This is a genomic window from Cupriavidus sp. UGS-1, assembly GCF_021213615.1.
Lineage (GTDB): Bacteria > Pseudomonadota > Gammaproteobacteria > Burkholderiales > Burkholderiaceae > Cupriavidus.
In genome coordinates this window covers 169,562-282,186 of sequence record NZ_JAJQJF010000002.1, presented here as the reverse complement: position 1 = coordinate 282,186, position 112,625 = coordinate 169,562, and the positions used below count along the sequence as shown (strand labels likewise).

At 68.6% G+C, this 112,625-nt stretch carries 99 protein-coding genes, 2 tRNA genes and 1 pseudogene (2 of these 102 running past the window's edge); 43 read left to right on the top strand and 59 right to left on the bottom strand.

Going from position 1 to position 112,625, the window contains the following annotated elements; all coding sequences use genetic code 11:
- The 8 genes from ribD to glyA form a co-directional block, all read right to left on the bottom strand.
- On the bottom strand, positions 1–804 hold the 5' portion of the coding sequence (gene ribD, locus LRR16_RS03875; RefSeq protein ID WP_232204844.1) for a bifunctional diaminohydroxyphosphoribosylaminopyrimidine deaminase/5-amino-6-(5-phosphoribosylamino)uracil reductase RibD. It extends 315 nt beyond the left edge of the window; only the first 804 of its 1,119 coding nucleotides appear in the window; it begins with the start codon at positions 802–804; the stop codon falls past the left edge of the window.
- A gap of 167 nt (positions 805–971) precedes the next feature.
- Entirely contained in the window at positions 972–1,559 is a 588-nt protein-coding gene (locus LRR16_RS03870; protein ID WP_232204843.1) for a GspH/FimT family pseudopilin, read from the bottom strand.
- Entirely contained in the window at positions 1,541–1,999 is a 459-nt protein-coding gene (locus LRR16_RS03865) for a type IV pilin protein (RefSeq protein WP_006579650.1), read from the bottom strand. The genes LRR16_RS03870 and LRR16_RS03865 overlap by 19 nt, the downstream gene beginning before the upstream one ends.
- Positions 1,996–2,733, bottom strand: a complete 738-nt coding sequence (locus LRR16_RS03860) for a pilus assembly protein (protein ID WP_232204842.1) — start codon at positions 2,731–2,733, stop codon at positions 1,996–1,998. The genes LRR16_RS03865 and LRR16_RS03860 overlap by 4 nt, the downstream gene beginning before the upstream one ends.
- Positions 2,727–3,656, bottom strand: coding sequence for a PilW family protein (locus LRR16_RS03855; RefSeq protein WP_232204841.1), 930 nt, complete (start codon positions 3,654–3,656; stop codon positions 2,727–2,729). The genes LRR16_RS03860 and LRR16_RS03855 overlap by 7 nt, the downstream gene beginning before the upstream one ends.
- Positions 3,657–3,730: 74 nt before the next feature.
- Complete coding sequence (locus tag LRR16_RS03850) at positions 3,731–4,204, bottom strand: type II secretion system protein (protein WP_232204840.1); 474 nt, start codon at positions 4,202–4,204, stop codon at positions 3,731–3,733.
- A gap of 149 nt (positions 4,205–4,353) precedes the next feature.
- Positions 4,354–4,818 (bottom strand): transcriptional regulator NrdR, encoded by a 465-nt coding sequence (gene nrdR, locus LRR16_RS03845; protein WP_006577789.1) that lies wholly within the window; start codon positions 4,816–4,818, stop codon positions 4,354–4,356.
- 72 nt (positions 4,819–4,890) lie between these two features.
- Entirely contained in the window at positions 4,891–6,138 is a 1,248-nt protein-coding gene (glyA, locus tag LRR16_RS03840; RefSeq protein ID WP_006577788.1) for a serine hydroxymethyltransferase, read from the bottom strand.
- A 503-nt stretch (positions 6,139–6,641) separates the two neighbouring features.
- Here glyA and ybgC point away from each other — a divergent pair.
- The 10 genes from ybgC to LRR16_RS03790 all read left to right on the top strand — a co-directional run bounded on the left by ybgC (position 6,642) and on the right by LRR16_RS03790 (position 14,390).
- Positions 6,642–7,046: a tol-pal system-associated acyl-CoA thioesterase gene (gene ybgC, locus LRR16_RS03835; protein WP_006577787.1), complete on the top strand. Its 405-nt coding sequence runs from the start codon at positions 6,642–6,644 to the stop codon at positions 7,044–7,046.
- Complete coding sequence (tolQ, locus tag LRR16_RS03830) at positions 7,043–7,726, top strand: protein TolQ (protein WP_023264902.1); 684 nt, start codon at positions 7,043–7,045, stop codon at positions 7,724–7,726. The genes ybgC and tolQ overlap by 4 nt, the downstream gene beginning before the upstream one ends.
- A 25-nt stretch (positions 7,727–7,751) precedes the next feature.
- Entirely contained in the window at positions 7,752–8,189 is a 438-nt protein-coding gene (tolR, locus tag LRR16_RS03825; protein ID WP_006577785.1) for a protein TolR, read from the top strand.
- Positions 8,190–8,240: 51 nt separating this feature from the next.
- On the top strand, positions 8,241–9,233 hold the full coding sequence (tolA, locus tag LRR16_RS03820; RefSeq protein ID WP_232204952.1) for a cell envelope integrity protein TolA: 993 nt from the start codon (positions 8,241–8,243) through the stop codon (positions 9,231–9,233).
- A 332-nt stretch (positions 9,234–9,565) separates the two neighbouring features.
- Entirely contained in the window at positions 9,566–10,819 is a 1,254-nt protein-coding gene (gene tolB / locus LRR16_RS03815) for a Tol-Pal system beta propeller repeat protein TolB (RefSeq protein ID WP_232204951.1), read from the top strand.
- Between the two features lie 21 nt (positions 10,820–10,840).
- On the top strand, positions 10,841–11,356 hold the full coding sequence (gene pal, locus LRR16_RS03810; RefSeq protein WP_023264086.1) for a peptidoglycan-associated lipoprotein Pal: 516 nt from the start codon (positions 10,841–10,843) through the stop codon (positions 11,354–11,356).
- Positions 11,357–11,423: 67 nt separating this feature from the next.
- The gene (gene ybgF, locus LRR16_RS03805; protein ID WP_006578188.1) at positions 11,424–12,182 is read left to right on the top strand and encodes a tol-pal system protein YbgF; all 759 of its coding nucleotides are present in this window, start codon (positions 11,424–11,426) and stop codon (positions 12,180–12,182) included.
- A 166-nt stretch (positions 12,183–12,348) separates the two neighbouring features.
- The gene (gene queC / locus LRR16_RS03800; RefSeq protein ID WP_232204839.1) at positions 12,349–13,038 is read left to right on the top strand and encodes a 7-cyano-7-deazaguanine synthase QueC; all 690 of its coding nucleotides are present in this window, start codon (positions 12,349–12,351) and stop codon (positions 13,036–13,038) included.
- 57 nt (positions 13,039–13,095) lie between these two features.
- On the top strand, positions 13,096–14,208 hold the full coding sequence (locus LRR16_RS03795) for a YeeE/YedE family protein (RefSeq protein WP_064572823.1): 1,113 nt from the start codon (positions 13,096–13,098) through the stop codon (positions 14,206–14,208).
- Between the two features lie 106 nt (positions 14,209–14,314).
- Positions 14,315–14,390 (top strand) — tRNA-Lys (locus LRR16_RS03790).
- Positions 14,391–14,479: 89 nt separating this feature from the next.
- Here the strand turns inward: LRR16_RS03790 and LRR16_RS03785 are convergent.
- From LRR16_RS03785 to LRR16_RS03770, 4 genes are all read right to left on the bottom strand, one after another.
- On the bottom strand, positions 14,480–15,577 hold the full coding sequence (locus tag LRR16_RS03785) for an AI-2E family transporter (RefSeq protein WP_006578190.1): 1,098 nt from the start codon (positions 15,575–15,577) through the stop codon (positions 14,480–14,482).
- Positions 15,578–15,692: 115 nt separating this feature from the next.
- Entirely contained in the window at positions 15,693–16,193 is a 501-nt protein-coding gene (locus LRR16_RS03780; protein ID WP_232204838.1) for a DUF3318 domain-containing protein, read from the bottom strand.
- Positions 16,194–16,330: 137 nt separating this feature from the next.
- Positions 16,331–16,708, bottom strand: coding sequence for a phage holin family protein (locus LRR16_RS03775; RefSeq protein ID WP_064572827.1), 378 nt, complete (start codon positions 16,706–16,708; stop codon positions 16,331–16,333).
- Positions 16,709–16,888: 180 nt separating this feature from the next.
- On the bottom strand, positions 16,889–17,206 hold the full coding sequence (locus LRR16_RS03770) for a DUF883 family protein (RefSeq protein WP_315904136.1): 318 nt from the start codon (positions 17,204–17,206) through the stop codon (positions 16,889–16,891).
- Positions 17,207–17,613: 407 nt separating this feature from the next.
- Between LRR16_RS03770 and LRR16_RS03765 the strand changes: the two genes are divergently transcribed.
- The gene (locus tag LRR16_RS03765) at positions 17,614–18,258 is read left to right on the top strand and encodes a peroxiredoxin (RefSeq protein ID WP_232204837.1); all 645 of its coding nucleotides are present in this window, start codon (positions 17,614–17,616) and stop codon (positions 18,256–18,258) included.
- A 232-nt stretch (positions 18,259–18,490) separates the two neighbouring features.
- Here the strand turns inward: LRR16_RS03765 and LRR16_RS03760 are convergent, their stop codons facing one another.
- A complete protein-coding gene (locus LRR16_RS03760; RefSeq protein WP_232204836.1) occupies positions 18,491–19,684 on the bottom strand; it encodes an acyl-CoA dehydrogenase in 1,194 nt (397 codons plus the stop codon).
- Positions 19,685–20,054: 370 nt separating this feature from the next.
- On the opposite strand from LRR16_RS03760, the gene LRR16_RS03755 reads away from it, so the two are divergent.
- Complete coding sequence (locus tag LRR16_RS03755) at positions 20,055–20,798, top strand: IclR family transcriptional regulator (protein ID WP_232204950.1); 744 nt, start codon at positions 20,055–20,057, stop codon at positions 20,796–20,798.
- A gap of 152 nt (positions 20,799–20,950) precedes the next feature.
- On the opposite strand, the gene kynA is transcribed toward LRR16_RS03755, so the two are convergent.
- The 3 genes from kynA to kynB all read right to left on the bottom strand — a co-directional run bounded on the left by kynA (position 20,951) and on the right by kynB (position 23,865).
- On the bottom strand, positions 20,951–21,841 hold the full coding sequence (gene kynA / locus LRR16_RS03750; RefSeq protein WP_370646748.1) for a tryptophan 2,3-dioxygenase: 891 nt from the start codon (positions 21,839–21,841) through the stop codon (positions 20,951–20,953).
- A 22-nt stretch (positions 21,842–21,863) separates the two neighbouring features.
- The gene (gene kynU, locus LRR16_RS03745) at positions 21,864–23,120 is read right to left on the bottom strand and encodes a kynureninase (protein ID WP_232204835.1); all 1,257 of its coding nucleotides are present in this window, start codon (positions 23,118–23,120) and stop codon (positions 21,864–21,866) included.
- A gap of 76 nt (positions 23,121–23,196) precedes the next feature.
- Complete coding sequence (gene kynB, locus LRR16_RS03740; RefSeq protein WP_006578456.1) at positions 23,197–23,865, bottom strand: arylformamidase; 669 nt, start codon at positions 23,863–23,865, stop codon at positions 23,197–23,199.
- Positions 23,866–24,062: 197 nt separating this feature from the next.
- Here kynB and LRR16_RS03735 point away from each other — a divergent pair, with 197 nt between their 5' ends.
- Positions 24,063–24,545 (top strand): Lrp/AsnC family transcriptional regulator, encoded by a 483-nt coding sequence (locus tag LRR16_RS03735; RefSeq protein WP_232204834.1) that lies wholly within the window; start codon positions 24,063–24,065, stop codon positions 24,543–24,545.
- Between the two features lie 40 nt (positions 24,546–24,585).
- Here LRR16_RS03735 and LRR16_RS03730 read toward each other — a convergent pair whose 3' ends face one another.
- Together LRR16_RS03730 and LRR16_RS03725 are read right to left on the bottom strand one after the other, a co-directional pair.
- Positions 24,586–25,017 carry a MarR family winged helix-turn-helix transcriptional regulator gene (locus LRR16_RS03730; protein ID WP_006578454.1) on the bottom strand — a complete coding sequence of 144 codons (432 nt, stop codon included), beginning with the start codon at positions 25,015–25,017 and terminating at the stop codon, positions 24,586–24,588.
- A gap of 38 nt (positions 25,018–25,055) precedes the next feature.
- A complete protein-coding gene (locus LRR16_RS03725) occupies positions 25,056–25,625 on the bottom strand; it encodes a flavin reductase family protein (protein WP_006578453.1) in 570 nt (189 codons plus the stop codon).
- A 229-nt stretch (positions 25,626–25,854) separates the two neighbouring features.
- Between LRR16_RS03725 and LRR16_RS03720 the strand changes: the two genes are divergently transcribed.
- From LRR16_RS03720 to msrA, 5 genes are all read left to right on the top strand, one after another.
- Positions 25,855–26,925 (top strand): M29 family peptidase, encoded by a 1,071-nt coding sequence (locus tag LRR16_RS03720; RefSeq protein ID WP_023263676.1) that lies wholly within the window; start codon positions 25,855–25,857, stop codon positions 26,923–26,925.
- 47 nt (positions 26,926–26,972) lie between these two features.
- Entirely contained in the window at positions 26,973–27,818 is an 846-nt protein-coding gene (locus LRR16_RS03715) for an alpha/beta fold hydrolase (protein WP_232204833.1), read from the top strand.
- Positions 27,819–27,932: 114 nt separating this feature from the next.
- Positions 27,933–29,177, top strand: a complete 1,245-nt coding sequence (locus tag LRR16_RS03710) for an acyl-CoA dehydrogenase family protein (protein ID WP_232204832.1) — start codon at positions 27,933–27,935, stop codon at positions 29,175–29,177.
- Positions 29,174–30,820 carry a class I adenylate-forming enzyme family protein gene (locus LRR16_RS03705; protein ID WP_232204831.1) on the top strand — a complete coding sequence of 549 codons (1,647 nt, stop codon included), beginning with the start codon at positions 29,174–29,176 and terminating at the stop codon, positions 30,818–30,820. Before LRR16_RS03710 ends, LRR16_RS03705 begins: the two co-directional genes overlap by 4 nt.
- 59 nt (positions 30,821–30,879) lie before the next feature.
- Complete coding sequence (gene msrA / locus LRR16_RS03700; RefSeq protein WP_232204830.1) at positions 30,880–31,425, top strand: peptide-methionine (S)-S-oxide reductase MsrA; 546 nt, start codon at positions 30,880–30,882, stop codon at positions 31,423–31,425.
- Positions 31,426–31,473: 48 nt separating this feature from the next.
- Here the strand turns inward: msrA and LRR16_RS03695 are convergent, their stop codons facing one another.
- The 5 genes from LRR16_RS03695 to LRR16_RS03675 all read right to left on the bottom strand — a co-directional run bounded on the left by LRR16_RS03695 (position 31,474) and on the right by LRR16_RS03675 (position 38,737).
- Positions 31,474–32,583 (bottom strand): DUF72 domain-containing protein, encoded by a 1,110-nt coding sequence (locus tag LRR16_RS03695; RefSeq protein ID WP_232204829.1) that lies wholly within the window; start codon positions 32,581–32,583, stop codon positions 31,474–31,476.
- Positions 32,576–33,808 carry a cyclopropane-fatty-acyl-phospholipid synthase family protein gene (locus LRR16_RS03690; protein ID WP_006579981.1) on the bottom strand — a complete coding sequence of 411 codons (1,233 nt, stop codon included), beginning with the start codon at positions 33,806–33,808 and terminating at the stop codon, positions 32,576–32,578. Before LRR16_RS03690 ends, LRR16_RS03695 begins: the two co-directional genes overlap by 8 nt.
- Before the next feature lie 225 nt (positions 33,809–34,033).
- Complete coding sequence (gene pdxH / locus LRR16_RS03685) at positions 34,034–34,672, bottom strand: pyridoxamine 5'-phosphate oxidase (RefSeq protein WP_053821232.1); 639 nt, start codon at positions 34,670–34,672, stop codon at positions 34,034–34,036.
- A gap of 167 nt (positions 34,673–34,839) precedes the next feature.
- The gene (locus LRR16_RS03680; RefSeq protein WP_006579983.1) at positions 34,840–36,033 is read right to left on the bottom strand and encodes an MFS transporter; all 1,194 of its coding nucleotides are present in this window, start codon (positions 36,031–36,033) and stop codon (positions 34,840–34,842) included.
- Between the two features lie 352 nt (positions 36,034–36,385).
- A complete protein-coding gene (locus tag LRR16_RS03675; RefSeq protein ID WP_232204828.1) occupies positions 36,386–38,737 on the bottom strand; it encodes an AsmA family protein in 2,352 nt (783 codons plus the stop codon).
- 272 nt (positions 38,738–39,009) lie between these two features.
- On the opposite strand from LRR16_RS03675, the gene LRR16_RS03670 reads away from it, so the two are divergent.
- Entirely contained in the window at positions 39,010–39,852 is an 843-nt protein-coding gene (locus tag LRR16_RS03670; RefSeq protein ID WP_370646756.1) for a ThiF family adenylyltransferase, read from the top strand.
- A gap of 94 nt (positions 39,853–39,946) precedes the next feature.
- Here LRR16_RS03670 and LRR16_RS03665 read toward each other — a convergent pair whose 3' ends face one another.
- A complete protein-coding gene (locus LRR16_RS03665) occupies positions 39,947–40,525 on the bottom strand; it encodes an ATP-binding protein (RefSeq protein ID WP_232204826.1) in 579 nt (192 codons plus the stop codon).
- Positions 40,526–40,653: 128 nt separating this feature from the next.
- Between LRR16_RS03665 and LRR16_RS03660 the strand changes: the two genes are divergently transcribed.
- Positions 40,654–41,178 (top strand): hemerythrin domain-containing protein, encoded by a 525-nt coding sequence (locus LRR16_RS03660; RefSeq protein WP_232204825.1) that lies wholly within the window; start codon positions 40,654–40,656, stop codon positions 41,176–41,178.
- Between the two features lie 217 nt (positions 41,179–41,395).
- On the opposite strand, the gene trxA is transcribed toward LRR16_RS03660, so the two are convergent.
- Positions 41,396–42,241, bottom strand: a complete 846-nt coding sequence (gene trxA, locus LRR16_RS03655; RefSeq protein WP_232204824.1) for a thioredoxin — start codon at positions 42,239–42,241, stop codon at positions 41,396–41,398.
- Positions 42,242–42,550: 309 nt separating this feature from the next.
- Here trxA and LRR16_RS03650 point away from each other — a divergent pair, with 309 nt between their 5' ends.
- Positions 42,551–44,251, top strand: a complete 1,701-nt coding sequence (locus LRR16_RS03650; protein WP_232204823.1) for a long-chain fatty acid--CoA ligase — start codon at positions 42,551–42,553, stop codon at positions 44,249–44,251.
- Positions 44,252–44,281: 30 nt separating this feature from the next.
- Here LRR16_RS03650 and LRR16_RS03645 read toward each other — a convergent pair whose 3' ends face one another.
- Entirely contained in the window at positions 44,282–45,088 is an 807-nt protein-coding gene (locus LRR16_RS03645; protein WP_232204822.1) for an ankyrin repeat domain-containing protein, read from the bottom strand.
- A gap of 13 nt (positions 45,089–45,101) precedes the next feature.
- On the bottom strand, positions 45,102–45,851 hold the full coding sequence (locus LRR16_RS03640) for a gamma-glutamylcyclotransferase (protein ID WP_006578664.1): 750 nt from the start codon (positions 45,849–45,851) through the stop codon (positions 45,102–45,104).
- A gap of 162 nt (positions 45,852–46,013) precedes the next feature.
- Between LRR16_RS03640 and LRR16_RS03635 the strand changes: the two genes are divergently transcribed.
- Positions 46,014–46,334 (top strand): hypothetical protein, encoded by a 321-nt coding sequence (locus LRR16_RS03635; protein ID WP_064572851.1) that lies wholly within the window; start codon positions 46,014–46,016, stop codon positions 46,332–46,334.
- A gap of 139 nt (positions 46,335–46,473) precedes the next feature.
- Here LRR16_RS03635 and LRR16_RS03630 read toward each other — a convergent pair whose 3' ends face one another.
- The 6 genes from LRR16_RS03630 to LRR16_RS03605 all read right to left on the bottom strand — a co-directional run bounded on the left by LRR16_RS03630 (position 46,474) and on the right by LRR16_RS03605 (position 50,748).
- The gene (locus tag LRR16_RS03630; protein ID WP_006578666.1) at positions 46,474–46,821 is read right to left on the bottom strand and encodes an FKBP-type peptidyl-prolyl cis-trans isomerase; all 348 of its coding nucleotides are present in this window, start codon (positions 46,819–46,821) and stop codon (positions 46,474–46,476) included.
- A gap of 151 nt (positions 46,822–46,972) precedes the next feature.
- On the bottom strand, positions 46,973–47,521 hold the full coding sequence (locus tag LRR16_RS03625; protein ID WP_006578667.1) for a YaeQ family protein: 549 nt from the start codon (positions 47,519–47,521) through the stop codon (positions 46,973–46,975).
- 177 nt (positions 47,522–47,698) lie between these two features.
- Positions 47,699–48,019 (bottom strand): hypothetical protein, encoded by a 321-nt coding sequence (locus LRR16_RS03620; RefSeq protein ID WP_232204821.1) that lies wholly within the window; start codon positions 48,017–48,019, stop codon positions 47,699–47,701.
- Positions 48,020–48,145: 126 nt separating this feature from the next.
- Positions 48,146–48,529, bottom strand: coding sequence for an MAPEG family protein (locus tag LRR16_RS03615; RefSeq protein ID WP_006578669.1), 384 nt, complete (start codon positions 48,527–48,529; stop codon positions 48,146–48,148).
- A gap of 83 nt (positions 48,530–48,612) precedes the next feature.
- Positions 48,613–48,831 carry an RNA-binding S4 domain-containing protein gene (locus LRR16_RS03610; RefSeq protein WP_006578670.1) on the bottom strand — a complete coding sequence of 73 codons (219 nt, stop codon included), beginning with the start codon at positions 48,829–48,831 and terminating at the stop codon, positions 48,613–48,615.
- Between the two features lie 159 nt (positions 48,832–48,990).
- Positions 48,991–50,748: a glutamine--tRNA ligase/YqeY domain fusion protein gene (locus LRR16_RS03605; protein ID WP_006578671.1), complete on the bottom strand. Its 1,758-nt coding sequence runs from the start codon at positions 50,746–50,748 to the stop codon at positions 48,991–48,993.
- Positions 50,749–50,970: 222 nt separating this feature from the next.
- On the opposite strand from LRR16_RS03605, the gene LRR16_RS03600 reads away from it, so the two are divergent.
- The 4 genes from LRR16_RS03600 (at position 50,971) to LRR16_RS03585 (ending at position 55,653) form a co-directional block, all read left to right on the top strand.
- The gene (locus LRR16_RS03600; RefSeq protein WP_232204820.1) at positions 50,971–52,395 is read left to right on the top strand and encodes a CoA transferase; all 1,425 of its coding nucleotides are present in this window, start codon (positions 50,971–50,973) and stop codon (positions 52,393–52,395) included.
- Positions 52,396–52,607: 212 nt separating this feature from the next.
- The gene (locus tag LRR16_RS03595) at positions 52,608–53,579 is read left to right on the top strand and encodes an NAD-dependent epimerase/dehydratase family protein (protein WP_232204819.1); all 972 of its coding nucleotides are present in this window, start codon (positions 52,608–52,610) and stop codon (positions 53,577–53,579) included.
- Positions 53,576–54,982, top strand: coding sequence for an NAD(P)/FAD-dependent oxidoreductase (locus LRR16_RS03590; RefSeq protein WP_232204818.1), 1,407 nt, complete (start codon positions 53,576–53,578; stop codon positions 54,980–54,982). The genes LRR16_RS03595 and LRR16_RS03590 overlap by 4 nt, the downstream gene beginning before the upstream one ends.
- Positions 54,979–55,653, top strand: coding sequence for a TetR/AcrR family transcriptional regulator (locus tag LRR16_RS03585; RefSeq protein ID WP_232204817.1), 675 nt, complete (start codon positions 54,979–54,981; stop codon positions 55,651–55,653). The genes LRR16_RS03590 and LRR16_RS03585 overlap by 4 nt, the downstream gene beginning before the upstream one ends.
- Before the next feature lie 25 nt (positions 55,654–55,678).
- On the opposite strand, the gene LRR16_RS03580 is transcribed toward LRR16_RS03585, so the two are convergent.
- The 7 genes from LRR16_RS03580 to LRR16_RS03550 all read right to left on the bottom strand — a co-directional run bounded on the left by LRR16_RS03580 (position 55,679) and on the right by LRR16_RS03550 (position 63,391).
- A complete protein-coding gene (locus LRR16_RS03580; protein WP_232204816.1) occupies positions 55,679–56,281 on the bottom strand; it encodes a 2-hydroxychromene-2-carboxylate isomerase in 603 nt (200 codons plus the stop codon).
- A 7-nt stretch (positions 56,282–56,288) separates the two neighbouring features.
- Entirely contained in the window at positions 56,289–57,260 is a 972-nt protein-coding gene (locus LRR16_RS03575) for a tripartite tricarboxylate transporter substrate binding protein (RefSeq protein ID WP_232204815.1), read from the bottom strand.
- Complete coding sequence (locus LRR16_RS03570) at positions 57,257–58,846, bottom strand: class I adenylate-forming enzyme family protein (protein WP_232204814.1); 1,590 nt, start codon at positions 58,844–58,846, stop codon at positions 57,257–57,259. The genes LRR16_RS03575 and LRR16_RS03570 overlap by 4 nt, the downstream gene beginning before the upstream one ends.
- Positions 58,847–58,996: 150 nt before the next feature.
- Positions 58,997–59,614 (bottom strand): pyridoxamine 5'-phosphate oxidase family protein, encoded by a 618-nt coding sequence (locus tag LRR16_RS03565; RefSeq protein WP_232204813.1) that lies wholly within the window; start codon positions 59,612–59,614, stop codon positions 58,997–58,999.
- A 97-nt stretch (positions 59,615–59,711) separates the two neighbouring features.
- The gene (locus tag LRR16_RS03560; RefSeq protein WP_232204812.1) at positions 59,712–60,581 is read right to left on the bottom strand and encodes a PhzF family phenazine biosynthesis protein; all 870 of its coding nucleotides are present in this window, start codon (positions 60,579–60,581) and stop codon (positions 59,712–59,714) included.
- A 155-nt stretch (positions 60,582–60,736) separates the two neighbouring features.
- Positions 60,737–62,362 (bottom strand): gamma-glutamyltransferase, encoded by a 1,626-nt coding sequence (gene ggt / locus LRR16_RS03555; RefSeq protein WP_232204811.1) that lies wholly within the window; start codon positions 62,360–62,362, stop codon positions 60,737–60,739.
- Positions 62,363–62,413: 51 nt separating this feature from the next.
- A complete protein-coding gene (locus tag LRR16_RS03550; RefSeq protein ID WP_023263429.1) occupies positions 62,414–63,391 on the bottom strand; it encodes a tripartite tricarboxylate transporter substrate binding protein in 978 nt (325 codons plus the stop codon).
- 218 nt (positions 63,392–63,609) lie between these two features.
- On the opposite strand from LRR16_RS03550, the gene LRR16_RS03545 reads away from it, so the two are divergent.
- A complete protein-coding gene (locus LRR16_RS03545; RefSeq protein ID WP_023263428.1) occupies positions 63,610–64,500 on the top strand; it encodes a LysR substrate-binding domain-containing protein in 891 nt (296 codons plus the stop codon).
- A gap of 79 nt (positions 64,501–64,579) precedes the next feature.
- Here the strand turns inward: LRR16_RS03545 and LRR16_RS03540 are convergent, their stop codons facing one another.
- Positions 64,580–66,082: a tripartite tricarboxylate transporter permease gene (locus LRR16_RS03540; RefSeq protein ID WP_006578404.1), complete on the bottom strand. Its 1,503-nt coding sequence runs from the start codon at positions 66,080–66,082 to the stop codon at positions 64,580–64,582.
- Positions 66,083–66,092: 10 nt separating this feature from the next.
- The gene (locus LRR16_RS03535) at positions 66,093–66,554 is read right to left on the bottom strand and encodes a tripartite tricarboxylate transporter TctB family protein (RefSeq protein WP_006578403.1); all 462 of its coding nucleotides are present in this window, start codon (positions 66,552–66,554) and stop codon (positions 66,093–66,095) included.
- Between the two features lie 414 nt (positions 66,555–66,968).
- On the opposite strand from LRR16_RS03535, the gene LRR16_RS03530 reads away from it, so the two are divergent.
- Positions 66,969–68,687, top strand: a complete 1,719-nt coding sequence (locus LRR16_RS03530; protein ID WP_232204810.1) for a potassium/proton antiporter — start codon at positions 66,969–66,971, stop codon at positions 68,685–68,687.
- Here the strand turns inward: LRR16_RS03530 and LRR16_RS03525 are convergent.
- The 4 genes from LRR16_RS03525 to LRR16_RS03510 form a co-directional block, all read right to left on the bottom strand.
- Complete coding sequence (locus LRR16_RS03525) at positions 68,684–71,560, bottom strand: hypothetical protein (protein ID WP_232204809.1); 2,877 nt, start codon at positions 71,558–71,560, stop codon at positions 68,684–68,686. The genes LRR16_RS03530 and LRR16_RS03525 overlap by 4 nt on opposite strands.
- A gap of 203 nt (positions 71,561–71,763) precedes the next feature.
- A complete protein-coding gene (locus LRR16_RS03520; RefSeq protein WP_232204808.1) occupies positions 71,764–72,792 on the bottom strand; it encodes a tripartite tricarboxylate transporter substrate binding protein in 1,029 nt (342 codons plus the stop codon).
- A gap of 125 nt (positions 72,793–72,917) precedes the next feature.
- Positions 72,918–73,376 (bottom strand): DUF2214 family protein, encoded by a 459-nt coding sequence (locus tag LRR16_RS03515; protein ID WP_053821254.1) that lies wholly within the window; start codon positions 73,374–73,376, stop codon positions 72,918–72,920.
- Between the two features lie 121 nt (positions 73,377–73,497).
- Positions 73,498–74,718 carry a CaiB/BaiF CoA-transferase family protein gene (locus tag LRR16_RS03510; protein WP_006578398.1) on the bottom strand — a complete coding sequence of 407 codons (1,221 nt, stop codon included), beginning with the start codon at positions 74,716–74,718 and terminating at the stop codon, positions 73,498–73,500.
- A gap of 370 nt (positions 74,719–75,088) precedes the next feature.
- Between LRR16_RS03510 and alaS the strand changes: the two genes are divergently transcribed.
- Positions 75,089–77,713 carry an alanine--tRNA ligase gene (gene alaS / locus LRR16_RS03505; protein WP_232204807.1) on the top strand — a complete coding sequence of 875 codons (2,625 nt, stop codon included), beginning with the start codon at positions 75,089–75,091 and terminating at the stop codon, positions 77,711–77,713.
- A gap of 216 nt (positions 77,714–77,929) precedes the next feature.
- Here the strand turns inward: alaS and LRR16_RS03500 are convergent, their stop codons facing one another.
- Positions 77,930–79,150: a GNAT family N-acetyltransferase gene (locus LRR16_RS03500; protein ID WP_232204806.1), complete on the bottom strand. Its 1,221-nt coding sequence runs from the start codon at positions 79,148–79,150 to the stop codon at positions 77,930–77,932.
- A 167-nt stretch (positions 79,151–79,317) separates the two neighbouring features.
- On the opposite strand from LRR16_RS03500, the gene LRR16_RS03495 reads away from it, so the two are divergent.
- Together LRR16_RS03495 and glnK are read left to right on the top strand one after the other, a co-directional pair.
- Positions 79,318–81,435 carry an NAD(+) synthase gene (locus tag LRR16_RS03495; RefSeq protein WP_064572883.1) on the top strand — a complete coding sequence of 706 codons (2,118 nt, stop codon included), beginning with the start codon at positions 79,318–79,320 and terminating at the stop codon, positions 81,433–81,435.
- Between the two features lie 81 nt (positions 81,436–81,516).
- Positions 81,517–81,855, top strand: a complete 339-nt coding sequence (gene glnK / locus LRR16_RS03490) for a P-II family nitrogen regulator (protein ID WP_006578394.1) — start codon at positions 81,517–81,519, stop codon at positions 81,853–81,855.
- A gap of 63 nt (positions 81,856–81,918) precedes the next feature.
- Here glnK and LRR16_RS03485 read toward each other — a convergent pair whose 3' ends face one another.
- Complete coding sequence (locus tag LRR16_RS03485; RefSeq protein ID WP_053821257.1) at positions 81,919–82,617, bottom strand: Smr/MutS family protein; 699 nt, start codon at positions 82,615–82,617, stop codon at positions 81,919–81,921.
- Positions 82,618–82,912: 295 nt separating this feature from the next.
- Positions 82,913–83,860, bottom strand: a complete 948-nt coding sequence (gene trxB, locus LRR16_RS03480) for a thioredoxin-disulfide reductase (RefSeq protein ID WP_043437006.1) — start codon at positions 83,858–83,860, stop codon at positions 82,913–82,915.
- A 184-nt stretch (positions 83,861–84,044) separates the two neighbouring features.
- Here trxB and LRR16_RS03475 point away from each other — a divergent pair, with 184 nt between their 5' ends.
- From LRR16_RS03475 to LRR16_RS03460, 4 genes are all read left to right on the top strand, one after another.
- On the top strand, positions 84,045–86,366 hold the full coding sequence (locus LRR16_RS03475; protein WP_064572886.1) for a DNA translocase FtsK: 2,322 nt from the start codon (positions 84,045–84,047) through the stop codon (positions 86,364–86,366).
- Positions 86,367–86,498: 132 nt separating this feature from the next.
- Positions 86,499–87,155, top strand: coding sequence for an outer membrane lipoprotein chaperone LolA (gene lolA / locus LRR16_RS03470; protein ID WP_023263422.1), 657 nt, complete (start codon positions 86,499–86,501; stop codon positions 87,153–87,155).
- Positions 87,152–87,583, top strand: a complete 432-nt coding sequence (locus tag LRR16_RS03465) for a hypothetical protein (RefSeq protein ID WP_232204805.1) — start codon at positions 87,152–87,154, stop codon at positions 87,581–87,583. The genes lolA and LRR16_RS03465 overlap by 4 nt, the downstream gene beginning before the upstream one ends.
- 185 nt (positions 87,584–87,768) lie before the next feature.
- Positions 87,769–88,824, top strand: a complete 1,056-nt coding sequence (locus LRR16_RS03460; RefSeq protein ID WP_064572888.1) for a Fe(3+) ABC transporter substrate-binding protein — start codon at positions 87,769–87,771, stop codon at positions 88,822–88,824.
- 33 nt (positions 88,825–88,857) lie between these two features.
- Here the strand turns inward: LRR16_RS03460 and LRR16_RS03455 are convergent, their stop codons facing one another.
- Together LRR16_RS03455 and LRR16_RS03450 are read right to left on the bottom strand one after the other, a co-directional pair.
- On the bottom strand, positions 88,858–89,592 hold the full coding sequence (locus LRR16_RS03455) for a hypothetical protein (protein ID WP_232204804.1): 735 nt from the start codon (positions 89,590–89,592) through the stop codon (positions 88,858–88,860).
- 168 nt (positions 89,593–89,760) lie between these two features.
- Positions 89,761–91,449, bottom strand: coding sequence for an iron ABC transporter permease (locus tag LRR16_RS03450; RefSeq protein WP_232204803.1), 1,689 nt, complete (start codon positions 91,447–91,449; stop codon positions 89,761–89,763).
- A gap of 222 nt (positions 91,450–91,671) precedes the next feature.
- Here LRR16_RS03450 and LRR16_RS03445 point away from each other — a divergent pair, with 222 nt between their 5' ends.
- From LRR16_RS03445 to LRR16_RS03430, 4 genes are all read left to right on the top strand, one after another.
- Positions 91,672–92,712 carry an ABC transporter ATP-binding protein gene (locus tag LRR16_RS03445; RefSeq protein ID WP_370646755.1) on the top strand — a complete coding sequence of 347 codons (1,041 nt, stop codon included), beginning with the start codon at positions 91,672–91,674 and terminating at the stop codon, positions 92,710–92,712.
- Between the two features lie 123 nt (positions 92,713–92,835).
- Positions 92,836–94,200, top strand: a complete 1,365-nt coding sequence (locus tag LRR16_RS03440; protein ID WP_052511480.1) for a replication-associated recombination protein A — start codon at positions 92,836–92,838, stop codon at positions 94,198–94,200.
- Between the two features lie 119 nt (positions 94,201–94,319).
- Entirely contained in the window at positions 94,320–95,633 is a 1,314-nt protein-coding gene (serS, locus tag LRR16_RS03435) for a serine--tRNA ligase (RefSeq protein WP_006577610.1), read from the top strand.
- Between the two features lie 108 nt (positions 95,634–95,741).
- A tRNA-Ser gene (locus LRR16_RS03430) sits at positions 95,742–95,831 on the top strand.
- A 102-nt stretch (positions 95,832–95,933) separates the two neighbouring features.
- On the opposite strand, the gene LRR16_RS03425 is transcribed toward LRR16_RS03430, so the two are convergent.
- The 3 genes from LRR16_RS03425 to LRR16_RS03415 all read right to left on the bottom strand — a co-directional run bounded on the left by LRR16_RS03425 (position 95,934) and on the right by LRR16_RS03415 (position 99,408).
- Positions 95,934–96,890 (bottom strand): Rpn family recombination-promoting nuclease/putative transposase, encoded by a 957-nt coding sequence (locus tag LRR16_RS03425; RefSeq protein ID WP_232204801.1) that lies wholly within the window; start codon positions 96,888–96,890, stop codon positions 95,934–95,936.
- Between the two features lie 171 nt (positions 96,891–97,061).
- Entirely contained in the window at positions 97,062–98,015 is a 954-nt protein-coding gene (locus LRR16_RS03420) for a glutamate/aspartate ABC transporter substrate-binding protein (RefSeq protein WP_052511479.1), read from the bottom strand.
- A 130-nt stretch (positions 98,016–98,145) separates the two neighbouring features.
- Complete coding sequence (locus LRR16_RS03415; protein ID WP_006577613.1) at positions 98,146–99,408, bottom strand: D-amino acid dehydrogenase; 1,263 nt, start codon at positions 99,406–99,408, stop codon at positions 98,146–98,148.
- A gap of 124 nt (positions 99,409–99,532) precedes the next feature.
- On the opposite strand from LRR16_RS03415, the gene LRR16_RS03410 reads away from it, so the two are divergent.
- A complete protein-coding gene (locus LRR16_RS03410; RefSeq protein WP_232204800.1) occupies positions 99,533–100,486 on the top strand; it encodes a LysR family transcriptional regulator in 954 nt (317 codons plus the stop codon).
- 18 nt (positions 100,487–100,504) lie between these two features.
- Here the strand turns inward: LRR16_RS03410 and LRR16_RS03405 are convergent, their stop codons facing one another.
- A complete protein-coding gene (locus LRR16_RS03405) occupies positions 100,505–101,848 on the bottom strand; it encodes an MBL fold metallo-hydrolase (protein WP_023265219.1) in 1,344 nt (447 codons plus the stop codon).
- A complete protein-coding gene (locus tag LRR16_RS03400; protein WP_232204799.1) occupies positions 101,845–104,019 on the bottom strand; it encodes a S8 family serine peptidase in 2,175 nt (724 codons plus the stop codon). Before LRR16_RS03400 ends, LRR16_RS03405 begins: the two co-directional genes overlap by 4 nt.
- 133 nt (positions 104,020–104,152) lie before the next feature.
- Here LRR16_RS03400 and LRR16_RS03395 point away from each other — a divergent pair.
- A pseudogene (locus tag LRR16_RS03395) lies at positions 104,153–105,127 on the top strand (phosphatase PAP2 family protein); the annotation flags it as partial.
- A gap of 151 nt (positions 105,128–105,278) precedes the next feature.
- Here the strand turns inward: LRR16_RS03395 and LRR16_RS03390 are convergent.
- Entirely contained in the window at positions 105,279–106,724 is a 1,446-nt protein-coding gene (locus tag LRR16_RS03390) for a hemolysin family protein (RefSeq protein ID WP_232204798.1), read from the bottom strand.
- A gap of 314 nt (positions 106,725–107,038) precedes the next feature.
- On the opposite strand from LRR16_RS03390, the gene LRR16_RS03385 reads away from it, so the two are divergent.
- Both LRR16_RS03385 and LRR16_RS03380 read left to right on the top strand, forming a co-directional pair.
- A complete protein-coding gene (locus LRR16_RS03385; RefSeq protein WP_231906276.1) occupies positions 107,039–107,776 on the top strand; it encodes a transporter substrate-binding domain-containing protein in 738 nt (245 codons plus the stop codon).
- A gap of 213 nt (positions 107,777–107,989) precedes the next feature.
- On the top strand, positions 107,990–108,649 hold the full coding sequence (locus tag LRR16_RS03380) for an amino acid ABC transporter permease (protein ID WP_232204797.1): 660 nt from the start codon (positions 107,990–107,992) through the stop codon (positions 108,647–108,649).
- Positions 108,650–108,893: 244 nt separating this feature from the next.
- Here LRR16_RS03380 and cphA (LRR16_RS03375) read toward each other — a convergent pair whose 3' ends face one another.
- Both cphA (LRR16_RS03375) and cphA (LRR16_RS03370) read right to left on the bottom strand, forming a co-directional pair.
- Positions 108,894–111,467 (bottom strand): cyanophycin synthetase, encoded by a 2,574-nt coding sequence (gene cphA / locus LRR16_RS03375; RefSeq protein ID WP_064572903.1) that lies wholly within the window; start codon positions 111,465–111,467, stop codon positions 108,894–108,896.
- Positions 111,468–111,597: 130 nt separating this feature from the next.
- A protein-coding gene (cphA, locus tag LRR16_RS03370) for a cyanophycin synthetase (protein ID WP_232204796.1) crosses the window boundary here: on the bottom strand, positions 111,598–112,625 show its end. It continues 1,621 nt past the right edge of the window; only the last 1,028 of its 2,649 coding nucleotides appear in the window; its start codon lies off the right edge, out of view — the gene reads right to left on this strand; it ends in the stop codon at positions 111,598–111,600.

The following is a 112,625-nucleotide window of genomic DNA, read 5'->3' as shown; positions in this document are numbered from 1 at the left end:
GCGCGCCTCCAGCGCCGTGCGGCGCGCGTGGTCATCGATCGCGCAGAACACCAGCACGGGCTTGGCGAACTCGCCGGTGTCCGGCGTCAGCATGCGGGCGTCCAGCGGCACCTCGAGGCGCGAGTCGATCAGCACGCGCTGCGGCTGGCGGGGCGTGTCGATGGCACGCACGGTCAGCTGCGGGTCGTCGTCGCGCACGGTGCCGATGCCGGTCAGGATCGCGCAGGCGCGGGCACGCCAGGCATGGCCGTCGTCGCGCGCGGCCTGGCCGGTGATCCACTGGCTGGTGCCGTCGTGCAGCGCGGTGCCGCCATCGAGCGAGGCCGCGACCTTGACGCGGACCCACGGCAGGCCGCGGGTCATCCGCGAGACGAAGCCGATGTTCAGATCGCGCGCCTCCTTCTCCAGCAGGCCGCAGCGCACGTCGATGCCGGCATCGCGCAGCCGCTGCAGGCCGCGTCCCGACACCGTGGGATTCGGATCTTCCATCGCCGCGACCACGCGCTTGACGCCGGCGCGCACCAGCGCATCGGCGCACGGCGGCGTGCGGCCGAAATGGCTGCACGGCTCCAGCGTGACGTAGGCGGTCGCGCCGGCGGGGTCGAAGCCGCGCGCCGCGGCGTTCTTCAGCGCCTGGATCTCCGCATGGTCCTGTCCCGCGGGCTGCGTATAGCCTTCGCCGATCACCTTGCCGCCTTTGGTCAGCACACAGCCCACGCGCGGATTCGGCGTGGTGATGAACATGCCGCGCGCGGCGAGCGCGAGGGCCTGCTGCATGGCGGCGTGATCGGTTTCGGAGAACATGAGTGGGCGGTTTCCTGCCGGTTGTCTTGACGGGCCTGACTGGCGTGATGGGTGGCGTATCGGTCGGGCGTATCGGTTGGGCGTATCGGTCGGGCGTATTGGTCTGGCGCACTTGGCTGGCGTGGTCGGATCCGGCATGCCGGGCCGCGCTTCCGGGCCGGCGTGGCTCAGGGCCCGGCGTCGGTCCGGCTGTCGCAGTCGGCGTCCTGCCCGGGCGTACAGATGCGCAAGCGGCCCAGCGCGCCGAGCCTGACCTGACGCTGCGCATCGCCGCAGCGCAGGGTAAAGGTGGCCGCGTAGAAGCCGCCACGTTCCGACCGAGAGTATCCCACAGGCGCCAGCCGCAGCGCGGGGCTGCCGTCGGTGGCGCGCAGCGCGACGCGCAGGCAGGCGGCGCCGAGGGTCACCACCGACAGCGTCGGGGCCTCGCCGGTCTCATCGGCGTCGTTTGCTTCCGCCGCCACGATACGCCAGCCGCGCGAGAAGTCGGCGATGCCTGCACGCGGCGCCAGCAGGACGGTGCCGCGCCTGGCCAGCGCGAACGCGCGCGCCGTCTCGATCGAGGCCGCCAGCAGGTCGGCGGCCACCCGGACCTGCTGGCGCTCCAGCGCATCGCGATACGACGGGTAGCCGGCGGCGGCCAGCAGTGCCGTCATCGCCAGCGCGGCCAGCGATTCGATCAGCGTGGTCCCCGTATTGTCCTGGCAGGCCCACCAGCAATCGCCGCGGCGCGCGCTCAGCACCCTTCGGGCCATGGTACCGGGCGCCCCGTGCCAGGCGGATTCATCAGCCACTCACCGGTGCTGCGCAGGATCAGCGTGCCGCAGTCGGGGTCGGGCCATTGCGGCACGGCATGCAGTTCGATGCAACGGTCGAGGTCGGCATCGCGCGGGCTGGCATCGATGCAGGCCAACGCCGCCAGACGGTATTGCGGGCGTGCCGGCGGTGCCGGTACCCACTGTGGCCAGCTTCCGGCGGGACGGTGCCCGCTGTCGTCGGCGAAGCTGCCGCGCGTCATCGCGTGGCGCTGCAGCTCGAGCATCGCCGCGATCAGCGCCGTGCGCGCCTGCGCGCGCCAGCTGCGCTGCAGGTGCCGATGCCAGCTGGCGGCTGCGATGCCGGCGACGATGGCGGCGATGGTGACCGCGACGAGCAGCTCGATCAGCGTGAAGGCGGCGGGGCGGGGTACCGTCATGGCGGATATGGCGGCACGAGTTCGCGCCAGCCGAGGCGTCGGATTCCGGCGCGTCCCGGCTGACCTGCGGCTCCGTCGCGTGGAGACGGATCGATCCATTCGGTTTGCAGCACCACGCGGGCGGCCGGATCGCGGCCCTGGCCGAGTGCGGTGATCCGGTAGCGCCGCGCGGGCACGCCGGCGGGCGCCGATGCGCCGGTGTCCGATGCGCCGGTGTCTTTCTGCGGCAGGCGTTCGATCAGATAGCGCGGCACCGTGGTCGCGCCGGCCATCTCCGCAGGGATGACGGGCAGCGTCGCGCCGCTCTCCGTTCCGATCGGGATGCCGATGTCGTCGGCAGGCAGGCCCACTCCCATCCAGGCTCGCCACGGTGGCGGCTGGCCCACGGCGGCGCTGCACAGGCCGCGCTGTGCCTGCGTGCCGCAACGACCGGGCGCAGGCCATGTTGCGAAGCGATGGTCAGGCTGGGCCGATGCCGCGCTGGCGGCGGCGTCCGCCATTACCTTCGTGATGTCGCGCAGATTGCGCTCGCCGTCGATCAGCGCAAGCTCGGCGGCGCGGAACGCAATCTCGCGTTCGAGCCGCTGGCCGATCGCCTGATGTCCTGCCAGCAGCAGCACGAACAGCGCGCCCGCCAGGGCCATCGTCAGCGTCGACATCACCACCACGGAAATCAGCGTGATGGCGCCGCGTTGCGCTTGCCGAGACATCGCCTCGTCGTTGGCTTTCAACATGGCGGCCCCGCGCGGAACGGCGCATTGCGAAGCCATACCGTGGTGGCAAAGACCCGCCGCGAAGCGTTGGGGCGCGAGCGCGGCCGGAACACGATATCGTCGCCCTGCTCGCCGGCCATGCGCGCCGGCAACAGTGGCAGCGGTAGCGGCGGCGGCAGCGCGGCGGTGGTGCCGACCCCGGTGCGCAGCACCAGCGCGATCTGCACGGCCAACACGCTGCACCACGCACCGGGTCCGGCCGCCGCAAGCTCGCTCGCGCGCAGGAAGGCGTCGACGCGGCCATCGCTATCGCGGTCGATGCCATAGCGCAGCTGCAGGGTCTCGACGCCGCGGGCCAGCGCCCCAGTGCTCCAGGTCCTGCCAGCGCTGCCGCCACCGCTGCCTCCATCGCCGCGCCCCGGGTAGCGGCACAGCAACTGCGGCTCGCCGTCGGGGGCGTCGGCGACGTAAAGCAGATTAGCGGTCAGATAGTCGGCCGTTCGCGGCGACGATGCCGGCCTGGTTTCCGCAGGGACGGCCGCGATGGGGACGGGATATCCGCTGCAGTCGGTCAGATAGCGGTCCGGCAGCGCCGGATCGCCGGCCGGATGATTGCCGCCGAAGCGGATCAGCAACGCATCGCTGCCGGCGACGCCGGGTTTGTCGCAAGCGAGCGTGCCGCCGAGCCTCGGTTGGCCGCAGTCGTCGCGGCCGCTCAGCGGCGCAGGCAGGGCAGTGGTCGGGTCCGGGTGCCAGCCCGCATGGCGCAGCAGCGCGGCAATCGCGTCGAGCAGGGCGGCGCCGCGCTGTTCGAGCTCGCGCTGCTCGGCGGCGATTGCGTAGGCGGAACGCACGGTCAGGAACGCCATCGCCGCAGCGCTGGTCGCCAGCGTGCCGAGCAGCAGGCCGACCATCGCGTCGACCAGCGACGATCCGGCGGGCATACGCGCGGGCCGTGGCATCGCCGTGACTTGGGTCGAGGCCGATGCGGCCCGGCGCGGGCCAGGCACGATCGCGATCATGGCCGCAACCGCAGCGCGATCGCGCGCAACGCGGTCCGGGGATGGGCGACACCGGTTTCGCCGCGCGGGCTGGGCGACGAAGGCAGGGGGCCGACCACCACGACGCGCTGGCCGGCCGGACAGTGCGACTGCGCCGCGTCGGTCGGCACCGACGCGCACCAGCGTGGCCGCGGCAGGCCGTCGGCATGCGCGACGGCGGGCAGCCTGGCGGGATCGGGCACGGCATCCGGCCCCGCCAGCCCGGCCAGTTCCGCGCCCTCGGCGGCGAGCCGCAGGGCTTGGCCGATCAGCAAGGGATCACGCCACCATTGCAGCGCGGTCGGGCCGAGCCGGGCCAGCGGCAGCAGGCCGATGCCGAGCACGGCCAGCGCGACCAGCGATTCGAGCAGCAGGTAGCCGCGGTGGGGCACGCGCCCGCGGTTGGAACGGTAGAGAACGGAAGGGGAAGCCGCCGAAGGGATCGCAACCATCGCTCTGGTCCTGTGCGTGACAAGCGGGGACCAGATTAATCGTCAGCGGGCGGGGATCCGGTGTCGAATCGTGGAGGATTCGACAAGGTTTGCAACAGCGCAGGCCGCAACGGCAACCAGCAAGGCGCCGCTGCCCGTCATGCAGCGCCTCAGCGCTTGCCGTTGGGCGTGCTGACTTCGGCCAGCACGTCGGAGAACTCGGACACGTCCTCGAAGCTGCGATAGACCGAAGCGAATCGGATATAGGCGATCTTGTCGAGCTTGCGCAGCTCGCGCATCACCAGTTCGCCGACCTGGCTGCTGGGAATTTCCTTCTGTCCCAGCGCCAGCAGCTTTTCCTCGATGCGCGCGATCGCCTCGTCGATGGCCTCGGCCGATACCGGCCGCTTGCGCAGGGCCAGCCGCATCGAGTCCTTCAGCTTGCTGCGTGCGTAATCGACGCGGCTGCCGTTCTTCTTGACGATGGCCGGGAAGAACAGCTCGATCCGCTCATAGGTGGTGAAGCGCCGGTCGCAGGCCTCGCAACGGCGGCGCCGGCGCACGGTATCGCCTTCCTCGGACATGCGGGTGTCGAGTACCTGGGTATTGGAGTGACCGCAGAAGGGACATTTCATCGGACCACCTGGAGGCGGAGGTTGAGCGGCCGCGCGCCGCCCGGCAAGGCGGCGGCGCGCGGCGACGGCCGATCAGCCGTAGACCGGGAAGCGCTTGGTCAGCGCCGCGACCTGCTCGCGCACGCGCGCGATGTTGGCGGCGTCGTGCGGGTTGTCCAGCACGTCGGCGATCAGATTGGCGACCTGGCGCGCTTCCTCTTCCTTGAAGCCGCGCGTGGTCATCGCCGGCGAGCCCAGGCGGATGCCCGAGGTCACGAACGGCTTTTCCGGATCGTTGGGGATCGCGTTCTTGTTGACCGTGATGTGCGCGTCGCCGAGGATCTTCTCGGCTTCCTTGCCGGTGATCTGCTTGGCGCGCAGGTCGACCAGCATCACGTGGCTCTCGGTGCGTCCCGAGACGATGCGCAGGCCGCGCGCGATCAGCGTGTCGGCCAGCGCCTGGGCGTTCTTGACGACCTGCTGCTGATAGGCCTTGAACTCCGGCGACAGCGCTTCCTTGAACGCGACCGCCTTGCCGGCGATCACATGCATCAGCGGGCCGCCCTGGATGCCGGGGAAGATCGCCGAGTTGATGGCCTTCTCATGCTCGGCCTTCATCAGGATCACGCCGCCGCGCGGGCCGCGCAGGCTCTTGTGCGTGGTGGTGGTGACGAAGTCCGCGTGCGGCACCGGGTTCGGGTAGACGCCCGCGGCGATCAGGCCCGCGTAGTGCGCCATGTCGACCATGAAATAGGCGCCGACCGACTTGGCCACCGCGGCGATGCGCTCGAAGTCGATGCGCAGCGAGAAGGCCGACGCGCCGGCGATGATCAGCTTCGGCTTCTTTTCCTGGGCCAGCTTTTCCAGCGCGCCGTAGTCGATGTCCTCGTCGGCGTTCAGGCCGTAGCTGACCACGTTGAACCACTTGCCGCTCATGTTCAGCGCCATGCCGTGGGTCAGGTGGCCGCCTTCGGCCAGGCTCATGCCCATGATGGTGTCGCCCGGCTTCAGAACGGCGAAGAACACACCCTGGTTGGCCTGCGAGCCGGAGTTCGGCTGCACGTTGGCGGCCTCGGCGCCGAACAGCTGCTTGACGCGGTCGATCGCCAGCTGCTCGACGACGTCGACATATTCGCAGCCGCCGTAGTAACGCTTGCCGGGATAGCCCTCGGCGTACTTGTTGGTCAGCTGCGAGCCCTGCGCGGCCATCACGGCCGGCGAAGTGTAGTTTTCGGAAGCGATCAGCTCGATATGGTCTTCCTGGCGCTGATTTTCCTGCTGGATGGCGGACCAGAGTTCGGGATCGATCTGGTCGATCGTGTAGCGGCTGCGTTCGAACATGGCGAAAACTCGTCTGTAGAAGGATCGGTGAAAACCGTGCAATGACGGCGGATGACCGAAGGATACGGGAACGGAACGACGGTAGGGCGCGCGGGGAAGACGCATGCGAACCGCGTCGCCGGCCTGGGCGCGGGGCCCGGAGCTGGCGGCGCAGGGCGCACCCTGCTTCCCATTCGCTGGCCCAGGCGAGCGGCAGGCGCGGCGGCTATCGCAAGGGACCGGGGCCGGGCATCGCGCCCTGGCATCGGACCGCTTCCGGTGGCGTGGCGCCAGAGATCTTGCGCTTCCTCGTGGTAGTACCCACTGACTTCGCCAGTCGCGCAAGGTGGAATGGTTGGCCGGAGTTTACGCGAGGCCCCGGCTCGCCGCAAGCCGGCCGGACCGCCTGGGTCAAGGCGCCGGCGGGCAGGCAGCGGCCGTTCGTCTGTAGGACGGTCCCGGCGTTGCGTTGTCGGACGCCGTGTGACACCGGAGCCGCGCCCGCGTCCGTTACAATCGCGGCCATGACGAATTTCGTATGGCCCCTGCGCGTCTACTGGGAAGACACCGACGCCGGCGGGGTGGTGTTCTACGCCAACTACCTCAAGTTTTTCGAACGCGCGCGCACCGAATGGCTGCGCTCGCTGGGTATCGAGCAGCAGGCCCTCGCCGACGAATCCGGCGTGGTCTTTGTCGTGCGCAGCACGGCGGTGGAATACAATGCGCCCGCCCGGCTGGACGATCTGCTGGAGATCCGCACCCGTATTGAACGGGTCGGGCCCGCCTCGGTCCAATTCGCCCAGGAAGCGTGGCGCGGGCCGCTGATGCTGGCCGCGGGCACGATCCGGGTGGGATGCGTGGACCGCAACAGCTTCCGCCCGGCCCCGATTCCCGCACCAGTCCTCGCAACCATCAAGACCGCTCGATGAATCCCGTGACCGTCACGCAAGACATGTCGATCCTTACGCTGGTGATGCACGCCAGCTTCCTGGCGCAGGCCGTGATGGCCTTGCTGGTCGTCATGTCCTTGTTCTCCTGGACCTATATTTTCCGCAAGCACATGGCGCTGCGCGCCGCGCGCACCCAGACCGAAGGCTTCGAGCGCGATTTCTGGGCGGGCGGCGACCTGCAGGCGCTGTATCACAGCGCGGCCAACAACCGGCACAGCACCGGCGCGCTCGAGCGGATCTTCGAGTCGGGCATGGGCGAATACCTGAAGGCGCGCGAGCGCAGCAACGACGCCGGCGCGCTGCTCGACGCGGCCCGCCGCGCGATGCGCGCGGCCTACCAGCGCGAGATGGACGTGCTCGAGTCCCACCTGCCGTTCCTGGCCTCGGTCGGCTCGGTCAGCCCGTACATCGGCCTGTTCGGCACCGTCTGGGGGATCATGAACGCGTTCCGCGGCCTGTCCAACGTCCAGCAGGCCACGCTGGCCTCGGTCGCGCCGGGCATCGCCGAAGCGCTGGTGGCCACCGCGATCGGCCTGTTCGCGGCGATTCCCGCCGTGATCGCGTACAACCGCTACGCGACCGAGATCGACCGGCTGGCGATCCGCTTCGAGAGCTTCATGGAAGAATTCCTCAACATCCTGCAGCGGCAGACCCGCTGAAGGCCAGGCCAAGGAGAAGCGCAGCATGGCAGCCATTCAGCGCCGCGGCGGCTCGCGCCGCCGGGCCAGCGCCGACATCAACGTCGTGCCGTATATCGACGTGATGCTGGTTCTGCTCGTCATCTTCATGGTGGCGGCGCCGATCGTCAGCCCCGCCGTGGTGGACCTGCCGACCGTGGCCGACGCCACGCCGCAGCAGAAGACCCCGCCGATCGTCGTCACCGTGCACGAGGACGGCACGCTGACCGCGCGCGGCAAGAATCCCGAGGGCGGATCGTTCGAGCGCAAGCTCGACACCAAGGGCCTGCTGGACTTCGTGCACCAGCGCCAGAACGAGAACCCGGACCAGCCGGTGGTGATTGCCGCCGCCCGCGCGGTCAAGTACGAGGCGGTGCTCGACGTGATGTCCGAACTGAAGGCCGATGGCGTCAAGCGCGTCGGCCTGATGGTCAAGTCCAAGTAACCGCTGGATGACGACCGGATGTCGCCCGGAACCCTGCCGGTAGCCTTTCCGATGAAGACCGCCGACTCCTACCCGTATCAGCCGGTCAAGGAACGCGGCACGCTGCGCTCCTTCCTGCTGGCGCTCTTCATGCATCTGCTGCTGGGCATCGTGCTGTACTACGGTGTCAACTGGCAGATCAGCACCCCGGCCGGCGTCGAAGCCGAGCTGTGGGAGGAAGTCCCCGATACCCCGGCTCCCGAGCCGACCCCGCGGCCGCAGCCCCAGCCAACCCCGGCGCCGCCGGCGCCGGTGGCGCAGCCCAAGCCCGAGGAAGACGCCGACATCGCGCTGGAGCGCCAGAAGCGCCGCGAGGCCGAGGCGCGCGAGGCCGCGCGCAAGCAGGCCGAGCTGAAGGCCCGCCAGGAGCGCGAGGAACGCGAGGCCGCCGAGCGCCGCGAGGCGCAGCGCAAGGAAGAACAACGCAAGGAAGCCCTGCGCAAGGAAGAGCAGCGCAAGGAAGAGCAGCGGAAAGAGGCCCAGCGCAAGGAAGACCAGCAGCGCGCCGAGGAGCAGAAGCGCAAGGAACAGGCCGAGCGCAAGGAAGAGCAGGCGAAGAAAGCCAAGGCGGACGCCGAGGCGAAGGCCAAGGCCAAGGCCGATGCGGACGCGAAGGCCAAGCGCGAGGCCGCCGCCAACGCCCAGCGCCAGGCCGAGCTGGCCCGCCTGAAGGCACTGGCCGGCGGCAGCGGCTCGGGCGGCGGCACCTCGGACAACGCCGGTTCGGGCGGCCGCGCCTCGCCGGGCTACGCCGACAAGGTGCGCCGCCGGGTCAAGCCGAACATCGTCTTCACCGAGGACGTGCAGGGCAATCCGACCGCGGTGGTGTCGGTGTCGCTGGCGCCGGACGGCTCGCTGCTGTCGGCCCGCCTGTCGAAGTCCAGCGGCAATTCGGCCTGGGACAACGCCGTGCTGCGCGCGGTCGAGCGCTCCGACCCGCTGCCGCGCGACGACAACGGCAAGGCGCCGTCCAGCTTTACGATCACTTTCCGGCCCAAGGACTGACGCAGGCAAGCGTATGATTTGCAACATAGTGCAACCGGGATCGCTGGCCGCCGGGCGGCTGGCTACCATCGGCGGTTGCCTGGCGCGGCCCGGCGGCGCCTCGCTCCGCGCGCCGTTGCCGACGCGTCCGATGCATCGATTGACGATCTCGTTATAGATAGAGGAGCAGCATGCGATCGCTATTGACCCCGCTTTGGGCCCCGCTTTTGGCTCATTTGGCCCATCCGGCCCATGGGGGCTTCGCCTATCGGGCGGCCGACGCCCGCCAACGCACCCTGGCCACCCTCGCCAGCCGGCGCACCGGCCGTTCGGCCGTACTGGCCTGGATCACCATGGCGCTGGCCATGGTGCTGACGATGGGTACGGCCCACGCCCAGTTGAACGTCGAGATCTCCGGCGTCGGCTCCAGCCAGTACCCGATTGCCGTTGCCAATTTCCAGAATGAAGGCGCGGCGCCGACCAATCTGACGGCGATCATCCGCGCCGACCTGCAGCGCAGCGGCCGCTTCCGCAACGTGGACGTGGCCGGCGCCACCGTGCCCGAGACCGCCAACGTCGACCTGGCCGGCTGGAAGACCCGCGGTGCCGACGCCTTCGTGGCCGGCAGCGTGACCCCCGCCGGCGGCGGCCGCTACGAGGTGCGCTTCCGCCTGTACGACACCGTCAAGGGCGCCAGCCTGGGCGGCCTGGCCTTTACCGTCGGCCAGGACCAGCTGCGCGTGACCGCGCACAAGATTGCCGACTATATCTACGAGAAGCTGCTCGGCGAGCGCGGCGTGTTCGCGACCCGGCTGTCCTACGTCTCGCGCGTCGGCAACCGCTTCCAGCTGCTGATCTCGGACTCCGACGGCCAGAATTCGCGCGTCGCGCTGACCAGCAACGAGCCGATCATCTCGCCGTCGTGGTCGCCGGACGGCGCCAAGGTGGCCTACGTCTCGTTCGAGGCGAAGAAGCCGGTCGTCTATGTCCATGACCTCGCCACGGGCCGCCGCACGCTGGTGTCGAACCAGAAGGGCAACAACAGCGCCCCGGCATGGTCGCCGGATGGCCGCCATCTGGCGCTGGCGCTGTCGCGCGACGGCAATACGCAGATCTATCAGGTCAACGCCGACGGTTCGGGGCTGCGCCGCCTGAGCCGCAGCAGCGCGATCGATACCGAGCCGCAGTATTCGCCGGACGGCCGCCATATCTACTTCACCAGCGACCGCGGCGGCGCGCCGCAGATCTACCGCATGCCGGCCGCCGGCGAGGAGTCTGGCGCGGCGCAGCGCGTGACCTTCAAGGGCAACTACAACGTCAGCCCGCGGGTTTCGCCGGACGGCAAGCAACTGGCGTACATTAGCCGCGGCGGCGGCTTCAAGCTGCAGCTGATGGACCTGGGCAGCGGCGATGTCACCGCGCTGACCGATACGGCCAACGACGAGGCGCCCAGCTTCGCGGCCAACGGCAAGTACATTCTCTACGCCACTCGCGTCGGCGGTCGCGCGGTGCTGGCGGCGGTGTCGACCGATGGACGTACCAAGCAGGTTTTGTCGCTCCAGTCCGGCGAGGTTCGCGAGCCGTCCTGGGGACCCTTCATGCAATAACAGAAACAGGAGCCTCCTACCATGTCCAACATGATGACCAAGTCTCTCGCCATCGCCGTTCTGCTGACCCTCGGCGCCTGCTCGTCGGGCGTCAAGCTCGACGACTCCGCCAAGGCCGGCGCCGGTACCGGCGGCGCCGCGACCACCGACCCGCGCGCCGTCGCGCCGGTCGACGTTTCGCGCGATCCGCTGAACGACCCGAACAGCCCGCTGGCCCGCCGCAGCGTCTACTTCGACTTCGACAGCTACAGCGTCAAGCCGGAATACCAGGGCATGCTGAACGAGCACGCCAAGTACCTGCAGGGTAACCGCAGCCGCCGCATCCTGATCCAGGGCAACACCGACGAGCGCGGCACCAGCGAGTACAACCTGGCGCTGGGCCAGAAGCGTGCCGAGGCGGTGCGCCGTTCGCTGGCGACGATGGGCGTGCCCGAGAGCCAGATGGAAGCGGTCAGCCTGGGCAAGGAAAAGCCCAAGGCGCTGGGTCATGACGAAGCGTCGTGGGCCGAGAACCGCCGCGCCGATATCGTCTATTGATGCGCGTCCATTGATACCCTCTGGGTTCGTTTCGATCCGTTGATTCTGCGCTGAAGAAAGTCGATCCATGAAAGCACGCGTCTCTACTCTGTCGTGGCTAGTCGCCGCAGTTTGTGCCGGCCTGTTGCCGGTCGCCCAGGCGCAGGCCGGTGTCTTCGACGATGACGAGGCGCGTCGCGCCATCATCACGCTGCGAGAGCAGTTCAATGGCTTCCAGGCCACTGCCTCGCAGCGGATCGACCAGAACAGCCGCGCCCAGATCGATATCCAGAACCAGCTCGAAGGGCTGCGCCAGGAAGTCGCGCGCCTGCGGGGCCAGAACGAGGTGCTGCAGAACGAGGTCGCCAATCTGCAGCGCCAGCAGAAGGACTACTACGCGGACCTGGACGCGCGGCTCAAGAAGTTCGAGCCGCAGCAGGTCACCGTGGAAGGCCAGCAGGGCCTGGCCCAGCCGGGCGAGAAGACCGAGTACGACGCCGCGCTCAAGCAGTTCCAGACCGGGGACTTCAAGGGCGCCGGCGCCAACTTCTCGGCCTTCATCAAGAAGTATCCACAGAGCCCGTACCTGCCGCTGGCGCAGTACTGGCTCGGCAATTCGCTGTACGCCCAGCGCGACTACCGCGGCTCGATCACGGTGCTGCAGAACATGGTGCAGGCCAGCCCGACGCACCCCAAGGTGCCCGACGCGATGATCGCGATCGCCAACAACCAGCTGGAGTCGAACCAGAAGGCGGCGGCGCGCAAGACGCTGGAGCAGGTGGTGGCCAAGTACCCCGGCACCGAGGGCGCGCAGGCGGCCAGCAACCGGCTGAAGACGCTGAAGTAGGTCGCGCCCGACTTAGCGCGACTGCCGGGCGGCGACGCCGGCGTCCGAAGTGCCAAGGCCCGCGTGAGCGGGCCTTTTTTCGTGGTCGCGCTAAAATAACGGGTTACCTGATTTACTGCGAGGGCCGGTGGTCCTTCGCGCGCTACCCCGGCACACGCCCCCAAAGATGACCCCACGCGCAATCGTCCTGCTTTCCGGCGGCCTGGACTCCGCCACCGTGCTCGCCATGGCCAAGGCCCAGGGCTTCGAAACGTACGCGCTGTCGATGCGCTACGGCCAGCGGCATTCGTCCGAGCTGGAGGCGGCCAGGCGCGTCGCCGCGGCGCTCGGCGCCAGGCGGCACGAGATCGTCGACCTCGACCTGCGCCGCTTCGGCGGCTCGGCGCTGACCGACGACACGCTGGAGGTGCCGACCGACGGCGCGGCCGGCGGCATCCCCATCACCTATGTGCCGGCGCGCAACACGATCATGCTGTCGCTGGCGCTCGGCTGGGCCGAGGCGATTGGCGGCCGCGACCTGTTCTTCGGCGCCAATGCGGTCGACTATTCGGGCTACCCCGATTGCCGTCCGGAGTACGTGCAGGCCTACGAAGCGCTGGCGAATCTCGCCACCAAGGCCGGCGTCGAGGGCCAGCGTATCCGCGTCCACGCGCCGATCATCGACATGACCAAGGCCGAGATCATCCACGCCGGTGTCCGGCTCGGCGTCGACTACGGCATGACGGTGTCGTGCTACCAGGCGGACGAGCAGGGCCGCGCCTGCGGCGTCTGCGATTCCTGCCGGATCCGCCGCGCGGGCTTCGAGGCCGCCGGGGTGCCTGACCCGACCCGCTACCAGAACGCCGCGGCATCCTGACCGCAACGACGCCACCGCGCCGCTCACTTCCTATCGATCCGCCACCGGCAATCCGCCATGCCTGAAATCGACGTCCCCGCGCTGACGCGCACCGTTCTGGTCTGCACGTTCGCCCTGACCTTCCTGTTCGGGGCGGTCCTGCAGCGCACGCATTTCTGCACCATGGGCGCCGTCTCCGACATCGTCAACATGGGCGACTGGACCCGCATGCGCATGTGGGTGCTGGCGATCGGTATTGCGATGATCGGCACCGGCGTGCTGGCGTGGTCCGGCCAGATCGATCCGGCGCGCACCATCTACGCGGCCGACAAGCTGGCCTGGCTGTCTGCGCTGGTCGGCGGGCTGCTGTTCGGCTTCGGCATGGTGCTGGCGTCGGGCTGCGGCAGCAAGACGCTGGTGCGGATCGGCGCCGGCAACCTGAAGTCGCTGGTGGTGTTCGTGTTCCTGGGCCTGTCGGCCTATATGACGCTGCGCGGGCTGTTCGGCGTGATTCGCGTCAATACCGTCGACGCCGTGGCGATGCAGCTGCCGACCTCGCAGGACCTGCCGTCGCTGCTGGCGCAGACCGGCCTGTCGCGCGGCACGCTGCAACTGGTGCTGGGCCTGCTGCTCGGCGGCGTGCTGTCGCTGTGGGCGCTGGCCGGCAAGGGTTTTCGCACCTTCGACAACCTGCTCGGCGGCATCGCGGTCGGCCTGATCATCGTGGCGATGTGGTACGTGTCGGGCCATCTCGGCTTCGTGCCGGAGGACCCGAATACGCTGGAGGAGGTATTCGTCGCCACCAACAGCGGGCGGATGGAAAGCCTGAGCTTCGTCGCGCCGTATGCCTATACGCTGGACTGGCTGATGATGTTCAGCGACAAGAGCAAGGTGCTGACGGTCGGCATCGTCAGCGTGATCGGCGTGATCGCCGGCGCCGCGGCCTATGCGCTGGCCTCGCGCACGTTCCGCTGGGAAGGCTTCGGCAACGCCGAGGACGTCGCCAACCATATCGTCGGCGGCATCCTGATGGGCGCGGGCGGTGTGACCGCGCTGGGCTGCACGATCGGGCAGGGCCTGTCGGGCGTGTCGACGCTGGCGATCGGTTCCTTCATCGCGCTGGCCGGCATTCTGCTGGGCGCCGTGCTGGCGTTCCGCTATCAGATGTGGCGGCTGGAGCGGATGGTCTGAGCGGCAGGGTCAGGCATCATGGGCCGGCCGCGAATTCAGCCTGCCAAGGGCATTGCCGTTGACATGATCAGTCAGCAGTGACTATAATCGCGGCTTCGGTTTTTTCGGGTCGTTAGCTCAGCCGGTAGAGCAGCGGACTTTTAATCCGTTGGTCGCAGGTTCGAATCCTGCACGACCCACCAGTATTGCGAAGGGCCTGTGACGCAAGTCACAGGCCCTTTTTGCATGGTGCGGCGGGAAACTGGCGGGAAAGTGCCCTTCGGCGCGGCCCTCAGCGGCCCGGCGTCGGCGGCTGGGTCGGCGGCGTCGGCGTCTTGGTCGTCGTCGTGTTCGACTCGGTCTCGCGCATCGACACGAACAGGTCCCAACTGGCGATGAACAGCGCGGCGATCAGCGGGCCGATCACGAAGCCGTTGATGCCGAACAGCGCCATGCCGCCCAGCGTCGAGATCAGGATCACCCAGTCCGGCATCTTGGTGTCCTTGCCGACCAGGATCGGGCGCAGCACGTTGTCGACCGCGCCGATCACCAGCGCGCCGAACGCGATCACCGTGATGCCCTTCCAGATCACGCCGGTCAGCAGGAAATAGATCGCCACCGGTCCCCAGATCAGCCCCGCGCCGACCGCCGGCAGCAGCGACAGCACCGCCATCACCACGCCCCACAGCACCGCGCCCTGGATGCCCAGCACCGCGAACAGCAGGCCGCCGAGCAGGCCCTGCAGCGCGGCCACGGCGATATTGCCCTTGATCGTGGCGCGGATCACGCCGGTGAACTTCAGCAGCAGCATCTGCTTGTGTTCGTCGCTGAGCGGCAGCGCCAGCCGGATCCTGCGCGTCAGCTTGGCGCCGTCGCGCAGCAGGAAGAACAGCAGATACAGCATGACGCCGAAGCTGATGACGAACTGGAAGGTGTTCTGGCCGATGCTGAGCGCCTGCGTGGCCAGATACTGGCTGATCTGGCCTGCCGCGGTGGCCAGTTTTTCCTGGATCGAGGCGACGTCGTTCAGTTCGAGCCGGGTCAGCGCCGAGTTCAGGCTCGACGGCAGTGCCGCCACGGCCTGTTCGAAATAGGCGGTGAAATTGATATGGCCCGAACGGATCTGGTGCACCACCGCGGTGGTTTCATTGAGCAGCGAGGCGGTGACCAGGAACATCGGCAGCACCACCACCAGCAGGCATAGCAGCAGGGTAATCAGCGCGGCGAGGTTCGGATGGCCGCGCATCTTGCGCGTCAGCAGATTGTTCAGCGGGGTGAAGATGATCGCCAGGATCACGCCCCAGAATACCGCGCCGAAAAACGGCTGGAGCACCCAGAAGAAGGCGATGGTGACGATGGCCAACAGGATGTAGAAGGCCTTCTGGTGCATGGCGGTTCAGTGTCGAAGTGTCAGGGACACGAGATGGATGAGCGATGCGCTGGCGAACCCGCGGCCCGCCCGGATGCCAGTGCTGGCCTGGTGTTCCGCGGCGGGTCCCGACGGTTCAGCGTACCAGCGGATCGTGAAAACCGGTATCGGCGCGTGCGCCGGCGGCGTCGCGGGCGGTCCCGGCTGCCGGGACATTGCCTTCGGGCGTCTGCGCGCGCGCCTGCTGCCAGGTCCGCCAGGCCCAGTAGCCTGCGCCGGCAACGGCGCCCAGCTTGGACAGCTTCCAGCCCCAGCGCAGCACCGGCACGCGCCGCATCAGCGGCAACGCCAGCGACAGTGCCGAGCTCATGACCGGATAGTCCTTGGCCATGCCGAGCAGCTTCCACATCGATTGGGGCCGCGCCATGCGCGGCAGCCAGGCGCCGATGCGGCCGATGTTGCGGACGCTGGCGCGCACGTCGGCAAGCGATTGCGCGCAATCGTAGCGTTCGAGGGCCGCGCGCGTGATCAGCAGTTCCTTGCGCACCGCCAGCGGCAGCCGCACTTCGCGGTCCGTGCGCCGGCGTGCCGGCGGTTCGGATCGGGCGGTCCGGGCGCCGACGCCGGTCGGCGGCATCGGCGGCAGTCCGGCTTCGTTCAGCGCCGCGGCCGAGGGCGCGGCGTAAGCGTCGGCCGACGGTTCCGCGGAGGCGGCTGGCGTCGGGGCCGGTGTCGGGACCGGAGTGGAGGCCGGTGTTGGAGCGGGGGTCGGTGTCATTGGCGCAGGCTCTCCCGGTCCTTGTCGATTTCGGCCAGCGTGGCTTCGAACATCGGCGGCGAATTGCGGATGATGTTGCGGGCGGCAAGCAGGCAGATGCCGCCGAGCAGCAGATAGACCACGACCACCGCGCCCAGCGCCTGCACCCGGTAGTTGTCCCAGAACAGCAGCACGATCAGGCCGGTCAACGCGAACAGCGAGAGCCCGAAGAAGATCAGGCCGACCAGCGCCAGCAGCGCCATGCGCAACAGCCGGGATTTTTCCTCGGACAGTTCGACGCTGGCCAGCTCCAGTCGGGTCTGCACCATCGCCGCCACCGAGCTGCCCAGTGTGCGCAGCGAGTCCAGTAACTTGGGTGAGGAGGTGTCGGTCATGCGGTTCCGCTGATTGGAGTGTCGTCATGCGCCGCGTCGCGGCACCCGGCAGGAGGGGGCCCGCGCCGTCGGCGCGCCACGGGCGCCCGCGAACGGGGGGCCGGCTGGGCGCCGGCGCAGGCCGGCAAGTCGCGGTCGGGCGCGGGAACCGGCTGGCTCCGCCGGCCCGACCGGCTGGCTTTACTTGCGATTGAGCAGCAGGCCGATCAGCAGACCGGCGCCGGCGGCGATGCCGACCGCGCGCCAGGGGTGGTCATGTACGTAGTCGTCGGTGGCCCGGGCCGCGGCCTTGCTCTTGGTGACGACGGCGTCCTGCAGGTCCTGCGCTTTTTCCTTGGCTTGCTTCAGCAGGCCCATGCCACGCTCGCGCAGTTCGGCGGCCTTCTCGCCGGTGGTCGAGGCGGCTTGCTTGAGCAGCTCCTCGGCATCGGACAGGACGGTTTTGACATCGCTCATCAGTTTCTCCTGGTTGCGGGCGGTTGTTTCGGATAGTTGCATGTTGGCCTTCCTCGCTCTCGTAGGGTGTCTTCGCCTTGCTGCGGTCCAAGCATTTCCTAGGATATGCGGCGCTCAGCAATGGTTTCAAGACAGCGAGTCCTACAAGTCATGTAGGACATCGGCGCAGCGCGATGCAAACCTTAGTGGTTTTGCCCGGCCGGCACGCCGTCAGGCGTCGCGCGCCCGTCCGGCGCGTCCCGATCGCGAGGTGGCGGCGGGTTTCGGCGTCACGCGGAAGTCTTCGACGATTGATTCGGCAAATGACTTCGCGTGATGTTGTAGTGACTTTATATTTGTTTGTGTCTCACCGCAATCGGAATAGACTGGTCTGAGTCCGGGCGCTGGCTTGCCCGGAGGCAAGCATCATTGGACAGACCACTGACGACTGACAGGCAAGGAGGCAAACCATGGCACTGAGGCTAGGCGACATTGCGCCGGACTTCGAACAGGATTCCAGCGAAGGCCGCATCCGCTTTCACGAATGGCTAGGCGACAGCTGGGGCGTGCTGTTCTCCCATCCGGCGGATTTCACGCCGGTCTGCACGACCGAACTGGGCCTGACGGCCAAGCTCAAGGACGAGTTTGCCAAGCGCAACGTCAAGGCGATCGCGCTGTCGGTGGACCCGGTCGAGTCGCACCTGGGCTGGATCCAGGACATCAACGACACGCAGGGCTGCCAGGTCAATTTCCCGATCCTGGCCGACGCCGACCGCAAGGTGTCCGAGCTCTACGACATGATCCATCCGAACGCCAACGAGACGCTGACCGTGCGCTCGCTGTTCGTGATCGATCCGAACAAGAAGGTGCGGCTGATCATTACCTATCCGGCCAGCACCGGCCGCAACTTCAACGAGATCCTGCGCGTCATCGATTCGCTGCAGCTGACCGACAAGCACAGCGTGGCGACGCCGGGCAACTGGCAGCAGGGCGAAGACGTGGTGATCGTGCCGTCGTTGAAGGACGAAGAGATGATCAAGCAGAAGTTCCCGAAGGGCTACAAGGCGATTCGCCCGTACCTGCGGATGACGCCGCAGCCAGACAAGCAGCAATAGGCGTCCCGGGAACAGAGACAGAAACAGAAACGGTAACGGAAAGAGAAACGGAAACGCCGCCCGGGTCCGCGTGGTGCAAGCGGGCCGGGGCGGCGGCAACGGTGTCGTACCGACGGGTTCGCCCGTCGTCTCCTTGGTAGTGTGCTTTGGCCCGGCGACAGCCGGGCCTTTTTATTGGGCCGTGCGTGCTGGGCCGTGCGTGCGTGCGCGGCCCGGTTCAGCGCAAGGCCGCTCAGAAGAAGGCCTGGATGCCGGTCTGCGCGCGGCCCAGGATCAGCGCGTGGATGTCGTGCGTGCCTTCGTAGGTGTTGACCACCTCGAGGTTGACCACATGGCGGATCACGCCGAACTCGTCCGAGATGCCGTTGCCGCCGAGCATGTCGCGCGCCACGCGGGCGATGTCGAGCGACTTGCCGCACGAATTGCGCTTCATGATCGAGGTGATCTCGACCGCCGCGGTGCCCTCGTCCTTCATCCGGCCCAGGCGCAGGCAGCCCTGCAGGCCCAGCGTGATTTCCGTCTGCATGTCGGCCAGCTTCTTCTGCACCAGCTGGGTCGCGGCCAGCGGGCGGCCGAACTGCTTGCGGTCCAGCGTGTACTGGCGCGCGGTATGCCAGCAGAATTCGGCGGCGCCCAGCGCGCCCCAGGCGATGCCGTAACGGGCCGAGTTCAGGCAGGTGAACGGACCCTTCAGGCCGCTGACGCCCGGCATCAGGTTCTCTTCCGGCACGAACACCTGGTCCATCACGATTTCGCCGGTGATCGAGGTACGCAGCCCGACCTTGCCGTGGATCGCCGGCGCGCTCAGGCCCTTCCAGCCTTTTTCGAGGATGAAGCCGCGGATGGCCTCCTTGCCGTCCTCGCCCATCAGCTTGGCCCACACGACGAACACGTCGGCGATCGGCGAGTTGGTGATCCACATCTTGGCGCCGCTCAGCTCGTAGCCGCCGTCGACCTTCCTGGCACGCGTCACCATCGAGCCCGGGTCGGAGCCGTGGTTGGGTTCGGTCAGGCCGAAGCAGCCGATCCATTCGCCGGTGGCCAGCTTGGGCAGGTACTTCTGCTTCTGCGCCTCGCTGCCGAACTCGTAGATCGGCACCATCACCAACGACGACTGCACGCTCATCATCGAGCGATAGCCCGAATCGACGCGCTCGACCTCGCGGGCGATCAGGCCGTAGCTGACGTAGTTCAGCCCCGGGCCGCCGTACTGCTCGGGAATGGTCGGGCCGAGCAGGCCGAGCTCGCCCATCTCGCGGAAGATGGTCGCGTCGGTCTTTTCATGCCGGAACGACTCCAGCACGCGCGGCATCAGCTTGTCCTGGCAGTAGGCCGCGGCGGCGTCGCGCACCATGCGCTCGTCGGCGGTCAGTTGCTGGTCGAGCAGCAGCGGGTCGGCCCAGTGGAATTCGGCGTTGGCGGCCATCGAGGTCTCCTTCGGTAGAGCGGTAAACGCGGGTCAGCGTGATTGAACTTGAAATGGAACGTGGAAATCGGCGCGGCGGACCGGCTGGCGGCGTGCCGCCGGTCTTGTTTTGTAGTTCCGCATTGCGGAACCATGTTCCGATGCGTTAGTATAGCGCAAAGCGTCCGGCCGGCAACAGCCATGTCCTGCCGTCGCGACACGTCCCGAAACGTCCCGACTTTCCTTTCACCGCATCTCAACGCCTTCGACCGAGGAGCCCGCCGTGGCCAACTCCGACGTGCTTTCTGCCGCCGCCCCCGCCGCCCCCGCCGCCCCCGAGGCCAAGCCCGACCGTGCGGCGCGCGAGAGCGATCCGAACTTCGTCACCGCGCTGGCCCGTGGCCTGGAGCTGCTGCGGTGCTTTCGCACCGGCGAGTCGATGCTGGGCAACCAGGACTTCGTACGCCGTACCGGCCTGCCGAAGGCGACCGTCAGCCGCCTGGCCGGCACGCTGGTGCAACTGGGGTATCTGCGCTACGACGAGAGCCTGGGGAAGTACGCGCTGGACGCCGGCGTGCTGGCGCTCGGATTTGCCTACCTGTCGGCCTCCGGCGTGGTAGCGCTGTCGCGGCCCCATATGCTGGCGTTCGCGCAGACGCATGGCGTGTCGGTGTCGCTCGGCAAGCGCGAGCGGCTGGAGGTCATCTATCTGGAGTCGATCCGCAACGATGCCGGCTCGATGCTGGGGCTCGGCGTCGGATCGCGGCTGTCGCTGGTATCAAGCTCGATGGGGCGCGCCTATCTGGCGGCGCTGCCCGGCCCGAAGCGCGAACGCCTGCTGGCCGAATTCGCGCAGGCCTATCCCGAGCAATGGAAGGCGCAGCAGGCGCCGATGCGGGCGGCGGTGGCGGAGGCCGAGCAGCGCGGCTACGCGGCCTCGTTCCGCGACTGGCATCCGGCGATCCATGCCTGCGCGGTGGCATTCCGGCCGATCGGCGAGAAGGACATCCACATGCTTAGCTGCAGCGCGTCGTATGGCAGCGTCGACGAAGCGACGTTCCACCAGACGCTGGCGCCCGCGCTGCGCGCGCTGGCGGCGCGGCTGGCGGAAGGGGCGGGCGGGGCCACGCGCTGAGGGCAGCCGTTCGAAACGCTGAAAGCATCCGAACAACCGGGATGTCGTTCCCGCGAAAGCGGGAATCCAGTGTCTTTGAAAGTCAGTGTCTTTGAAAGTCGCTGGGTCCCCGCCTTCGCGGGGACGACTGGTGTTCTGGATTCACGCACCGGTCACAGGTCGGTACGCAGCTTCCACAGTTCGGGGAACAGCACGATGTCGAGCATCTTGCGCAGATAGCCGACGCCCTCGGTGCCGCCGGTGCCGCGCTTGAAGCCGATCACGCGTTCGACCGTGGTGACATGGCGGAAGCGCCATTGGCGGAAGGCATCCTCCAGATCGACGAACTTCTCGCCGAGCTCGTACAGCTCCCAGTGCGCCTCGGGCTGGCGATAGACCGCGAGCCACGCCGCCTCGACCGAGGCGTTGTAGCCGGCCGGCTCGGTCCAGTCGCGCTCGAGACAGGCCGCATCGATCGGAAAGCCGCGCCGCGCCATCAGCCGGATCGCCTCGTCGTACAACGACGGCGTGCGCAGCGCCTGCTCGACCAGCGCATGGTGCTGCGGGCGGTGCGCATGCGGGCGCAGCATTGCCGCGTTCTTGTTGCCGAGGATGAATTCGATCTCGCGGTACTGGAACGACTGGAAGCCGGACGACATCCCCAGATAGGGCCGCATCGCCGAATACTCCGGCGGCGTCATCGTCGCCAGCACGTTCCAGGCCTGCACCAGCTGGTCCATGATGCGCGACACCCGCGTCAGCATCTTGAACGCCGGCGGCAGGTCGTCGCGCCGCACCGCCTCGCGCGCGGCGCGCAGCTCATGCAGCATCAGCTTCATCCACAGCTCGGTGGTCTGATGCTGGACGATGAACAGCATCTCGTTGTGATCGGGCGACAGCGGATGCTGGGCGTTCAGGATCTGGTCCAGCGCCAGATAGTCGCCGTAGCTCATCTGCTGGCGCATGTCGAGCTGGGCGCCGTGCCAATCGCCCTCGCCGGAGCGGGGCGCCGCGCCGGACATCGGGCAGCCGCCGTGTCCGGCCCTGGTGTTATCGGATTGCATGGTCATCTCGTTCGCTCGCTGCTCAGGTCACCGCCGTGCGCGTCTGGAAGCGCGCCGCTTCGTAGGCACCGCTGTCGAGCACGTCGCGCAGCACCTCCACCGCATCCCAAACGTCCGCAAAACCAGTGTAGAGCGGCGTGAAGCCGAAGCGGATGATCTGCGGCTCGCGGTAGTCGCCGATCACGCCGCGCTCGATCAGCGCCTGCATCACGGCATAGCCCTGCGGATGGGCGAAGCTGACCTGGCTGCCGCGGCGCGCGTGCTCGCGCGGCGTGACCAGCGTCAGCGGATGGTGGCCGCAGCGCGCTTCCACCAGCGCGATGAACAGGTCGGTCAGCTGCAGCGACTTGGCGCGCAGCGCCTGCATGTCGGTGCGGGCGAAGATCTCCAGCCCGCATTCGACCATCGCCAGCGAGGTCATCGGCTGCGTGCCGCACAGGAAGCGCGAGACGCCGCTGCGCGGGCGATAGTCGGGCTCCATCGCGAACGGCGCGGCGTGGCCCCACCAGCCCGACAGCGGCTGCCAGAACGCGTCGCGCAGCGCCGGCGCGACCCACAGGAAAGCTGGCGAACCAGGGCCGCCGTTCAGGTACTTGTAGGTGCAGCCGACCGCGTAGTCGGCGCCGGATTCGCGCAGCGCGACCGGCACCGCGCCCGCCGAATGCGCCAGATCCCAGACCGTCAGCGCGCCGCGCGCATGCGCCAGCTCGGTCAGCGCCGCCATGTCCAGCATCTCGCCGGTCTTGTAGTTGACGTGGGTCAGCATCAGCACCGCGGTATCGTCGCGCACCGCGGCGTCGATCTCGTCGGGGCTGTCGACCGGTCGCAGCGAATAGCCTTGCTGCAGCAGATCGGCCAGGCCCTGGGCGATATACAGATCGGTCGGGAAGTTGCTGCGCTCGGAGACGATGACCTTGCGGCCCGGCGCGCGCAGGCCCTGCACGCGCAGCGCGGCAGCCAGCACCTTGAACAGGTTGACCGAGGTGGTGTCGGTGACGACGACCTCGTCCGGGCCGGCGCCGACCAGCGGGGCCAGCAGATTGCCCAGGCGCTGCGGCAGCTCGAACCAGCCGGCGGTATTCCAGCTGCGGATCAGGCCTTCGCCCCATTCCTGCTCGACCACCTGGGCGGCGCGGGCCGAGGCCGCGCGCGGGCGGGCGCCCAGCGAATTGCCGTCCAGATAGATCACGCCGTCGGGCAGCGCGAAGGCGTCGCGCAGCGGGCGCAAGGGGTCTTGCCGGTCCAGCGACAGGCAGTGCTCGCGGGTAGTTGCGGTCATGGGTTCCTTGATGAGGGTTGTCGATCGCCGTCGGGGGCGATCGCTGTCAATGCCGGGATGCCGGGCCGGTCGCCGCTCAGCCCAGGCTGCGCAGCACCGCCCGCACCGGGCTCGCGTCGAGTCCGGCAAAGCGCAGCGGCAGCGCGATCAGTTCGTAGTCGCCGGGCGCGACGGCGTCGAGCACCAGTCCTTCGAGAATCGCCATCCGATGCCGGCGCACCATCCGATGCGCGTCCATGGTCTTGGACTGCTGCGGGTCGAGCGACGGTGTGTCGATGCCGATCAGCCGCACGCCGTGTTCGGCCAGCAGCGCGATCGTTTCCGGCGCCACCGCGCAGAAGTCGGGGTCCCATTCGGCCAGCGGCGCGCTGCGGTAGGTCCGCAGCAGCACGCGCGGCGGTGCGCCCGCCAGCGCGCCCGCGACCTGCTCCGGCCGGACCAGCGGCGCGGCGCCGATGCAATGGATCACGCGGCACGGGCCCAGGTACGGGTCCAGATCGACCTCGCCGATCGGCGCGCCGTCGGCCGCGTAGTGCAGCGGCGCGTCGGCATGCGCGCCGGTGTGCGGCGATAGCGTGATGCGGCCGACATTGACCGGGCAGTGCTCGTCCATCTGCCAGGCAGCTTGCTGCTGGAACGGCGTGTCGCCCGGCCATACCGGCGTCGCCGGCGACAGCGGCGGGCTGATGTCCCACAGGCTGCGCGCCGTGGGCGAGGGCGAGGAAGCGGAAAAACCGTCGGACATGGGGCTGGCGCCTCGGCGCGGGGATGGAAGGAATACGGCAGCGGTTCGCGGCAGTGATTCGCTGCCACTCGGCGGTCGCGCCGCTCCCGGCATGATAGTCAAGATTTCGGGAAAGAGGCTTGCTATTTCAACAGCCGACGCACCCATATTTCGAATAGAATTCGAATTATCGGCTGTTCATCGAAAGAATCTTCGACATGACCCTCGACCCCATCGATCTGCGCATCCTGACCTGCCTGCAACAGAACGGCCGCATCAGCAATCAGGACCTGGCCGAGCGCGTGGCGCTGTCGCCGTCGGCCTGCCTGCGGCGGGTGCGGCTGCTGGAAGAAAGTGGCGTGATTGGCGGCTATCGCGCCTGGTTCGACGCCGAGCGGCTGGGGCTGGAGCTGGAGGCGATCGTGCAGGTGTCGATGCGGCCGGCGGTCGAGGGATGGCACGACACCTTCAACGCGGCGGTGCAGTCGTGGCCCGAGGTGCTGTCGGCCTATGTGATCACCGGGGACAGCAACTACATCCTGCGCGTGCAGGCGCGCAACCTGAAGCACTACTCCGACTTCATCGTGAACCGGCTCTATCGGACGCCGGGCGTGATGGATATCCGCTCGAACATCGTGCTGCAGCGGATCAAGACCGAGGGTTCGTCGTTGGCGCTGGTGCAGCCCGGCGCGCCGGGCTAGCAGGCGGCCGGCGAGGAGAGCGCCGCCTGCCTGGCGCTGCCTACCGCCGCGCGTGCAGCGCGATCAGCCGGCGCAGCGTTTCCTTCAGCTGGTCGCCCTGGCTGGCGCCGAACGCGGCCAGTACCTGGGCCTCGTGTTCGGCCGCCTGGACCAGCAGCGGCCGGGCCCGTTCGCGGCCGCGCTCGGTGATCGACACCAGCGCCTGGCGCCGATCGGGTGCGCCTTCGCGGCGTCGCTCGACCAGGCCGTCGGCGGTCATGCGGTCCAGCAGCTTGGTCAGCGTGGGCTGCTTGGTCAGCGTGATATCGGCCAGCGCGCCGACCGTGCAGACGTCGCGGTCGGCCAGCGTCGCCAGCACGCGCCACTCCGGCACGCTCAGGCCCGCCGCCTCGACCTTGCGGTGGAATTCCCCCGATACCAGATGGCTGGCGCGCGCCAGCAGATAGGGCAGATATCCGTCGACGAAGGGCATGGTCACGTTGGGCCGGCCTCGTGCAGAAGCGCGCGCGTTCAGTCGCGCAGCGGGCTGGTGGTGGAGAACTCGCCGCCCTGGAACACCAGCGGCAGGCCGCCGCTGCCATGGATGCCGCAGCGCTCGACCTCGCCGACGAAGATCACGTGGTCGCCCTCGTCGTAGCGGCTGCGGTTGTGGCATTCGAACCAGGCCAGCGCATTGGCCAGGATCGGCAGGCCGGTCGCCGACAAGCGGTAATCGACGCCGGCGAAGCGGTCGCCCTTGAGCGTGGCGAAGCGCTGGCACAGGTCCAGCTGCGTCGCGGCCAGCACGTTGATGATGTAGTGCGAGCCGCCGCGGAACATCGGCAGGCTGTTGGCGCGGGTCGCCATGCTCCACAGCACCAGCGGCGGATCGAGCGAAACCGAATTGAACGAGCTGGCGGTGATGCCAACGAACGGCGGATCGGCCGGCGATTCGCGCATCGCGCGCGTGGTGATGACCGTCACTCCGGTGGCGAACTGCGACAGCGCGCGGCGGAAATGCATCGCGTCGAAGTCCGGCGCGGCGGCTTGGCCGTAAGGCGTCGGGTCCCCGTCAGGCGGGTTGGCGTCGGGAAATCCCATAGGTCGGGTACCGCTGATTTCCATGAAATTTCATATATTATTTGCCGCAGAACGCAGAATCACAAGCGAAGAAACACAAGCGAAGAAACCCCAGCGAAGAAACACAAGCAATCCAATCGGGGCGCGGAATCGCAAACGGCAAGGCGGGACTTTGCTGCGATGCCGCGGAACGCACCGAGGGGCGGGGCCCGGTCCCAATCAGCAGCAGAAGCAGCAGAGGAGGAGCGTCATGCTCGTCGAGCAGATCGAACACCGCTGGCTGGCGGCCTTCCGGCGGACGCTGGAACTGTGCGCGCTTTCCGCGGGTGAAGTTGTCGGCATTGTATCGGAGTCGCAATCCCGACAAGTCATCGTGGACTTGGCCGAGCTGGCCGTGCAGGCGCTGGGCGCGACGCCGATCCGTGTGCGCGTGCCGACCCCGGCGCTGCAGGCGCCGGCGCCAGTGCGCTCGACCGGCGCCAGCGACGCGCTGCAGCAGCTGGAGCCGGTGATCGCGGCGCTGTCGCGCTGCCATCTGGTCCTGGACTGCACCGTCGAAGGCCTGCTGCACGCGCCGGAACTGCCGCGGATCCTGCGGGGCGCCGACGGCGTCGTGCCGCGGCTGCTGATGATCAGCAACGAACATCCCGAGATCCTCGAACGCTGCGTGCCCGATCCCGAACTGGAGACCGGCGTGCGCGCGGCGATGCGGCGGCTGCGCGGTGCATCCGAGATGCGCGTGAGCTCCGGCGCCGGCACGGACCTGCGCATCGGCCTGGCCGGCGCGCGCGTGGGCGGAGTCTGGGGCTATTGCAACAAGCCGGGCCAGGTCGCGCACTGGCCGGGCGGGCTGTGCCTGGCGTTCCCCGCCACCGGGCAGGTCAACGGCACGCTGGTGCTGGCGCCGGGCGACGTCAACCTGACCTTCAAGACCTATCTGCGCGACACCGTGGTCTGCCATGTCGAGCACGACTACATCGTCGGCATCGAGGGCAACGGCGTCGATGCCGACATGATGCGCGGCTACTACGCGGCCTGGGCCGACAAGGAGGGCACGCGCGCCGCCTACGCGGTCTCGCATGTCGGCTGGGGCATGAACCCGCAGGCGCGCTGGGACGCGCTGACCTTCTACGACCGGCGCGATTGCAACGGCACCGAGCTGCGCGCGTTCGCCGGCAATTTCCTCTATTCCACCGGCGCCAACGAAGTGGCCGGCCGCCATACGCTCGGCCATTTCGATCTGCCGCTGCGCGGCTGCACGGTGACGCTCGATGGCGTGGCCGAGGTCGAGCAGGGCCGGCTGGCGGCCATGCCGGGGTGACCGGTCTATCCGCCGATTTGCCTACCCGTTCCAAGACAGGAGCTTCGATGTCCCAGCCTGACTCTCGCCGCGACGCCGATCGCGATGCCACGATCCGCCACGCCAACGGCATCGCCACGCTGGTCCGCGGCGACGGTCCCGTCGCGGTCGTGATGCTGCATGGCATCGGCGGCGGCAAGGCGGCGTGGCCCGCGCAGTTCGACGCGCTCGGCGACGCCGGCTATCGCGCGGTCGCCTGGGACATGCCCGGCTACGGCGACAGCGCGACGATAGCCCCGTACGACTTCGCCGGCCTCGCCGCCGCGCTGGCGCCGGTGCTGCAAGCGGAGCGCGATGCCGGCCGCCGCGTGGTGCTGCTCGGCCACAGCATGGGCGGCATGGTCGCGCAGCAGGCCTGTGCGGCGATGCCCGAGACGATCGACGGCATGGTGCTGTCGGGCACCTCGCCGGCTTTCGGCAAGGCCGACGGCGACTGGCAGCGCGACTTCATCGCGGCCCGCACCGCGCCGCTCGACGCGGGCCGCACGATGGCCGAGATGGCGGCCGGCCTGGTGCGCGGCATGGTCGCGCCCGACGCGCCGGCCGATGCGGTGGCCTTCGCCACCCGCGTGATGGCGAGCGTGCCGCCCGACACCTATCGCGCCGCGCTGCATGCGCTGGTGCGGTTCGACCAGCGCGAGGCGCTGGCGCGCATCGCGGTGCCGGTGCTGGCGCTGGCCGGCGAGCACGACGCCAATGCGGCGCCGGCCGTGATGGAACGGATGGCCGCACGCATTCCCGGCGCCGAGTACCGCTGCCTGTCGGGCGTCGGCCATCTGGCCTGCATGGAGCGGCCGGCGCGGTTCAACGAGGCCGTGCTCGATTTCCTGGCGCGGCATTTTCCGGTCCGCTGACGTCGGCCCGGACGTGTCGAAGCAATGCGCCACCGCACCACGGCACGACCAGACCGACGCACTGACGCACTACCGCACCCAACGCACAACAAGCTGACCACGAGAGACACCATCATGCCCCTGGACTTCGTTCCCGCTGTCGGCGAGGCCGATTTCACCGACGATCAGGTCCGTCTGCTGACGCTGGCCAACCGGCTCGGCCGCGAACGCTTCGCGCCGCGCGCGGCGCAATGGGACCGCGAGGCGAGCTTCCCGTTCGCCAACTACGACGATCTGCGCGAGGCCGGGCTGCTGGCGCTGTGCGTACCGCGCGCGTTCGGCGGCGAGGGCGCGGACTTCGCGACCTACTGCATGATCGGCGCGGAGATCGGCCGCTTCTGCGGCGCCACCGCGCTGACCTACAACATGCATATCTGCTCGACGATGTGGACCGGCATGCTGGCCGACGGCATCGCGATGACGGACGCGCAGCGCGCCGAACACGCGGCGCGCCGCGAGCTGCATTTCGCGCGCGTGGTCAAGGACGGCGCGGTCTATGCGCAGCCGTTCTCCGAGGGTTCGGCGGCCGCGGCCGGCAAGGCGCCGTTCGGCACCACCGCGCGCAAGGTCGAGGGCGGCTGGCTGCTGAACGGACGCAAGATCTTCGCCTCGCTGTCGGGCGCCGCCGACTACTACGGCATCCTCTGCACCGAGGACCGCGGCGATCATCATCCCGACATGCGCGACACGCTGTATATCGCGGTGCCCGGCAAGGCCGAGGGGCTGACCGTGACCGGCGACTGGGATCCGATGGGCATGCGCGGCACGGTCTCGCGCACGCTGCTGCTCAAGGACGTGTTCGTGCCCGACGACGAGCAGTTGATGCCGCGCGGCGTCTACTACAAGGCCGCGCAGACCTGGCCGGCGATGTTCTTCACGCTGTCGCCGACGTATCTGGGCGTGGCGCAGGCCGCCTACGACTTCACCGTGCAATACCTGCGCGGCGAAGTTCCGGGCCAGCCGCCGGTCAAGCGCCGCATGTATCCGACCAAGCAGATCGCGGTGGCGCAGATGCGGATCCAGCTCGAGTCGATGCGCTCGCTGTTCTGGCGCGTCATCCACGAGGCGCGGCCCAATCCGGCCAAGGACCAGCGCATGCGTCTCTACGCCGCGCACTACGCGGTAATGGAGGGCGCCAACGATATCGCACGGCTGGCGATCCGCACCTGCGGCGGCCAGTCGATGCTGAAGGATCTGCCGCTCGAGCGGCTCTATCGCGATTCGCGCTGCGGCGCGCTGATGCTGCCGTGGACCGCCGAGCTGATCCTCGACCGCATGGGCCGCGAGACGCTGTACGAACCGGGCGAGCGCGACGAATGAGCGGCGCCTGTGGAGGGCGGCCGCATCTGGATGCGGCCAGCGTCGGCGCGCTGCTGCGGCCGCTGCACGCGCTGGCCGACACGCAGCCGCAACGCCCGGCGCTGCATTTCCGCGGCCGCACGATCGGCTATGCCAAGCTGTGGAGCCGCATCGAGCGGGTCGCCGCGCATCTGCTGGCCGACTGGGGCATCGCGCGCGGCGACCGCGTGGCGACGCTGTGCCTGAACCACGATCTGCAGCTGGCGCTGCTGTTCGCCTGCGCGCGGCTCGGCGCGATCTTCGTGCCGCTGAACTACCGGCTGGCGGTGCCCGAGCTCGCCGCGATCGCATCGCACGCCGGCGTGCGCGCGATCTTCCATGACGATGCGCATGCCGATGCCGCGGCCGCCGTCGCGGTCACGGTCCCGCGCGCCAGTGCCGAGGGAGTCGAAGGCGAAGGCGCGGGCGGTACCGTGCGCCACGCCCATATCGACCGGCTGATCGACAGCCCGGCGCCGCCCGAGCCGAGCGACGCGCCAATCGGCCCGATGCCCGACGACACGCCGCTGCTGCTGGTCTACACCTCCGGTACCACCGGCCAGCCCAAGGGCGCCCTGCATACGCAGGCGGCGCTGCTGGCCAACGCGCGTGCCAGCTGGTGGGCGCACGCCATGCGCGACAGCGATCATGTCCTGTCGACGCTGCCGATGTTCCATGTCGGCGGGCTGTGCATCCAGACCGTGCCGGCGCTGCTGCTGGGCGCGCAGGTGACACTCCACGAGCGCTTCGCGCCGGACGCCTGGCTGCAGGCGTTGGCCGACGCACGGCCGACGCTGTCGCTGATGGTGCCGGCCACGCTGCGCGCGGTGCTCGAGCATCCCGGCTGGGCCGACGCCGACCTGAGCGTGCTGCGCGGCGTGATGGCCGGCTCGTCGACGATCCCGCGCGCCTATATCGATGCCTTCCATGCGCGCGGCGTGCCGCTGGGGCAGGTCTACGGCGCCACCGAGACCGGTCCGGTCTCGATCGTGTTGCGCCTGCACGAGGCGATGGCGCGGCCCGGCTATGCCGGCTGGCCGCAGCCCGAGGCGCAGGTGCGGCTGCTCGGCCGCGACGGCAACGACGTGGCGGACGGGAAGGTCGGCGAGATCTGCATTCGCGCCAGCAACCTGATGCAGGGCTACTGGCGCGAGCCTTGCCATCCCGGCTTCGCCGACGGCTGGTTCCGCTCGGGCGATCTCGCGCATCGCGACGCCGACGGCTGCATCGAAGTGGTCGGACGCAGCAAGGACATGATCATCTCCGGCGGCGAGAACATCTATCCGGCCGAGATCGAGAACACGCTGGTCGCGCTGCCCGGCGTGGCCGAATGCGCGGTGGTGGGTTTGCCCGATCCGCGCTGGGGCGAGGTGCCGGTCGCGGTCATCGTGCCGGCGCCGGGCGCGGACCGCGCCGCGCTGGCGACCGAGCCGCTGCGCGAGGCGCTGGCCCAGCGCATCGCCCGCTTCAAGCTGCCGCGCGAGGTGGTGCTGCTCGACGCGCTGCCCAAGAGCGCGCTCGGCAAGGTATTGAAGCCGCAGCTGCGTGCGACGCTGGAGGCGGCGCGGGGCTGCAGCGGCGGCAACGGCGGCAGCGGCGGCGGCGGCAGCGGCGGCACGAACTGAGCGCGGCGGGTATCATCGTTCGATCGCGCCTTGCCGCGCATCCCAACGGGTAAGCATCCATGGAAGATCGAACCGAAATCGCCACGCTCGGTGGCGGCTGCTTCTGGTGCATGGAGGCGGTCTATCAGCAGGTCGAAGGCGTGACCGCGGTGGAGTCCGGCTATACCGGCGGCCATGTCGACGATCCAAGCTACGAGCAGGTCTGCAGCGGGGATACCGGCCACGCGGAAGTGGTGCGGGTGTCGTTCGACCCGTCGGTGATCTCCTATCGCGAGATCCTGGAGATCTTCTTCGCGATCCACGATCCGACCACGCTCAATCGCCAGGGGAACGACGTCGGCACGCAGTACCGCTCGGTGATCTACACCCACTCGGACGCGCAGCGTGACACCGCGCAGCAGGTGAAGGCCGACATCGCCGCGCAAGAGCTGTACGACGGCCCGCTGGTCACGCAGATCGAGCCGGCGCAGCGCTACTGGCGCGCCGAGGCCTATCACCAGAACTACTACCGCAATCATCCGGAGCAGGGCTATTGCGCCTTCGTGATCTCGCCGAAGGTCGCGAAATTCCGCAAGAGCTTCGCGCACCGGTTGCGCGCGCAGTAGGCAGGCAGCAAGCGCGGCAATCGCAGCCACCACGGCAGCCGCGGGACGCTAGACGCCCAGCCGCTGTGCGATCGCCTCGGCCAGCCGCGCCAGCGTCAGCGGCGCGCAGCCCTCGGCGTTGTTGCTGACGATCAGATAGGCCGGCTGCCCGGCCTGCAGCGTGCGCACGGCCAGGTCGGCCGCGGCCGCCAGCGTCTGCGGATCGAGCACGTGCAGCCGGTCGAACGGCTCGAATGCCGCCTCGGCCTGCTCGTAGCCATAGCCCTGATGCAGCAGCCAGCGCAGCACCAAAGGCCCCGGTTCGCCCTCGTCGCGCAGTGCCTGCGCCGGGGCCTGGCGCGCCAGTGGCGGCATGCGGTCGCGCGCCGAGCAGCCGAAACGCACGCCGTGCGCGCGCAGCAGCTTGATGAAGCGCGGTGTCAGCAGTTCGGGATCACGCAGCTCGACCGCATAGCAGGCGTTCGGCGTCTGCGCCGGGTCGAGCGCGGGCAGGGCCGACAGGAAGGCGTCGAGGCGCGACAGGAAGCCGGCGGCATCGGCCGCCATCGCGCGCAGCGGCGACAGCTGGAACAGCAGCGGCCCGCATTTGGCGCCCAGCCCCGCGGTGGCCGGCGTAATGAAATCGCGGATCGCGATCTCGACATCGAGGAATGCCGCATTGGCGAGCCGGCCGGCGCCATTGCTGGAGCGCAGCCACGGATCGCAGACGCTGGCGGGCGCCTTGACCAGGAAGCGGAAATCGTCGGGCACCTGGGCCGCGTAGGCGAGATAGTCGGCCAGCGGAATCGGCGCGTAGAAGCCGCGGTCCACGCCGGCCGCGCGCAGCAGCGGGTGGGCGGCATAGGCGCCGAGGCCCTTGCGGGACAGCAGGCTGTCGCTGTAGTCGCCGTCGTAGACCAGGCCCTTCCAGCCCGGATAGGACCAGGTCGAGGTACCGAGGTAGAGGTGGCGGGGCAGCCGGGCGGCCAGCGCCGTCAGTTCGGCGGAGGCAGCGACCGGCTGGACCGTCTTGCCGCGGCGAACACGCTGGGTCCCCGCTTTCGTGGGGACGACACCTCCATCCTGCGCGGCGTCGTCCCCGCGCAGGCGGGGACCCAGTGACTTTTCCGTTGGTGCCGTTGAAGCGGGCGGCAGGCCGCCAAACAAATCGTCAATCAAGCGTCTTGTCGTAGATGTAGTGGCGCGACCAGGGCAGCGTGTTCGACGGCTGGGTGGCCTTGTGGCAGACCACCTGGTAGATCGACATCTTCTCGCTGTCGAAGGCCTGCGCGCAGCCGGCCAGATAGACGCGCCAGATGCGGTATTTCTTCTCGCCGACCATCGCGCGGATGGTCTCGCCATGCGTCTCGAAGTTGTCGGCCCAGTGCCGCAGCGTCTGCGCATAATGCCGGCGCAGCAGCTCGACGTCGTAGGCCTCGAGGCCGCCCTTGGCCAGCGTATGCAGCACCATGCCGATATGCGGCAGCTCGCCCTGCGGGAACACGTAGCGGTCCATGAATTGCGCGCCGTCCATCGGCACCTTGCCGCTGTCCGGGTCGGGCGACGTGATGCCGTGGTTCATCGCGATGCCGTCGTCGGCCAGCAGCTCGCACATGCGGCTGAAGTAGGTGACCAGGTTTTCCTTGCCGACGTGTTCGAACATGCCGACGCTGGTGATGCGGTCGAAGGTACCGGTGACGTCACGGTAGTCCTGCAGCCGGATCTCGATCTGGTCCTGCAGTCCGGCCTGCCTGACCCGTTCGGTCGCCAGCGCGAACTGGTTCTCCGACAGCGTGATGCCGACGCAGCGCGCGCCGAACTTCTGCGCGGCGCGCAGCACCAGCGCGCCCCAGCCGCAGCCGATGTCCAGCAGCGTCTGGCCCGGCTGCACGCGGATCTTGGTCAGGATGTGGTCGATCTTCTTCAGCTGCGCGGTGGCCAGGTCCTCGGTGCCGTGCTCGAAGTACGCGCACGAGTAGACCATGTTCGGGTCCAGCCACAGCTTGTAGAAGTCGTTCGAGACGTCGTAGTGGTATTCGATCGACGCCTTGTCTTCCTGCTTGGTATGGGTGAAGCGTTGCGCGACGCGGGCCAGCGTGCTGCCGGCCAGTTGCGTGGTCGCGCGGGAGAAGCCGTAGCCGACCGCGATGATGTCGGCGAGCTTGCCCTCCAGATCGATCTTCTGCTGGACGTAGGCCTCGCCCAGGTTGTCCAGCGTCGGCGTCAGCAGCAGCGGCAGCGCGCCGGCCTCGCGCACCGTCAGCGTGACGGCCGGTTGTTCGAAGTTGCCCAGCGCGTATTCGTGGCCATTCCAGAGCCGCAGCTTGACGGGCAGGTTGGCCTTGTCGCGCAGTTCCGCGACCCAGCGCTCCAGTTGCGTGTCCAGTGCTTGCTTGAAAAACATGCGGCTTTCCTCCTGATGAATGGCGGCATATTTCCGAACGAACAGCTGTGGGCGGCCCCGCTTTCGGATATATCAAGCTGTGCCATACCCAACGCCAGAACACGCTGCCCGGTGCGTCTGGCGTTTCACTTTATACGCCAAACCACACCGGTGTGCAGTGCACTGCCTGAACCCCATGTCGATGTCAGGGGCAAACCAGGCACAACGGCGCGCCGGTCAGGACGATCACGGCGACAGGCGCGCGATGCGCCAGCTGCCGTCGGGCTGGCGCAGGTAAGCGATGCGATCGTGCAGCCGCGACGGGCGGCCCTGCCAGAATTCGACGCGCGTCGGCGCCACGCGATAGCCGCCCCAATGCGGCGGCCGCGGCGGGTTCTCGCCGAAGCGCTGGCGGAACTCGGCCTCGCGCTGTTCCAGCAACGCGCGGTCGGCCACCTCCTGGCTCTGCGCCGACGCCCAGGCGCCGATGCGCGAGCCCAGCGGCCGCGAGGCAAAGTAGGCATCGCTCTCGGCGTCGCTGACCTTCTCGACGACGCCTTCGATGCGGACCTGCCGTTCGAGCTGAACCCAGTGGAACAGCAGCGCGGCGCGCGGGTTGACCGCGAGGTCCAGCCCCTTGCGGCTCTCGTAATTGGTGAAGAAGGTGAAGCCGCGCTCGTCGATGCCCTTGAGCAGCACGATGCGGGCCGACGGCTGGCCGCTTGCATCGACGGTGGCCAGTGTCATCGCATTGGGCTCGGGCAGCTTGGCGGTCAGCGCTTCCTCGAACCAGCGTTCGAATTGCGCGATGGGTTGTGGCGCGACATCGGCTTCGGTGAGGGAACCGAGCACATAGGTACGGCGGAGATCGGCGAGTTGCGTCATGGCGGGAAGGGCAGCGGCACGGCCGCGGAGGGAATGGCTGAAAATCGCTGAACGGTCTCCGATAGCGTTGGCACACCTGCTTGCGCGCGGCCGATATGCGGATCCGGATGCCTGGAGTATAGCGAAGGCATCCCGGCCCGCGAGCCGCCTGCCGACAGAGAACGGCCTCAGGCGGCGGGCGGCGGCAGCTTGCGCGACTGTCCGCGCGAATAGTAGCCGGCCACGCCCATCGCGCCGGCCATCGACAGGAAGATCGGCAGCATGCCCAGCGCGGTGCCCACCACGCCGAAGGTCAGCGGCCAGACCACCTGGCTGGTGTTCAGCACGGCCGAGCGCAGGCCCAGCGCCTCGCCGGCGCGGCCCGACGGCGAGGCGCTATGCAGGATGTTCATCACGTTCGGCTGCGCGCTGCCGAGCGCCAGGCCCAGCACGAACGCCAGGCAGCACATCAGCCAGAACGTGGAGACGAACGGGTAGAGCAGGTAGGCGATGCCGCCGACCAGCAGCGCGCCGCGGATGATCTTCCATTCCGAAAGATGGCGCGTGACCAGCGGCATCGCGATGCGGATCGCCAGCGTGGCGATCGCGAAGGCGCCGAGCACCCAGCCGATCGACGACGGCGACAGGCCGACGCGCGTGCCCTGGATCGGAATCAGGAAGGCATGCAGATCCCAGGCGGCGGACAGCACCGCGCTGGCGACGAAGACCGCGCGCAACTCGGGCACCATCAGCAGATCGAGCGCCGAGCCGCGGCCGCCGTCGAGCGTGGCCTGGCGTGCCGCGCCGGCGCCTTGCGCGGGCAGGCGGTCGTGCACCAGCCGCAGGCCGATCTGGCCGATCAGCGCGACGCCGACCAGCAGCAGGAAGGCGGGGCGATAGCCGGCGTGCTCGATCACGTAGCCGACCACCACCGGGCCGAGCGTGCCCGACACCGACAGGCCCAACGCGTGCCAGGTGTAATTGCGCAGCCGGGTCTCGTCGGTCGACAGCTGGCCGATCAGCAGCTGCATCGCGACCTGGACCAGCATGAAGCCGACGCCGATCAGCGCGCACGACAGGTACAGCGCGGCAATGCTCGGCCAGATCGCCGGCAACAGCGTGCCGCCGACCACCATCAGCGAGCCCGCGGTCATCGGCCGGCGCGGCCCGATCTGGTCGATGCGGCGCCCGGCGCGGATCGCCAGCAGCATCGGCAGCAGCGCGTACAGCGACATCAGCAGGCCGAGCGTGATGGTCGAGGCCTTCAGCGAAATGGCGAACAGGGAAACGACGACGCGGCTGGCGTTGAACGCCACGTGGTTGCACACCGTCAGCGCGATCAGAACACTGATCGGCATGGCGGCGGCGGGATACGGCGTCATTCGTGCAGGGACCGGGAAGCGGAGGGTGGAACGAAGGACCGGAAAGACCGGAAGACGGGAACAACCCGAAAAAAGACGAACGGGGGGCGACATGCGCCGCGCCCCGCAACAGACCGCGCCCTGGGGCGCCATCTGCAAATTGCCATCCGTTTACAGCGTGGTGTTGTGCATCGAGCCGCCGCTACCGCCTGGCGTCTCCATGTAAATGGCCATTTAATTATCGGACGCTTGTTGACAGCGTGCAACGGTCTTTTAGGTTTTGGTGCACAGAAAGGGGGCGTGCGTCCGGGAGTGTTGCGCTGGAGCATCGGTGGCCGATGCACCAGCGCTGCGAAGTGAAGCGGGCAGCCCGTCAGCCGCCTTGATACATCGGCGATCTGTTGGGTCCAGGCGACGGTGCGGCCGGTGCGGTTGGGTTTTGGCGACGCGGATCGGCCTCGTTGGCTCCTGCCGGCGGCTGGGCGCCGGGCGCCGACGCCGGCGCGCGGCGATCGCGGTAGGTCTTGCCCGGCGGCGGCGCGGTCGGGCGCTTGCGCAGTTCGGCCAGCAGCTTGCCGCACTGGCTGTCCTCGGCCGGCGACAGGTCGATCAACGGCAGCACCGTCGCGACCGGCGCCAGCAGCGCCAGCGCGACCGCGCCGCCGGCGCGCAGCGCCAGCACGCCGATGTCGGGGCTGACGCGCGGGTCCTTCAGCGTGCCGCCCACGTACAGTGGCGAGCGCAGCGAGAACACACGCATCCCCTTGGAGTCCGGGTTGATCGTCAGGCCCAGCCGCTCGCTGGCCAGGTCGACCACGCCGGTGGCGTTGATGGTGGCGTCCTGCGTGTCGATGACGAAGGTGCGGGCGCGGCCCATGCCGTTGGTGAACGTGAAGTCCGCCACGCCGCAATGGATCTGTACCGGCTTGTCGCCGAACAGCTTGGCGATGATCACGCTGCCGACGTTCAGCCCCATCGCCTCGAGGATGAACTTGCTGATGGTGCCGTTCTCGACCAGCAGCCGCGCCTCGCCATTCGACGAGCCGAGCAGCGCGGCGACCGAATTGCCGGTGGCCGACAGCTTGGCCGCGCCATTGATTTCGCCGACGCTGGCCCGCATCGATTCGAGATTGGGGAACAGCTGCTTGATCTTCAGCCGGCGTGCCGTCATGTCGATGGTCGCGCCCATCGGCGTGCGCTTGCCGTTCAGCTGCAGGTTCGAAGTCAGCGTGCCGCCGGCCACGCCGAAGTTCAGCGGCTTCAGGTTCAGCACGCCGTCCTGCAGCACGATATGGGTCTGCAGATTGTTGATCGGCAGATCGACGTCACGGATGATGCGCTGGCCCGTGAAGCGTACGTCGGCGTCGATATCGTCCCAGCGTTCGGTGCGGAACGGCGCCACCGGCAGCGCCTTGTCGGCCGGCTGGCGTACCGGGCTGCGCGGCGCGGCCTGGCCCGGCTTGGCGTTGGCGCCAATCAGCGGCGCCAGGTCCTCGAAGCGCAGCTGCTTCGACACCAGCTCGCCGGCGAGCAGCGGGCGCGGATCGCGCTGCGTATAGGTCAGCGTGCCGCCGAGGTCGCTGCCGCCGACCCGGCCGCTGAAGTCCTGATAGCGGTAGACCGACGCGCCCTTGCGCAGCGTCGCGGTCAGGCGGCCGTTGGTGCGATACGGCGGGGTCTCGGGCAGCACCACGCCGGTCAGCGGGTACAGGTCCGCCATGCTCTCGCCGGACAGCTGCAGCATCAGGTCCAGCGCGGCGAGCCGGGCCGGCTCGGTCAGCGTGCCCTCGATCTGCGCGCGGGTGCTGCCGACGCGCACATCGGCCTGCAGCGGGTAGGGCCGGCTGGCGTCGCGCAGGTTCAGCACCGCGCCGGCCCTGCCGTTGGCGTTGATCGTGGCCTTGTTGTAATGGCCGACCGCGCGCCAGCGGATGCCGTAGACCGGTTCGCCCTTGCTGTTGGCCCTGGCGGCGGAGGCCGCAGCGGCCGAAGCCGCGGCCGGCCCGCTGGCGCCGCCCGCGAGTGGCGCCGAAGCGGCCGGGACGGACGAGGGTGCGGATGAAGGTGCCGACGCAGGTGCGGATGAAGGTGCGGATGAAGGTGCCGATGAAGGTGCGGATGAAGGTGCAAGCGGGCCGTCGCGATCCTTGTCATACAGCGAGGCATCGCCGATGGTCTCCAGCGTCGCGCGCAGTTCGATCTTGCTGGCGGCGTCGTTCAGCGCCAGATGGCCGCGCGTCAGCACCACCTCGCCGATTTCCAGATGCCATTGCGATGGCTCCTTGTCTTCGCGGGTGGGGAAGGTCCAGTTGTTGCGCTTGTCGGCCAGCCGTTCGAGCGCGACCGAGGGGCCGTCGATCGTGATGGTCGGCAGCGAGATCTCGCGCGCCAGCAGCGGCAGCGGCCGCAGCAGAAACACCAGCTCGCGCGCGGTGGCGAGGTTGGGCTGCTGGGTCCAGTCGGGATTGCCGATCGTGATGTCGCGCGCGGACAGCCGCGGCCACGGCACCAGGCGCCGCCAGCCGCTCTCGCCTTCTGGCCGGCGCCAGGTCAGGATCAGGTCGCCGTTGACGGCGAACGGCCGGCCGATCGCATCGCTGACCTTCTCGTTGAGCCACGGCTTGAGGCGGTTCCAGTCGAACAGCAGCACGAAGGCCACCACCGCCGCAATCAATACCAAGGGCGTCAACACACTCCACAGCACGGCCTGGCGGCGCAACGACATTGAAGGGCTCCTGGCCGGCGCACGCGCGGACCGGACTGGTGCGCTGGCGCGGCGGACGTACCACGTTGCGGCTATTGTATAGTTGCGCGCCGGGCCCTCCTGTCGGCATGCGACTGACAATGATGCCCGCGTTTTCCGCATTTTTCGCCCGCCGCCGCGCCTTGTCCCTGCCGGCCGGCGGGTCCCAGCCGATGGTGAAGTCCTCGATGGCCGACGACCGCAACGCGCACTCCCGACCCGACCGCAATGACGACGCCGCTGGCGCGCTGGCGCTGGCGGAACTGCCTGCCGCGCTGCCGCACGACAGCGCCGAGGCCGACGACTATCACCGCCGCTTCGGCGGCGTGGCGCGGCTCTACGGCGCCGACGGGCTGGCCCGGCTGGAGGCGGCCAGCCTCTGCGTGGTCGGCATCGGCGGGGTCGGCAGCTGGGCCGCCGAGGCGCTGGCCCGCAACGCGGTGGGCCGCATCACGCTGATCGATCTGGACCATATCGCCCCGTCCAATACCAACCGGCAGATCCACGCATTGGGCGACGAGTACGGGCGCGCCAAGGTCGAGGCGATGGCGCAGCGGCTGGTGCAGATCAACCCGCGCGTGCGGGTGCGTCCGGTCGACGATTTCGTGACGCCCGACAATGTCGAGGCGCTGCTGGCCGGCCACGACTACGTGATCGATGCGATCGACGCGGTCAAGGTCAAGATCGCGATGCTGGGCTGGGCCCGGCGCCAGCGGCTGCCGATCGTCACCTGCGGCGGCGCGGGCGGCCAGCTCGACCCGACCCGCGTGCGCGTCGCCGACCTGTCCCGCACGATCCAGGACCCGTTGCTGGCCAAGGTCCGTGCCGGGCTGCGCAAGCAGTGGGGTCTGCCGCGCGACCCGAAGAAGCCGTTCGGCCTGCCGGCGGTCTATTCCGACGAACCGTTGCGCTATCCCGAGCCCGAGCAGCAGGCATGCGAGATCGACGAGGCGCCGTTCGCCGACGCCGCCCATCCGCAGCGGCAGGGGCCGCAGGGGCTGGCCTGCGCGGGCTTCGGCTCGTCAGTGGCGGTCACCGCGGTGTTCGGCTTCGTCGCGGCGTCGGTGGCGCTGAGCGCGATCGCGCAGGCCCGCTGACGCTGGCGGTTCTCTGTCGCCCCCGCGAACGCGGGGGCCCAGCGACTTGAGCTCAAGCCACTGGGTCCCCGCCTGCAGGGAACGACACGACTGTTCAGGCGCGCAGCGCGTCCAGCAGCCGCACGACCTGCGCCTCGCCGGGCGCGAGGTTGTCGAAGAAGATCAGTTCGGGATAGTCGGCCGCCGCCGGCATGAAGCGCCGCTGCCGATAGTCTTCCCAGTGCGCGAGCTTGTAGGCGTCGTTGGGATTGCCGCGCCGCACGATGCGCGCGTGCGCCTCGTCCTCGGGCAGATGGACCCAGACGATGCGCACCGTGGTGCCGGCCGGCACCGCCAGCCAGTTCGGGTCGCTGAGCCGATGCTCGCGGATCTCGCGCGACAGCGGGCCGATCACGATCGCGCTGATGCCCAGCGCCAGGTTCTCGCGCGCGGTATCGAGCAGGCCCTGGTATTCCGGATCGCGCAGATGCTGCAGATAGAGCGGACTGTCGCGGTCGTTGGGATCGCCGGTCAGCGCCCCCATCGCGGCGGCGCTGTAGCGGCCGTACAGCGTGTCCTTGTCGAGCAGGCAGAACGGCTCGCCGGTGGCCTCCATCAGCGGGCCGATCAGCCGATGGGCCAGCGTGGTCTTGCCGGTACCGGCATGTCCGCAGAAGAAAATCAGTCGTGGCATCGAGGGCAACGAAGGGGGAAGGACGGCGTGCCCGGCGCGGGATTCGCGCGGGATTCGCGCGGGATTCGGTATCCTTGCGCGTATCCCTGTGCCTTCGGGCATTCCGCGCAGCATAACCGATCGCCTACATGACCGTTTCCGCTTCCGCTTCCGCTCCCGGTTCCGCTCCCGCTCACGCTGACGCCTCCGATCACGCGGCGCCGGCCCCCACGGCTTCCACTGCCGCACCGCCCGAGCTCGACAGCAGCGCGCTGCCGGCCGACCTGCATCTGGGCGAGCCGGTCACCGACCATACCCATGCGGAGTTCGTGCTGCTGCTGGAGGCCGCCGCGCGTGCCGGCGACGATGGCTTTCTGGCCGCGCTGGACGAATGGATCGACCACACGCGCTATCACTTCGGCATGGAAGAGGCGTGGATGGAGGCGATGAACTTCGGGCCGCGCCAATGCCATGCCGGCGAGCATCGGCAGATGCTGGAGATCGTCGACAAGGTCCGGGCCAAGGTCGAGCAGGAAGGAGACTTCGAGACCGGGCGCCGCCTGGTGGCGGAACTGCCCGGCTGGTTCGCGCTGCATGTGCGCAAGCAGGACGCCGCGATGGTCGCCCATATGCGGCAGAACGGCTTTACGTTGGTGGAGGGGCCGGCGGGTTGAGGGTGGGGCGATTGCCTGCGCTTCAAGACCACCCCCTCTCCCCAACCCTTTCCCCCCTGAAGGGGAGAGGGAGGACGCACTCGGCAAGCTCGGACAGACATAGCGATCGGTTTTCTGCTTTCCTGCTCGCCGGACATCGCGGTCGGTTTTCTCCCCTCTCCCGCTTGCGGGAGAGGGGCCGGGGGAGAGGGCAGCCGCCCCCGTCAGCCCGACGACCTCAGTTCAACGCCGCACTCAACTGCCGGCGCCAGCGCGACACCGCCTCCGGCGCGTCGCCCATCATCTCGAACACCGACAGCATCGTCTTGCGGCCGACATCGTCCTCGAAGCCGCGGTCGGTGCGCACGATCGCCAGCAACTGCTCCAGCGCCGGTTCGTATTGACGGCGGGCGATCAGCAGCCGCGCCAGATCGAGCCGGGCCTGCAGGTCCGCGGCATTGGCCTCGATGCGGCCGGTCAGCGTGGCCTCGTCGGGCAGGTCGCTCAAGCCCTTCATCGCCTCGAGCCGCGTCTGCAGCGCGGCGTAGGCATCGTGCTGCGGCGCGCGCGGCGTCAGCATGCCGAACTGGGCCTCGGCTTCCTCCAGCGCATTGCCGTCGAGCAGGAACGCGATGTAGTCGATGCGGGCCTCGTCGAAGCCGGGATCGAACGCCAGCGCGGCCTGGAAGGCCTCGCGCGCGATGTCGCGCTTGCCGCCGGCGGCCGCCTGTCGTGCCTCGCGCAGCGCGATCTGGCCCGGGTTCGGCGTGACTCGCGCGATGAATTCGCGCAGGCCCGATTCGGGCAGCACGCCGATGAACTGATCGACCGGCTTGCCGTCGACAAAGGCCACCACATGCGGAATGCTGCGCACGCCGAAGTGGGCGGCCAGCTCCTGATTCTCGTCGACGTTGATCTTGGCCAGCTTCCACTTGCCGCCGGCCTCGCGCTCGAGTTTTTCCAGCAGCGGGCCCAGCGTGCGGCACGGTCCGCACCATGGCGCCCAGAAGTCCACCAGCACGGGGACGCTGCGCGACAGCGCAATCACGTCGTGGTCGAAGTTCTGCAGGGTGACGTCGCTCATTCCTTGCCTCGCTGTTCGTGAATTCCTGATATCGCGTGAGATCCGCGCCCGGCCCGGACGCATGCCGCCAGGTTCGGCAACGCGCCGTACGGCCGGTTCCCTGTGATCGATGTGGGGACGGCGCCGCTCATGTCAACCCTGTTTGCGGGAATCTACCCCTTGGAAATAGAACGGTCGTTCGGTTATATTGCTTGACGATTCGCCGCCGGGGCTGCTTGCCGGCCGCGGCGGCGTCGGCTCATCGCCAGACTACGACGCCCAGCAACGATGCTCGAGAACAGGTCGCGAAGACCGCTCAGGAGACAACGCATGCAGACCCAGAAGCCCGCCGCGCGCCCGCATTTCCAGTTCTGGCCCAAGCGGGCGCCCACCGCCATCGTGCTGCCCGAGACCTCGCTGTGGGTCAATCTGGAAGTGTCGGCGCGCCGCTATGCCGACAAGGCCGCGATCCGCTACTTCGGCAAGGCCATTACCTTCCGCGAGCTCGAGGCGCAGGCGACCGCGCTGGCCGGCTGGCTGCAGCGCGAGGCCGGCGTGGCCAAGGGCGACCGGGTCCTGCTGTACATGCAGAACTGCCCGCAGTTCATCGTCGGCTACTACGCGATCCTGCGCGCCGATGCGGTGGTGGTGCCCGTCAATCCGATGAACCGCGCCGAGGAATTCAAGCACTACATCACCGACGCGCAGGCGCGCGTGGCGATCTGCTCGGCCGATCTGGCCGGCGGCGCCGCGGCCGCCAATGCCGAGCTGCCGCAGGAGCAGCAGCTGCAGCATCTGCTGGTGACCCAATACGCCGACGCGCTGCCCGAGCGCCACGAACACCCCGAGGACGCGCCGCCCGCCTGGCTGACCGCCGAGCACCCGCTGCCGGCCGGCGCCGTGCCCTGGCGCGACGCGCTGGCCTCCGGCCACCAGCCCAGCCCGCATACCGCAGGTCCCGACGACATGGCAGTAATGCCCTATACCTCGGGCACCACCGGTTTCCCGAAGGGCTGCATCCATACCCATCGATCGGTGATGCACAACGTGGTCGGCGGTTCGACCTGGTCGGGCTCGGGCGCCGAGTCGGTGATCCTGTCGGTGCTGCCGCTGTTCCACGTGACCGGCATGCAGTACGGCATGAACGGCCCGATCTACAGCGGCGCGACCGTGGTGATGCTGCCGCGCTGGGACCGCGAGGTCGCGGGCCGGCTGATCTCGCGCTACCAGGTCACGCACTGGACCAATATCCCGACGATGGTGATCGATTTCCTGGCCAGTCCGAATCTGGCCGAGTTCGACCTGTCGAGCCTGCGCTATATCGGCGGGGGCGGGGCGGCGATGCCGCAGGCGATCGCCGAGCGGCTGCGCGAGCAGTTCGGCCTGAACTATCTCGAAGGCTACGGGCTGTCCGAGACGATGGCGCCGACCCACAGCAATCCGGCCGACCGGCCCAAGCTGCAGTGCCTGGGCGTGCCGACCTTCAACACCGACGCGCGCGTGGTCGACCCGGCCACGCTGAAGGAGCTGCCGCCGGGCGAGGTCGGCGAGATCATCGTCTGCGGCCCGCAGGTGTTCAAGGGCTACTGGGGCAAGCCGGACGCGACGCGCGAGGCCTTCATCGAGTTCGAAGGCAAGACCTTCTTCCGCACCGGCGACCTGGGCCGGATGGACGAGGAGGGCTATTTCTTCATCACGGACCGGCTCAAGCGGATGATCAACGCGTCCGGCTTCAAGGTCTGGCCGGCCGAGGTCGAGAACCTGCTGTACAAGCATCCGGACGTGCAGGAGGCCTGCATCATCGGCACGCGTGACGCCTATCGCGGCGAAACGGTCAAGGCCGTGGTCGTGCTGAAGGCGCACGCCAAGGGCAAGACCACCGCCGACGACATCATCGGCTGGGCCAAGGACAATATGGCCGCCTACAAGTATCCGCGCGTGGTCGAGTTCGTCGACGCACTGCCGAAGTCCGGGACCGGCAAGGTGATGTGGCGCCAGTTGCAGGAAGCCGAGAACGCGCGCCTCGGTTGATGCCGCGCGGTGCAAGGGGTGCGCGGCCGCTCAGTGCCCGCGCACCCGCATCAGCATCTTGACCATCGTCTTGTAGCCGCGCTCGCGCGCATGGCGCGTCGGCGTGACGCCGTCGCGATCGGCCAGGTTCGCATCGGCGCCGGCGTCGAGCAGCAGCTGCACCACGTGCTCGTAGCGCGCGCTGCCGTCGCCGAGCACGATCGCCTCGAGCAGCGCCGTCCATCCCAGCGCATTGACATGATCGACCGGCACGCCGGCCTGCAGCAGCAGCTGGACCACCTCGGGGTTGCCGTGCTGCGACGCCGCGGTCAGCGCGGTGCCGCGATAGCGGTCGGTGCTGCGCGGATCGGCGCCGTGCGCCAGCGCCAGCCGCACCAGCTCGAGCTGGCCGCTGGCGGCGGCCAGCAGGAAGGCGCTGTTGGCGTGCTCGTCCTTGTGATTGACATCGGCGCCCGCGTGGATCAGCGCGCGGGCCGCCTCGCCATGCCGCTGATAGACCGCGAGCAGCAGCGCCGTGCGTCCGCGCTCGTCGGCGGCATGCGGCGACGCGCCGGCACCCAGCAGCTTGCGCACCAGCGCCGCGTCGCCGAGCGAGGCGGCAGTCAGCAGATTGCGGTTCAGCGCGCTCAGCCCGTCGTGTGGCCTGCCGGCGCTGCCCGGCTGCGTGGCGGCACGTTGCGGGGACGACGGCGAAGCGGGAGCCGGCGAGGACGAGCCGGGCCGGGCCGCCATCGATACGCCGGCCGGCCCTGACAGCAAGGCCCCACCGAGCAGCAGCCCCGACAACCCCAGCGCTTCGGCGACCATCAGGCGGCGGGCTCGGGCGGGGGCGGGCATGGCGCTCTCCGGTTCAGGCGGCGTTGGCCGCTTTGCTGTCGGCGGCGGGCTCGCCGGCCGATTCACCGTCCGATTCGTCGGCCGGTTCCGCGTCGGCGGCCTGGATCTGCCGCCACAGCCGGCCCAGATAGGGGTCGTCGACGCCGTGCGTGGCCAGGCCCAGCAGCGTCTGGTGCAGATAGTCGCGCGCGGGGCCATACAGGCCGGTGGCGCGCCGCAGGCAGGCCACCACGCGCTCGTCGGGCAGGCGGCCGGCATAGGCTTCGTGGGCGCGGTTCATCACGAAGGCGAGCGCCCGCTGCGGGGCCGCATCGCCATCGAGCTTCACGCGCAGCCAGCGCGGATGGTAGGCGCCGGTCATCATCTCGCGGCGCCACAGCACGCGGAACTCCTGCTCGACGACGTGGCTCGGGATGCGGAACACCATGCCGTGGCAGCTGCCGCCGCGGTCCAGGCCCAGCACCAGGCCCGGGTTGTCCCAGGTGCCGCGATTGATGCGCGAATAGAGGTAGAAACCGCGGTGATAGCCGTGCACGGTCGCGAGCCGGCGCTCGGTGTGCACCACCATCGGGTTCCAGATCAGGGAGCCGTAGCCGAACAGCCAGACGTCGCCATGCATGTCCGGCTGGTCGGGCCGGCGATCCAGCGTGGACCGCAACGAGCGCTCGAGCGCGTCGTCCGACAGCAGCGAGGAAGCCACCGGGGTACCGCCCAGCGTGGTCCGCAGCCGGTCCGCTTCAAGATCTTGTCGGGTGATGGCCATGGTGCAAGCATAATGCAAAGCCGGGCAGCGGGAGGCTTGGTACACCACATGGCAGGGAGATGTCGGCGTGGGGCAACGGGGAAGCCCTACCCACTGCCGGCGGGGTGGCGGCCGATGTTGCGCCGTCCTTACAATGGCTGCCAACTACCAGGAGGGACGGATATGGCGCGAACACTTACGGTGGCCTTCGGCACCGGCAAGGAATTCGAGTTCACCATCGGCGATACCGAACTCGCGGGCATCAGCGACGATGCGGGCTGGCGCTGGTTCGACCGGGAGTATGCGGAGCTCGACTGCCAGGCGTCCAGCCCGGTGGGCAAGGTGCTGGTCATCGACAAGATCCTCAGCGTGGCGCGCTTCTCGGGCGAGCAGCGCTTTGCCGGCGATCCGGACTGGGCCCGGGAGTACGCGCGGCATGCCGCGCATATCCTGGGCCGCGATCGGGTGCGCGTCGACGTCGGCAACGCGTCGATCGGCTTCTGAGCGTGTTGGCTGGCTCGTACCCGCAGACGACGCCCGATCGACCATCATGTCATTCCCGCGAAGGCGGGAATCCAGCGTCTTCAAGAGTCACTGGGTCCCCGCGTTCGCGGGGACGACAAACCTGGCGTGCTGAACCGCCTCAGACTGCCAGCAGCTCCACTTCGAACAGCAGCGTGGCGTTCGGCGGAATCACGCCGCCGGCGCCGCGTGCGCCATAGCCCAGGTCGGCGGGAATCACCAGCCGGCGGGTGCCGCCGACCTTCATGCCTTGCACGCCTTCGTCCCAGCCGCGGATCACGTGGCCGGCGCCCAGCGGGAACACGAAGGGATCGTTGCGATCCTTGCTCGAATCGAATTTGCGGCCGGCCTGGCCGTTCTCGTACAGCCAGCCGGTGTAATGCACGGTGACGTGCTTGCCCGCGGTCGCTTCGGCGCCCTGGCCGGTCACGGTGTCTTCGTATTGCAGGCCGGAAGGAGTGGTGATCATCGGTCTTTCCTTTGTGTGACTGCGCATCGCGATCGGCGATCGCGACCCGCGTGGTGATTCGGAGCATGGACCCCGCGGCCGTGGCCGGCGCTCACGGTCCTGCCGCAGTGCTGCCGCAGTGCTGCCGAGACGGCAGTGTACCCGCAAGCGCTCAGCCGTCGGCCCGCTGCCAGGTATCCAGGCGCAGCTGCACGCTGCGCTCGTCGTCGCTGAACCAGATCTCGCCGTCCTGGATCGTCACGGTCAGCCGCATCGCGCGGCGCGCCATGCCGGCCAGCGCGTCGACCGCCTCGCCCGGCACCGCGTGGACCGTCAGATTGCGCAGCTTGCCGGCCTTGCCGGCGATGCCCTTCCACCATTCGCGGGCGCTGGCGGGCTGGTAGGCGAACACGGTCACGCGCGCGGCACGCGAGGCCGCGCGCTTGAGCCGCGTCTCGTCGGGCTGGCCCAGGTCGATCCAGTGTTCGATCTCGCCGGTCAGGCTGCGCTCCCACAGGTCCGGCTCGTCGGGCTCGTCAAGCCCGCGCGTCAGGCTCAGCGTCTCGCTGGCCTCGCAGGCGAACGCCAGCAGCCGCACCATCATGCGGGCATCGTTCTCGGACGGGTGTTGCGCGACGGTCAGCGCATGGGTGCCGTAGTAGTGCCGGTCCATATCGGAGATCGACAGCTCGGCTTTGCAGATGGTGGACTTCAGGGCCATGGGGGAAGAGGGGGCGGCGGGCCGGCCGATGGCGCGGGCAGGATGCCCGGCATGGCCGGCCGGCAAAGCGCGCATGTTACCCGATCACCGCGCGCATGACGGTGCGGGACATGGCCGCAGGCAAGCGGCAGCGGACTGTGGAAAACACAACGCCGCGCGGGAGGCGCGGCGCGGATGTCAGCGGGACTTGCGGTAATCGCTGAGGTAGAAGCGCAGCAGCGCGGAGGCGATCACCAGCGCGAGGAAGGCGGCGGCGATGACCATCGCCTGGCCGGCCGGGCTGTCGATCTGCCCGTTGACGCCGAGTTCGACCAGGCGGCCGATCACCAGCATCACCAGCACCGGGATCACCAGGGCGCGGCGGCCGTAGGTACGCATCACCCAGCCGGGGAAGTTGCGCAGATGGCCGACGAAATCGCGCGGAATGCTGCAGATCAAGCACGCCCCTGCGGCAGCGAGCGAAGCCGCCACCACATCCCCCAGTCCAATCCCGAACATGATTCCCCGTCCCGTCGCACCCGGGCGAAACATGCCGGGGCTAAATTTTGCAAAGCGCTGATTCTACAGAAGATTTCGGGATCTCAGGTGTCGCCTGGTCGACCTGTGAAAGAAGCCGACACTCTGTCAGGGCACCAGCACCGGCAGCAGGAAAATGCCGAGCACACACAGGAAGCCCAGCGTCCAGCACAGCGAGCGCAGCGTGGCGCGATCGGCGAGATAGCAGACGGTGTAGAGCACGCGGATCACGATGAAGGCGACCGCCAGCTCGTCGATGCGCGCCTGCGGCGCCTGCAGATGGCTGGCGCACAGCACCGCGGCGGCGAACAGCGGGAAGGCCTCGAAGTGATTGCGGTGGGCCAGGTCGGCGCGGCGGGCGCGGCCGCTCTGCCGCTCCAGCCAGGCGCGCGGATCATGGTTGTCGAAGCCGGGCGCGCCCCATTTGGCGATGCCCACCGTGACGATGGGCAGGATGCCGGCGATCAGCACGCACCAGAAAGCGATCGGCATGGCGTTGTCCTTGGTTCTGTCGTGGGCGGCAGGCAGCGCTCAGGCCGTGATGAGGCAGCGGTCCCGCAGCAATGAGGCAGCAATCACGCCGCCACCACCCGGATCGTCACGCCCGGCAGCGTCACCACCTGGCCGGCGCGGATCTTCGCGGTCTTGCGCGATTCGGCCACGCCGTCGACCGCGACCTCGCCGGCCGCGACCAGCGCCTTGCCGGCGCCGCCGCTGTCGACCACGCCGGCCAGCTTGAGCAGATCGTTCAGCGCGATGTGCTCGCGGTCCAGCGGGAAGGTCAGGGTCTGCATGGTGAAGATCGGGTTTGGGTGTGTGGCATCGGTTGCTGACAAAGCGTCAATAACCATCATGTCGTTCCCGCGAAAGCGGGAATCCAGCGTCCTTGAAAGCCACTGGGTCCCCGCGTTCGCGGGGACGACCGGCTTTGTCGGCAATCGAGGACAGGGCGCCTACTTGCCCCAGCTGTCCTTCAGTCCGACGATGCGGTTGAAGACCGGACGGCCGGGCTGGCTGTCGACCCGGTCCGCGACGAAGTAGCCGTGCCGCTCGAACTGGAAGCGGTCCTCGGCCTTGGCCTCGCGCAGGCCGGGCTCCAGATACGCTGTGACCACGCGCTTGGAGTCGGCGTTCAATGCATCGAGGAAGTTCTTGCCGCCGGCGTCCGGATGCGGGTCGTTGAACAGCCGGTCGTACAGCCGCACCTCGGCCTGCAGCGCATGCTCGGCGCTGACCCAGTGGATGTTGCCCTTGACCTTGACGCTGTCCGCGCCCGGCGTGCCGCTCTTGGTGTCCGGCAGATAGTTCGCATGGACGGCGACCACATTGCCGTCGGCGTCCTTGTCGACGCCGGTGCATTCGATCACGTAGCCATAGCGAAGCCGCACCTTGTTGCCCGGGAACAGCCGGAAATAGCCTTTTGGCGGGTTCTCGTTGAAGTCCTCGCGCTCGATCCACAGCTCGCGCGACAGCGGGAATACGCGCTTGCCGAGCTCGGGCTGCTTCGGATGGACCGGCGCCGAGCACTCCTCGCTCTGGCCTTCCGGATAGTTGTCCAGGATCAGCTTCAGCGGATCGAGCACCGCCACGCCGCGCGCCGCGCGCGCATCGAGGTCGTCGCGCACCGCGCCTTCCAGCGTGCTCATGTCGATCCAGCTGTCGGACTTCGCCACGCCGACGCGATCGCAGAACAGCTGGATCGATTCGGGCGTATAGCCGCGGCGGCGGATGCCGACGATGGTCGGCATGCGCGGATCGTCCCAGCCATCGACGCGGCCCTCGTTGACCAGCTGCAGCAGCTTGCGCTTGCTGGTGATCGCGTAGGTCAGGTTCAGCCGGGCGAACTCGTACTGATGCGGCAGCGGCTCGCGGAACACGCCGCATTCGCGCAGCTGGGCCAGCACCCAGTCGTACAGCGGACGGTTGTTCTCGAACTCCAGCGTGCACAGCGAGTGGGTGATGTTCTCCAGCGCATCGGAGATGCAATGCGTGAAGTCGTACATCGGATAGATGCACCACTTGTCGCCGGTGCGATGGTGGTGCGCATGGCGGATCCGGTAGAGCACCGGATCGCGCATCACGATGTTGGGCGCGGCCATGTCGATCTTCGCGCGCAGCACGTGTTCGCCGTCGGCGTACTTGCCGGCGCGCATGTCGCGGAACAGCTGCAGGTTCTCCTCGACGCTGCGCTCGCGGTAGGGCGACGGCGTGCCCGGCTCGGCGAAGTTGCCGCGGCTGGCGGCGATCTGCTCGGCGCTCTGGCTGTCGACATAGGCGACGCCGCGTTCGATCAGCTTCTCGGCAAAGGCGTACAGCTGGTCGAAGTAGTCGCTGGCGTAGTACAGGTGGGCCTGCCGGCCGCCCTGCGCGTCGGCGCTGTCCCAGCTGAAGCCGAGCCAGTGCACCGCGTCGATGATCGAATCGACGTACTCGGTGTCTTCCTTGACCGGATTGGTGTCGTCGAAGCGCAGGTGGCAGCGGCCGCCGTAGTCGCGCGCCAGCCCGAAATTCAGGCAGATGCTCTTGGCGTGGCCGATATGCAGATAACCGTTGGGCTCCGGCGGGAAGCGCGTGATCACGGTGGGCAACGGCCGGCCCTGGGCGTCGTTGCGGCCGGCATAGGTGCCGGCGGCCAGATCCTGGTCGATGATGCTGCGCAGGAAGTTCGAGGCGGCGGGCGTGCTGTCTTGGGCTTTCGGGTCGTGGCTCATGGTTTGGCCAGGTTGGGCCGCGGGTCGCGGCCGGCTTCAGGGCGAATTCGGATTCGGGGTAAGGATCGGCGCGGATGGCGCCGGCCAGCGCGCCGCGGCCCCGAGGGCCCGGCATGTTGGCGGGAACCGGGGATTTTACCGTGCCGGCGCATCGGACGCGCGCGCAATCGCTGGAGGCGGGCTAGCATGGAGTCCCATCCCCCTTCGTTGACGAGGAGCGCCATGCCATCGCCCGAACCCGCCGCCGTCCTAGCCGCGCTGTGGCGCACCACCGGCCTGCCCGACACCGCCCTCGCGCAGGCCACGCTGAGCGGAGCCGAACCGGTGCTGCCGTCGTCGTTCGCGGTCGGCACCGCCGCGCAGGCGAGCCTGGCGGCGTCGGCGCTGGCGGCCGCGGCGCTGTGGCAGCAGCGCACCGGCCGCTGGCAGCAGGTCGCGGTCGACATGCGCCACGCCATCGCGGAATTCCGCAGCGAACGTTATCTGCGCGTCGATGGCGGCCCCGCGCCGGAGCTGTGGGACAAGATCGCGGGCGCCTATCGTTGCGGCGATGGCCGCTGGGTCCGGCTGCACACCAACTTCCTGCATCACCGCGACGGCGTGCTGCGCCTGCTCGGCTGCGCCAATCAGAAGGACGAGGTGCAGGCCGCGCTGGGCAAATGGGACGCCGAGGCGTTCGAGACCGCGGCTTCGGATGCGGGCATGGTGGTCGCGGCGATGCGCAGCTTCGACGAATGGGATCGCCATCCGCAGGCCGCCGCGCTGCGCGAGCTGCCGCCGATCGTCATCGAGCGGATCGGCGACGCACCGCCGATGCCCTTGCCGGACCTGCCGGCGCAGGACGCCCGCCCGCTGTCCGGCGTGCGGGTGGTCGAGTTCACCCGCATCATCGCCGGCCCGGTTGCCGGGCGCACGCTGGCCGCCCATGGCGCCGACGTGCTGCTGGTCACCGCGCCGCACCTGCCGTCGATCCCGCCGCTGGTGATCGACACCGGCCGCGGCAAGCGGTCCTGCCAGCTCGATCTGCGCGACGCCGACGACAAGCACACGCTGCACAAGCTGCTGCACGGCGCCGATGTCTTCCTGCAGGGCTATCGGCCGGGCGGGCTCGCGGCGCTGGGCTTCGGCCCCGAGGCGGCGGCGCGCGCCCGGCCGGGCATCGTCTATGTCTCGCTGTCCGCCTATGGCCATGTCGGACCGTGGGCCGGCAAGCGCGGCTTCGATTCGCTGGTGCAGACCGCGACTGGCTTCAACGACGCCGAGGCCCGAGCGGCCGGCAGCGACACGCCGCGTCCGCTGCCGGCCCAGGTGCTCGATCACGCAGCCGGCTACCTGCTGGCGCTCGGCGCGATGGCCGCGCTGCACCGGCGCGCCACCGAGGGCGGCAGCTGGCACGTACGCGTGTCGCTGGCACAGACGGCGCAGTGGCTGCGCGGCCTTGGCCGGGTCGACAACGGCCTGCAGGCGCCGGATCAGCGCATCGACGACATCAGCGACCTGCTCGAGGCCGTGCCCTCGGGCTTCGGCATGCTGACGACGGTGCGCCACGCGGCGCAACTGTCCGAGACGCCGGCGCGCTGGGAACAGCCCTCGGTGCCGCTGGGCAGCGACGCGGCCGAGTGGCTGCCGCGCGGTACGTCGAAATAACGCGATCCGACAGCGCCCATCGCCCCCGCAACCGCGGGGGCCGAGCGTCTTTGATTCTTCGGCCGCGGGCCAAAGCCGCTGGGTTTCCGCGTACGCCGGAACCACAGGTGATGCCGTCGCCAAAACATTTTGACCGCAACAAACCTACCGAGTAGTATGTTTCAGAAAAGGGCAGGGGCGACACTTGCCGAAACACAACAGGAGACAGAGGCATGCGGGTTCTGATCACGGGCGCGGCCGGCTTCATCGGCACCGCGCTGCAACGTGCGTTGATCGCGCGCGGTAGCCTGGCCGACGCGGACGGCACGCCGCGCCGGATCGAGGAACTGGTGCTCGCCGATCGAGCCGAGGTGCCGCTGGTGGGCGATGCGACGTGCCGGCGCAACGTGCTGCGCGGGGACCTGGCCGAGCCGGGCTTTGTCTCGCAACTGGCAAGCCTGGCGCCGGACAGCGTGTTCCATCTGGCCGCGAGCCTGACGCTGGAGACCGAGGCCGACGAGCCGCGCGCCTATCGCCTCCATGTCGAGGCGCTGCGCGCGCTGATCGCCGGCTTTGGCAAGCCGCCCCGGCTGGTGCTGGCGAGCTCGATCGCGGTGTTCGGCGGCAAGCTGCCCGCGACCGTCGGCGATGGCCTGCGCGCCGAGCCCGACACGACCTACGGCACGCACAAGGCCATTGCCGAGCTGCTGCTGGCCGACTACAGCCGCCGCGGCCGCGTCGACGCACGGGCGTTGCGGCTGCCGATCGTGCTGATCCGCGACGGTGCGCCATCGCCGGCGGTGTCGGACCGCATCGCCGCGATCGTGCGCGAGCCGCTGGCGGGCCGCGATGTCGTCTGCGGCCTGCATCCGGACACGCGGATCCCGGTGGCGTCCGCACAGGCGGTCGCGCGGGCGCTGATCGCCATGCACGATCTGCCGGCGGACCGCTTGCCGCACGACCGCGCGCTGAACCTGCCGTCGTTGTCGACTACCGTCGCGGAGATGGTGGCCGCGCTGCGTCGCGCGGCGGGCGACGAAGCCGCGGCGCGGGTCCGCTACGAACCCGACCCCGCGCTCCAGCGCGTGATCGACAGCTGGCCGCGTGCCTTCACGTCGGACCGGGCCAGCGCGCTCGGTCTGCATGCCGATCCGGATGTCGACGCGATCCTCGCCGCCTATCTGGACGAGAAGGCGGCGGCATGAAGAACCCCGCAATCGGATTCCGCCGCAACGGCCCGATGTCCGTTGACGAAGGCGAGCGGCAGGCCGAGGCCGCGATGCGCTTTGACGACCGGCTGCCGGCCGAGGTCGCCGCGTTGCCGGTCTGCATCGTCGGCGCAGGCTCGTCCGGCGTGACCGCCGCCAAGGCGCTGAAGGAGAAGGGCATCGCCTTCGACTGCTTCGAGCTGGGCTCGAAGATCGGCGGCATGTGGCGCTACGAAAACGACAACGGCATGTCGTCGGCCTATCGCAGCCTGCATATCGACACCAGCCGCACCAACCTCGGCTACTCCGATTTTCCGATTCCGGACCGCTATCCCGACTTCCTGTCGCACTACGAGGTCATCGAGTATCTGGAAGCCTATGCCGAGCGCTTCGGCATCCCGCCGCATATCCGCTTCAACACACGGGTCGAGCGCGTCGAGCCGGCCGGCGATGGCAGCTGGCGCGTCACGCTGGGCGACGGCAGCAGCCGGCGCTATCGCGCGGTGATCGTCGCCAACGGCCATCTGTGGGATCCGCGCTGGCCAAGCTTCGACGGCCAGTTTTCCGGCGAGCAGATTCACTCGCACCACTACCGCACCGCCGAGCCGTTCCGCGACCGCAACGTGCTGATCGTCGGCATCGGCAATTCCGCGGTCGATATCGCGGTCGACGTCTGCAAGTCGGCGAAGCGGACCTGGATCTCGACGCGGCGCAGCGCCTGGATCATGCCCAAATACATCATGGGCCATCCCACCGACCGCTGGTCTGCCTTCTTCGCGCGGCGCCTGCATCTGCCGACGCGCGTCACCCGTACGCTGGTGCGCTGGCTCGCGTATCTGGCCACCGGCGACCAGGCGCGTGTCGGCATTCCGCGGCCGCGCCACGCGATCTGGCGCGAGCATGCGACGCTGAGCCAGGAGCTGATCCCGTATTGCGGTCATGGCTGGATCCGCGTCAAGCCAAACATCCGCCGGCTCGATGGCGAGTACGTCGATTTCGACGACGGCAGCCGAGAAGCGGTCGATGCGATCATCCACGCGACCGGCTACCGGGCCAGCTTTCCGTTTCTCGATCGCCAGGTGTTCGAGGTCACGGACGGCAAGGCCGAGCTCTATCGCCGCATGATGCCGCCGGATCGGCACGGTCTGTTCATGCTCGGGTTGGTGCAGCCGATCGGCCCGACGATCCCGCTGGTCGAGATCCAGGCCAAGTGGCTGGCCGCGGTGCTGGCCAACGAGATCCGGCTGCCGGGCCGGGACGGCATGATGGCGGAGATCGGCGCGCATTGGGACTATGTGTCGCGCCGTTTCGTCGGCTCGGCACGCTACACGCTGGAGGTAGACTTCCGCCGGTATGCGAAGCAACTGTTTCGCGATATCGCCCGGGGAGGGGCGACATGACCCCAAGCAAACAGGAAATCCTGGTCCAGGCCGCGGAATGCTTCATGGAACAAGGCTTCCATGCCACCAGCATCGACGACGTCGCGCGGCGGCTCGGCGCGACCAAGGGCCGCATCTACCATCACTACGCGTCGAAGATCGACCTGTTCTTCGAGGTGCATCGCGAAGGGATGCGCTTGTTGTTCGAGGCCGTCGAGCCCGCGCGCAAGCTCGAGGGCGATGGCGTCACCGTGCTGGCGGCGATGCTGCGCGCGCATGCGGTGGCCGTGCTGCGACACCATACGTTCGAGAGCGTGGTGGCGCAGGGCGTGCAGATGCATCGCTTCGGTGCGACCACGCCGTCGCAGCGGCAGACGCTGGACGAACTGATCGCGAGCCGCGACCGCTTCGAGAAGCTGTTCAAGGACCAGGCCGCGGCGGCGAGGCGCGACGGCTCGCTGGCCGCCGATGCCGACCTGTCGATCGCGGTGAAGACCTTGCTTGGCGGCATCCAATGGTCGCTGATCTGGTATCGACCGGAGGCCGATGCCGACGAGCACGCGCGCGAGCGCCTGGCCGAGGCGATGGTGCGTACGCTGGTCGAGGGCATCCGCGCGCGGCCGGGGCGGGCCTGCGCCGCGGCCCCCACCAAAGGCAAGGCGCGCAGCGCGGCGGGCTCGGGCCTCACCTGAGATACCGCGCTTCGAGCATCGGTTCTCAGGCCGCCTCGTTCAGCATCCGTTCGACCAGCCACAGCCGATCGACGCCCCACACCGGCTCGCCGTCAACGATAAAGAAGGGCGCGCCGAAGACGCCTTGCGAGACGGCATGGTCCACCGCCGCCTCGAGCCGCCGCTTGCCTTCGGGGGAGGCGATCTCGGCCGCCAGCCAGCCGGTATCGGCGCCGACCGCGGCGGCCTCCTCCAGCACCGCATCGAGATCCGTGATGTCTTCCCCGCGCGCCCACAGCCTGGCGAAGATGCCCTGCGCGAAGCGTTTCGCCTGCGCCGGATCGCGTTCGTCCAGCGCCAGAAAGGCGCGCGATGCCTTGACCGAATTGACGCCCCGCATATCGCGCTGGACGAACGGCACGCCGAATATCCGCGCCATCCGGGGCTTGTCGAGCCGCAGGTAATCCGACTTCAGCGGCGTCTCCATCAGCGGCTTCAGACCCATGATCTTGACCACCGTGACGCCGAGCAGGAAGGGGCGCCACACCACGGTTCGGCCATGGCGGGCCGCGAGCGCATCGATCTGCGTCGAGCCGAAGTAGCCGTAGGGCGAGATGAAGTCGAAATAGAAGTCGATGGGGCTGGCCATCGCCGCCTCATTCCATCCTGATGTTCAGTTGCTCGATGGTCCGCCGCCAGTACGCGGATTCGCGCTGCACGCGCGCGCGGATCTGCTCGGGCGACAGGTCGGAGGCCACCATGCCCTGCGTCTGCAGCAGCGGTGCGAAGTCCGGCGCGTGCGTGGCGCCGCGGATGGCCGCAGCGAGCCGGTCCACCGTCGCGCGCGGCGTGGCGGCCGGGACATAGGTGGCGATCCAGTAGCCGGGCGCGGCGATATTGGGGTACCCCGCCTCGGCCAGCGTGGGCACGTCCGGGAACAGCGCGTTGCGCCGTTCGCCCGCCACGGCCAGCACGCGGATCTTGCCGGCCTTTTGCTGCACGAGCGCCAGGCTCGCCGGCGGGAACGAAAAGCTGTACCGGCCGGACAGCAGCTCCACCATCGCCGCGCCCGCGCCCTTCATCGGCACATGCTGGACAGAGACCTTCGCCTCGCGCTTGTAGAGCTCGCCGACGACATGGCTGGGAAAGCCGGCGCCGGACGATACATAGTTGGCCTTGTCCGGCCGCTGGCGCAGCAGCGTCGCCAGTTCCTGCGCCGTCTTGGCCGGCGAATCGGCCGGCACCGCCAGCACCACGTCGCCGCCATCGCCGACGATGGCCACCGGCATCAGGTCGCGCGATGCATCGTAGGGCGTGTCCGGCATCAGCGCCGGAATGGTGGTCAGCGGCCCGTCGACCGAGAACAGCACCGTATGGCCGTCGGCCTTGCTGCGCACCACCGAGTTGACGCCGATGGTGCCGTTGGCGCCGCCGCGGTTCTCGGTGACGACGCTGTGGCCCAGCGTGGTCTTGAGCTTCTCGGCCAGCGTGCGCGCCAGCGCGTCGCTGGGACCGCCAGGCGCCGCTGGCACCACCAGCGTGACGGTACGCGACGGAAACTCCTCGGCCAGCGCCGCGCCGCCGCAGGCCAGCATCATCGAGGACAGGAGCGTGACGAGGGCTTTCATGCCGGGCTTCCTTCGGCTGGCACATTGCGGTCACGGTCGTCGTCCCGGGCCTTGGTGGCGTTGTCCGCGGCAAGGCGGCGCAGCTCGCCCTTGGCGACCTTGTTGATGCCGACCAGCGGCAGGCTGGCGAGAAAGCGGATCTCGCGCGGCACCTTGAAGCCCGCAAGCCGCGCGCGGCAAGCCGCGTCGATCTCGCGGGACAACGCTTCGGTCGAAGCGCTGGCATCGGTCGGCACCACGAAGGCGACCGCGACCTCGCCCATGGCGCCATCCGCACGGCCCACCACCGAGACATCGGCGACGCCCGGCACCGCGCGGACCACGCGTTCGACTTCCGCCGGCGACACGCCTTCGCCGCCGCACTTGATCACGTCGCGCGCACGCTCCAGGAACTGGATCGAGCCGTCGGCGTGGACCTTCATGCGATCGTCGGTGCGGAACCAGCCGTCGGCCGTGAAGGCGGCGGCGTTGGCTTCCTCGTCGTTGAAGTAACCGGCAAAGAGCGTCCGTCCGCGCTCGCCGAGGATCTCGACCTCGCCGACCTCGCCCGGCGCGAGCGACGCGCCGCCGCTGCCTGCCATCCGGGCTGCGTAGCCGGGCGCGACCCACCCGATGGCACCCGGTGCGACCGCCCGGTCGGCCTGTCCCAGGATGCCCGGCGCGAGCAGTTCGGTCATGCCCCACCAGCCCAGGATCGGCACGCCGAAATGCCGCTCGTACTCGGGCAGCCAGACCGAGTTGCACCACAGCCCGAAGGCGTGGGCCGGCGGCACGGGCTGGCGGAACAGCGCCGCACTGGTGAATTGCACGTGCGGCGCAAAGGTGCAGCGCCGCGCCAGCGCCACCGGCCAGAAGCGGCTTGCGGAAAAGCGTGGCAGCAGCACGATAGTGGCGCCTGCGTGCAGGGCGGGCAGCACGCTCCAGGCCAGCCCCACGACGTGATAGAGCGGCAGCGGGACCAGCACGATATCGGAGGGCAGCAGCCCGATGCCGGCCGCACACGATTGCGCCGCCCACAGCGCGTTCGCGCGCGACCAGACCACGGCCTTCGGGCGCGACGAGGTGCCGGACGTGAACATCATGCTGCCGGGGGCAAGCGGGTCCAGTCGCACGCGTTCGACCGGGGCATCGTGCAACGACGCGAAGCCTGCCGTGTCGTCGGCATCGTCGGCATCGCCGGCATCGATGACGATCTGCCAGCGCAGGCCGTGTGCACCGGCACCGGTGGAAGGGGGCGTACCGGGCAATCCGCGCTGCGTGACGATGCCGACCGCGCCGGTGTGGTCGGCGAAGAAGGCCAGCTCGTCGGTAGCCGACTTGGGATTGAGCACCACGCAGACCGCACCAATCCAGGCGCAGCCGAACCAGGTCAGCAGGAACTCGGGGCAGTTGTTGGCATGCAGCAGCACGCGATCGCCGGGCCGCACGCCGCGCTGGGCGAGTCCGCCGGCGACGCGGCGGACGTCATCGAGGAAGGCCCCACGGCTCCACTCGCGCCCGGCGCCCTCGAATGGCTCCCAGGCCAGCAGCAGCCGATCCGGTTGCTCGCGCGCCCGGGTTTCGAGCAGGTCGACGATATCGTCCATGGGCCTCCCGCCACATGCTGCTCGGAGGAAAGAGCGCACGGGCAAGGCCCAGTGTACGGAGGGGACATCCCCATGTCATATGCCGTTTTATCGCACCGGCTTAACACGGGGTTATGGACCGGGCGTGGCCGCCCGGCCCGCAGCGCTCTGTCAGTACAGCGTCTGGCGGATCCGCTGCGGCAGTTCGGCGTCGTAGGCGCGGCCGTCGATGGCGTCGCGGCTCAGCGTCGCCAGGATGGTGCCGGTGCTCGGCAACGCGCTGCGCGGAATCTGCGCTTCGGGCGACCACAGCCGCGAACGCACCAGCGCGCGGGCGCACTGGAAGAACACCGAGCGGATCGCGATCAGCAGCACCGTGGAGGGAGCCTTGCCGTCGACCGTGCACTGCGCGATCCGCTCCGGATCGGTCGAGATCGTCGCCGTGCCGGCCACGCGCAACGTCTCGTCGACGCCCGGCACGAGGAACAGCAGGCCGACGCGCGGGTCGGCGAGGATATTGCGCAGGCTGTCGATGCGGTTGTTGCCGCGGCGGTCCGGCAGCAGCAGCGTGCGGTCGTCCAGCACCTTGACGAAGCCGGGCGCATCGCCGCGCGGCGAGCATTCGGCCATGCCGTCGGCCACCGTCGACAGCAGGCAGAACGGCGAGGCCTCGACGAAGGCGCGATAGTGCGGATGCAGGTAGTCGACTTCCTTGGCGAGCGAGGCCGGCGCGGGATTGCCGTAGCGCGTTTCCGGGTCTGCCAGCGTGGCGATGGTGTGATCGGTCATGGCGGATGGGCGGTCGAGCGAGGTGGAGGAGCGGGGCGGCCGCGGGTTGGTATTCCCGACGGGTGGTGCGTTCGGGCGGTGCGCGGCAACGGCAAGTCTACAGCGTGACGGTGCCCCGGCCGATTTCGATCACGCGGCCGCCGACGCGGATCGCGCCCTCGCCATCTTCGGTATCGACTTCCAGCCGCAGCCGGCAGGACCGCTCGACCAGATCGCCCTGGGCAATCTCGTAGCGCGCCGGCAAGGCATGGCCGGTGGCGAGCAGCCAGCCGCCGAGATTCGCGCAGGCCGAGCCGGTGCCCGGGTCCTCGGCCACGCCGCCGCCCTGCTTGGTAAAAAAGTAGCGGGCGACCACGCGCCCAGGCTGCTGCGGATCGAAGGCGAACAGATAGGCGGTCTTGCGGCCGAGGCTGCTGGCGGGCCAGGCGTCCAGGCGGCTGCCGTCCGGCACCGCGCGGCGCACGGCGTCGGGGCTGCTGAGCGGCACCAGCAGCTGATCGGCGCCGGTATCGACCCAGATCGGCGAGCCGGCCAGATCGTCGGCCCGCAGTCCGAGCAGCGCGGCAACTTCCGCATCGGGCAGTGGCGCCGGCGCGGTCTTCGGCTGGCCGCGATGCGGCGCGGTGAAGGTCCACACATCGCCTTGCGCGCGCACCGGCACGACGCCCGCCTTGAACTCGAGCGTCAGCGCATCGCCGGTGTTGCGCAGCGCCCGTACCGCATGCGCGGTGCCCAGCGTCGGATGGCCGGCGAAGCGCATCTCATAGCCGGGCGTGAAGATCCGCACCATTGCGTCGGCCTGCTCCGACGGCAGGATGAAGGTCGTCTCGGACAGGTTGAACTGCAGCGCCAGCGCCTGCATGGTGGCGTCGTCCAGCCCGCGGCCGTCCTCGAACACACACAGGGGATTGCCGCCGAAGGTCGATTCGGCAAAGACATTGAGCAGGCGGAAGGCGTAGGTGGGCATGGCGGTGGCATCGATAAATGACAAGCTGCCAGTGTAGGGCGATGGGCGCGCGCGGCCATGTACAGTTGACGACTCATCGATCGGGCCAGTGCAAAAAAAACGCCGGCATGGTGCCGGCGCAATGAGTGTCCAGGGGGACGGCTGTTCGGGGAAGGTCAGAACCCCACCGCCTGTCCGTCGCGACGGCTGTCGCTGGCGGCGACATAGCCGTGTTCGGCATCTTCCGACAGGCGCCAGATGAACTGGCCGGAGCCGAAGTCCATATACGGGTCCGCCACCGACTTGAGCTGGTGGCCGCGGTCCTTCAGGCCCGCAACGGTGGCCGGGTTCATCGTCGCTTCGACGTCCAGCGTGAAGTCGCGGTTGACCTTCCAGCGCGGCGCGCAGCAGGCGGCCTGCGGCTGCTGCTTGTAGTCGAGCATGCGCACCACGGTCTGCAGATGGCCCTGCGGCTGCATGTCTCCGCCCATCACGCCGAAGCTCATCACCGGCTGCCCGTCGCGCGTCATGAAGGCGGGGATGATCGTGTGGAACGGCCGCTTGCCGCCGGCCACCACATTGGGCGACTTCGGATCCATCGAGAAGCCGACGCCGCGGTTCTGCAGGCTGATGCCGGTGCCGGGCACCACCACGCCGGAGCCGAAGCCCATGTAGTTCGACTGGATGAACGAGATCATCATGCCACTCTCGTCGGCCGCGGTCAGGTAGATCGTGCCGCCGACCTTGGGCATGCCGAAGTCGAAATGCGTGGCGCGCTTCATGTCGATCAGCTTGGCGCGCGACTTCAGGTAGCCGTCGTCGAGCATCTGCTCGGGCGTGACTTCCATGCTGCGCGGGTCCGACACGTAGCGGTACAGGTCGGCGAACGCCAGCTTCATTGCCTCGATCTGCAGATGCTGCGAGTCGATCGAATCGACCGGCAGGTTGCCCACGTCGAAGTTGTCCAGGATGCCGAGCGCCATCAGCGCGGCGATGCCCTGGCCGTTGGGCGGAATCTCGTGGATCTCGTAGCCGCGATAGGACTTGCGGATCGGCTCGACCCAGTCCGGGCGGTAGTCGCGCAGGTCGGCCATCGTCATCGCGCCGCCGCACTCCTTGCTGAAGGCGGCGATGCGCTCGGCGATCTGGCCTTCGTAGTAGTCGCGGCCGCCGCTGGCGCCGATGCGGCGCAGCGTTTCCGCGGCGGCCTTCATCACGAACTTCTCGCCGGTATGCGGCGCGCGGCCGTTCGGCATGAAGGTGTCGGCGTAGCCCGGCTGGTCCTTCAGGTCCGGCACCGCGGCGGCCCACTTGTGCGCGACGATCGGCGGCACCGCGTAGCCGCGCTCGGCGATCTCGATCGCCGGTTCCATCAGGTCGGCGAACGGCAGCTTGCCGAAGCGCTCGTGCAGCGCGGCCCAGCCGGCCACCACGCCCGGCACGGTGACGCTGTCCCAGCCGCGGATCGGCCGCTTGGCCAGGCCGTTGCCTTCCTCGCCGTACTTGTTGCGGAAGTAGTCGGGGTTCCAGGCGGCCGGCGCCACGCCCGACGCGTTCAGGCCGTGCAGCTGCTTGCCGTCCCACAGGATCGCGAAGGCATCGCTGCCCAGGCCGCACGAGACCGGCTCGACGATGGTGATCGCGGCGGCGGCGGCAATCGCCGCGTCGATCGCATTGCCGCCCTTGAGCAGCATGCGCAGGCCGGCCTGCGCGGCCAGCGGATGCGAGGTCGATACCACGTTGCGCGCGAACAGCGGAATGCGCACGGAGGGGTAGGGATTGGTCCAGTCGAAGGTCTGCATGGCTTGTCTCTTGGCGTTGCCGCCGTGATGGCGGCTATGGTTGTCTGCCGCTTATTCCGCGGTGATGTTGCGGTCCTTGATCAGTTTGCCCCAGCGGGCGCTTTCCTTGCTGACGATCGCCGCGAACTGCGCGGGCGTGCCGCCGACCGGCTCGGCGCCGAGCTTGGCCAGCCGTTCCTTGACCTCCGGCGCCTGGATCGCCTTGTTGAACTCGGCGTTCAGCCGCGTCACCAGGTCGGCCGGCAGGTTCTTCGGGCCATAGATGCCGAACCAGGTCTCGCTGACGAAGCCGGGCAGGCCCGATTCGCCTACGGTCGGCACGTCGGGCACCAGCGACGAACGCTTCGGGCTCGTTACCGCCAGCGCCTTGAGCTTGCCGTCGCGCACGTGCGGCAGGGCGGTGACGATGCTGTCGAACAGGATATGCACCTTGCCCGAGATCAGGTCGGCGATCGACAGCGCGGTGCCCTTGTACGGGATGTGCGTCAGCTGGACGCCGGCCTGCGCGCTGAAGGCCTCGGCCATCAGATGGACCACGGTGCCGTTGCCGCTGGACGCGTAGTTCAGTTCGCCGGGGTGCGCCTTGGCATGGGCGATCAGTTCCTTGACGTTGTTGACCGGCAGATGGTTCGTCACCACCAGCAGGTTGGTCGCGCTGGCGACCTGGCCGATCGGCGTGAAATCGGTCTGCACGTTGTACGGCAGCTTCGGATGAATATGCGGTCCGATCGAATGCGTGCTGCTGGTGGCCATCAGCAGCGTGTAGCCGTCGGCCGGGGCCTTGGCGGCCATGTCGGAGCCGATCGAGCCGCCCGCGCCGGGCCGGTTGTCGACCACGACCTGCTGGCCCAGGTTGGCGCCGACCTTCTGCGCGATCGCGCGCGCCAGCAGGTCGGTCGCGCCGCTGGCGGGGAAGGGCACGATCAGGCGGATCGGCTTGGCGGGATAGCTCTCGGCCAGGGCGGGCGCGGCGGCGAAGGCCAGCGTCGCCGCCAGGCCGGTGCCCAGCAGGCGCAGCCAGGATGTCATCTCAATCTCCGTGGACGTTGTCGTTCGATGCCGGCGGACCGGCCGATGGCGCATTATTCCGTGCAGCTTTACATAATGAAAGCTAATATTTCTTTCTTTTGCCTCAAGTTTCCCTTAAGGCTGACTTCGGGCTGACTTCGGGCCGACTTCGGGTCGCGCTTCAGGGTTTCATTGAACGCTGTCCCGGCCATCCGGCGAGGGCCGCTTCCCCTTATGTTATGAGCACCATTCGCTTTCTTCGCACCTTTGTCGCGGTCGCCGAGCACGGCTCCTTCGCCGCCGCCGCCGGCCATGTCGCGCTGACCCAGGCCGCGGTCAGCCTGCAGATGCGCGCGCTGGAGGGCGAACTGCGGCGCGACCTGTTCGATCGGACCGGGCGCGTGGTCGTGCTCAATGCGGGCGGGCGCGAGCTGCTGCCGCGCGCGCGCCAGCTGCTCGCGCTGTACGACGAGATGCGCGCCGCGCCCGAGACGCCCGAGGCGATGGCGGGCGCGGTCGCCGTCGGCGCGGTGGTGTCGGTGATGGGAGGCCTGTCGCATGTGGTGGCCAGCATGAAGACCGAGCATCCGGCGCTGGACGTCCGGCTGGTCGGCGCCAAGTCGATCGAGCTGGCGACGCTGGTCGAGGCCGGCGAGCTCGACGCGGCCATCGTGGTGGAGGGGCCGGGCCGGCTGGCGGGGGCGCTGCGCTGGACGCCGCTGTATCGGGAGCCGCTGGTGGCGATCGCCGCGGCCGGCAGCGCCGCCACGGATGCGCGCCAGGCGCTGGCGGGGCAGGCCTTCCTGCGCTTCGACCGCACGCAGCTGACCGGCATGCTGGTCGAGCGGGCCCTGCGGCGCGCGCATCTGCGCGTCAACGAGTTCCTCGAACTCAATTCGATCGAGGCACTGGTCGAACTGGTGCGGCAGCAGGTCGGCGTCACCGTGGTGCCGCTGCTGCAGCGGGCGCGCTGGCGCGACGACGAGGCGTTGCGGGTGCTGCCGCTGGAGGCGGGCGGCGAGCCCGTATGGCGCACCATCGGCATGCTGGAGCGGCGCGACCATGCGCGCCGGCATATCACCGAGGCGATCCGCGCGGCGTGCGCGGCGCTGTTCTGCGCGCCGCGCTAGGCCGGGTTCGCATCGATCGGGACCCAAAAAAAACGGGGTGCCGGCTGGCACCCCGTTTCACGTCTTGCATCGTTGCTTCTTATTCTTCCTGGAACGCTTCCTCGCGCTTGGCCTTGATCGACGGCAGGGCGACGATCAGCACCAGGATCGCGGCGGCGATCAGCAGGCTCAGCGACAGCGGACGGGTGAAGAACACCGAGAACTCGCCACGCGAGAGCAGCAGCGTGCGGCGGAAGTTCTCTTCCATCATCGGTCCGAGCACGAAGCCGAGCAGCAGCGGCGCCGGTTCGCACTTGAGCTTCAGGAACAGATAGCCCACCACGCCGAAGGCCGCGGTCTGGAACACGTCGAAGGTGGTGTTCTGGACCGAGTAGACGCCGATACAGCAGAACGTCAGGATGGCCGGGTACAGGAAGCGGTAGGGCACCTTCAGCAGCTTGACCCAGATGCCGATCAGCGGCAGGTTCAGGATGATCAGCATCAGGTTGCCGATCCACATTGAGGCAATCAGGCCCCAGAACAGCTGCGGGTTGCTGGTCATCACCTGCGGACCCGGCTGGATGTTGTGGATCGTCATCGCGCCGACCATCAGCGCCATCACTGCGTTGGGCGGGATGCCCAGCGTCAGCAGCGGAATGAAGGAGGTCTGCGAAGCGGCGTTGTTGGCCGATTCCGGACCCGCCACGCCTTCGATCGCGCCCTTGCCGAACTCCTGCGGATACTTCGACGACTTCTTCTCCAGCGTGTAGGCCGCGAACGAAGCCAGCGAGGCGCCGCCGCCCGGCAGGATGCCCAGCGCCGAGCCGAGCACGGTGCCGCGCAGCACCGCCGGGACCATGCGCTTGAAGTCTTCCTTGGTCGGGAACAGGTTGGTGATGCTGTCGGTGAAGGTCTCGCGCTTTTCGCGTTGCTCCAGGTTCGCGATGATTTCCGCGAAACCGAAGATACCCATCGCCACGGCCACGAAGTTCAGGCCGTCGGTCAGTTCCGGCACGTCGAACGAGAAGCGCGCCGCGCCCGAGTTGACGTCGGTACCGACCAGGCCCAGCAGCAGGCCCAGCACGATCATCGCGATCGCCTTGACCAGCGAGCCCGAGGCCAGCACCACGGCGCCGATCAGGCCCAGCACCATCAGCGAGAAGTACTCGGCGGGGCCGAACTTGAACGCCAGTTCCGACAGCGGCGCGGCAAAGCCGGCCAGGATCAGCGTGGCCACGCAGCCGGCGAAGAACGAGCCCATGCCCGCGGTCGCCAGCGCCACCCCGGCGCGGCCGCGCCGCGCCATCTGGTAGCCGTCGATGGTTGTCACCACCGAGGACGATTCACCCGGCAGGTTGACCAGGATCGCGGTGGTCGAGCCACCGTATTGCGCGCCGTAGTAGATGCCCGCCAGCATGATCAGCGCGGCCACCGGCGGCAGCGTGTAGGTGATCGGCAGCAGCATCGCGATGGTCGCGAGCGGTCCCAGGCCGGGCAGCACGCCGATCAGCGTGCCGAGCAGGCAGCCGAGAAACGCGTAGGCCAGGTTCTGGAAGGTCAGGGCGGTCGAGAAGCCGATGCCCAGGTTGGTTAGCAGTTCCATCTGGCGCTCCTTAGCCGGTAATGAAGGCCGGCCACACCGGCATCTGCAGATTGATGCCGTAGACGAAGGCGCCCATGCTGATCAGCACCAGCACGATGGTGTTCAGGATCGCGCCGCGCCATGTGAACTCGTGGCTGGCCATCGACGACACCAGCACCAGCACGATCACCGACAGCACCATGCCCAGCGGCTTGAGCAGCAGGCCGAACAGCACCACCGAACCGAGGATCCACAGCAGCAGCTTGATATCCCAGCGGGCCAGCTCGTCGCCCTCGCCCTTGCTGGACATCGATCCGATCAGCACCAGCACGCCCAGCAGGGCGAGCACGACGCCGAGCCAGAACGGGAAATACCCCGGGCCCATCTTCGCGGCGGTTCCCATCGAATAGCCGCGAGCGACCCAGGAAAAGCCGAATCCGACCAGGATGAACATCAGGCCGGAGGCAAAGTCCTTTTGGCTACGTATGCGCAAAATGATTCTCCTCGATTTAACAAAACTGGTGCTTGCGGTGCTGTGAGCCGCGCGTCGATGGCGCTGGTCTCATGGTGTCGCGACGGGCCGTTGCGGCGTTTGTGCGGTGCAACGAAATCGCGCGCGGCACCCTCCCCGTCCGCAGGCAGGGGGAAGGTAAGGGCGCCACCTTTCAGCGACCTTTCAGATGTCTGCAAACTTGGTCAATGTGAGGGTATCTCCCTAGGTCCCCGCCGAAGCCGCCTGACCGGTCGTACCGGAGGGCGGTGCCGTGGACCGCGGCGGTGCCGTCATGGCCGTCGGCTATCATCGGCAGCGCCGCGGCGGTCATGCCGCGCCGCCGCGCCGTCGTGCGCATTCATGCGACGGCGTACGCCGTCGTCGCCTCCTCCACCGTTACTTGCAAGGGCCAGTTTGGAAAGCATTGAACACGTGATCCTGATCGGCGCCGTGGTGATGTCGCTCGGCATCGTCGTCGGCGCCTTCTCTTCGCGCATCGGCGTGCCGTTCCTGCTGGTATTCCTGCTGGTCGGCATGCTGGCCGGGGTGGACGGGCCGGGCGGAATCCGCTTCTCCAATACCTGGCTCAGCTTCCTGGTCGGCAATCTGGCGCTGGCCGTGATCCTGCTCGATGGCGGACTGCGGACCCGGTACGAAACCTTCCGCGTCGCGTTGCGGCCGTCGCTGGCGCTGGCCACCGTGGGCGTGCTGCTGACCACCGGGCTGGTCGGCCTGTTCGCCGCCTGGGTGCTGGAGATCGACTGGAAGCTCGGCCTGCTGCTGGGCGCGATCGTCGGCTCGACCGACGCCGCCGCCGTCTTCTCGCTGCTCAACAGCAGCGGGGTGCGGCTGAAGGAGCGGGTCGCCAGCGTGCTGGAGATCGAATCGGGCATCAACGATCCGATGGCGATCTTCCTGACGCTGACGCTGATCGAGTGGATCCATGCGCCGGAAGGGCTCGGTGGCGGCGCGCTGCTGTGGCGGCTGCTGGTGCAGTTCGGCGTCGGCGGCGCGCTGGGCCTGGCGCTCGGCTATTGCCTGGCCAATGTGCTCGAGCGCATCCGGGTCGCCGAGGGACTGCAGGCGATCCTGCTGTGTTCGGGGGGCGCCATGGTGTTCGCGATCGTGCAGAGCGCCGGCGGTAGCGGCTTTCTGGCGGTGTATCTGACCGGCATGCTGATCGGCAACCGCGACCGCGCGGTCAGCCCCGACGCGATGCGGGCGATGGACGGCATGGCGTGGCTGGCCCAGTCGGCGATGTTCCTGCTGCTGGGCCTGCTGGTGACGCCGCACCGGATCTGGGACGTGGCAGTGCCGGCGATGGCGGTGGCGCTGTTCCTGATGCTGGTCGCTCGTCCGCTGGCGGTCTGGATTTCGCTGCTGCCGTTCCGCTTCAATGCGCGCGAGAAGGGTTTCATCGCGTGGATGGGACTGCGCGGCGCGGTGCCGATCGTGCTGGCGCTGTTCCCGCTGCTGCAAGGCATGCCCGATGCCGGCCTGCTGTTCCGCATCGCCTTTGCCGTGGTGCTGGCCAGCCTGCTGCTGCAGGGGACCACGGTACCGTTCGCCGCGCGGCTCGGGCGCGTGCTGCGGCCTGCGTATCCCGAGCCGCTGGCGCGCGAACGCCTGCACGGCACGCGTGCGCCGGCGATGGACCTGATGCAGTTCGAGGTCGAACCCGACTCGGCGGCGGCCGGCGTGCGCGCGGATCGGCTGGAATTGCCGCCGCGTTGCCGCCTGATGACGGTGGCCCGCGACGAGGCGCTGATGCCGCCCGAACGGGCGGTGCTGCACGCCGGCGATACCGTCTCGGTGCTGGGGCCGGCGAGCAGCGTGCCGACGCTGGCGCGGCTGTTCAGCACGCCGGAGCGGGCGCCGGTCTGGCAACAGGTCCCGCACGACTTCGTGCTGTCGGGCGACGCGCTGCTGCGCGACGTCGCCGGACTGTACGGCACGCGGGATCTGACGCCGAGCGAATATCCGTCGACGCTCGAGGCCGCGATGCTGAACGCCTTTGCCACGCCGCCGGTGGAAGGCGACGCGGTCGAGATCGCGGGACTGACCCTGACCGCGGCGCGCATGGAGGATGGCCGGATCTTGCAAGTCGGGTTGAGGTTGCCGCGGCAGGCTTAGCGCAATGCTCCCATATTGACCAGTTGGCGCACGGTCCAGCCCAGCACGGGGGGCAGCTTGCCGCTATACAGGTCGAGCACGATCTTGCCGGCAGAGGGCTTGCTGCGTTGCACTTGCTGGCGGGACGGGTCGGACAGCGCGAACTTGCCGGTATCGCCTTTGGGATCGGGCATTTCCATGCCGGCGATGCGTATTGTCGAGACGACCCATTGCAGCGAGTGGGCCAGCGCGTCCAGCGCCCGGTGCACCGCCTGCAGGTCCTCACGGTATGGCGCGACCGCGGCGTCCGGCAGGTCGGCGGTATGGTCGAGGGGGACGACGTGCTCGCGCCGGATCCGGTCGATCAACGGCAGCGCATTCGCTGCCGCCTCGCGCAGTTCCAGCGCCTGTCGGCGCGTGGCGTGGTTCGCGTCGAGTTCGCCTTCGTGGTTCATCGAGGCCAGCCAGCCCGGCAGTTTCGCACTCGCGCGTTCCAGCACGTCGCAGACGGTTTCCAGCATGCCGGGCCTGGACCGGCTGCCTTCGAGCGCGTCGCGCAGTGTCCGCTCGATGTCCCGCTTGAGATTCCCCATCTGCGCCGCCGATTGCCGGCGTAGCTGCTCGACTTCGGCGTCCAGGCGATTCTCCAGCGCATTGGCGGTGTCGCCCAGCGCCATCGAGGCATGGCGGTCGGCATGGTCCCATTGCTGCCGCAACGTGTGGGCGAGCGCGCTGTTGCCATCCTTGTCCAGCTCCGCCAACTGCCAGCCGGTCCCGCCGTCCCGGCCGGGGCCGCCCGCATCGGGCTCGTCAATGCCGTGGTCCGCCATCCTGGCGCGATACTGGTCGCGCAGGCTGGCCCACTGCTGCAGCGAGCCGTCCAGCGTGCGGGCCGCCTTGACCGCAAGCTGCCCTTCCTGCTGCGCCACGTCTTGCACGCGCCTGGCTTCGAGGCGCCGATTGTGCGCGTTCATCAGCCGGCCGGTAATGTGGACGCTGGCCAGGTCGAGCAGGGTTGCGGCTATCGCGCCGGCCGGCACGCTGGTGGTCCAGTCCGACAGTTCGGGGAACAGGCCGCGCAGTTCTTCGAGCCGGGCTTCGGCGAGCAGCATGTCGCGGCGCACCTGCTCCATGACCTCGTGCCGTGCGCGCAGAAACGACTTGATCGCGGGAAACATGACGCCGATCACATCGGACGGGCCAAGCTCGGCGTTGCGGATACGGTCGTGCAGCGCATGTACGCCGGCCTGCCAGCGTGCCTCCAGCGGGATCGCCGGATAGCCGCCGCGCCGGTGCGACGCGTGGCCGTGGTCTTCCGCAAAGTCGTCGAGCAGCGCGGCAACGTTGTCGCAGATGGCGGCGATCGGCCAGCGTTCGCGGAAGAAGCGCGCGAACAGCTTGCGCGCGCCGTTCAGCATGGGGCGGTGGTTCAGGGCCACGGCTTCGGTTTCGCCGGCTTCGAGCGCGGCGGACAGCCACTGGAAGTCGCCGCTGTCGAGCTCGCCTCGTGTGGCTTCGTCGAACGGATACCGATCGCTGGCGCGCACGAGCGCGGCAATGGCCGCGGCCCGCTCGTGTCCATGGCCGAGGTCGTGCAGATATTGCAGGTTGCGGGCCGCGAGAAACTGCCGCAGGCAGGCGGGGTCCGACAATTTCGCGTCGACGACGCGCAGCAGTGCTGCCTCGTCCATCCGTTCGCCGCGTGCGGTATGGCGATCGACATCCTGTTGTACGGCCACGCACAAACCCTTGACCAGATCGGCGCGGATCAGGTCGCGCTGCTTCTGCACCGCCAGGTTGCCGTCCAGTTGCGCGCGCGCATGGCTGCGGCGCTGCATCAGCGAGCGGATGTGCGCCGCGTCCTGGCTCAGCGGGCTCAGTGCCAGTTCGCCATCGCAACGGCGCAGCACGTCGTGCAGCTCGCGCTCCTTCAGCGCCGCGAGCAGGCCGGTGCGGTTGGTCAGCAGATCGGTCAGCTTGTCGCCGGCTTCGTGGTCGGCGTCGTCGTCGGACTCGCGTGCCAACCGGGACCGCTTTTGCGCGATGTCGGCTTCGTTCTGCTTCAGGTCGCGCACCAGCTCCCCGTGCTTCAATTCGGCCAGCAATCCCGCGACCGCGGCCTCCCGGTCGCAGGCCTTGCGTTCGCTGGGGCTCATCGCCGCCTGCTGGATCGGTCCGACGCGCAGACGGCGATCGTATTCGCGCAGCCATCGGTCGCGTCCCGCGATGTTGTTCGGGCTCGCCAGCTCGGGGGCGCAACTGGCCAGCGTGGATAGCAGCACGGCGGGATCGCGCTGGCGCGCCCGCGTGGTTTGCGCCTGCAGCCCCAGCTTCAGCTGTTCGGCGACGTAGGCGCGGGTGGCGGGCAACGGACAGGCAGCGCCGTGGCCGACGGTGCCGCCCAGCCCGAGGCTGATGCCATCGAGCATCGCGTACAGCGGCGTGGCCGTCGCGGAATTGGCGGCCGGGGTCAGCAATTCGGCATAGAGCCGCTGATTGGCGCGATGCACGGAGAGGGAGCAACGAAACAGCTGGAACACCTGGTGCAGCGCCGCGTGGGAAAGATAGCTGCCGCGCTCGATGCGGTCGGCGATGGTCAGGCCCGGTACGCGATCGCCGGGCAGGGCCAGGCTGGCGCGGCACAGGCGCTCGCGTACCGCGGCGCCGCCCCGGCTTTCGAACGCGGCGATCAGCGCGCGCCATGACGCCCGGTTGCGCGCGGCGTCGGCGCTGATCTTGCCGATACGGAAGATCCGGTGAAGCCCGGCGCGCAGCGCCATGCCGAAACTGCTGCCGAGCTCCAGCTTGCCGTCGGCGCTGCACTGCACGTGACAGCCGCCGTGCCAGGCGGCAGGCGGCAGCGGCATGTCGAAGTCGATGTGGCTGACGGCCATGATGTCCCCCGAGGGCGTTTCGATTCGCAAGCAACCTGGTAGTCGCGTGGCTCACGATAGGGGCAAGGCCATGTCCGGGCATGCGCAAACATCGTTAAATCCGTCCGCGCGGCAATGTCGATGTCAAAAAAGGAAACGGCCCGCCGCCCATGACGGGCGGCGGGCCGCTATCGCGCCAGCCGGGGAAGGCCGGGCAGATGTCGTCAGTCGACCTTCGCGCCCGAGGTCTTGACGATCTGCGCGTACTTCTTCAACTCGCGCTGCACCAGCGCGCCGAACTGTTCCGGCGTGGTCGGCGCGGGCTGGGCGCCGATACGGGCCATGCGCGCCTTCATCTCGTCGGTCTTCAGGATCGCGACGATCTCGCGATTGAGACGGTCGACGACGTCGCGCGGCACGTTGGCCGGCGCGAACACGCCGAACCAGGTCGAGATGTCGAAGCTCTCCAGGCCCAGGCCCTTGCCCGCTTCGGCGATGGTCGGCAGTTCGGGCACGGCGCTGGCGCGCGCCGGCGTGGTCACGGCGAAGGCCTTGAGCTTGCCGGCCTTGATATTGGCGCTGGCCGAGGCCAGGTTGTCGAAGATCAGGTCGGTCTGGCCCGACAGCACCGACAACTGGGCCGGCGCGGCGCCGTTGTAGGGGATATGGACCATGCTGACTTTCGCCAGGCTCTTGAACAGTTCGCCCGACAGATGGCCGGCGCTGCCGTTGCCCCCCGAGGCGTAGTCCAGCTTGCCCGGGTTCTTGCGCGCGTATTCGACCAGGTCGCGCACCGATTCGATATGCAGCTCGGCGGCCTTGCCCGGGTGCATCACCAGCACGTTGGGCACGTCCGCAACCAGCGTGATCGGCGTGAAGTCCTTGATCGGGTCGTACGGCATCTTCGCGAACAGCGTCGGGTTGATCGCGTGCGTCGCGACCGCGCCCATCACGATGGTGTAGCCGTCGGCCGGTTGGCGGGCCACGTAGTCGGCGCCCAGGTTGCCGCCGGCGCCGGGCCGGTTCTCGATGACGACCGGCTGGCCGAGCGAGTCCTTGAGCTTGTCGCCGATCGCGCGGGCGACGGTGTCGAGCGGACCGCCGGCCGGATAGGGCACGACGAACTTGATCGGCTTGCTCGGCCAGGCGGCGGCAGGCGGTTGGGCAGCGGCCGGAGCGGCGAACAGGGCGGCGCCGACGGACGCCACGAGGGCGGCCGCGCTCAGCGCGTTGGCGGCGAAGGTCTTGAACATGGTAGCCAGTCAGCAGGTTTGGGAATCGGCGGGCGCGGCGGGTCCGCCGGCGCCTCGTATTGGTTTCGTATCGGTCTTGGGGGTCTTCAGTGTCTTGCGTGTCTTCGCCGTCCTGGCGGCCCGACTCAGCCGCGGATGCCGAGCCCGCGCGCCATCATCACGGCGCACAGCGGCAGCAGGATCAGCAGATGCGCTTCGATCATGACCCAGCGGCGCGCGGCCTTCAATTCGGCGTCGGACGGCACGAAGCCGGCCTGGCCCGCGGCCTGCGCGCGCCAGCGGCGGAAGCGGAAGGTCGGCGGCAGCGAGCACAGCGCGATCAGCACGAACACCGTCATCTTGGCGTGGAACCACGGGTTGGGCAGATAGAACTCGACCCCCTTGGCGCCATAGAACAGCCGCAGCAGGCCCGTGGCCAGCGCCGCCATCGCGGAGCCGAAGTACAGCAGATCGTAGATGCCGACGCGGCGCACCGCGGCCGGCGTGATGCCGGGCCGCAGTACGACCGCCTCGGCCACCAGGAAGGTGATCAGCGCGAAGATGGACAGGAAGTGGAGAAAAGCGAGCAAGGCATCGATCTGCATGGGTACTCCGGCTCGGTTCAGGATGGGGGAGGGGCGGAATCGGTGCGGGCGACGGCCGGCCCCGCGGCCGCCGCCTCGTCATTCATCGCTCAGACCGTGATACCAATCGTCATTCGAACCGTCACAGCACGCCCCTGGCCCGCAGTTCGGCGATGCGCTCCGGCGAATAACCGAGCATCTCGCCCAGCACTGCGTCGGTGTGCTCGCCCAGCAGCGGCGGGTGACGGACCGCCTGCGGCGGCGTGGCGCTCATCTTGATCGGGCTGCCGACCAGCTTGACCTCGCCGGCGCTGGGGTGCGGCAGGTCCACGCGCAGGCCGCGCGCCTTGACCTGGGCGTCCTCGAACACGTCGTCCAGCGTATTGATCGGGCCGCAAGGCACGCCGGCCGCCTCCAGGTCGGCGATCCACTGCGCGCGCGTACGCGGCCGGACCATCTCGGCCAGCATCGGCACCAGCGTGTCACGGTTGGCCACGCGCTGCGGATTGGTGGCGAAGCGCGGATCGGCCGACAGTTCAGGCCGGCCGCCGGCCTCGACGAACTTGCGGAACTGCCCGTCGTTGCCGACCGCGACGATGATCCAGCCGTCGGCCGCCTGGAAGGTCTGGTACGGCACGATGTTCGGGTGCGCGTTGCCCCAGCGCTTCGGCGCGACGCCGCTGGCCAGGTAGTTGGTGTTCATGTTGGCCAGCATGGCGACCTGCACGTCCAGCAGCGCCATGTCGATGTACTGGCCCTCGCCGGTGCGGTCGCGGTGCGCCAGCGCCGCCAGTACCGCGATGGTCGCGTACTGGCCCGTCATCAGGTCGGAGATCGCCACGCCCGCCTTCTGCGGCCCGCCGCCGGGCAGGTCGTCGCGCTCGCCGGTCAGGCTCATGAAGCCGCCCATGCCCTGGATGATGAAGTCGTAGCCCGGGCGGGCGGCGTAGGGGCCGGTCTGGCCGAAGCCGGTCACCGAGCAGTAGATCAGGTCCGGCTTGACCGCCTTCAGCGATTCGTAGTCGAGGCCGTACTTCTTCAGCTGGCCGACCTTGTAGTTCTCCAGCACCACGTCGCTCTGCGCCGCCAGTTCGCGTACCAGCTGCTGGCCCTCGGGCGTGCTGATGTCGCAGGTCACCGAGCGCTTGTTGCGGTTGGCGGCGAGGTAGTAGGCCGCCTCGGCGGTGTCGCGGCCCGACTCGTCCTGCAGCCAGGGCGGGCCCCAGGTCCGGGTGTCGTCGCCGGCGCCGGGCCGTTCGATCTTGATCACGTCGGCACCGAAGTCGGCAAGGTTCTGCGCGCACCAGGGCCCGGCGAGCACGCGGGTCAGGTCGAGAACGCGGAGGTGGCTTAAGGCTCCCATGGGAATATCAGGCGGTATCGGTGAGGCGGCTGGACGGCGAAACGGGCAGGGCGGCGAGGCCGGCCGGCGGAACGGACCCGGCGAGGCGGGCCGGCAAGACCTGGCCGGCAAAACCAGACGGCACTGGCGCGCAGGCGGGCGGGCCGCCCCGGCCCGGACAGCCAGCACTGTACCACCGGCGGGTCGCCGGACGCACATCCGCGGACTTCGGCGGCGGTGTCGCCTGCATGCCGCGCATGCCGCCCCGGCAGGCCCCGCGACCACCGGCCCAGCCTGCCGTTGCGGCGGCGTTCCCCGTATAATCAACGGTTTGCAAATCCAATCCGACTGCGCCCTGCGATGTCCATGCGGGGACGCCTTGCCCCCAAACATGAAAGTCTCCGACATCCGCAGCAAGTTCCTGCAGTTCTTCGAATCGAAGGGCCATACCGTGGTCCGCTCGTCGAGCCTCGTGCCCGCCAACGATCCGACGCTGTTGTTCACCAACTCCGGCATGGTGCAGTTCAAGGACGTCTTCCTCGGCACCGACAAGCGGCCCTACTCGCGCGCGACCTCGTCGCAGCGTTCGGTGCGCGCCGGCGGCAAGCACAACGACCTGGAAAACGTCGGCTATACCGCGCGCCACCATACCTTCTTCGAGATGCTGGGCAACTTCTCGTTCGGCGACTACTTCAAGCGCGAGGCGATCCAGTACGCATGGGAGCTGCTGACCAAGGTCTACAACCTGCCGGCCGAGAAGCTGTGGGTCACGGTCTATGCCGAGGACGACGAGGCCTATGACATCTGGGCCAAGGAAGTCGGCGTGCCGGTCGAGCGCATCGTGCGGATCGGCGACAACAAGGGCGCGCGCTATGCGTCCGACAACTTCTGGCAGATGGCCGACACCGGTCCCTGCGGCCCGTGCTCGGAAATCTTCTACGACCACGGTCCGGACGTCTGGGGCGGCCCGCCGGGATCGGCCGAAGAGGACGGCGACCGCTACATCGAGATCTGGAACCTGGTGTTCATGCAGTTCAACCGGGATGAGCAGGGCAACATGACGCCGCTGCCCAAGCCCTGCGTCGACACCGGCATGGGCCTGGAGCGCATCGCCGCGGTGCTGCAGCACGTGCACAGCAACTACGAGATCGACCTGTTCCAGGCGCTGATCCGCGCCGCCGCGCGCGAAACCGGCGTCGACGATCTGAACAACAACTCGCTGAAGGTTATCGCCGACCATATCCGCGCCTGCTCGTTCCTGATCGTCGACGGCGTGATCCCGGGCAACGAAGGCCGCGGCTACGTGCTGCGCCGGATCGTGCGCCGGGCGATCCGCCACGGCTACAAGCTGGGCCGCAAGACGCCGTTCTTCCACAAGCTGGTGGCCGACCTGGTCGCGCAGATGGGCGAGGCCTATCCGGAACTGGCCGAGGCCGAGCCGCGCGTGGTCGAGGTGCTGAAGGCCGAGGAAGAGCGCTTCTTCGAGACCATCGAGAACGGCATGAGCATTCTCGACGCGGCGCTGGCCGACCTGAAGGCCAAGGGCGGCAACATGCTGGACGGCGAGCTCGCGTTCAAGCTGCACGACACCTACGGCTTCCCGCTGGACCTGACGCAGGACGTCTGCCGCGAGCAGCAGGTCGCGGTCGACGAGGCCGCCTTCGACGCCGCGATGACGCGCCAGCGCGAGCAGGCCCGTGCCGCCGGCAAGTTCAAGATGGCGGCCGGCCTCGAGTACAGCGGCGCCAAGACGACCTTCCACGGCTACGAGAAGCTGGCGCTGAATGACGCCAAGGTGGTCGCGCTGTACGTCGACGGCGCCTCGGTCGACACCATGCAGCCGGGCCAAACCGGCGTGGTGGTGCTCGACCACACGCCGTTCTACGCGGAGTCGGGCGGCCAGGCCGGCGACCAGGGCGAGATCAAGGCCGGTGCGGCGGTGTTCGCGGTGGCCGATACGACCAAGGTGCAGGCCGATGTGTTCGGCCATCAGGGCACGCTCGCCGGCGCCGCGCTGAAGGTCGGCGACACCGTGACCGCCGAGGTCGACGCGCTGCGCCGCGCGCGCACGATGCGCAACCACTCCGCGACCCACCTGATGCACAAGGCGCTGCGCGAAGTGCTGGGCAGCCACGTGCAGCAGAAGGGCTCGCTGGTCGACGCCGACAAGACCCGCTTCGACTTCTCGCACAACGCACCGCTGACCGCGGCGCAGATCCGCGAGGTCGAGGAGATCGTCAATGCCGAGATCCTGCGCAACGAGGCCACCGGCGCCGAGCTGATGCCGTTCGACGATGCCGTCAAGAGCGGCGCGATGGCGCTGTTCGGCGAGAAGTACGCCGACGAGGTGCGCGTGCTGTCGATCGGCAGCTCGAAGGAACTGTGCGGCGGCACCCACGTGGCCCGCACCGGCGATATCGGCCTGTTCAAGATCGTGGTCGAGGGCGGCGTTGCGGCCGGCATCCGCCGCGTCGAGGCGATCACCGGCGACAACGCGCTGCACTATCTGCAGTCGCTGGACGCGCGCCTGAACGAGGCCGCTTCCGCGCTGAAGGCGCAGCCGAGCGAGCTGGTGCCGCGCATCGGCCAGATGCAGGACCAGGTCCGCGCGCTGGAAAAGGAGCTGGAGCGCCTGAAGAGCAAGCTGGCCGCGTCGCAGGGCGACGAGCTGGCGAGCCAGGCGATCGAGGTCAAGGGCCTGAAGGTGCTGGCCGCCCAGCTCGAGGGCGCCGACGTCAAGACGCTGCGTGAGACCATGGACAAGCTCAAGGACAAGCTCAAGAGCGCGGCCATCGTGCTCGGCGCGGTGCAGGACGGCAAGGTCAGCCTGATCGCCGGCGTCACCGCCGACGCGACCGGCAAGGTCAAGGCCGGCGAGCTGGTCAACTTCGTCGCCCAGCAGGTCGGCGGCAAGGGCGGCGGCCGCCCGGACATGGCCCAGGCCGGCGGCACCGAACCGGCGAAGCTGCCGGCGGCGCTGGCGGGCGTGGGCGAGTGGGTGGCGGCAAAGGTCTAAGGTCGATACGATCGGCCTTGCCGTTGGTTGGCTCGCCTCTCCCACATGTGGGAGAGGGGCTGCGGGAGAGGGCAATGGGCGTCCGTAAGCGCTGACGGCGCTGGCATCCCTACCGGCGTTTCCCTTCCCCCCGACCCCTCTCCCCGACCCCTCTCCCGCAATCGGGAGAGGGAGAACACCTCCGCCGTGAGCTTTTTCGCGCTCACACTGGCCGCGCTAGCCCGGCTCCCCCGCCGTCCTCGCATACGGCGTCCTGTCGTTCAATTCATCCAGATACGCATCGATTCCGGCGCGTTCGCGCGCGAGGAAGCGCTCGACCGCATCGGCGAAGGCCGGGTGCGCGAGCCAGTGGGCCGAGCGCGTGGCGACCGGCAGGAAGCCGCGCGCCATCTTGTGTTCGCCCTGCGCGCCGCCCTCGAAGGTGCGGATCCCGTGTTCGATGCAGAAGGCCAGCGGCTGGTAGTACGCGGTCTCGAAATGCAGGCAGGGATGGTGTTCGAGCGCGCCCCAATAGCGTCCGTACAGCGTGCTGATCGCCGGATCGTCGTCGTAGACCAGCAGCGAGGCGGCGATGTCACGGCCCTCGCGGCGGGCGATCACCATCAGCAGATGCTCGGGCATCGCCGCGCCGATGCGCTCGAAGAAGTCCAGGTTCAGATACGGCGTCGAACGGTGTTCGCGATAGGTCTGCCGATAGCAGCGATGGAACAGCCGCCAGTCGTCGGGGCCGATCTCCATGCCGCGCAGATGGCGGAACGAAATGCCGGCCTCGGCGACGCGGCGCCTTTCCGCCCGGATGTTCTTGCGCTTCTTCTGCGACAGCGTGGCAAGGAACGCGTCGAAGTCCGGATAGCCGGGATTGGTCCAGTGAAACTGCACGCCGTGGCGCATCATCATGCCGGCCTGCTGCATCAGCTCGGCCTCGGCGTCGTCGGGGAACAGCACATGCAGTGAGGACAGCTGGCTCTGCTCGGCCAGCGTCAGCGCGACCTGAAGCAGCAGTTCGCGCGCCAGCGCGTTCTCGGCCAGCAGGCGCGTGCCTTGCACCGGCGTGAACGGAATCGCCGACAGCCACTTCGGGTAGTACTCCAGGCCGTTCTGCGCATAGGCATCGGCCCAGGCCCAGTCGAACACATACTCGCCGTACGAGTGCGCCTTGGCGTAGAGCGGCATCGCCGCGGCCAGGCGCTCGCCGTCGGCGGTCTCCTTCCACAACGTCAGATGGCGCGGGCTCCAGCCGGTGTCGTCGCTGGCGCTGCCGCTCGCATGCAGCGCATGCAGGAAGGCATGGCGCAGGAACGGCGTGCGGCCGGGCTGCCGCGCCAGCAGGCCGTCCCACTCCACCGGCGAGAGGTCGGCCAGGTTCTCGACGATACGCGTGCGATAATTCTCGGGTCGCTCCGCCGGCATGGCGGCGCTGCCTGCGTGGGATGGCATGGACTTGCTTGCTTTCACGATGTGCCTTGCCGAGGTCCGTGGGACCTCCGGCCAGAAGGGGTGATGCGGGTGGTTGCGGGGCAGGTGCCGACTCGCATTATCGCCTGTGGCCGCGCCTGGCATCGGTCCGGCACCATGCGGCCCTGCGCACAACAAGGGTGTTCGAGATGAGCCGATTCTTCAATCTGTATTCCCATGGCTTCGTGCGCGTGGCGGTCGGCGTGCCGCGCTGCAAGGTCGCCGATCCCGCCTTCAACGCGCAGCAGACCATCGCGCTGGCCCGCCAGGCGGCCGACGCCGGCGCCGCGCTGGTGGCCTTCCCCGAGCTGGGTTTGTCGGCCTACAGCTGCGACGACCTGTTCCATCAGAAGACCCTGCTCGACGCCTGCGAGCGTGCGCTGGGCGAGATCGTCGAGGCCTCGCGCACGCTGCCGTGCGCGCTGGTGGTCGGCATGCCGCTGCGGGTCCAGCATCAGCTGTTCAACTGCGCGGTGGTGGTCGCCGGCGGCCAGCTGCGTGGCGTCGTGCCCAAGAGCTTCCTGCCCAATTACTGGGAATTCTACGAGGCGCGCCAGTTCAGCGCGGCCGACTGCGCCACGGTCGACCAGGTAGACCTGCTGGGCCAGAGCGTGCCGTTCGGCGCCGGCCTGCTGTTCGAGGTCGAGAACATCCCGCTGCTGCGCTTCCATGTCGAGATCTGCGAGGACGTCTGGGTGCCGATCCCGCCGTCGTCGTTCGCCGCGCTGGCGGGGGCCACGGTGCTGGTCAATCTGTCGGCGTCCAATATCGTGATCGGCAAGTCCGGCTACCGCCATCAGCTGGTGTCGCAGCAATCGGCCCGTTGCCTGGCCGCCTATCTGTACAGCTCGGCCGGCAAGGGCGAATCGACCACCGACCTCGCCTGGGATGGCCAGGCGCTGGTCTACGAGAATGGCGAACTGCTGGCCGAATCGGAGCGCTTCGCCGACGATTCGCACATGATCTTCGCCGACGTCGATCTGGAGCGGCTCTCGCGCGAGCGCATGCACATGACGACGTTCGGCGATTCGGTGCGCCGCCATGCCGGCGAGGTGGCGAAGTTCCGCACCGTCGGTTTCGTGCTGGGGGTCGACGAGGACCGCGATCTGCCGCTGCAACGCCGCGTCGAGCGCTTCCCCTATGTGCCGGCCGATCGCCGGCGGCGCGACGAACGTTGCAACGAGGTCTACCAGATCCAGGTCCAGGCACTGGTGCAGCGTCTGTCGGCCACCGGCATTTCCAAGGTGGTGATCGGCGTCTCCGGCGGCCTGGACTCGACCCATGCGCTGCTGGTCTGTGCAAAGGCGATGGACCGGCTGGGGCTGCCGCGCGCCAATATCCTCGGCTTCACGATGCCGGGCTTTGCCACCAGCGACCGCACGCTGCAGCAGGCCAGGCGGCTGATGGAGGTGGTCGGCTGCACCGCGCGCGAGATCGACATCCGGCCGAGCTGCCTGGCGATGCTCAAGGACCTGGGCCATCCGTTCGCCGACGGCAAGCCGGTCTACGACGTGACCTTCGAGAACGTGCAGGCCGGCGAGCGCACCAATCACCTGTTCCGGCTGGCCAATCACCACAACGGCATCGTGATCGGCACCGGCGACTTGAGCGAGCTCGCACTGGGCTGGTGCACCTACGGCGTCGGCGACCACATGTCGCATTACAACGTCAATGCCAGCGTGCCGAAGACGCTGATCTCGCATCTGGTGCGCTGGGTCGCCGAAACGGGCCAGATCGGTGCGGGTGGCAGCGAGGTGCTGCTCGACGTGCTGGGCACCGATATCAGCCCCGAACTGGTGCCGGGCGATTCCAGCGACAAGCCGGGCCAGAAGACCGAAAGCGTGATCGGGCCCTACGAGCTGCAGGACTTCAATCTGTACTACACGCTGCGCTTCGGCTTCACGCCGTCGAAGGTGGCCTACCTGGCGCTGCATGCCTGGGGCGACCGCGAGGCGGGGCAGTGGCCCGAGGAGGCCCATGTCGCGCGCAACGAGTACCAGCTGGCCGACATCAAGCGCAACCTGCGCATCTTCCTCGACCGCTTTTTCCGCACCAGCCAGTTCAAGCGCTCGTGCATTCCGAATGCGCCGAAGGTCGGCTCCGGCGGTTCGCTGTCGCCGCGCGGCGACTGGCGCGCGCCCAGCGACAGCGAGTCGAGCGCGTGGCTGGCCGATCTGGACCGCATTCCGGATACCGCCGCTGAGCCAGGCCGCAAGGGCAAGGGCGGGGCGGCCCCGCAGGCCGGCAATCGACACGACAAGGGGTGATCCCCAACCCGCTTTGGCGCGTCATCGCGCCGCGCGGGCTAGAATCTTGCATCAACCAATCACGACAGAAAGGGGGCCGACATGAAGCAAATTACCGCCATCATCAAACCGTTCAAGCTGGACGAAGTGCGTGAGGCGCTGGCCGACGTGGGCGTGACCGGCCTGACGGTCACCGAAGTCAAGGGCTTCGGCCGGCAGAAGGGCCACACGGAGCTGTATCGCGGCGCCGAGTATGTGGTCGACTTCCTGCCGAAGATCAAGATCGAGGTGGTCGTGGCCGAGAGCCAGCTCGATACCGTGCTGGACGCGATCGTCAAGGCGGCCCATACCGGCAAGATCGGCGACGGCAAGATCTTCGTCACCGAAATCGAGCGCGTGATCCGGATCCGTACCGGCGAGCAGGACGAAGCGGCGGTCTGACGCCGCCGGGTTTTGCCCCTCTCCCGTCCGGGGGAGGGAATTGCAGCCGTCACGCGGCAGCCGTCATGCGTACGGCTGACGCAGCAACACCATCAAGGCCCCCGAGCCGCCCTCTGCGCCCCGCGCCTCCACGAAGGCCAGCACTTCCTCCTTCTGCACCAGCCAGCTGCGCACCTTGCCCTTGAGCACCGGCTGCTTGTCCGGCGAGCCGTTGCCCTTGCCGTGGATCACGCGCACGCAACGCACGCCGCGCCGCACGCAACGGCGCAGGAATTCGGCCAGCGCCTCGCGCGCTTCGTCGCGGCGCAGTCCGTGCAGATCGATGCGATCCTGCGGCACCCATTCGCCGCGCCGCAGCTTGCGTATGACGTCGTTGCCGATGCCGGGACGGCGGAACGACAGCGTGTCGTCGGTCTCCAGCAGGTTTTCCACATCGAACTGATCCGATAGCGAGGCCGCCAGCACCGCCTGGTCGTCGAGCCGGGTTTGCACCGGCACCGGCTCGGGCCGCCGCGCGGGCGGCGTCACGCGGTTGCGATCGCGCAATGTCTGGACATTGCCGATGCTGTTGCGGAACACGTTGGCTTCCAGCGCCGCCTGGCGCGCGGCTTCCTCGGCGGCAAGACGCTCGGCCTCGCGGCGCTCGGCGTCGGCCTTCATCTGGTCGCGCAGGCGTGCCAGATCGTCGAGACCAAGGCGGGTACGGGCGGGAGTGGGGGATGAACCGGCAGGGCGGCCGGATTTGCTGGCACCGTGCTTCATGATGGGAAAAGCGGCACCGCCGCGGGGCGGCGGGCAAGACCGTGAAACCGGCAAGGTAACACGATCGGCGGCAGAAGGTGGCGCGGGTGGAGGGGCGGAATCCCTCTCCCCCGGCCCCTCTCCCGCAAGCGGGAGAGGGAGAAAACCAGGGGCAGCGGAGACGCCGGCTTGCCCCTCCTCCGCTCGCGGGGTAGGGGAGAAAGCCAAGGGACAGCGGGCACGCCGGTTTTCCCCTCTCCCGCTTGCGGGAGAGGGGCAGGGGAGAGGGCAGCTCGCCGAAGGCGAGCAACAAGACTTACTTCAGCGCTTCGACGTAGCGCTGCGCGTCGAGCGCGGCCATGCAGCCGGTGCCGGCGCTGGTGATGGCCTGGCGATAGACATGGTCCTGCACGTCGCCGGCGGCGAACACGCCCGGGATGTTGGTGGCCGTGGCGTCGCCCGACAGGCCGCTCTTGGTCACGATATAGCCGTTGTTCATCTCCAGCTGGCCGACGAACAGGTCGGTGTTCGGCTTGTGGCCGATCGCGACGAACACGCCCGCGAGCTTGCGCTCCTCGGTGGTGCCGCTCTGCACATTGCGGATGCGCACACCGGTCACGCCCGACTCGTCGCCGACCACCTCGTCCAGCACGGTGTTCCAGACGATCTCGACGCGGCCTTCCTTCTCGCGTGCCAGCAGGCGGTCGACCAGGATCGGCTCGGCGCGGAACTTGTCGCGGCGATGGATCACGGTGACCTTGCTGGCGATATGCGACAGGTACAGCGCCTCTTCGACCGCGGTATTGCCGCCGCCGATCACCGCCACTTCCTGGTTCTTGTAGAAGAAGCCGTCGCAGGTCGCGCAGGCCGACACGCCGCGGCCCATGAAGTTTTCCTCGGAAGGCAGGCCCAGGTACTGCGCCGAGGCGCCGGTGGCGATGATCAGCGCATCGCAGGTGTACTCGCCGGCGTCGCCGACCAGGCGGATCGGGCGCTCGGTCAGCTTGGCCGTATGGATATGGTCGAAAATGATTTCGGTCTTGAAGCGCTCGGCATGCTCGAGAAAACGCTGCATCAGCTCGGGGCCCTGCACGCCGTTCGGATCGGCCGGCCAGTTCTCCACGTCGGTGGTGGTCATCAGCTGGCCGCCCTGGGCCAGGCCGGTGATCAGCACCGGCTCCAGGTTGGCGCGCGCCGCGTAGACGGCGGCGGTGTAGCCGGCGGGACCGGAACCGAGAATCAGCACTTTCGCGTGTTTGGCCATGATGCGTTCCTGTGGCCGGCGTGCGCCGCGCGCCGGCATGGGTAATCGAAAACCCGCATTATAAGTGGACCGGCGTTGGCGCATTGTTGCAAATTCCAATGGCGGCGATAGCCTGCGGGGGAGGTAAAATGCCGCCACCGCAATTCCGTACGGCGCCGTGCCGCGCCGCCATCCGTACCCCCGCATGGCCAGAACCACCACGACCACCCGCACCGATCCCTCCGTCCTGCCTTCCCGCATCGGCAAGCTGTTGGGAGAAGTACGCTGGTTCCTGCTGCTGGCCGCGACGCTGGCCTTCCTGTGCATCCTGGCCAGCTACAGCAAGGCCGACCCGGGCTGGTCGCACGCCAATCAGGTGGCGCAGATCCACAACCTGGGCGGCCGCGTCGGCGCCTGGCTCGCCGACGTGCTGTTCTTCATCTTCGGTTTCTCCGCCTACTGGCTCGGCGTGCTGCTGGTGCGCCGCTGCTGGCGCGGCTGGCGCATGCTGACCGCCGAGTTCCCCGACCAGGTCGGAGAGGCGCGCCAGGGCGTGGTGGTCAGCTGGATCGGCTTCGGCCTGACGCTGGCCGCCAGCATGGGCCTCGAGGCGGTTCGCATGTACCCGCTGCGCGAGGCGCTGCCGCGCGCGCCCGGCGGCGTGCTGGGCGATCTGCTGGGCGGCTGGCTGCAGACCGCGCTGGGCTTTACCGGCGCCACGCTGCTGCTGCTGTTGATGCTGGCGATCGGGCTGTCGCTGTTCTTCCATTTCTCGTGGCTGTCGGTCTGCGAGAAGGTCGGCGCCTTCGTCGAGACCGCCTTCCTCGGCTTCAAGGCGCGCCGCGAAAGCAAGCAGGACCGCATCATCGGGGAGGCCGCCAAGGTCGAGCGCACCGAGACCGTCGAGGTCCAGCGCGTGCGCATCGAGGAGGCGGCGCCGGTGCAGATCGTGCGGCCGCAGGCGGTGCCCAAGCACGAACGGGTCGAGCGCGAGAAGCAACAGCCCTTGTTTGCCGACCTGCAGGATGCCGACCTGCCGCCGCTGTCGCTGCTGGACCCGGTACCGGTCTCGCAGGAGACCGTCAGCGCCGAGACGCTGGAATTCACCTCGCGCCTGATCGAGAAGAAGCTCAAGGACTTCGGCGTCGAGGTCAAGGTCGTGGCCGCCTATCCGGGTCCGGTGATCACCCGCTACGAGATCGAGCCGGCCACCGGCGTCAAGGGCAGCCAGATCGTCAATCTGGCCAAGGACCTGGCACGCTCGCTGTCGCTGGTGTCGATCCGCGTGGTGGAGACCATTCCGGGCAAGAACTACATGGGCCTGGAGCTGCCGAATCCGAAGCGCCAGGCGGTGCGGCTCGGCGAGATCCTCGGCTCGCAGGTCTACAACGAGAGCGTCTCGCAGCTGACGCTGGCGCTCGGCAAGGACATCGCCGGCAAGCCGGTGGTCGCCGACCTGGCGCGCATGCCGCACTGCCTGGTTGCCGGTACCACCGGCTCGGGCAAGTCCGTCGGCATCAACGCGATGATCCTGTCGCTGCTGTACAAGGCCAAGGCCGACAGCGTGCGGCTGATCCTGATCGATCCGAAGATGCTGGAGATGAGCATCTACGAGGGCATCCCCCATCTGCTGTGTCCCGTGGTTACCGACATGCGGCAGGCCGGCAATGCGCTGAACTGGGCGGTCGGCGAAATGGAGCGCCGCTACAAGCTGATGAGCAAGATGGGCGTGCGCAACCTGGCCGGCTACAACAAGAAGATCGACGAGGCGGCGGCGCGCGAGGAAAAGATCCCGAATCCGTTTAGCCTGACGCCCGACGCGCCCGAACCGCTGGAGAAGCTGCCGACCATCGTGATCGTGATCGACGAGCTGGCCGACCTGATGATGGTGGTCGGCAAGAAGGTCGAGGAGCTGATCGCGCGGATCGCGCAGAAGGCGCGCGCGGCCGGCATCCATCTGGTGCTGGCGACGCAGCGGCCGTCGGTCGACGTGATCACCGGCCTGATCAAGGCCAACGTGCCGACCCGGATCTCGTTCCAGGTCAGCAGCAAGATCGACTCGCGCACGATCCTGGACCAGCAGGGCGCCGAAACGCTGCTCGGCATGGGCGACATGCTGTATCTGGCGCCGGGCACCGGCCTGCCGGTGCGCGTGCACGGCGCCTTCGTCTCGGACGACGAGGTGCACCGCGTGGTCGACAAGCTGAAGGAAGCCGGCGAGCCCAACTATATCGAGGGCATTCTCGAAGGCGGCCTGGCCGAGGGCGACATCGGTGTCGATGGCATGGGCGGCGGTGCCGGCATCGGCGGTGGCGGCGAGGCCGACCCGCTGTACGACCAGGCGGTCGAAGTCGTGCTGAAGAACCGCCGCGCGTCGATCTCGCTGGTGCAGCGCCATCTGCGCATCGGCTACAACCGCGCGGCGCGCCTGCTCGAAGACATGGAGAAGGCCGGCCTGGTCTCGGCGATGTCCGGCAACGGCAACCGCGACATTCTGGCCCCCGCCGGCGGCGCGCGCGAGGAATAGCGCGCGCGGGTGGCCGGTCCGATGCCCGGTAATATGCCGTTACGCGTGTCACGCTTGCTGACGCCCGCGGACGGAATCCGGCGCCGCTCCCCGGCTCTAACCGGACACTTACCCAAAACAAGGATCGATTGCATGCCTAATCGCGTACTGGCGTCCGCACTTGCCGCCGTCGGCGCTGCCGCCACCCTGGGCTGGGCCGCGCTGGCCCCGGCCACCGCGCAAGCCGCCGCCACCGATCAGCTGAAGACCTTCGTCACCACCGTCAAGAGCGCACGCGGCGAATTCACGCAGCGTCAGGTCAAGGGCACCGGCGAGGCGATGCGCGTCACCGGCACCTCGAGCGGCACCTTCGTATTCTCGCGCCCCGGCAAGTTCTCCTGGCGCTATACCAAGCCCTACGAGCAGCTGCTGCAGGCCGACGGCCAGACGCTCTTCATCTACGACAAGGATCTGAACCAGGTCACCGAGCGCAAGCTGGACGCCGCGCTCGGTTCGAGCCCGGCAGCGATCCTGTTCGGCAGCAACGACCTGGAGAAGAGCTTCGTCGTCAAGGACGGCCCGACCCGCGACGGCATCGAATGGCTGGAGCTGACGCCGAAGGCCAAGGACACCCAGTTCGAGCGGATCGGCATCGGCTTCAAGGGCGGCAATCTGGAAGCGATGGAGCTGCGGGACGCATTCGGCAACACCACGCTGCTGACCTTCAGCGCGATGCAGAAGAACCCGTCGCTGCCGGCCGACACCTTCCGCTTCAGCGTCCCCAAGGGCGCCGACGTGATCCGCCAATGAAGCCGGCCAGCTCGAGCCCCGGGGCGCTGCGATTGGCGCGGGGGATGGCGATCGGGCCGGCGCTGGCCGCGCTGCTGGCGCTGGGCGCGTGCGCCGGCGGCAAGAGCGCGGCCCCTAGCCGGCAATTCGATATCGACGCCTTTCTGCGCGCGCCCGACACCACGCTGTCCGAGGTGCTGACCAACCCGGACTTCCTCGCCGCCACCGCCGCCTCGGCGCGCGACTGCGCGACGATGCTGCAGTCCGAACGCAGCGGCGTGCTGGAGGAATTGCCGGGCGCCGCGCGCGGCGATGCCTGGTTGATGCGTCCGACTGGCCAGCCCGACCGGGTCTGGCTGGTGACGCAGCGGCGCGGCGGCGAACGCGGCTGCCACGGACCGCTGCCGGCCGACGCGGTCGGCGCGCTGGTTTCTCGCGCCGGCGGCTGAAGTCCAGCACTTGGGCCTGGCGACGTTCTCGCCTGTAAATCGGCTGTTCACCGTCCCTGTCCGTCCCTGTCGCGGCCGTTCCACGCGGGGAAACCGACATTGACGCCGAAAACGGGAATCATTATTGTTTGCGCTCGCCCGCTGACATTTGGCCAGCGGCGGAACCGCAAAGCCCGGAGGAGTCCATGTACGTGTTTCGTCGTCTGCTGCCCACCGCGGCAGCTCTCGCCATGGCGGCCAGCGCCGCATCGATGCCCCTGTCCGCGATGGCCCAGGGCGCCCAGGAAAAGGTGCTGAATCTCTATACGGCCCGGCACTATCAGACCGACGAGGCGCTGTACAGCAACTTCACCAAGCAGACCGGCATCAAGATCAATCGCATCGAGGGCCAGGAGGATCCGCTGCTCGAGCGGATCAAGAGCGAGGGCGCCAACAGCCCGGCCGATGTGTTCATCACGGTCGATATCGGCCGCCTGTGGCGCGCCCAGCAGGCCGGCGTGTTCGCACCGGTCAAGTCGAAGGTGCTCGAATCGCGCATCCCCGCCAACTTTCGCGATCCCAACGGCGAATGGTTCGGCTTCTCGGCGCGCGCCCGCGTGATCGCGTACAACAAGGACACCGTCAAGCCGGGCGACATCAAGACCTATGAGGACCTGGCGGACCCGAAGTGGAAGGGCAAGCTGTGCACGCGCTCGAGCGGCCACGTCTACAACCTGTCGCTGATCTCGAGCCTGATCGCGCATGACGGCGAAGCGAAGACCGAGCGCTGGGCGCAAGGTGTGGTCGCCAACCTGGCGCGCACGCCCAAGGGCGGCGACACCGACCAGCTCAAGGCCGTGGCTGCCGGCGAATGCGATCTGGCGATCTCCAACACCTACTACATCGCGCGCCTGCTGAAGTCGACCAAGCCCGAGGACAAGGCGGTGGCCGACAAGCTCGGCGTGGTGTGGCCGAACCAGGAGAGCCAGGGCGTGCACATGAACATCTCGGGCGGCGGCATGCTCAAGCACGCGCCGAACAAGGAGTCGGCGGTCAAGTTCCTGGAGTACCTCGCCAGCGACGAGGCCCAGGCCTACTTCGCCAACGGCAACAACGAGTGGCCGGTGGTGCCGAGCGTCAAGGTCGGCAACCCGGCGCTGGAAGCGATGGGCAGCTTCAAGGCCGACCGGATCAACGTGGCCGAGCTCGGCAAGTATCAGCCGGTCGCGCAGAAGCTCGCCGACAAGGCCGGCTTCAAGTGATCGCCCGCTGAAGGGCGCGGCCGGCTCCGGTCTTCATGACGGATCGCCGGCCGCGTCGTCACTGGTCTGGCCAGACCTGGCGGTGCTGGCTGTCTCCGCGAACGCCGCCTTGCCGTCCGGCCCCTCGACGCGGCGGAAGGTCAGCCGCGTGCTGCTCGACAAGGCCCGCTTCGCCATGCGGCGCTGCAGTTCGCGCCGCGCCAGGTTCATCTGACCCACGGTGCCGCTTCCATACGGCTCCTGATTCAGCGCGGCAAAGGTCGCCAGCGTGGCCCGCAGCGCCGCCAGCGCGGCCTGCGCATCCTTCTTCAGCAAGGCATCGAGCGCCTGGCGCGCGCGCACCTGGGCCTGCAGCAGCGCATCGCCGGGATTGGACTTGGCACGTACCGCGTCCTGCGGCAATTGCACGGTGCCCGCCAGCCGGCGCAGCCCTGCGCGCACCAGCCCGCCGTCCATCGCCGCTTCCTGAATGACCCAGACCGCATCGTGGCGCAGCCACGGTTCGGCATCGGACAACCTGCGCAGCAGCGCCGCCTGCAGGCCCGGCACGTCGAAGCGGCCGGTGCGGCGGATCGCATTGACGGCGATGCGGCGCAGCTGCGGATGGTCATCGTCGAACAGTTCCTGCACCACCCGCTCGGCGATGCCTTCCTTGACCACCAGTTCGGCGAGCTCGGTGGCGAAGCCGATTTCCTGCACCGCCGTCAGCTTGTTCTGGCTGGCCAGGCGCGACATCTTGAAGACCAGCATCCGGTAACGAATTTGCATACGACTCCCGCCCATCGAGTTCGAGGAAAGCGGGCCGGCTTGTGCGGCCCAGCTTGGCATTCACGGGATATCGGCGGAAATCGCGGCGGGCTTTAGCTGGACTGGAGAGCGGGCAGCGAGCCTGCACCCCATGCAGGTACGCCGCCAGCGGGGCTGCGTGCCGCGGGTTCAGTCCTGCGCGCTGCGGCGGATCTGCCGCGACAGCACGATCACCGGAATCAGCCCGACCAGCACGATCACCAGCGAGGCGGTCGCGGCCTCGGCGAGCCGTTCGTCGGCGGCGAGGTTGTAGGCCTGCACGGCCAGTGTGTCGAAATTGAAGGGGCGCATCACGAAGGTCGCCGGCAGTTCCTTCATCACGTCGACGAAGACGATCAGCGCCGCGGTCAGCAGGCTGCCGCGCAGCATCGGCAGATGGACGCGGCGCAGCGTCGCGGCCGGACCGTGGCCGAGGCTGCGGGCCGCGGTGTCCATGCTGGGCGTGATCTTCGCCAATCCGGCGTTGACGGTCTGCAGCGCGACGCCGAGAAAGCGCACCAGATAGGCATAGACCAGCGCCGCGATGCCCCCGGTGAGCAGCAGGCCCGGCGACACGCCGGTCAGCTGCTGGATCCAGCCGGCGATCGCATTGTCGAGCCGCGCGACCGGCACCAGCACGCCCACCGCGATCACGGAGCCCGGCAGCGCATAGCCCATGCCGCACAGCCGCAGCAGCGCCCGCATCGGCCAGCCCCGGCCGAGCCGGCCGGCATAGCCGATCGCCAGCGCGATCAGCACCGCCGCGAGCGCCGTGACGCTCGCCAGCAGGAAGCTGTTGCGGACCAGCCCGACGAAGCGCGGGCCGAACTGCGCATCGCCGTCGGTGAAGGCCATCTCGAACAGCATCAGCGCCGGCACCAGGAAGCCCAGCAGCACCGGCAGCGCGCACGCCGCCAGCGCGGCCCAGCCCCGCCAACCCGTCAGCCGATAGGCCGGCGCGCGGCGCTGGCCGCCATGCACGCGGGCCCGGCCGCGCGAGATCCGTTCCGCCACCAGGATCGCGATCACGAAGGCCAGCATGCAGGCCGACAGTTGCGCCGCCGCGCTCTTGTCACCGAGCGAGAACCAGGCGCGGTAGATGCCCGTCGAGAAGGTCGGGATCGCGAAGTAGGCGACGGTGCCGAAGTCCGCCAGCGTCTCCATCATGGCCAGCGCGGTGCCGGCCGCGATGCCGGGACGCGCCAGCGGCAGCACCACGCGCAGCACGCTGCGCCAGGGTCCGTGGCCCAGCAGGCGTGCCGCCTCCAGCGTGTTCAGCGTCTGCTGCAGGAAGGCGGCGCGGGCGGTCAGGTAGACGTAGGGGTAGAGCACCAGCGAGAACAGCACGATCGCGCCGCCCAGCGTCCGCACGTCCGGAAACCAGTAGTCGCGCGCGCCCCAGCCCGTCAGCGCGCGCAGCCAGCTCTGCACCGGGCCGGCGAACTGCAGCGCGTCGGTATAGGCGTAGGCGATCACGTAGGCCGGCATCGCCAGCGGCAGCACCAGCGCCCATTCCATCAGGCCGCGGCCGGGGAAGCGATAGGTGCAGACCAGCCATGCGGTCGGCACGCCGAGCAGCAGCACGCCGACGGCGACGCCGGCCAGCAGCCACAGCGTATTGGCGATGTACTCGCCCAGCACCGTGTCGACCAGGTGATGCCAGGTCTCGGTGCTCGGGGTCAGCAGGCTGGCCGCCACCACCAGGATCGGCACTGCGATCAGCAGGGCCACCAGCCCCGCCGCGAAGGACAGCGGATGGATGGCCGTCAGCCGCCGGCCGCGCCGTGCCAGACCGGCAGGGTCGCTATCGGGCAATCGGGCGGGATGGAGCAGGGACATGCGCGGCGATCGGCTGGGAAGAAGTGCCGCGGACGGCGCGGCTGGGGCATTCTATCAATCGCCGGTCCGGCGTTGCTGATACTTATAATGATTCGCATGTCCGCCTTCGATCTCGATACCGCGCCTCCGACGGCGCCTACGGCACCCGCCGCGCCGACCGCTTCTGCGGAGCCCGCCGCCGCCGCTGTCCCTGCCGCTGCTTCAACAAGCGTGCCGCCCGATCTGGTGCTGGAGGTCGAGCACATCCGCCACGGTTTCGACAGCCAGATCGTCATCGAAGACCTGTCGTTTTCGCTGGCGCGCGGCAGCATCGGCTGCCTGCTCGGCCCGAGCGGCTGCGGCAAGACCACCGTGCTGCGGGCCATCGCGGGCTTCGAGCCGCTGCGTGCCGGGCGCATCGTGCTGGACGGGCAACCGGTGTCGGCACCGGGCCTGGCGGTGCCGCCCGAACGGCGGCGCGTCGGCATGGTGTTCCAGGACTACGCGCTGTTCCCGCATCTGAGCGTGGCCGACAACGTCGCCTTCGGCCTGCATCGGGACAGCCGGCAGGCTCGGCGCGAGCGTGTCGCAGAAGTGCTCGAGCTGGTCGGCCTGGCGGGCGCCTGCGCGCGCTTTCCGCACGAACTGTCCGGCGGCCAGCAGCAGCGCGTGGCGCTGGCCCGCGCGCTGGCGCCGCGGCCCGAACTGCTGCTGCTCGACGAGCCGTTTTCCAATCTGGACGTGGACCTGCGCGAGCGGCTGAGCCTGGAGGTGCGCGCGATCCTGAAGGCCCAGGGCGCGACCGCGATCCTGGTCACGCACGACCAGCTCGAAGCGTTCGCGATGGCCGACGAGATCGGCGTGATGCACGCCGGCGCGATCGAGCAGTGGGGCACCGCCCATCAGCTCTATCACAAGCCCGCCACGCGCTTCGTCGGCGATTTCATCGGGCAGGGCGTACTGATGCCCGCCCGCGTCACCGCACCGGGACAGCTCGACTGTGAACTGGGCACGCTGCACAGCCGCGACGGGCTCGATCTGGCGCCTGGCGTGGCCGAGGTCGACGTGCTGATCCGCCCCGACGACATCCTGCACGACGATGCCAGCGCGCTGCGCGCACAGATCCTGCACAAGGCCTTCCGCGGCGCCGAGATTCTCTACACGCTGCGGCTGGCCAGCGGCGGCAGGGTGCTGTCGCTGGCGCCGTCGCACCACGACCACGGCGTCGGCGACTGGATCGGCATCCGCGTCGAGGTCGACGATGTGGTGGCGTTTCCGCGCTAGCGCGGCGAGCCCGATCCCCGCCGGGCGGCGCCGCGTACCGATGCACTACACTGGCGCTTTGGCCGGCCGCGCCGCTTGCAGCCGCCTGCACTGAACCCAAGCCTTCCCAAGCCTTTGACCACCGTGCCGGACACGCTGTTTTCCGAACCCTCCGACGCTTCCCGCCAACCGCTGGCCGAACGGCTGCGCCCGCGCAATATCGATGAGGTCATTGGCCAGCAGCATCTGCTCGGCCCCGGCAAGCCGCTGCGCGTGGCCTTCGAATCGGGCGAGCCGCATTCGATGATCCTGTGGGGCCCGCCCGGCGTCGGCAAGACCACGCTGGCGCGGCTGATGGCCGATGCCTTCGATGCCGAGTTCATCGCGCTGTCGGCGGTGCTGTCCGGCGTCAAGGACATCCGGGAGGCGGTCGAGCGCGCCGAGCAATACCGTGCGCACGGGCGCCGCACGCTGGTATTCGTCGACGAGGTCCACCGCTTCAACAAGAGCCAGCAGGACGCCTTCCTGCCGCACGTGGAAAGCGGGTTGTTCACCTTCATCGGCGCGACCACCGAGAACCCGTCGTTCGAGGTCAACGGCGCGTTGCTGTCGCGGGCCGCGGTCTATGTGCTCAAGAGCCTGGACGATGCGGAACTGCGCCAGCTGGCCCTGCGCGCCAGCGAGGCGCTGGGCGGCGTCGCCTGGGACGACGAGGCGCTGCAGTTGATCGTCGCGTCCGCCGACGGCGATGGCCGCAAGCTGCTGAACAATATCGAGATCGTCGCGCGCGCCGCACGTACCGCTGGCGCGCAGACGATCGACAAGGCGCTGCTGGGCAGCGCGCTGTCGGAGAACCTGCGCCGCTTCGACAAGGGTGGCGACGCGTTCTACGACCAGATCAGCGCGCTGCACAAGTCGGTGCGCGGCTCCGACCCCGATGCGGCGCTGTACTGGTTCTGCCGCATGCTGGACGGCGGTGCCGATCCGCGCTATCTGGCCCGCCGCATCGTGCGGATGGCGTGGGAGGACATCGGCCTGGCCGATCCCCGCGCGGCACGGATGACGCTGGACGCGGCCGAGACCTACGAGCGCCTGGGCTCGCCCGAGGGCGAGCTGGCGCTGGCGCAGGCGCTGATCTACCTGGCGGTCGCGCCCAAGTCGAACGCCGGCTACAACGCCTACAACGCGGCGCGGGCCTTCGTCGCCAAGGACAAGTCGCGCGCGGTGCCGGTCCATCTGCGCAATGCGCCGACCAGGCTGATGAAGGAGCTCGGCTACGGCCATGCCTACCGCTACGCGCACGACGAGCCCGAAGCCTATGCCGCCGGCGAACACTATTTCCCCGATGACCTGAAGGCGCAGGGCTGGTATCAGCCGACGCCGCGCGGCCTCGAGGGCAAGATCGGCGACAAGCTGCGCCACCTGCGCGAGCTGGACGACGCCTGGCATCGCCGCCAGAAGAGCCAGCCGTCGGGCAAGGGCGGCAAGGCGGACGAGGGCGACGCGTAGCGGGCCGCGGCCCTCAGCCGCCATCCCGGCCGGGCGCTGCCGCGGTGCAGTAAAATGTGCGGTTCGGCGGCATGCCAGCCGCCTCCCGATCGCTCCGACCGCACGCTTTTCCCGCAAACATGCTCGACATCCAGCTGCTCCGCAAAGACCCCGACGCCGTGGCACAACGCCTTGCCACGCGTGGATTCCAACTCGACCTGGGCGCCTTCCAGGCGCTCGAAAGCGAGCGCAAGCAACTGCAGACCCGCACCGAGGAACTGCAGGCCCGCCGCAACACGCTGTCCAAGCAGATCGGCATGGCCAAGGGCAAGGGCGAGGACGCGTCGGCGCTGATGGCCGAGGTCGGCGGCATCGGCGACACGCTGAAGGAATCGGCGGCGCGGCTCGACGACATCCAGGCCCAGCTGCAGCAGCTGATGCTGTCGCTGCCGAATCTGCCGCACGACAGCGTGCCGGTCGGCAAGGACGAGAACGACAACGTCGAAGTGCGCCGCGTCGGCACGCCGCGCAGCTTCGACTTCCCGGTGCGCGACCACGTCGACGTCGGCGAGCGCCTCGGCCTCGATTTCGAGAGCGCGGCCAAGATCACCGGCTCGCGCTTCGCGGTACTGCGCGGCGGCATCGCCCGCATGCATCGCGCGCTGGTGCAGCTGATGCTCGATACCCATACGCTCGAGCACGGCTACACCGAGATGTACGTGCCGTACATCGTCAATGCGGCATCGATGCGCGGCACCGGCCAGCTGCCCAAGTTCGAGGATGACCTGTTCAAGGTGCCGCGCCAGGTGGGCGGCGAGGGCGCGGACGGCGGCGAGCGGACCGAGAATTACTACCTGATTCCGACCGCCGAGGTGCCGCTGACCAATCTGATGCGCGACGTCATCGCGTCGGCCGACGAACTGCCGCTGCGTTTCGTCGCCCATACGCCGTGCTTCCGCTCGGAGGCCGGTTCGTACGGCAAGGACACGCGCGGCATGATCCGCCAGCATCAGTTCGACAAGGTCGAGCTGGTCCATATCGTGCGCCCGGAGGCCTCGTTCGACGCGCTCGAACAACTGACCGGCCATGCCGAGGCGATCCTGAAGAAGCTGGACCTGCCGTTCCGCACCATCGTGCTGTGCACCGGCGACATGGGCTTCGGCAGCACCAAGACCTACGACCTCGAAGTCTGGATCCCCGCGCAGAACACCTATCGCGAGATCAGCTCGTGCTCGAACATGGGCGACTTCCAGGCGCGCCGCATGCAGGCACGCTGCCGCGCCGGTCAGGGCAAGCCCGAGCTGGTGCACACGCTGAACGGCTCCGGCCTGGCGGTCGGCCGCACGCTGGTGGCGATCCTCGAGAACTACCAGAATGCGGACGGTTCGGTCACCGTGCCGACCGCGCTGCAGCCGTATCTGGGCGGCCTGACGCGGCTCGAACCCGAGGCCTGAGGTGGATGAACCAGGCAGCAGGAAGTCACGGGAAAAACGTGCCGACCCTCTTGCAGTCTGTTTTTGACTTCTCTATAATCTCGGTTTCGCCGCAACGCGACCAGTTCAGGAGAGGTGGCAGAGTGGTCGAATGTACCTGACTCGAAATCAGGCGTACCGGCAACGGTACCGTGGGTTCGAATCCCACCCTCTCCGCCAGTAGTGCAAAACCCCCGAAGGCCTGCCTTCGGGGGTTTTTGTTTTGGGCGGTGCTTCTTGTTCGGGTTTGGGCACGCTGGCTCAATCCAATCGATCAGGGAATCAGGCGGCGACCCGTCCTTCAGTGTGGTCACTGAAGATGTCGTCGAGGCATTGGGCTGAGTCCAGCCGATCCACCCAGCGTTCGAGTTGTTCGGTATTGGCCCGCGCGATGCGGGAGGCAATGTCCGGCGGCAACGAGCCAAATCGCTGTGTCAGCACCTTCTGCAGCACGTATGCTTCGCCCTCTACCTTGCCTTGCAACACTCCCTTCTGTCTCAACTCATTTAGCGACAACACCAGACTCATATTGACCTCCTTCAGGTTGACCACCTCCGGCAGCAACAGAACCCCGTCGCTCCGGCGATGGAGTAGTTGACGCATCCAGATCGAAAAAATCCGGTGCAGTTCGACGTCGCCAGCGATCATCTCGTTCAGTTGATCGACCAGTTCCGGCAGACGATCGAGATCCCCGCGCTCGATCAGGATCACCATGGCCACGCGATTGTTCAGCGCCTGCAGATCGCGGTCCCGATACTGGCTCGTATCGATCAGCAGGTAGGCGAGTTGAGGCTGGAACCTTGCTGCCAGGCGGGGAGCGGCAGTGACCATCGACGCAATATCGGTAGGCGCGGTCCACGGTGCCTTGCCGGTGTACATCACCAGCGGCAGCACGGGCGGCAGCTTGCGATCCGCGAGCACGTTCTTGCGGCGGCCGAGGTCCTGATAGAGCAGTCCCATATATTCCATGACCCGCACCGCCATATAGGGGTCGACGGTGCTCTGGAATTCGATCGGCATGTAGAGGTAGAGCCAATCGTCATCGGCGCGGACGCGCCAGACCACATCATTGGCGCGTTGGCGCAAGTTGTCGCCAACGTATTGCGGGGGAATTTTCTCCAGCGTTTCGAAATCGAGGCTGCGCAGCCAGTCGTTCTCGACGAATGCGGTGACCAGTTCGCGCACCAGGTCGGGCGTGGAGAACAGCAGCTTGTAGCAGGAGTCGTAGGTCTGAACCATGATCGGCGATACCTTGTTGAGACCTGCGTAGCTTGCCGATCGGCGGACCCGGAAGCTTCTGAAAAATGCACGCACTTTACGTTTCGATTGGAGGCGCGCGCAGAATGAGAAAAGTCCGCATCGACGCGCGAGCGCCGACGCGGACTTCCTGATGCGAGAAACCGAAAGCGCTTACTGGAACGCCTTGTCGTTCGGGTTCGCGAACAGTTCCTTCATCTCGGCCGACAGCGGGTAGTTCATGTTGATGCCGCGCGGCGGGATCGGCGACTGGAACCACTTCTTGTACAGCTGCTCGGCCTTGCCCGACTTCATCAGGTCGGCGATCACGCCGTCGGCGAGCGCCTTGAACTGCGGATCGTCCTTGCGCAGCATGCAGGCGTAGTTCTCGGTCTGCAGCGGCGTGCCGGCGACGGTCCATTCGCCGGGATTCTTGGCCTTGGTCAGTTCGCCGTACAGCAGCGGCTCGTCCATGACGAAGGCGACCGCGCGGCCCGATTCCAGCATCAGGAAGGCCTGGCCGTGGTCCTTGGCGCCGGTCAGGTTCATGTTCATCGCCTTCTCGCCGTTCATCTTGACCAGCAGGCGCTCACCCGTAGTGCCGGCGGTCGTCACGACGTTGCGGCCCTTCAGGTCATCGAAGTCCTTCACGCCGGCGTCCTTGCGCACCAGCATGCGGATGCCGTAGACGAACAGGCTGTTGGTGAAGCCGACCTGCTTCTGGCGCTCGAGGTTGTTGGTGGTCGAGCCGCATTCGAGATCGATGGTGCCGTTCTGCATCAGCGAGATGCGGTTCTGCGAGGTGATCGGGATCATCCGAACCTGCAGGTTCGGCATGTTCAGCTGCGTCTTCACCTTGTCGACGATGGCCATCATGATCTCGTGCGAATACCCCATGACCTCGCGGCCATTGGTATAGGAGAACGGGATCGACGATTCGCGATGGCCGAGGGTGATCACGCCGTTCTGCTTGATCTTGCTCAGCGTGTCGTTCTGTTGGGCATGGGCGGCGCCGATGGTGCCGAACGCACCGCAAGCGAGCGCGGCGGTCAGCACGGCGCCCAGGGCGGATCGCAGCGAACGGCGCGCCTGTCGTGGCGCAGTGCGGGTGGCGGTAGGCAGTTTCATGGTCAGGCTCTCCTTGGTTGTGGAACGGCTCTTGTTGAAACGCGACATCGGTTGTACTGCTAGCAAGGGCCGTGCAAGCGGCGGCTCCTCGTTCCGCTCTTCTGTCCTGTACTGCGCGGGCAGTGGCGCGCTACGCCAGCGTCGCGCTGTAGTCGGCGGGATCGACCGCGGGCGGCCGCTTCGCGATCATATCCGCCAGCAGTCCCGCGCTGCCCATTGCCAGCGTAAACCCCAGTCCCCCGTGCCCGATGTTGAGCCACAGATGACGCAGCCGCGACTGTCCGATCAGTGGCAGTCCGCTCGGTGTGGCAGGGCGCAGCCCGGCCCAGGGCTGCAGGTCGGACAGCGGGCGGTCGCCGGCGATGCCGCCGAACACCGAGCGCGTTTCGTCCAGCAGCGTTGCCGCGCGGCGTTCGTCGATGCGCGTATCGGGCCGCGTCAGGTCGGCCATGCCGGCCACGCGCAGCGTATTGCCGATGCGGGCATAGACGATCTTGCGGGCGAAGTCGGTGACGCTGATATGGGGCGCCTGCGCGCCGCTGCCGACGGGCACGGTGATGCTGTACCCCTTCAGCGGCCACAGCGGCGCGCGCAGTCCGAGCGGCCGCAGAAGTGTCGCGCTGCCGATGCCGCCGGCCAGCACCACCGCATCGGCGGCCTCGAAGCCGCTGTCGGTATGCACGCCGCGGGCCGCGTCGCCCCGGCGTTCGATCGCACGGACCGCGGTACCGAAGCGCAGCGACACATTGGGGTGCTGGCGCAGCAGATTGGCCAGCCCGACGCAGAAGCGGTGGCAATCGGCCACTTCCTCGCTCGGGGTATGGATCGCGCCGACGATCTGGTCGCGGATGCCGGCCAGCGCCGGTTCCAGCGCCACGCAGGCGTCGCGGTCCAGCGCATGCTGCTCGCTGCCGAGCCCGGCCTGGTAGTCCAGCAGCCGGCGCGCCGCATCGAAGCTGGCCGCGTCGCGGTGGACGATCAGCTTGCCGCGCCGCGCAAAATCGAAATCGATGTCGTGTCTATCGAGGAAGGCGCGCATGCGGTCGCGCGAATGAAAGGCCAGCCGCAGCAGCTTGCGCGTGGTCGCATCGCTGCGCGAGGCATTGCAGGCGCCGACGAAGGCGGCCAGCCAGCGCCATTGGGCCGGGTCCAGCCGCGGGCGCCAGCGCAGCGGCGCGTCGCGGCGCAGCAGCCAGCCGGGCACCTTGGCCAGCACGCCGGGACCGGCCAGCGGCGCCACATAGCTGTAGCTGAGCTGCCCGCCGTTGGCGAAGCTGGTCTCCAGCCCCGGACCGTCGCGCCGCTCCAGCACCGTGACCTCATGGCCGTCGTTGGCCAATTGCCAGGCGGTGGCCATGCCGACCACGCCGGCGCCGGTGATCACCACCTTCATTGCCGTATCCGTCCCTACCGGTTTGCGATGCCGCAAGGGTAGAGCAGGGCGGCGCGGCTGCCCAATGCGAAGACGTGCCAGAATATGTCTTTCAGCTATACCCCGCCCGGCTACCGAGGATTCCATGCGCCTGCGACAGATCGAGGTCTTCCGTGCCGTGATGCTGACCGGTACCGTCAGCGAGGCGGCGCGGCTGCTGCACGTCTCGCAGCCGGTGGTCACGCGCGTGCTGCAGCATGCCGAGGCCTCCCTCGGCTTCCGGCTGTTCGACCGCGGCAAGGGCCGGTTGCGGCCGACGCCCGAGGCCACCGCGCTGTATGGCGATGTCGAACGGCTATACGGCGAGATCGACCGCGTGCGGCGCGTCTCCGAGAGCCTGCGCCACAAGGGCGCCGGCCGGCTGCGCGTGGCGGCGACGCCGAGCCTGGCCGATCCGCTGCTGGTGCCGGCGCTGCAGCGCTTCTGCGCGCGCCATCCCGACACCCAGGTGCAGGTACTGACCCACCATACCGACGAGATCGTGCAGGGTCTGCTGCGCAACCAGATCGATATCGGCTTCGCCTTCGCGCCGCCACGGCACGAGGCGATCGCCGCGCAGACGGTGGCCGAAGGCCGCATGCTGCTGGCGGTGCCGCGCGGGCAGCCGCTGGCCGGGGCGGCGCGGCGTACGCCTTTGCCGATGGCCAGGCTGATGGACCGCGCCTTCATCGGCTACGACGACCACAGCTCGCTCGGCCTGATGGTGCGCCAGCTGCTGGCGCGCAATGCGCTGGAGCCGCGCTCGACGCTGGAGGTGCAGACCTACTCGCTGGCGCGCAAGCTGGTCGAGAGCGGGCTCGGCGTGGCGCTGCTCGACCAGTACACCGCGCTCGGCAGCGATCCGCGGACCGTCTCGCTGCACGAGATCCAGCCGGCGATGGCCTTCGAGATCCAGATGCTGCGCGCCAGCCATCGCGGCATACCGAGCCTGGCCGACCAGCTGCGCGAGCGCTTTGCCGAGGCCGCGCAGGAACTGGCCGGCCAGCTCGGCCGGCGCCTGTCCGCGCCGGTGGTCGCCTTCGAGCACGCGCTCAAATAGCGCCGCTGGATGCCGTGCTCAGCGCAGCGTCAGGCTGGCGTAGGCGCCTTCGACGAAGCGCACCCGCAGCCGCGGACCGTGCTTGCGCAGTGCCGCTTCGGCCCAGCGCTGGACCTGCTCCATGTGGGCGATATGGCTTTGCTGCGTCTGCGCGGCGGCGGTGGTGTTGAACCAGAACGTGAACGGCCGGGATTCGGCCTCGGGTGTGCGCGCGCGCTGCGCCGCGGGTCCGACGCGTGAGGCCAGCAAGGCGTCGAGCACCGTCAGCTCCGGGTTGGTATGCGCGCCGTTGCCGCAGAACAGGTAATGATCGGCCGATACCGTGCGGCAAAACGCCGGCGACATATTGTTCTCGGAGCCGTGATGCTGGACCTTCAGCACGTCGACGTGCAGCGCGCCGTCGCGCAGCAGTTCGGCCTGCTTGAGGCCGGCCAGGATCATGTCGGGATGCGCGTCGCCGGTCAGCAGCACGCGACGGTCGTCCTCCTCCACGAGCAGGATCAGCGAAGCGATGTTCGGCGTGGTAACACCCCGGTACGACGGCGTGCCCTCCCACTCGCGCAGGTCGAACGGATCGTCGGCCCGGCCGCCCGCCATCGCCAGCAGCCCGCTGGCGTAGCGGTCGCGAATGGCCTGGGCGCGCAGGCGATTGGCGGGATCGCGCAGCCAGTTGTTCCAGCCTTCGCGCAGCCGCTTCAGTTCCGCCGCGGTGGGGCCGAGCACGCGGATGCGCAGCGAGCCGAGCGACTGCACCGGTGCGTCGGGCCGCGCGACGATCAGCTTGCCGGCGGAAGCGGCGGCCGGCGCCACGCCGGTCTCCGCGGTGTCGCCCAACGGGCCATTCAACGCAATATCGAGCAGATCGGCCTTGACCAGCCGGGATACCCGCAGCGCCTGCGGCACCGAGTTGGCAATGCGCGCGTATTCGTGCCCCAGCCGCTCCAGCGGCTCGACGTGGCTGGCCCGCAGCGCCCGCGCATTTGCCGCCAGCAGCGTATGGATCGGTCCCGCGTTGGTGCCGATCTGGTCGTGGAAGGCGTTGTGCCACAGCGCGCCGATGCGCGGCACACGGCGAGCCTCCGGTTTGGCGGGCGGATCGCCCCGCTCGGCATGGTAGTCGTAGACCTTCCACTGGAGCGCGGCCTCGAGCATTGCCAGCACGCCGCCCAGATGATCGTCGTCGATATGCGAGACGTAGACCAGATCGAGCATGGCGCCGTCGCGCGCGAGCCGCTCCAGCGACGGCGCGACGAAATCGCGCATCGCCGCGCCGGTGCCGCCGTCGCACAGCATGCGGTGGCCCGACGCCGCCTCGATCAGCAGGCAGTCGCCCTGATAGGACTGGAACAGGCGGATCTTCATGCGCGCCTCCGCGCCGGTGGGTCGCGACGCTCGCGGCGCTCGTCGAAGGCACGTGCCTCGGCGATCGCGGCGACCGGATCGATCAGGCCGTAGCCCGCGTCGTTGCGCCAGGCGTAGTCGTGCGAGGGCAGCGGCCGCGCGGTGCGCCGCAGGATGCCCTGGCACTGCGCCGCCGTCAGCGTCGGCTTGGCCGCCAGCATCAGGCCGATCACGCCGCATACGTAGGGACTGGCCATGCTGGTGCCCGTCATCGGGACCCAGCCGCCGCCCTCGACGAAGCCATTGGCGGCGACGATGCCGGTGCCCGGCGCGCAGACGTCGGGCTTGTTGCGGCCGTCGCGCGTCGGCCCCTGGCTGCTGGAGATATGCACGCGCGCCTGCTCGGTGTCGGCGTTTGCCACACCGATCACCCAATGCGCGCAGGCCAGCGAATTGATCGAATGCGAATCGACGTTGGTCGCCTCGGCGAAGAACGATGGGAAGCGGTAGGCCGCCAGTTCGCGCCGGCGCTGCAGCTCCATCGGATCGTCGCGCTCGATCCATGCGTGAAAGCTGCCGTCGCGGATCTCGTCGCCGTGCAACCGTACCTTCCACACCCCGGCGGTGATCGGCGTATAGGCGCGCGCATCGAGGAAGGGCGACAGGTAGACGCCGATGTAGTTATCGCCGTTGGACGGGTGGTAGAGCTCGTTGTAGACCGACAGCACGGTGCCGTCGGGCAGGCGCCGGTTCTCGATGTATTGCTTCGGCGCGACCTCGTACCACTCGGTCGAGCCGGGCGGCTGCACCGAGACCGTCATGCGGTCCTGCGCGCCGTACCAGATCTCGAGCTCGTTCTCGGACAGATCGGCGATGCCGTCGCCGACCACGATCCATTCGAGCTCGACCGTCAGGCCCTTGGCCGCGATCCTGCCGCTGGTATGGATGCGGCCCATGATCCAGCCGAAGCGGTCCTCGTCGGTCGGACGCTCCTGTCCGGCATTGCCGGCCGCGATCGAGATCGCGCGGCCCGGCGTGGCGAGGAACGCGTCGAGCCAGCGGCAGGTGCCGTTGGCGCCGTCGTGCGAGCCGCCGTTGGTACCCAGGCTGATATTGATCGACAGCGGCAGGCCCTCGCGTTCGGCCACCGCCAGCAGATATTCGACCGCATGGACGATGCGCGACGCATCGCTGAAGGTCCAGCGCCGCGCGGCATAGTCGTCGCCGGGCGGCTCCACGCTGATCAGCACGCCGGCAATCAGCGCGCCGGGACACAGTCCCTGATTGCCCGCGGCGATGCTGGCCACATGGGTCGCATGCGAGCCGGGCTCCTGCTGCGATTGGCGCTCCAGCTCGGTGGCCGGCGGTCCGCCCTTGCGCGCGGCCTGCAGCGCCGCGTTCAGGCGCTCGCGCGTCAACTCGGCGCCATAGCCGAAGGCCTGCGGCGGCGGCCGGAAATCGCCGCCCTGGTCCCAGATCGAGACGAAGCGCGTATTGCCGTCGGCATCGAGGAAATCCGGATGCGAGAAATCGAAGCCGCCGACGTCGATAATGCCGATCAGCACACCGGCGCCGTTCTGCGGCTGGCCGTCGACCGCGACGCGGCGCGGCGTCGGTTCGATCGCCGCCGCCGCCGCGGGGCCGCGATCGGGGCGCGGCAGCCGCAGCGACAGCGTCTCGCTGCGGTGCACGTAGCGCACGCCGTCGAGCGCGGCCAGCGCGCGCAACGTGGAGATCGGCACGGTGGCGGCGATGAAATTGCGCCGATGCAGCAGCGGCGTGGCGGGCTGCTGTCCGGGACGGCGCCGATGGCCGGCTTCGGCCAGCATGCGGTCGATGGCGCGCAGCACGTGCTCGGTATCGTCGGGCGCGCCGGGCTCGCGCGGCTCCGTCTCGACGATCACGTTGATGAAGACGTCGTCGGCCACCGGCATGGCCTGCTGCTTGGGCCGGGTCACGCGGCCGCGATGCACCGTCAGGCAGCTGAAGTCGCTGAGGCCGGCGGCAAAGCGGTCGCGTTCCTGCTGCTCGATCGTCAGCCGGCGCCCGGCCGGCTCGGGCAGCGCGGACTTGCGCGTGACCACGCATTGCGAGTATTGCGCGCGCAGCTGGTTGACCGGCTCGCTGCCGTTGCTGACCTGGCGCAGCTTGGGATGCAGATGCTGCAGGGGCGGGGTATCGTCGCGTGGCATCGGGGTTTTCTCCTCGTCGCGCTCGCTGCATAGCCTAACGGCTTCGTGCCGGCGCGGCCACTGCAAAATTTTCAAGCGTGAGTTCAGCGCGATCGCAGCCGGGCCGCCGGTTTGCCCAGGGCCGCGTTCTATCATGCGGACTGAGCGGTGGTTTTACCTGACCGGGATGACACGGTCATTGCCGCGGTCCAATACCGAATACACGGAACCTGCCCATGCTCCGATTGACGACGAGATTGACGACGAGATTGACGACGAGTTCGAGGACACGATGGACGAGCTGATCGCCGAGTGGCCTGCCTGGCTGCGCTTCGAGCAACCCACGCCCGGCCTGCTGATCGGCGGCCTGCTGCTGTTCGTCGTGCTGGCCGTACTGGGGCTTTGCCTCGTTCGTATCGCGCTGGTGCTGATCCATCCGGCGGTGCGGCTGCTCGATTCGCTGCGCCGCGTCGCACACGATGCGCTGCACGCGCGGGCGGGTGACCGCTGGCCGCGCGTGCTGAAGCTGCTGGAGCGCGAGGTCGCCGAAATCCTGCTGGTGGCGATCGCGGCGGCGGTGCTGCTTGCGAGCGGCGGCCTGCTGATCTGGCTGGCGATGGCGGTCGCCGCGGAAACGCCGCTGGTGCGCGTCGACCAGGCGGTGTTCGCGTGGCTGCAGCAGGGCCGGCAGGACTGGCTCGATGTCGCGATGACCGCGATCACCGAATTCGGCGGTGCGCGCATCGTGGTGGCGATCGGCATTGCGGTGTTCGGGTGGCTGGCGTGGCGCCGGGCATGGGCCGCCGCCGCCTATTGGACGATCGCGCTGATCGGTGCGCGTGCCTGCGTGATGGTGCTCAAATACGGCCTGGCCCGCGGGCGGCCGGCCAGCATCTACGGCGGCGTGGAGTCGTTCTCGTTTCCGAGCGGGCATGCGACCAGCAGCATGGTGACCTACGGCTTCCTGGCCTTTCTGCTGTGCGTGCGGCAACCCTGGCGGGTCCGCATCCCGGTGCTGGCGGTGACGGCGACCGTGGTGGTCGCGATCGGCCTGTCGCGGCTCTACCTGGGCATGCATTGGCTGTCGGATGTGGTGGCCGGCTACGCGCTGGGCATGGCCTGGATCGTGATGCTGGCAACCGCCTATCTGACGCTGCATGTGCCGGCCAGGCTGTCGCCGGCGCCGCTGGCCGGCGTGGCCGCGGCCGCGGCGCTGGCGATGGGGGCGTGGGTCGCGGTCTATCATCTGCCCCACAACGTGGAGCGCTACCGCGATGCGGCTAAGGCCGTGCCCGTTGCGCCGGCGCCGGAGACGGAGACGGAGGGGAGTCCGGCGCGGCTGGACCGGCAGCCGGACCGAGTGCTGGCCCCGCAGGCTGTGGCGATGCCTGCGGCGGCGTAGCGCGGGCGCCGCCACCCGTGCCGCTGCCGCCGCCCCGGCCCGCCGGCAGCCGCGACACCAGCAACTGGTCGATCTTGTGGTGGTCGATGTCGAGTACCTCGAAGCGATAGCCCGCGGTCTCGATGAACTCGGACTTCTTCGGGATGCGTTTCAGGGTATAGATCACCAGTCCGGCCGCGGTGTCGACATAGTCCTCGGCCGGCAGCGCATCGAGATCCAGCGCCTTCTTCAGGTCGACCAGCGGCGTCACGCCGTCGACCAGCCACGAGTCCTCGTCGCGCCGCACGATCTGCTCGTCCTCGGACGAATACAGGATGTCGCCCATCAGCGCGCCGACGATATCGTCGAGCGTGACGATGCCGACCACCAGCCCGTATTCGTTCATCACCACCGCGAAGCTCTGGTGCATCTCGCGAAAGCGCGTCATCGCCTCGGACAGCGTCAGCGTGTCGGGAATCACCAGCACGTTCTTGTCGTAGTGCCGCGCGAGATTGGCGATCGCGGAATCGGCCTCGTCGGCCAGCATCGAGCGCAGGATGTCCTGCGATTCGACGAAGCCCTGCACGTCGTCCAGATCGTGGTCGCAGACCGGGTATTGCGCGTGCGGGTACTTGACCAGCTTGCGCCGCAGGCTGTCGGCGCTCTCGTCCAGCGCGAGGTAGACCACCTCGTCGCGCGGCGTCATGATCGCCGTGACGCTCTTCGAATCGAGCTCGAACACGTTCTCGATCAGATGGATCTCGTGCTTGAGCAGCACGCCGGCCTCGGCGCCGGCATCGACCATCGCCGCAATGTCCTCCGACGTGATCTGCTCGACCGCCTTGGTCGGCAGGCCCAGCAGCCGCAGCGCGGCATCGGCGGCGGCGTTGAACAGCCAGACCAGCGGCTTGAGCACCTTCAGCAGCCACAGCATCGGCCCGATCACCGCGAGCGCGCAGGCCTCGGGGAAGCTCATCGCGATCCGCTTCGGAATCAGGTCGGCGAACTGGATGAACAGCAGCGTGACCAGCAGGAACGAGCCGATATTGGCGGTGCGCTGCGCGACCGTGTCGCTGAAGTGCGGCGACAGCAGCGCGTAGGCAACGTCGGACAGATGCTTCTCGCCCAGTACGCCAGCCAGGATCGCGACGGTATTGACGCCGATCTGCACGATGGTGAAGAAGTTGCCCGGCTCCTCCTTCAGCAGCATCACCTTGGTCGCCCGCCGGTCGCCACGCTCCGACAGCGTCTGCAGCTTGGTGCGGCGCGCGGCGGTCAGGGCGATCTCGGAGATCGAGAAGAAGGCGCTGATCAGGATCAGCAGCAGCAGGATCAGGACGAACATGGCGATGGCGGCAGGGGCCGGTGGCTTTTGGCCGAAAGGGCGTTTCGATGATGGTGCAGGCCGATGCAGGCTGTCAATGCGAACCAGACGCCGCCTGGAGGGGGCGTTATATAGCCATAATAAATTGTTATTTTTCGCTTGATAGGAATTGACTTACTCTGTGCCGGTACGCATGGCGGTGTCGCGTGGGTCGAAACGCCGTCAGGCCCATGCACTATCATGCCGTCCATCAACCTCGATTGGAGAACTCGATGACCTGGTTTCCCGCTGGCTGGATTCGCCCGCTGATCGCGGCGCCGCTGCTGGCCCTGACGATGGCCGGCGCCCATGCCGCCGATCTGCTCGACAACGTCAAGCAGGCAGGCGTCTTGAAGATCGGCCTGGAGGGCACCTATCCGCCGTTCGGCTATCGCGGCGCCAACAACCAGCTCGAAGGCTTCGACGTCGACGTCGCGCGCGCGGTCGCGGGCAAGCTGGGCGTCAAGCCGGAGTTCGTCACCACCGAATGGAGCGGCATCATCGCCGGCCTGCAGGCGGGCAAGTTCGACGTGATCGTCAATCAGGTCAACGTGACGCCGCAGCGCAAGCAGGTGCTCGACTTCTCCAAGCCCTACGTCTTCTCGGCCGCGCAGCTGATCCAGCGCAAGGACGACAAGCGCGAGTTCAAGTCGCTGGAGGACCTGAAGGGCAAGCGGCTGGGCGTCAGCCTCGGCAGCAACTACAACGAACTGGCCAAGTCGGTGGCGGGCATCGACGTCAAGACCTATCCGGGCGCGCCCGAATATCTGCGCGACCTGGCCGCGCAGCGTGTCGATGCCGCGCTGAACGACCGGCTGATGGTCAACTACCTGATCAAGACGTCGAATCTGCCGCTGCGCGCCGGCGCGGTGGTGAAGGGCGGCGATACCGAGGTCGCGATCCCGTTCCGCAAGGACAATCCGAAGTTCGCACAGGCGCTCGACCGCGCGCTGGACGATCTGCGCAAGGACGGCACGCTGACCAAGCTGTCGAACAAGTGGTTCGGCGCGGACGTGACCAAGCCGGTGAAATAAACCGACAAGCCCGTCGTCCCCGCGAAGGCGGGGACCCAGTGGCTTTCGCAGTCGAGACCAAGTCGCTGGGCCTGCGCCTTCGCGGGGGCCACAACTTCAAAGAGCGGACGGCAGTGCAATCGCACTGCCGTTTTGTTTTTTGGGGCACCAATTTATGATTCCGACTTTGCGCGGTCATCAGCGCCTCCATCCCCGCCTCCATTCCCGCCTGCCATGCCATCCCTTCAACTGGTAATCGATTCGCTGCCCGTGCTGCTGCAAGGCATGGTGCTGACCATCAAGTTCGCGCTGTGGTCGATGGCCTTCGGGCTGATGATCGGCCTGGTGGTCGCGCTGATGGGGATCGGCCACAACCGCGTGCTGAGGGCGATCGCGCGCGTCTATGTCAGCGTAATGCGCGGCACGCCGCTGCTGGTGCAGATCTTCGTGGTGTATTACGGCCTGCCGGGCATCGGCATCACGATGGAGCCCACTCCCGCCGGCGTGCTGACGCTTAGCCTGAATGTCGGCGCCTATCTGTCGGAAAGCATGCGCGGGGCGATCCTCGGCATCTCTCGCGGGCAATGGCTGGCGGCCTACAGCCTCGGGCTGACGCCCGCGCAGACGCTGCGTTACGTGGTCGGTCCGCAGGCGCTGCGCATCGCGGTGCCGAGCCTGTCGAACAGCCTGATCAGCCTGATCAAGGACACCTCGCTGGTGTCGGTGATCACGGTCACCGAACTGCTGCGCACCACGCAGGAGCTGATCGCGGCGACCTACCAGCCGCTGCCGCTGTATCTCGCGGCGGCCGCGATCTACTGGATATTGAGCACGCTGCTGTCGTTCGTGCAGCGGCTGCTGGAGAGAAGATTGTCGTTGCCGGGGCGGCATTGACGGGGGTGGGGCGGGCGCTGTTTGCCCTCTCCCCAGCCCTCTCCCGCAAGCGGGAAAGGGAGCGGGTCAGCGCGGGCTTGACGTCTGGCGTCTGATCATCGCTGCACGGTGTTCTTTCCCTTTCCCGCAAGAGGGAGAGGGAGCTGGTCAACGCGAGTTCGACGTCCAGCGTCTGATCATCGCCGCACGGTGTTCCTCCCCTCTCCCGCTAGCGGGAGAGGGGCCGGGGGAGAGGGCAAGCGCCTCACCCCGCTTCCGCGATCCGCTTCGCGATATGGTCCAGCGCCTCCTCGACCTGATCGACCAGGATCAGGCACAGGTCGCCTGGCTGCAGGCGGCCCAGCGCGGTATCGATGGCGAGGAACTCGCCGCGGATCTCCTCGACCGCGCTGGCCCGCGTGGCACCCTGCAGCCCTTCGCGCAGCAGCGCCAGCACCTCGCCATCTTCGCGCCCGCGCTGGCACTGGTCCTGGTACAGCACCACGTCGTCGAACACGCCGCCGAGGATCTGCGTCTGGCGGCGGATGTCCTCGTCGCGGCGGTCGCCGGCGCCGCTGATCACCACCATGCGGCGGCGCGAGGGCATCGTCTCGATCGCGTTGCACAGTGCCTGGATCGCGTCCGGATTGTGGCCGTAGTCGGCGATCAGCGTCGCGCCGCGATAGTCGAACAGATTGAAGCGTCCCGGCGCGCTCGCCGCGTCGCTGACGAAGGTCGCCAGGCCGCGACGGATCACCGACCAGTCGATGCCCAGCGCCCATGCGGCCGCGGTCGCCGACATCGCGTTCTCGACCTGGAAGCCGATGCTGCCGCCGCGCGTCAGCGGAATATCCTTCAGCGCGATCCGCACCTGGGTGTCGCCCTCGGCGGCAACGAGCTCGTCGCCGTCGGTGAACACCACGCGCTTGCCCTGCGCGCGATGCGTGGCCAGCACCGGGTGCTCGGCATCGCGGGCGAAGAACGTCACCGCGCCCGGGCAGGCGTCGGCCATGCGCGCGACCATCGGATCGGCCGCGTTGAGCACCGCCATGCCGTGCGGCGCGACGTTCTGCACGATCACGCTCTTGAGCACCGCCAGGTCTTCGACCGTGCTGATATAGGAAAGCCCGAGGTGGTCGCCTTCGCCGACGTTGGTCACCACCGCGACATCGCAGCGGTCGAACGCCAGTCCTTCGCGCAGCAGGCCGCCGCGCGCGGTCTCGAACACGGCCGCGTCGACGTCGGGGTGCAGCAGCACATTGCGCGCGCTGCGCGGACCGCTGCAGTCGCCGGTGTCGATACGCTGGCCGTTGATATAGACGCCGTCGGTGCCGGTCATGCCCATGCGCAGGCCGCTGCCGGCCAGCAGGTGGGTGATCAGCCGGACCGTGGTGGTCTTGCCGTTGGTGCCCGACACCGCGACGACCGGAATGCGGCCGTCGTCGCCGTCGGCGAACATCGTCGAGATGATCGCCTCGCCGACCGCGCGGCCCTTGCCGTAGGAGGGCTGCAGATGCATGCGCAGGCCCGGCGCGGCATTGACCTCGACGATGCCGCCGGCCTGTTCCTCGAACGGCTTCAGCACGGTTTCGCAGACCGCGTCGACGCCGCAGATATCGAGGCCGACCATCTGCGCCGCGGCCACCGCGCGCGCCGCCATCTCGGGATGCACGTCGTCGGTGACGTCGGTGGCGGTGCCGCCGGTCGACAGGTTCGCGTTGTTGCGCAGGATCACGCGCGTGCCCTTGGGCGGCACCGATTCCGCGGTCAGGCCTTGCTTGGCGAGCGTGGCCAGCGCGATATCGTCGAAGCGGATCTTGGTCAGCGAGGTCGCATGGCCTTCGCCGCGGCGCGGGTCGCGATTGACCTCGTCGACCAGCTGGCGCACGGTATGCACGCCATCGCCGATCACCTGCGGCGGATCGCGCCGGGCCGCGGCGACCAGCTGGTTGCCGACCACCAGCAGGCGGAAGTCGTGCCCCGGGATATAGCGTTCGACGATCACGTCGCTGCTGATCTCGGCCGCGACCTCATAGGCGGCCATCACTTCCTCGCGCGTGCGGATGCGCACCGCGACGCCCTTGCCCTGGTTGCCGTCGCGCGGCTTGACCACCACCGGCGCGTCGATTTCCTGCGCCACTTCCCATGCCTCTTCGGCGCTGCTGACCGAGCGGCCCAGCGGCACCGGCACGCCGGCCGCGTGCAGCAGGCTCTTGGTCAGCTCCTTGTCCTGGGCAATCGATTCGGCGACCGCGCTGGTCATATCGGTTTCCGCGGCCTGGATGCGCCGCTGGCGGCTGCCCCAGCCGAATTGCACCATGCTGCCCTGCGTCAGGCGGCGATAGGGGATGCCCCGCGCGACCGCCGCATGGACGATCGAGCCGGTGCTCGGTCCGAGCCGCACGTCCTCGTCCAGTTCGCGCAGGCGGGACAGCGCATCGTCCAGGTCGAACGGCGTGTCGTCGCGTGCGGCGATGCACAGCTGCCGGGCCAGATCGAGTGCAAGGCGTCCAACCTCTTCTTCGCTGTACTGGACCACCACCTGATAGGTGCCGGGCTCGACCGTCGGCGAGGTACGGCTGAAGGTCACCGGGCAACCGGCGGCCGCCTGCAGCCGCAGCGTCGCGCATTCGAGCGCATGGGCCAGCGACGCATCGCCGTGCGCATCGTCGGGTCGCAGCGGGCCGATGTCGGGGAAGCGCGCGCGCAGGCGCTCCTCGAATCCCGGCAGGTCCTCGATCGTGCCCGCTTCGTCGGGGCACGCGACGATCGCTTCGATCGCGGTGTGGCGGCACCACAGGTTCGGACCGCGCAGCGCGCGGATGCGTGAGACTTCCATCAATCAGTTTCCTATCGGTCGGCCGCCGGCCGGTCGGGGCGCGACCCCGCGGCAGGCGACCGTTCTATCCTTCAGCGCTTCAGCGTGTCAGAACCTCGGCGCCTTGCCTCTGATCATCGATGCCGGCCGGTCAACCGCGCCGGGCCGGCTGGCCCAGCCAATGGTGAACCTGGTCCAGCGTGGTGCCGATATCGGCCTCGTCGGCCTGCAACACCAGCAGATCGCCCGCCACCAGCTGCGACAGCGCGGCCTCGACGGCCTCGCGGCGGCTGCCCTGGTCGATGATCTTGCTGACGCGGCGGCCTTCGTACAGGCCCTTCTTCAGCAGCGCGCGCGCCTCGCTGTCGGGCAGCTTGCGCGCGACGCTGCGGTCCTCGCACAGGAACACGCGATCGAAGGCGGCGCCGAGCGCCTTGCCCTGTTCGATCAGGTCCGCGTCGCGGCGATCGGCGCCGGCGCCGAACACGGCCAGCCGGCGTTCGGACGGGAAGCGCTCCAGCGCCTTGGCCAAGGCCTCCAGCGCGGGGGCGTTGTGCGCGTCGTCGACGATCACGGTGGCGCCGTTGCGCTCGAACAGCGTAAAGCGGCCCGGCACGTCGAGCTGGCCGACATCGAAGGTCATCACGCCGGCGCGGATCAGCTCGTGCGAGATGCCCAGCGCCCACGCCGCGGCCACCGCCGCCAGCACGTTCTCGATCTGGAAGCCGACGCGGCCGGCATAGGTCAGCGGAATCGCCGCGACGTCGGCCAGCGGCATCTCGCTGTTGCCGGTGGCCAGCACGATGCGGCCGTCGCGCACGTAGACCGCGCGCTTGCCGGCCGCACGGTGCTGCGCGATCGCCGGCAGCTCGGCGCTGCCGCCGAAGAAGATCACGTCGCCGTCGCACAGCTCGGCCATCTCGACCACCAGCGGATCGCGCGCGTTGAGCACCGCGGCGCCGTGCTTGAGCACGACGTCGACCTGCGTGCGCAACACGCTGTACATCTTGTCGGCGTCCTCGATGTAGTAGTGGCCGAGGTGATCCGGAGTATCGATATTGGTGACCACGCCCACCAGGCAGCGGTCGTAGGCCAGGCCCTCGGACAGCATCGTGCCGCTGTCGTTCTCGAACACGGCGGCCTCGACGGCGCGGTTCTTCAGCACGCGGGTCGCGGCCT

Excerpts from the sequence above, each read along its gene's own strand:
- LRR16_RS03870 (WP_232204843.1), bottom strand. The coding sequence starts at position 1,559 with ATGGCCCGAAGGGTGCTGAGCGCGCGCCGCGGCGATTGCTGGTGGGCC.
- LRR16_RS03865 (WP_006579650.1), bottom strand. The coding sequence starts at position 1,999 with ATGACGGTACCCCGCCCCGCCGCCTTCACGCTGATCGAGCTGCTCGTC.
- LRR16_RS03860 (WP_232204842.1), bottom strand. The coding sequence starts at position 2,733 with ATGTTGAAAGCCAACGACGAGGCGATGTCTCGGCAAGCGCAACGCGGC.
- LRR16_RS03855 (WP_232204841.1), bottom strand. The coding sequence starts at position 3,656 with ATGCCCGCCGGATCGTCGCTGGTCGACGCGATGGTCGGCCTGCTGCTC.
- LRR16_RS03850 (WP_232204840.1), bottom strand. The coding sequence starts at position 4,204 with ATGGTTGCGATCCCTTCGGCGGCTTCCCCTTCCGTTCTCTACCGTTCC.
- nrdR (WP_006577789.1), bottom strand. The coding sequence starts at position 4,818 with ATGAAATGTCCCTTCTGCGGTCACTCCAATACCCAGGTACTCGACACC.
- glyA (WP_006577788.1), bottom strand. The coding sequence starts at position 6,138 with ATGTTCGAACGCAGCCGCTACACGATCGACCAGATCGATCCCGAACTC.
- ybgC (WP_006577787.1), top strand. The coding sequence starts at position 6,642 with ATGACGAATTTCGTATGGCCCCTGCGCGTCTACTGGGAAGACACCGAC.
- tolQ (WP_023264902.1), top strand. The coding sequence starts at position 7,043 with ATGAATCCCGTGACCGTCACGCAAGACATGTCGATCCTTACGCTGGTG.
- tolR (WP_006577785.1), top strand. The coding sequence starts at position 7,752 with ATGGCAGCCATTCAGCGCCGCGGCGGCTCGCGCCGCCGGGCCAGCGCC.
- tolA (WP_232204952.1), top strand. The coding sequence starts at position 8,241 with ATGAAGACCGCCGACTCCTACCCGTATCAGCCGGTCAAGGAACGCGGC.
- tolB (WP_232204951.1), top strand. The coding sequence starts at position 9,566 with ATGGCGCTGGCCATGGTGCTGACGATGGGTACGGCCCACGCCCAGTTG.
- pal (WP_023264086.1), top strand. The coding sequence starts at position 10,841 with ATGTCCAACATGATGACCAAGTCTCTCGCCATCGCCGTTCTGCTGACC.
- ybgF (WP_006578188.1), top strand. The coding sequence starts at position 11,424 with ATGAAAGCACGCGTCTCTACTCTGTCGTGGCTAGTCGCCGCAGTTTGT.
- queC (WP_232204839.1), top strand. The coding sequence starts at position 12,349 with ATGACCCCACGCGCAATCGTCCTGCTTTCCGGCGGCCTGGACTCCGCC.
- LRR16_RS03795 (WP_064572823.1), top strand. The coding sequence starts at position 13,096 with ATGCCTGAAATCGACGTCCCCGCGCTGACGCGCACCGTTCTGGTCTGC.
- LRR16_RS03785 (WP_006578190.1), bottom strand. The coding sequence starts at position 15,577 with ATGCACCAGAAGGCCTTCTACATCCTGTTGGCCATCGTCACCATCGCC.
- LRR16_RS03780 (WP_232204838.1), bottom strand. The coding sequence starts at position 16,193 with ATGCCGCCGACCGGCGTCGGCGCCCGGACCGCCCGATCCGAACCGCCG.
- LRR16_RS03775 (WP_064572827.1), bottom strand. The coding sequence starts at position 16,708 with ATGACCGACACCTCCTCACCCAAGTTACTGGACTCGCTGCGCACACTG.
- LRR16_RS03770 (WP_315904136.1), bottom strand. The coding sequence starts at position 17,206 with ATGCAACTATCCGAAACAACCGCCCGCAACCAGGAGAAACTGATGAGC.
- LRR16_RS03765 (WP_232204837.1), top strand. The coding sequence starts at position 17,614 with ATGGCACTGAGGCTAGGCGACATTGCGCCGGACTTCGAACAGGATTCC.
- LRR16_RS03760 (WP_232204836.1), bottom strand. The coding sequence starts at position 19,684 with ATGGCCGCCAACGCCGAATTCCACTGGGCCGACCCGCTGCTGCTCGAC.
- kynA (WP_370646748.1), bottom strand. The coding sequence starts at position 21,841 with ATGCAATCCGATAACACCAGGGCCGGACACGGCGGCTGCCCGATGTCC.
- kynU (WP_232204835.1), bottom strand. The coding sequence starts at position 23,120 with ATGACCGCAACTACCCGCGAGCACTGCCTGTCGCTGGACCGGCAAGAC.
- kynB (WP_006578456.1), bottom strand. The coding sequence starts at position 23,865 with ATGTCCGACGGTTTTTCCGCTTCCTCGCCCTCGCCCACGGCGCGCAGC.
- LRR16_RS03735 (WP_232204834.1), top strand. The coding sequence starts at position 24,063 with ATGACCCTCGACCCCATCGATCTGCGCATCCTGACCTGCCTGCAACAG.
- LRR16_RS03730 (WP_006578454.1), bottom strand. The coding sequence starts at position 25,017 with ATGCCCTTCGTCGACGGATATCTGCCCTATCTGCTGGCGCGCGCCAGC.
- LRR16_RS03725 (WP_006578453.1), bottom strand. The coding sequence starts at position 25,625 with ATGGGATTTCCCGACGCCAACCCGCCTGACGGGGACCCGACGCCTTAC.
- LRR16_RS03720 (WP_023263676.1), top strand. The coding sequence starts at position 25,855 with ATGCTCGTCGAGCAGATCGAACACCGCTGGCTGGCGGCCTTCCGGCGG.
- LRR16_RS03715 (WP_232204833.1), top strand. The coding sequence starts at position 26,973 with ATGTCCCAGCCTGACTCTCGCCGCGACGCCGATCGCGATGCCACGATC.
- LRR16_RS03710 (WP_232204832.1), top strand. The coding sequence starts at position 27,933 with ATGCCCCTGGACTTCGTTCCCGCTGTCGGCGAGGCCGATTTCACCGAC.
- LRR16_RS03705 (WP_232204831.1), top strand. The coding sequence starts at position 29,174 with ATGAGCGGCGCCTGTGGAGGGCGGCCGCATCTGGATGCGGCCAGCGTC.
- msrA (WP_232204830.1), top strand. The coding sequence starts at position 30,880 with ATGGAAGATCGAACCGAAATCGCCACGCTCGGTGGCGGCTGCTTCTGG.
- LRR16_RS03690 (WP_006579981.1), bottom strand. The coding sequence starts at position 33,808 with ATGTTTTTCAAGCAAGCACTGGACACGCAACTGGAGCGCTGGGTCGCG.
- pdxH (WP_053821232.1), bottom strand. The coding sequence starts at position 34,672 with ATGACGCAACTCGCCGATCTCCGCCGTACCTATGTGCTCGGTTCCCTC.
- LRR16_RS03680 (WP_006579983.1), bottom strand. The coding sequence starts at position 36,033 with ATGACGCCGTATCCCGCCGCCGCCATGCCGATCAGTGTTCTGATCGCG.
- LRR16_RS03675 (WP_232204828.1), bottom strand. The coding sequence starts at position 38,737 with ATGTCGTTGCGCCGCCAGGCCGTGCTGTGGAGTGTGTTGACGCCCTTG.
- LRR16_RS03665 (WP_232204826.1), bottom strand. The coding sequence starts at position 40,525 with ATGCCACGACTGATTTTCTTCTGCGGACATGCCGGTACCGGCAAGACC.
- LRR16_RS03660 (WP_232204825.1), top strand. The coding sequence starts at position 40,654 with ATGACCGTTTCCGCTTCCGCTTCCGCTCCCGGTTCCGCTCCCGCTCAC.
- trxA (WP_232204824.1), bottom strand. The coding sequence starts at position 42,241 with ATGAGCGACGTCACCCTGCAGAACTTCGACCACGACGTGATTGCGCTG.
- LRR16_RS03650 (WP_232204823.1), top strand. The coding sequence starts at position 42,551 with ATGCAGACCCAGAAGCCCGCCGCGCGCCCGCATTTCCAGTTCTGGCCC.
- LRR16_RS03645 (WP_232204822.1), bottom strand. The coding sequence starts at position 45,088 with ATGCCCGCCCCCGCCCGAGCCCGCCGCCTGATGGTCGCCGAAGCGCTG.
- LRR16_RS03640 (WP_006578664.1), bottom strand. The coding sequence starts at position 45,851 with ATGGCCATCACCCGACAAGATCTTGAAGCGGACCGGCTGCGGACCACG.
- LRR16_RS03635 (WP_064572851.1), top strand. The coding sequence starts at position 46,014 with ATGGCGCGAACACTTACGGTGGCCTTCGGCACCGGCAAGGAATTCGAG.
- LRR16_RS03630 (WP_006578666.1), bottom strand. The coding sequence starts at position 46,821 with ATGATCACCACTCCTTCCGGCCTGCAATACGAAGACACCGTGACCGGC.
- LRR16_RS03625 (WP_006578667.1), bottom strand. The coding sequence starts at position 47,521 with ATGGCCCTGAAGTCCACCATCTGCAAAGCCGAGCTGTCGATCTCCGAT.
- LRR16_RS03620 (WP_232204821.1), bottom strand. The coding sequence starts at position 48,019 with ATGTTCGGGATTGGACTGGGGGATGTGGTGGCGGCTTCGCTCGCTGCC.
- LRR16_RS03615 (WP_006578669.1), bottom strand. The coding sequence starts at position 48,529 with ATGCCGATCGCTTTCTGGTGCGTGCTGATCGCCGGCATCCTGCCCATC.
- LRR16_RS03610 (WP_006578670.1), bottom strand. The coding sequence starts at position 48,831 with ATGCAGACCCTGACCTTCCCGCTGGACCGCGAGCACATCGCGCTGAAC.
- LRR16_RS03605 (WP_006578671.1), bottom strand. The coding sequence starts at position 50,748 with ATGAGCCACGACCCGAAAGCCCAAGACAGCACGCCCGCCGCCTCGAAC.
- LRR16_RS03600 (WP_232204820.1), top strand. The coding sequence starts at position 50,971 with ATGCCATCGCCCGAACCCGCCGCCGTCCTAGCCGCGCTGTGGCGCACC.
- LRR16_RS03595 (WP_232204819.1), top strand. The coding sequence starts at position 52,608 with ATGCGGGTTCTGATCACGGGCGCGGCCGGCTTCATCGGCACCGCGCTG.
- LRR16_RS03590 (WP_232204818.1), top strand. The coding sequence starts at position 53,576 with ATGAAGAACCCCGCAATCGGATTCCGCCGCAACGGCCCGATGTCCGTT.
- LRR16_RS03585 (WP_232204817.1), top strand. The coding sequence starts at position 54,979 with ATGACCCCAAGCAAACAGGAAATCCTGGTCCAGGCCGCGGAATGCTTC.
- LRR16_RS03580 (WP_232204816.1), bottom strand. The coding sequence starts at position 56,281 with ATGGCCAGCCCCATCGACTTCTATTTCGACTTCATCTCGCCCTACGGC.
- LRR16_RS03575 (WP_232204815.1), bottom strand. The coding sequence starts at position 57,260 with ATGAAAGCCCTCGTCACGCTCCTGTCCTCGATGATGCTGGCCTGCGGC.
- LRR16_RS03570 (WP_232204814.1), bottom strand. The coding sequence starts at position 58,846 with ATGGACGATATCGTCGACCTGCTCGAAACCCGGGCGCGCGAGCAACCG.
- LRR16_RS03565 (WP_232204813.1), bottom strand. The coding sequence starts at position 59,614 with ATGACCGATCACACCATCGCCACGCTGGCAGACCCGGAAACGCGCTAC.
- LRR16_RS03560 (WP_232204812.1), bottom strand. The coding sequence starts at position 60,581 with ATGCCCACCTACGCCTTCCGCCTGCTCAATGTCTTTGCCGAATCGACC.
- ggt (WP_232204811.1), bottom strand. The coding sequence starts at position 62,362 with ATGCAGACCTTCGACTGGACCAATCCCTACCCCTCCGTGCGCATTCCG.
- LRR16_RS03550 (WP_023263429.1), bottom strand. The coding sequence starts at position 63,391 with ATGACATCCTGGCTGCGCCTGCTGGGCACCGGCCTGGCGGCGACGCTG.
- LRR16_RS03545 (WP_023263428.1), top strand. The coding sequence starts at position 63,610 with ATGAGCACCATTCGCTTTCTTCGCACCTTTGTCGCGGTCGCCGAGCAC.
- LRR16_RS03540 (WP_006578404.1), bottom strand. The coding sequence starts at position 66,082 with ATGGAACTGCTAACCAACCTGGGCATCGGCTTCTCGACCGCCCTGACC.
- LRR16_RS03525 (WP_232204809.1), bottom strand. The coding sequence starts at position 71,560 with ATGGCCGTCAGCCACATCGACTTCGACATGCCGCTGCCGCCTGCCGCC.
- LRR16_RS03520 (WP_232204808.1), bottom strand. The coding sequence starts at position 72,792 with ATGTTCAAGACCTTCGCCGCCAACGCGCTGAGCGCGGCCGCCCTCGTG.
- LRR16_RS03515 (WP_053821254.1), bottom strand. The coding sequence starts at position 73,376 with ATGCAGATCGATGCCTTGCTCGCTTTTCTCCACTTCCTGTCCATCTTC.
- LRR16_RS03510 (WP_006578398.1), bottom strand. The coding sequence starts at position 74,718 with ATGGGAGCCTTAAGCCACCTCCGCGTTCTCGACCTGACCCGCGTGCTC.
- alaS (WP_232204807.1), top strand. The coding sequence starts at position 75,089 with ATGAAAGTCTCCGACATCCGCAGCAAGTTCCTGCAGTTCTTCGAATCG.
- LRR16_RS03500 (WP_232204806.1), bottom strand. The coding sequence starts at position 79,150 with ATGCCATCCCACGCAGGCAGCGCCGCCATGCCGGCGGAGCGACCCGAG.
- LRR16_RS03495 (WP_064572883.1), top strand. The coding sequence starts at position 79,318 with ATGAGCCGATTCTTCAATCTGTATTCCCATGGCTTCGTGCGCGTGGCG.
- glnK (WP_006578394.1), top strand. The coding sequence starts at position 81,517 with ATGAAGCAAATTACCGCCATCATCAAACCGTTCAAGCTGGACGAAGTG.
- LRR16_RS03485 (WP_053821257.1), bottom strand. The coding sequence starts at position 82,617 with ATGAAGCACGGTGCCAGCAAATCCGGCCGCCCTGCCGGTTCATCCCCC.
- trxB (WP_043437006.1), bottom strand. The coding sequence starts at position 83,860 with ATGGCCAAACACGCGAAAGTGCTGATTCTCGGTTCCGGTCCCGCCGGC.
- LRR16_RS03475 (WP_064572886.1), top strand. The coding sequence starts at position 84,045 with ATGGCCAGAACCACCACGACCACCCGCACCGATCCCTCCGTCCTGCCT.
- lolA (WP_023263422.1), top strand. The coding sequence starts at position 86,499 with ATGCCTAATCGCGTACTGGCGTCCGCACTTGCCGCCGTCGGCGCTGCC.
- LRR16_RS03465 (WP_232204805.1), top strand. The coding sequence starts at position 87,152 with ATGAAGCCGGCCAGCTCGAGCCCCGGGGCGCTGCGATTGGCGCGGGGG.
- LRR16_RS03460 (WP_064572888.1), top strand. The coding sequence starts at position 87,769 with ATGTACGTGTTTCGTCGTCTGCTGCCCACCGCGGCAGCTCTCGCCATG.
- LRR16_RS03455 (WP_232204804.1), bottom strand. The coding sequence starts at position 89,592 with ATGCAAATTCGTTACCGGATGCTGGTCTTCAAGATGTCGCGCCTGGCC.
- LRR16_RS03450 (WP_232204803.1), bottom strand. The coding sequence starts at position 91,449 with ATGTCCCTGCTCCATCCCGCCCGATTGCCCGATAGCGACCCTGCCGGT.
- serS (WP_006577610.1), top strand. The coding sequence starts at position 94,320 with ATGCTCGACATCCAGCTGCTCCGCAAAGACCCCGACGCCGTGGCACAA.
- LRR16_RS03425 (WP_232204801.1), bottom strand. The coding sequence starts at position 96,890 with ATGGTTCAGACCTACGACTCCTGCTACAAGCTGCTGTTCTCCACGCCC.
- LRR16_RS03420 (WP_052511479.1), bottom strand. The coding sequence starts at position 98,015 with ATGAAACTGCCTACCGCCACCCGCACTGCGCCACGACAGGCGCGCCGT.
- LRR16_RS03415 (WP_006577613.1), bottom strand. The coding sequence starts at position 99,408 with ATGAAGGTGGTGATCACCGGCGCCGGCGTGGTCGGCATGGCCACCGCC.
- LRR16_RS03410 (WP_232204800.1), top strand. The coding sequence starts at position 99,533 with ATGCGCCTGCGACAGATCGAGGTCTTCCGTGCCGTGATGCTGACCGGT.
- LRR16_RS03405 (WP_023265219.1), bottom strand. The coding sequence starts at position 101,848 with ATGAAGATCCGCCTGTTCCAGTCCTATCAGGGCGACTGCCTGCTGATC.
- LRR16_RS03400 (WP_232204799.1), bottom strand. The coding sequence starts at position 104,019 with ATGCCACGCGACGATACCCCGCCCCTGCAGCATCTGCATCCCAAGCTG.
- LRR16_RS03390 (WP_232204798.1), bottom strand. The coding sequence starts at position 106,724 with ATGTTCGTCCTGATCCTGCTGCTGCTGATCCTGATCAGCGCCTTCTTC.
- LRR16_RS03385 (WP_231906276.1), top strand. The coding sequence starts at position 107,039 with ATGGCCGGCGCCCATGCCGCCGATCTGCTCGACAACGTCAAGCAGGCA.
- LRR16_RS03380 (WP_232204797.1), top strand. The coding sequence starts at position 107,990 with ATGCCATCCCTTCAACTGGTAATCGATTCGCTGCCCGTGCTGCTGCAA.
- cphA (WP_064572903.1), bottom strand. The coding sequence starts at position 111,467 with ATGGAAGTCTCACGCATCCGCGCGCTGCGCGGTCCGAACCTGTGGTGC.